Origin of the sequence: Rhodococcus sp. IEGM 1409 (genome assembly GCF_030056735.1) — a bacterium.
Taxonomy (GTDB): Bacteria; Actinomycetota; Actinomycetes; order Mycobacteriales; family Mycobacteriaceae; genus Rhodococcus_F.
Genome location: NZ_JASHKN010000013.1, coordinates 1 through 114,193 on the forward strand (window position 1 = coordinate 1; position 114,193 = coordinate 114,193).

The window sequence follows — 114,193 nt, forward strand, 5'->3', positions numbered from 1 at the left end:
TGCGCAGGAGGCATTCGGCACGCAGGTCCTCACTCTCGCCGACGGTTCCGAGTACTACATCAGTGGCGAGTGGCAGGTCCTCGAGATGTACCCGTCGTTGTCGGCGGCCATCGGCACCGAGGTCACCCCGGATACGACGGTCGACGAGCTTCTCGCTTTGGCGGAGAAGGTCGGCCTCGAGGTTCCCAAGGACAAGGGTTATGGCCACGGAAAGCTTGTCGAGGAGCTGTGGGAGCACCAGTGCGGCGATCAGCTGTACGTGCCGACGTTTGTTCGTGACTTCCCGGTCGAGACGTCGCCCCTGACCCGTGATCACCGCAGCAAGAAGGGTGTCACCGAGAAGTGGGACCTGTACATCCGCGGATTCGAGTTGGCGACCGGCTACTCCGAACTTGTCGACCCGGTCATCCAGCGTGAGCGCTTTGTCGATCAGGCCCGCCTCGCGTCGGCCGGCGATGACGAAGCGATGGTGCTGGACGAGGAGTTCCTCGCCGCGATGGAACAGGGCATGCCGCCTACAACGGGCACCGGCATGGGAATCGATCGACTGCTGATGGCTTTGACCGGCCTCGGTATTCGCGAGACGATCCTCTTCCCGATCGTCCGTCCTTCCGCTCGCTAGCTTTACTTCGATCAAGGTTCGGCCGCACATGTTGCGGCCGAACCTTTTTCAGTTGGGACGCTCCCAAGGGATTCGGTACGGTTCGTAGTCTTCGTCCACGTCAGATATCGGTGGTGCGGAGAACCAGATGAATCTGGGTGAGTTCTTCAGCTCGACCAGTTCAGCGGGGAGCGCTCGTAGTTGGGATTCGATTTGTTCCCAACGGCATTCGCCTGCCGACACCCGCGCTGCATAGTGGCGAAGTTCGGCTGAGGCTTCGGGTCTGTAGGCGAGAAAGTTCAGCAAGTGGTCGGTGACATCGATCCCGGAGTCCCAGTCTCCGTCCGTGACCCGGTCCAACTTGATCGCTGCATCGTCTACTGCGGCCGCTGCTTTCATGATCTTGTCGTAGCTGCTGCGCAGCTCGGGAGGTATCTCGCAGTTCATACGGCATCAGCCCACGGATCGCGACCGGTCCCCGGGTTGTAGCCGGTCTTCGGCGTATTCAACACGCCCTCCGCGTCCGCGACACCGGCGATCGACAGGCCCAGTTCAGTCTACTTCTTCGCGTCGTCGAGTGTGTCCACGACCGGTGCGAGTAACCGTTCGGACATCTCGCTCAGCTTGCCGGATGGTGAGGTGACGAGATCGAGGAACTCCTTCAAACACTCGACCAGGACTCGGATATCGTCGACAATTTCCTGAACTTTCTGTGCGGTCGAGAATGCTGCGCTGACCAGTTCTACCGTGATGATGGATGGTCCGGCATACGGAACTCGGCGAAGAACCCATTTCATCGCCGATGTCCCATCGGTTACTCGAACCTGGTCCTCGAGTTCTCGTTCCAAGAATCGAAGGGCTGCTTCGACGCCGCGTCGGATCTGATCTGAGAGAACGTACAGAACCTCTTTGACGACACGGCCGTGTGGGCCTTCCCATTTCAAGGCTTCCGACAGTTTGCGTGAGTATTCGTCGAACGACTGGGCGGCCAGGCCGTCCCAGCTCTCGCCGACTCGCTTCGTTCCGTCTTCGAGATTCAAGCCGCATTTTTCGATGCCGTCGCCACCAGTTTTGTACGCGTCGCCGATCCGTTTGAGCTCGTTCCAATTACCGCTCAGCGGTGCGATCAGTCGTTCCAGCGGGCTCCATCCGGTCACAATCTTGAATCCGTTGTCGACGTCTCCCACCCACCCCGCAGATTCTGCGATGACCTTTCGGATGTCGTCGGTCGCAGACTGGGGTGGTGGAAAGTCGACGGCGTTTGCCGGCTTGAACTCTGCTGGACTGTCGTACGGCACGGCGGGGCCAGATATTGGATTCTCGGAATTGTGGGGCGACATGTCCACAATTGACATTTCACTGTGCGCGTTCAGCGCATCGTAGTTTCGCTTCTCTTGATCGTGGTACATCCACGCAGCGCGATTGAGATGCATACCGGTAGTAGCGCAATCGGATGCCAAGTTGGCATAGCGGCGATAGGTGACATCGGTGTACGCCTGGAGTGGCGATGAGAGTAGTCGCATCAACTCGCCATCAAAATCTCCGAACGGAGCGGTGTGGTGCAATACCAAGCGGCAGCCGACGCCCGCGTCCTGGCCGATCTGAGTAGCAAGTTTCGAGAGTCCTGCAAGCATCATGGGGTCGGAACGAAATACTTCAACCATGAGTGGGATTCTCTGTCTGTCGAATTGTCGCGATTATCTGGTCTGCAATGCCGTGAGCGAGAGAGTTCTTGAACCCGTCGTCGATGCGGATCATGAAAATCATGACTTCGGCTGTGGCATAGCTGGATGTCGCGACGATGTCGAATGTTGCTGAAGATGGATCGCATTCGTTGTCCGCCGGGATACTGGTTGCGGTTGCGGTGTACCGGATTGCGGGGCGTCCAGAAATGGCGAATTCGGTGGGCTGGCTGTATGCGATGTTGGCGGTGTTGCCTTTTTTGTCGGCGAAGATCGCCGGTGCCTTGTAGACCCATTCTTGTGCTGCGGTGTCGATATCGACGCCGTTCCGTCCAGTCGCTCCAGTCATCGCAAGTTTTGCGCCGTCGGAAGCCTCGCAGAAATCGTAGGCATACTCGCCGATCGCACCGAAGGTGATCAATCCTTCTGATGTGTTCCACCCGGCCACCGCCGAGAATCCATTCCGCCAGTCGGCCGGGATGTCGTATGTGAGGCCGAATTTGGTGGCTATGGGTTGGGGTTGGCCGGGTTCGACCTCGATTTTGGGTGGTGGTCGATCCAGTGATGGGAATCCCGGTGGCAGTGGTGGGGGCGGCGTTGTGCTTGTGGTGTTGACGGGTGGGGCAAGTGCGGTTGCGAGTGATTCCGCTGGCGGGAGTTCGTCGGTGTGTGCGTTGCTGATCTGTCCCATGATGAAAAAGAATGCGTAGAGTCCGGCGATGGCTCCGCCGATTCGGAGTAGCGCTCGGTAGAGGTCTTTTCTCGAGCCGTTTTCTGTCATGATTCCCCCTCTGGATGCATCCCCCGATGCGTCGCAAAGAGTGTATCGGCACTGTCCTTGCCGCAAGACAAGTCGACTGGCATACCCGGCGGCGAGCAGTCCCAATCGTCCGGATCAGCCGAGACGGGACGTTTGTCCAGGTGCTATTGTCGCTGCTTATCGAAGGATCTGGGGAGGATTGGTCGTGGTGAAAAAGGTTGTTGTCACGATGGTTGACGATCTGGACAAGAAATCGCCCGCTGACGAAACTGTCGAGTTTTCCGTCGACGGAGTTGCGTATGAAATCGATCTGACCGCCGCCAACGCCGCGGAACTGCGCGATGCGTTGAAAAAGTGGATCCCCCATGCAAGAAAGTCGAATTCCGCCAAATCGGTCAACGGGTCGGTGACCAAATCCCGTCCCGTTGCCGACCGCGATCAGAGTGCGGCCATCCGTGAATGGGCCAAGGGAGCCGGTTTCGAGATCTCGGCCCGGGGACGCATTTCCACCGAGGTGCGCCGAGCCTACGAAAAGGCCGTCTGAAATGGATCGCGAATGGGTTCGGGCGCATTTTCCCGAAACGGATTGATAACGCGTTCTAGTTTGTTAGCGTCTGCACGGTTCGCATCTCTCGTAGAGGAGTCGGTCGTGCACAGAATCAGGTTGTTCGGGGGAGCGGTTCTTGCCGCGGTGATGCTCATCGGTTTCACCTCGGTGGCGTCCATCGGTTTCACCTCGGTGGCATCGGCCCAGGCTCCATTGCCCGTGCCGAATGCATTCCTCGCCGGCGTTCCTCAGGAGTTGGGAAATCCTGGTGGTTCGGCTCCCGGATCCAATGACTTTTCGTGTAAACCGACTGCTGAACATCCCAATCCGGTTGTGCTCGTTCACGGAACGGGTGGAAACAGGCAGACCAACTGGGCCACCTATGCGCCGTTGCTCGCCAATGAGGGCTACTGCGTCTTCGCCCTGACGTACGGCAACTTCCCCGAGCAGCCGTGGCCGTTGTCGGCTATCGGGGGAATGCAGGAAATTCCTTCCAGTGCAGCACAATTGTCGAATTTCGTCGATCAAGTTCTCGGTGCTACCGGCGCAACGTCGGTGGATCTCATCGGACATTCGCAAGGCACGATCATCAACGGGTACTACGCGAAGTTCCTCGGCGGTGCTGACAAAGTGGACAACATCGTCTCGGTGGCGTCGCTGTGGAAGGGAACGCTCGGAAACGAGCAGGCAAGTATCGGCCGCAGCCTTCGCGAACTCGGGGCATCCGAGGCAGCACAGGCCGGATTCCCGATCTGCAAGGCGTGTCTGAACATGGGGGCAGGTTCGGAGTTCATCGAAAATCTCCGTGCGGGAGGCGTTTACGCGCCGGGCGTTCACTACACGAACATCACGACGCGCTACGACGAACTGGTGCTGCCGTATACAAATGGTCTCGAGTCCGGGCCGAACGCCACCAACATCGTCGTCCAGGACGGTTGTGAGCAAGACATCTCCGATCACCTCGCCATCGCGGCATCGCTGCGCGCCGCGACTTTTGCTCTCAATGCACTCGACCCCGCGCATCAGCGGCCGGTACCGTGCAACTCGGTGTTGCCCGTCGTGGGTTGAGCAACGTGTGGAGGCCTTCGGTGGGAATCAGAACATGTGTGGGCGCTCTCGTTCTGGCGGCGGCCATGGGTGCGACCGCCGCGCCTCTTGCGTCGGCGAACGAACCTCTCCCCGTTCCGTCCGGTTTCTTCAGTGGTATCGCCCGCGAAGCGATCAACCCGGGCGGATCGGCTCCTGGCACCAACGATTTCTCGTGCAAGCCTTCCGCTGCTCATCCTGATCCCGTAGTCCTCGTGCACGGGACGGCGGCCAACCGTCAGACCAATTGGGGCGTACTCGCACCCGTACTGGTCAACGAGGGGTACTGCGTTTTTGCGCTCACATTCGGGAATCGAACGGACCAGCCGTGGCCGATTTCCGCAGCCGGCGGTCTCGCGCCACTCGGAGACAGCGCAGGGCAGTTGTCGGAATTCGTCGACGACGTCCTCTCGTCGACGGGTGCCTCGAAGGTCGACCTGATCGGACACTCTCAGGGGACGACGGTCAGTGCGTACTACGCCAAGTTCCTCGGCGGCGACGCGAAGGTTTCCAAGATCGTCTCCATCGCTCCGTTGTGGGACGGCTCGGAGGTCGGCCCGCCCGAAGGCGTCGGCGGACCGGATTTCGACAACGCCACCTTCGTGACCGAACTGCGCGACGCCGGCGTCTACTCAGATGACGTCGAGTACACCAACATCGTGACTCGGTTCGATCAAGTGGTCGTTCCATACAGCAGCGGAATACTCGCCGCGTCGAACGCGTCGAACATAGTTGTTCAAGACGGTTGCGAACAGGACCTGTCGGATCACATCGCGCTGGTGGCGTCGCAGCGAACAGCAACTCTGACGCTCAACGCGCTGGATCCGTCGAATCCGCGTGAGGTGCCGTGCACTCGGGTACTCCCGATATTCGGCTGATCAGGCGTCGAAAATCGCTGTTCGCTTCAGGCGTACAGGAACCGGGAAACGATTCCCTCAGCTGCGACGTTGTGCACGGTAAGCAGTCCGGCTTCCGCCGCCAATCGGGTGGAGGAGCAGCAGGTGGACTTCGCGCCCTCTAGAGTAATAAGTGGGGTCGTGCAACCTTTGTCGATTCGTGGACGTCAGTCCGCTGACCGGCGAGGCGATCAGTCTGTAGTGCCGGAGCGAAACGCGGCGACCAGGGACGAGACATCCGGTCTCGAACCTGCCCGCCGGAGAGTGTGAGGGAGAGCGATGTTCGAGAGGTTCACCGATCGCGCGCGGCGCGTTGTTGTCCTGGCTCAAGAAGAAGCCAGGATGCTCAACCACAACTACATCGGCACGGAGCACATCCTTCTCGGCCTCATTCACGAGGGCGAAGGTGTTGCAGCCAAGTCGTTGGAGTCGTTGGGTATCTCCCTCGAGGGAGTCCGCAGCCAGGTCGAGGAGATCATCGGCCAGGGCCAGCAGGCTCCGTCCGGTCACATCCCCTTCACACCGCGCGCCAAGAAAGTCCTCGAGCTGAGTCTGCGCGAAGCGCTGCAGCTCGGACACAACTACATCGGTACGGAGCACATCCTGCTCGGTCTCATCCGCGAGGGTGAGGGCGTAGCAGCCCAGGTTCTGGTCAAGCTCGGTGCCGATCTCAACCGTGTCCGCCAGCAGGTCATCCAGCTGCTGTCGGGCTACCAGGGCAAGGAGCCCACCGAAACCGGTGGCACCCGCGGAGAGGCCGGCACGCCGTCCACCTCGCTCGTGCTCGACCAGTTCGGTCGCAACCTGACGCAAGCTGCCCTCGAAGGCAAGCTGGACCCGGTCATCGGCCGCTCGAAGGAAATCGAGCGTGTCATGCAGGTTCTCTCGCGTCGTACCAAGAACAACCCGGTTCTCATCGGTGAACCCGGTGTCGGTAAGACCGCTGTGGTCGAGGGCCTGGCTCAGGCAATCGTCAACGGTGAGGTCCCCGAGACCCTCAAGGACAAGCAGCTGTACACGCTCGACCTCGGGTCGCTCGTGGCTGGCAGCCGTTACCGCGGTGACTTCGAAGAGCGCCTGAAGAAGGTTCTCAAGGAGATCAACACCCGCGGCGACATCATCCTGTTCATCGACGAGCTGCACACTCTCGTGGGTGCGGGCGCGGCCGAGGGCGCTATCGACGCGGCCTCCATCCTCAAGCCCAAGCTTGCCCGCGGTGAGCTGCAGACCATCGGTGCCACCACTCTCGACGAGTACCGCAAGTACATCGAGAAGGATGCCGCTCTCGAGCGTCGTTTCCAGCCCGTTCAGGTGGGCGAGCCGACCGTCGAGCACACCATCGAGATCCTCAAGGGTCTTCGTGACCGCTACGAGGCTCACCACCGTGTTTCCATCACGGACGGTGCTCTCGTGGCAGCTGCGACGCTGGCCGACCGCTACATCAACGACCGCTTCTTGCCGGACAAGGCGATCGACCTCATCGACGAGGCGGGCGCGCGAATGCGCATCCGTCGGATGACTGCACCGCCGGACCTGCGCGAATTCGACGATCGCATCGCCGACGCGCGTCGCGAGAAGGAGTCCGCGATCGACGCGCAGGACTTCGAGAAGGCCGCGAACCTGCGTGACAAGGAGAAGACCCTCGTTGCTCAGCGTGCTGAGCGTGAGAAGCAGTGGCGTGCGGGAGACCTGGACGTCATCGCCGAGGTCGACGACGAGCAGATCGCCGAGGTTCTGGGCAACTGGACCGGCATCCCCGTCTTCAAGCTCACCGAGGAGGAGACCACGCGTCTGCTCCGCATGGAAGAGGAACTGCACAAGCGGATCATCGGCCAGGAAGAGGCAGTCAAGTCCGTCTCGAAGGCGATCCGTCGTACGCGTGCAGGTCTGAAGGATCCCAAGCGTCCCTCGGGCTCGTTCATCTTCGCCGGCCCGTCCGGTGTCGGTAAGACCGAGCTCGCGAAGTCGCTCGCCAACTTCCTGTTCGGCGACGACGACGCTCTGATCCAGATCGACATGGGCGAGTTCCACGACCGCTTCACCGCTTCGCGTCTGTTCGGTGCCCCTCCCGGGTACGTCGGATACGAAGAGGGCGGCCAGCTCACCGAGAAGGTGCGCCGCAAGCCGTTCAGCGTTGTGCTGTTCGACGAGATCGAGAAGGCGCACCAGGAGATCTACAACACCCTCCTGCAGGTGCTTGAGGACGGCCGTCTCACCGACGGTCAGGGACGTACCGTCGACTTCAAGAACACGGTGCTGATCTTCACGTCCAACCTCGGTACGTCGGACATCTCCAAGGCAGTCGGCCTGGGCTTCAGCTCGGGCACGGGCACGGAGTCGAACTACGAGCGCATGAAGCTCAAGGTTCACGACGAACTGAAGAAGCACTTCCGTCCCGAGTTCTTGAACCGTATCGACGACATCGTCGTCTTCCATCAGCTCACGAACGAGCAGATCGTTCAGATGGTCGACCTGATGCTCGCTCGCGTCGAGGCCGCGCTCAAGAACAAGGACATGGCCATGGAGGTCACCGACAAGGCCAAGTCGCTTCTGGCCAAGCGCGGATTCGATCCGGTACTGGGTGCACGGCCGCTGCGTCGTACCATCCAGCGCGAGATCGAGGACCAGATGTCCGAGAAGATCCTCTTCGGAGAGATCGGACCGGGTCACATCGTGCTCGTCGACGTCGAGAACTGGGACGGCGAAGGCTCGGGCGAGGACGCGAAGTTCACCTTCACGCCCACCAAGAAGCCGATCGACGTGCCGGACGCACTGCCGATCGAGCTGACCAAGGCCGGCGAAAGCGAAAGCGCAGCAGAGTAGTACAGCAGAGTAAGTAACGAACGGGCGGCACCTCACCGGTGCCGCCCGTTTCGTGTATCACGGGAGAGGATGCGCACATGAACGACATCGAACTGGGTCACCTGCGTCGTTGCGTCGAATTGGCTTCGGAGGCATTGGATGCGGGTGACGAACCTTTCGGTTCCGTCCTGGCAGCGGCCGACGGAACCTTTCTGGCGGAGGATCGAAACAGGATTGCGGGCGGCGACAACACTCGCCACCCCGAGTTCGAGCTGGCGCGGTGGGCGGCCCAGTACCTGACGCCGGAAGAACGCTCCACAGCAACGGTGTTCACCTCGGGCGAGCACTGCGCGATGTGTTCGGCCGCGCACGCGTGGGTGGGCCTTGGACGTATCGTTTACATCTGCTCCTCGGCTCAACTCGGCGACTGGCTCGCGGAATGGGGTGTGGCTCCTGCGCCGGTGAAGTCTCTGTCCGTCAACGAGGTTGCGCCGAACATCCCGGTCGAAGGCCCGGTTCTCGAGTTGGTTCCGCAGGTGCGAGAACTGCATCGGAAGTTGCATTCACAGAGCGCTTGACGGGCACACACGAACGGGCGGCGCCTCGGTGGAGGTGCCGCCCGTTTCATGTCAATTCAGGAAACTGCGTCGACTGCTCGAACCTTCTCTCGCAGTTCACCCTTGACGACCTTGCCGCTTGCATTGCGCGGCAGCGCTTCCACGACGACGATGTCCTTCGGGTGCTTGTAGCGCGCGAGCCGATCATTGAGGAAGATGCTCAGCTCCTCGATGGTCAGGTCCACGGTTGAACCTGGCGCCATCGCTACGATCGCGACCGGCACCTCACCCCACGTGGCGTCGGGGCGACCGACTACGGCGGCTTCGATGATCAATTCGTGTTCGTAGAGGACGTTTTCGACCTCGGCGCAGTAGATGTTCTCTCCGCCGGAGATGATCATGTCCTTCTTGCGGTCGACGACGTACACAAAGCCTTCGTCGTCGACTCGAACGAGATCGCCGGAGTGGAACCACCCACCATGGAAGGCGTCAGCGGTGGCGGTGGGGTTGTTCCAGTACTCGCTCATCATCGTGGGCCCGCGGTAGACGATTTCGCCGATTTCACCGGGTGCAACGTCGTCCATGTTCTCGTCGACGACCCTGGCCGAAATGGTCGGGATGACCCGACCGACGGATCCGAGCTTACGAATCGCGTCCTCGCCGTCGAGAACACAAGTGATGGGCGACATCTCGGTCTGACCGAAGACTGCAACATTGAACGCGTCGGGGAAGGTTTCTGCCATTGCCCGCAAGATCGTATCGGACGACGGTGCGGCGCCCCACGAGATGTTCTTCAGCGACAGTGCTCGAGGTTGCGCCTTCTGAACTGCGCACACGGCCTGCCATTGCACGGGCACGAGGAACAAGCTGGTGACCTTCTCGGCTTCGAGAATGTCGAGTAGCTGACCCGGGTCGAACGCGCCGACCGGATGGATGACCGTGGTCGTGCCGAGTTGCAGGTTCGGTGCGATGGAACCGAGGGCCGCGATGTGGAACATGGGCGACGCGCAGAAGCCGATGGAATCGGCATTGAACAAGTGGAAGGCTCTGATACAGGTCAATGCTTGCGAAGACAGGTTCGAGTGGGAAAGTACCGAACCCTTGGGGCGACCGGTGGTTCCCGAGGTGTACATGATGAGAGCGGGAGTGTCGTCCGGGATATCGACGAACGCGTGCTTCTCACCCTCTTCACTGATCAGGTCCTCGTAGCTCAGGCTGTCGCCCTCGGCGGGGGCGCCCACGGTGATGGAGATGTCGATACCCTCGGACGCGGCGCGCGCGGCGCCGGCCAACGGAGCCAACGGTCCCTCGGCGACAATGACTTTGGAGCCGGAGTCGTTTACCAGGTAAGTGACCTCTGGCGGCGTCAGACGGAAGTTCACCGGAACAGCGATCGCGCCCAGCGCGTTGGTCGCGAGCACAACCTCCAGGTATTCGGGGCGGTTGAGCATCAGGATGAGCACGCGGTCGCCGAAGCTCACGCCGCGTCGGGCAAGGGCGTCCGCCAGCTTCTCGACGCGTGCGTCGAGGGTGCTCCAGGTGATGGAATCGCCCAAGAATCGCAGCGCGGTGCGATCGGGAATCATCTGCGCATGCCTGGCGATCTGATTGTTCCAGTTGGTGCGGCGTGAACGCTGCGCCTCGGAGACTGCATCGGTGGAGGCCATCGATGGGTTCCTCTCATGCGTGGGTGATTGTGTGACTCAGGCTACAGTGAGCCGTCGATGTGCACAGTGGTTTTGTTAACGAAAATTCGCAGCGGTCATTTGAAGTGTGGTGCACGCTTCTGGAGCATCGCCATCGCGCCTTCCTTGAAGTCGTCACCGGTGAGAAGTTCTGCCTGCCCGGTATTTTCGAGCTCCAAGGCGGCGTCGAGGCGGTCCAACGTAGCCGCATTGAGTGCTCGTTTGGTGAGTTCGAGGGCACGTCGGGGAGCCTTCGACGTGCGATCGGCGATCGACTGGATGTGTGCGTCGAACGCGTCGTCGGAGACGGTGCGGGACACGAGCCCGAAACGCTCTGCGTTCTCGGCGGAAACCCGCTCGCCCAGCAACGCCATCTCGGCCGCGCGGGCACGCCCGATCGCCGCCGGTACCAGCGCACTGGCACCGCCGTCGGGCATCAGGCCGATGTTGACGAACGAGAGGAGGAAGTAGGCACTCGACGCTGCGTACGTCAGATCCGCAGCCAGGGCGATGGATACACCGACGCCGGCGGCCGGCCCGTTGACCGCAGCGATCACCGGGACAGGGGCGCTGGTGATGGCGCGAATCAGAGAAGTTGCCGCATCCATGACGACCTTCGGGTCTGCAGGGTTGACTGCCGCTGCGGCGAGGTCGGCGCCGGTACAGAACGCTCGACCGGAGCCGGTGATGACGATGGTACGAACTGCCGGGTCTGCGCCGCCGTCTTGGACGGCGGCTGCGAAAGCGTTCATCGTGGGCAGATCGATCGCGTTCATCCGCTTCGGGCGGTCGAAGGTCAATCGCAGTACGCCGTTGGTGATTTCGGAGCGGAAGCCCGTCTCGGCGGTGGCGGTCATGCCGCGCTCACCGCTGTCACGAATCCGGAGAGACGTGAGGTGATGATGTGTTCGGCCTCCGAGACCATGCGGTCGATCATGTCGGCGACGGTCGGGATGTCGTCGATCAATCCTTGGCTTTGGCCGGCCGACCAGATGCCTGCATCGAGATCGCCGTCTTCGAAAACCTTGCGCCCGCGTGCTCCGGCAACCAGGTGCTGAATGTCACTGAACTGTGCGCCGCCGCGTGCCTCGATGTCGACGACTTCGGCGCTGATCGCGTTCGCGGCCACGCGGGCGGTGTTGTGAAGGGTCCGGAAGATCAACTTGGTGTCGCGTTCGGTGTTGGCGACTATCTGTTCTTTAACCGATTGCGCTACAGGGGATTCCGCGGTGCACATGAATCGAGTTCCCATGTTGACTCCGTCCGCGCCCAGCGCGAGCGCCGCGACGAGTCCGCGGGAATCTGCGATTCCGCCCGAAGCGATCGCGGGAATCGTGAGGTGCTGCGTGGCAGCCGGAATCAGAATCAGCCCTGGTATGTCGTCCTCGCCTGGGTGCCCGGCGCATTCGAAACCGTCGATGCTGACGGCGTCGACGCCCAGTCTCTCGGCCTTGACTGCGTGACGAACTGCAGTGCACTTGTGGATCACCTTCACGCCCGCGTCCTTGAAATGTGGAAGGTGATCGATCGGATTGGAACCGGCAGTCTCGACGATCTTGATTCCGGATTCGATGATCGCCTGGCGGTATTCGGCATACGGCGGCGGTGTGATCGACGGCAGAATAGTGAGATTGACGCCGAAAGGCTTGTCGGTGAGATCGCGAGTGCGAGCAATTTCCTTGACGAGGTCTTCCGGTGTGGGCTGGGTGAGGCCCGTCAGGAACCCGAGGGCGCCGGAATTTGCCGTGGCCGCAACAAGTTCTGCGCGTCCTACCCACATCATGCCGCCCTGCACGATTGGATGGTCTACGCCGAACATCTCGGTGAAGCGAGTGCGAATCATCTGCTCACAACTACTTTCTTACGGTCGGTCTATCGACGTCGAACCCTCTTGGTGGCAAGGAAAAACCCCACGCCACAGGGAACGAGCCCGCCAGCGGACTACGTGCAAGTTTGTGCGAATCGTCACTAACATAACACCGGAGTGAGAGCGGGTGTCAAGACTCTTTTTGCGGAATCCGTCCGTCGCAACACCTGCGTTGTAGGGTTTCGGGTGAAGCTGTACCGGGCGCGAATTGCGACTTTCGTGACGGTTACCATGATCCGTTCGGACTCGGGCCTGTGAAAGAGCGGTGCAGCGGACGAAGGCAGTGGAAGAGGAAAGCAACGGAAGTGGAGGGCTTGGTGCCCGGACAGACACGCGTCTCCGTGCGCGGCAGTGACCCTGCACCACGGACGCGTCCGAAGAATCGGAAGGCGCAAATCGCGGCCGCTGCCGCGGAGGCGTTCAGTGAACGTGGCTACCACGCGGTCGGTATCGACGAGATCGCAGCAAAGGTCGGAATTTCCGGGCCGGCCCTCTATCGTCATTTCCCCACGAAATACGCGCTGTTCGTCTACACGGTGAACAACCTGACGCAGGCGTTGTTGGATGCCAGCGATCCAGCAGTGCACGGAAATGAAGATCCACGCGAGCAGTTGAACTCCACGATGGTTGGTGTCATCCGCGCGACGATCGAGAATCGGCGCCGGGGAGGGCTCTACCGATGGGAGGGCCGGTACCTGGTCGACGAGGATCGTGAGCAATTGCGGGTGGGAATGCGCACGCTCAATTTTCGGATTGCCGAGCCGCTGGCAGCAGTGCGTCCGGAACTTGATCCGGCAGATGTAGAACTCATTGCGCCCGCAGTGCTCAGTGTGATCGCCAGTATCACCGGGCATCGATCGGCGTTGTCCGCCAAGCAGATCGAAGCACTGATTCTTGCAGCATGCTGGTCTGTCATCGGCGTCGAATTGCCCGTTGGTGAGGAGGACGGCGCGAAGGCAGAGGTGCCCGAACGCAAACCCGGCCTCGTGCGGACGTCGAAACGTGAAGTGCTGCTTCAGGAAGCAGTATTGCTGTTCTATCAGCGCGGCTACCACGACGTGAGCATCGAGGAGATCGGTGCTGCGGCGGGTATCAATGCGTCGAGTGTGTATCGGCACTTCGCGAGCAAGTCCGATCTTCTTGCCGCGGCATTCCACCGGGCTTCCGATCGTCTGACGATGACGTTGGGTTCGGCCTTGGCGGAGTCGGAGACTCCTCTCGCGGCCGTCGAGACGTTGGCGAAGATGTACGTCGAGGTTTCATTCGGGACCAGCGAACTGTTGGCCGTGTACTTTGCCGAGATCGGCAGCTTGCCGGATCGATCACGGACCGAGTTGCGCAACATTCAGCGGCTCAACGTCGAGGAGTGGGCGCACCTGTGCGTCGAGGCACGGCCGGGGTTGACGATCGTCCAAGCGCGGTTCCTCGTCCACGCGGCGCTCGGACTGGTCTTCGACATCGGCCGAATCGTGCACTTTTCCTCGGAGAACTCCGCGCAGGCCCGCGTCGAGAAACTGTTGTCCGCGACGCTCCTCGGGTAGCGCAGTCCGAAACAGTAGGTGTGACTTCACGTATCGCGGGTAGGTTCGTGATCGCAAGGCGTTCACCGAATCATGTGAAGACGGAAGTAGGGACAGCAATGCCAACTCGTACCGCACGCACCGCCTGGAACGGCACCCTCGAAGCCGGATCGGGACAGGTGGAACTCACCAGCTCGGGCGTCGCCACCTTCGACGTGTCGTTCCCCAAGCGCGCAGCTGAGGAGGCCGGCGGAACCACCAGCCCCGAGGAACTTATCGCCGCGGCACATTCGTCCTGCTACGCGATGCAGTTGTCGGCGCTGATCGCCGAGGCCGGCGGAACCCCGCAGAGCCTTGACATCACCGCGGACGTGTCGCTCGGCCCCGACACGGTCGGCTTCAAGCTCACCGGAATCAAGCTCACCGTTCGCGCCGAGGTCGACGGCCTCGAGGCTGACGGTTTTGCCAAGGTTGCCCAGGCGGCCAAGGAAACCTGCCCGATCAGCAAGGCACTGACCGGTGTCGACATCACGTTGGATGCGGCCCTGGACTGATCATCTCGTGCTCGGGCGCCCCCTCCGGCGCCCGAGTGCGGTGGTGTGTGATGACCAGGTAGCTCGCGAACAGAATCGGGAGTACCCACAGATCCGAGGGATCGCGAAGGACCACGATCGGCAAGAGATCTCCGCGGAATCCTCCTGCGGTCAGGCGGAGAAACCCGATCACCCACTCGTACGCGTCGCCGATCGGCGGTACCACCTTCACGGCGGCGAAGCCGATTCCCGTGACTGCGATGGACCAGGCGATCGCTGCTCGCCCCACCAGGGTCCGCCTGAGCACCTCGAGAACCGAGAGAAGTAGCAGGGGAAACAGGAACACGCCGGCGACGTCGGAGAGCTTGCCCGTCAGCGTGTTCCCGAATGCGCCTTTGAGTACGTGGTCGTTGACCAAGATGACGGCCACCGAGACCAGCGCCCACGGACTCAGCAGCAGATCGCCCGGGCGGTTCACGACAGGTTGATGGTTGCCGATCCGGACGAGAACAGATCGCACTTGAACTGAAGGCGCAGACCGGCGGCGGCTTCGGGAACCTCGTACGCCAATTCGCCTCGCTTGGCAGCACCCGGCGCAAGTTCTCCGTCGACACTCGACGTGCTGCTGTCGGTAAAAGTGATGTTGTACGACTTGTTTGCCGAGTCCTGCAGTTCGAAGCACATCATCGACGAGACCGTCGACGGCTTGTCACTGTTGTTGGTGACCTCGGTGTCGACGACGACGTAGCGGTTTCCGGGATCCGCGGTGATGAACTGATTGGTCGAGACGTAAGGATCGACAACGCCGTGTACCTGGACGCGCCAGTCGCCCAGTTCGACGACGTCACCGATGCCGAAGGCAGCTGCAGGTGCGGCGGACGAACCGTTGTCGTCGACCTTCTTCGCTTCGTCGGTCTCGCCCGAGGCGATGGTGGCGAACAGGGCTGCGCCGACGGCGAGGAGGGCTAGGGGAGTGCGGAGTGATCGCATGATGTGCGCCTTTCGAGAGTTGGTATGGCACAAGTCAACGATGTGGGGACCGCTCACCGCTTCAGTCGAAAGATCGGGGAGCCTCATCCTTTCGGTCGGAGCTTGACTGTTCGTCCACCCGTTCGGCTGATTCGAGGCGTCGGTGGCGGTCGATACGCTTGCTCGGTGATCACCACCAAAGGAACTGTTGTGCAACGACGCGTGTGGACTACCGCCGCCGTCGCGTTCAGCATCTTCTGCTCGATCATGACGGTGGGCATCGCCGGCGCGTCGGGCAATATGCCACCGGTGCTGGTCGGGATCGGGTTCGTCCTGGGTGTGGCCGGTGGGATATCGCTTGTCTGGCGCCATCAATATCCCTGGGTAGTTCTGGCGATCACGCTGGTCGGCCCGGCGTTCTTCCCCACTGATGCGACGGCGGCGCTCATTGCGTTGTTCGCCGTTGCTCGGATCGCGCGTGGGCCTCGGCTTGCAGCCGCTGCAGCAGCTGTTTTCGTCGTCTGCGGAATTTCGTTGACCTACGACGCTTTTCGAAATCGTGAGTACTCCGTTCTCACGATGGGCACCGCGAAACCCAAGGACGGTTCGGCGGTCGTTCAATACGACGTCGCCATCTGGATCCCGTGGCTCGTCGCGGCCGTCATGGTCGGCATCGTCGTGGCGCTCTCGCTCCTGATTCGGACCAGAACCGAACTCGTCGAGGCCGAGCACGTACGGGATCTGGCCACCGAAAAAACAGACGTGATGCGCGACGAGATGATTCGGACCGAAGAGCGAACGCGGATCGCTCGAGACATGCACGACACGATCGCGGCCAGTCTGAGCCGGATTTCGTTGTTCGCCGGTGGGTTACAGGTCAGCGCTGCAGACAATCCCGAGAAGGTCGTCAACACCGCTGCGATGATCAGAACCACCGCGCACGAGGCTTTGGACGAATTGAAGGGAATCGTCGGAGTGCTCAGGGGGAGCGGTGACCGTCGCGAACACGGCGGGCATCAGGGGATCGACGCGATCGGCGATCTGGTCAACGGTGCACGCGCCGCCGGCATTCACTGCCGTCTCGAATCGGAGTTGCTCCCGGGTGATGTCGGAATGTTGGCGGGGCACGTCTGTTATCGCGTCGTTCAGGAATCGCTGACAAACGTCCAGAAATACGCGAGCGATCAGATGCTCGTCATTTCCGTCACCGGGTCGCCGCACGACGGAATTCACATCCTGGCACGCAACAAGCTCAGTGAGCTTGCACCCATGACGTCGATCGGTTCGCGGTCAGGTCTACGCGGGCTGGCCGAACAGGCGCGAGAGATCGGCGGCAAGGTCGAGGCAGGCGCGCTGGGGGACGATTTCCTGGTCAGTTGCTGGGTGCCCTGGTCGTCGTAGCATGCCTACCGGCTCCGTCTTATGCCGAACTGTCGGGGGCACTGGGTAATCTGAGCGCACTATGGACGCTGACTCGCGCATCACAGTTTTGATCGTCGACAACGACGCCTGGGTTCGGCGCGGGATGAAGGACATCCTGGAAGCAGCACCGGACATCGTGGTGGTTGCGGAGGCCGAGGACGGCGATCAGGTCGCCGCCAAGGTCACGCGTTTTCGTCCCCACGTGGTGCTGATGGATCTGAAAATGGCACGGGTCGGCGGCTTGGAGGCCACCCGAGAATTGATGTCGATGAGCAATCCGCCGAAGGTCATCGCGATGACTGCCTTCGACGTCGACGACATGGTCGTGCAGGCAGTCGAGGCGGGCGCACACAGTTTCCTGAGCAAGGATGCAGCCCCGCAGGCGTTCCAGCAGGCAGTACGGGTGGTGGCGTCGGACCACTCGTTGTTCAGCTCCGATTCTCTACGCGCCATCGTGGCCTCGTCGCCGCGTAGGCAGGCACCCGACCTGACTCCGCTCGCTTCGCTCACCGAACGCGAGCGTGAAGTGCTGACGATCCTGGCGACGGGCGCGGCCAACAGCGTCATCGCGGAGCGGCTGTATCTCGGTGAGACCACCGTCAAGACGCATATTTCTTCGCTGTTCGCCAAGCTCGGTGTGCCCAACCGCGTGAGTGCGTCGTTGATCGCGTTCCGGTGTGGCCTAGTCACGTGACTCTGTGGCCCAGTCACGTGACTCGGGACTAATTCTGCCCCTGTTTGTTGTTGCACCTTCGGTGACTGATCAAATCGTGATTGACCAAGACGTGACCATCGAAGTGTGGTCGGACGTTGCTTGTCCGTGGTGCTACATCGGAAAGACCAGGTTCCTCTCGGCTCTGGATCGTTTCGAGAACAAGGACCGCGTCAACGTCATCTGGCGCTCGTACCAGCTCGCTCCGGAGACTCCGGTGGGAGAGGGACGCACTGAACTCGACGCCCTGGTCGAGATGAAGGGTATGGCGCCTGATCAGGTACGTCAGATGTTTGCCCACGTCAGCGCGACGGCAGTCGAGGTCGGGTTGACCTTGGACTTCGAAACCGTGATCGCCGCCAATACCTTTGATGCACACAGGTTGCTGCATCTCGCGGGCGAGCGGCAGAACGAACTGCTCGAAGCGCTGTTCAAGGCTCACTTCAGCGACGGCAAGGTAATCGACGACCGTGAAGTGCTGGTCGAGCTGGCCGTGAGCGTCGGCCTCGACGCCGATGTCGTGCGCGAGCAACTCGACTCCGATGCCGCCGCCGAGGCGGTACGCGAGGATCTGTCCATGGCTCGCCAACTCCAGGTCAGCGGTGTTCCGTTCTTCGTCGCCAACCGTGCGGTCGCAGTATCCGGCGCTCAGCCCGAAGAGGTGTTCTTGCAGTTGCTTACTCAGGCCTCCGAACCGGCCTGACGCAGGCGAGCGGCACGAACTGCCGGCGCGTTCGAGAACGGCAACAGATGTGCGCCGTCGTCGGGGCAGGAAAGCATGACCTGCGCTGCGTCGACGAACCGGTACGGCTGCGCTGCAACAACTCCGGCAAGGTTCTTGCGCAAGCGCGACATCTCGGCCCGCGCGGTCACCGTGCGGGCCGGGTCGCCGAACAGATCCTGTGCCAAGCGAGATGCAGTCAGTCCGCGCCTCTCGGATCCGAGGAGGAACAGAATCTCCGCATGCCGCTGGGTCGGGGAGTACACCCATCCGCCCAACCCCGACGTGACGGTCACCGACATGTTCTCGGAATCGCGCAGATCGATATGCACCGTGGGAGCGGTGATTTTCTCGCCGGTGGTGATCGGCCGAACCAGCCACCCGCCGGGAAGCGGATCCAGTTCGCACAGGCCCAGGGCGGGGAACCACGTTCTGCCGGGAGCCAAAGCTGCGGGGAGCAGCACGCGCGAGCGATGGGGTAGCGCGTCGACCGCCGCTACCCAGCCATGAGTATCGATCACCAATGCAGGTGATCCGCTACGTGCAAGCATCGGCCCTGCAACAGAACGTAATTGATCGAGATGGTCCCGATGCTTGTCGCGCAGGTGTGATTGGGCAAGACGTGCGACGGCGTCGACCAGAGCCAGTGTGGTGGGATGGACGGTCTTGGCGGGACCACTGATGTCGACTACGCCGATGACACGGTCGTCCCGCGGATCGCGGATGGGTGCGCCCGCGCATGTCCACGGATGATGGCTACGCGCATAGTGTTCCGCCGAGAAGATCTGAACCGCCTGACGTGACACCAGCGCGGTTCCGATGGCATTGGTGCCGACGCTGTCCTCGGCCCAGTTCGCACCTTCGACAAACCCAAGCCTCGCAGCCTGGTCCAGTACGCGATGGGACCCGCTGCGCCACAGCACAGTTCCGCGAAGATTCGCGACGACCATGATGTTCTCGCCGCTTGCGGTGACCGAGTCGAGTCCGCGCGTGACGTCGTCGAGCACGTCGTACAGTCCGGACTCACGGCGACGGAGATCGAGTTCGGCTACGTCCATGGACGGTTCGACCCGGTTGTGCTCGGGGTCGATACCGAGTTCGCGCAGGCGCTGCCACGATTGGCGCACCACGTCCCTGGGGCGGGCCGGTGCGCGGTCTCCGGCCATCGTCGCGTCGTAGACCGCGGCGAGGGTCCTCGCGTAGTCGCGAGGATCCTCGCCGGGCGGCATCGCGGGCTCGGGCAACCGCTTTTTCAGCGAAGACACCGCTTTCAGTGAAGACACCGCTTCAGCGGTAGACGAGGCCGCCGTCGATCAGGCCGGCCTGCCCGGTCATGTAGTCGGAATCGGGCCCGGCGAGGTACGAGACGAATCCGGCCACGTCGTCCGGGGTTTCAGCGCGACCCAGCGCAATTCCGCCGACGAACTTCTCGTAGGTGGCGCCCTCCGGCGCACCGGTCAACTCGGCGAACCTCTTGTCGATCGTCACCCACATGTCGGTTCCCACAACACCGGGGCAGTACGCGTTGACGGTGATTCCGTCGGATGCGTATTCCTTGGCCGCGGCTTGCGTGAGGGCCCTGACGGCGAATTTTGTTGCGCTGTAGACACCTAGCATGGCGAATCCGTCGTGGCCGGCGATGGACGACGCGTTGATGATCTTTCCGCGTTGACCCAGCGCCTGGAACTTTGCTGCTGCAGCCTGAATTCCCCACAAGACACCGTCGACGTTGACGCTCCAGATCTTGGAGACCTCTTCCGGCGTCGCGTCGGAGATCGGGCCGACGAGAGCGATTCCCGCGTTGTTGACGATGACGTCGAATCCGCCCAAATCCTTGTGTGCGTGTTCGACGGCTGCGTTGACCTGCGCTCGATCGCTGACATCGGCGACAAACGTGGTTGTGCGACGCCCGATCTGTCGAATCTCGTCGGCAACCGCATCCAGCTTGGTCTGGTCGAGGTCGACCAACGCGATGTCGGCGCCGTCGTGGGCGAGGCGGAGTGCGATTCCGCGTCCGATGCCTTGGCCGGCGCCGGTGACCAGTACTACCTTGCCCGTGATGCTCATGCAGTTTCTCCTCGTAAGCAGTGAACCGGTTGCCTGGGAACCGGTGAGTGATTTGTATGTGACGGCGACCACAATGCGGAAGGGTTGCACCGTGTTGCAATTCCGGAAAATCGGACAGCGATTGCAACCCTCGGCAACCCTCCCGGTGCCCCGCGCGGCAGCTTCATAGTTGCGCCACCACTTCGCGAATCATCTTGCGAGACAATCTGGGAGAGGGAACATGACCGCTACAGTCGACACACCCACAGAACCGGCGACGCCGAGCCGGCAGTCGTCACGCCGCTGGATCGGGTTCGGGATCGCCAACCTTGTGATCGTTCTCGTGCTGGCCGTGGCGAGTTGGTACCTTTTGGCCGATCCGACCACCAGTCCGTGGAATTTCTACCCTTTGCCGTTCAACGCGGCGCTTTTCTGGGCGATCCTCTTTGTGGTGTTCATCGGCTTCAACTGCGAGTTCGCCGGATTCGATCGACTTCCGCAGCCGGCGAAGGGCCTGGCGATCATGGTCGCGACCGCGGTCTTCGCCGTCGTGGTGACGTGGCTCCTGGCGAAAGGTTTGGGGAGCTTGTACCCGGATTTCGCGGCCGATCGTGAGGGCGGCCTCGGCTATTTCGCGGGTGCATTGTTCGTGCTCTTCGGCTTCGGGACCTGGGTGATGGTGGTCCTGAACTGGCAGCATTGGCCGTGGACTTCGCTAGGGATGAAGCAGCCGCTGGTGGGGTTGTGTGAGATCGCGTTTGTCGCCGTCCCGACGCTGGCGCTGTACTTCGTCTTCGGCCTGCCGTCCGTGTCGGTCTCTGCCACCGAACCGTTGATGACCGTCGACACCGTACTCGGTTGGTTCTACTGCGTTGTGGTGGTCGTGATCCTGACAGGCCAGACGCTCGACAATTGGCCGTGGCGACTGTTCGGCGGCCGCGGAAAGACGGCACTCGCAGCCACGGTCGGCAACTTCGCCGTGGGAACAGGCTTGTACTTCGTGGCACTGCCGGTCGTGAAGGCGCTGTTGGGAAGCGATGCCGTTGCCGAGCTGGGAGGGGTGGTCCATCAGTTCCCTGCCCAGCTCGGTGTGTGTTGGGCCTTCTGGATGATTTTCTGGGCCAACGCCTTCGGTAACAAGCCGACGGGTTTCGCGGACGGGGTCAACCTGGCGATCCGCGCGCTGCTCACGTTTGCGCTGGCGGTGGTGACCTTCTTGTTCTACTACCACTTTGCGGCTGAGCACATTCTTCACGAACCGGCAGTCGTTGACGGATTACACGGCAATGCACTGGGTTTCGTGGACTGGGCCGTGCTGTGGACGTTGTTCTACGTCGTGGGATTTCACTCGCTGGGACTCGGGAAATTGAAGCCTGCCGAGGGGTGACCCGGTTGCCTGCACGATGGTGCGGGCAACCGGTATCGGGCGGCAGCACCGTGCCCACGAATTGCAACAGACTGCAACGCTTGTGACCGGGGCCACTTATGAGTTGTGCTGTGTGTCACATTCACAAACAAGGAGAAGTGATGACGCAAACCATCGATTCCGCAGTCGCCCCCGAGGTGAAGCTGACGGCGGTGACACCTCAGGAGCGCGTCGACGCCTGGCTGGCGGATTTCGAGTCGGCACTCGCCGCTCGTGACATCGAGCGTGTTGCAGGCAAATTCGCGCTCGACAGCTTCTGGCGAGACTTGGTCTCGTTCACCTGGAACATCAAGACCGTCGAAGGTCGCGAGCAGATCGCCGACATGCTCTCCGAACGGCTCGACGACACCGATCCTTCGGGATTTCGGACCACCGAGACACCCGACGAAGCCGACGGCGTCACGTCGGCCTGGATCGAATTCGAGACCGCGACCGGTCGCGCGCACGGGCACCTTCGTCTCAAGGACGAACTCGGCCAGCCTGTCGCCTGGACCCTGCTGACGTCGTTGCAGGAGTTGAAAGGGCACGAAGAAGGTAAGGGCACTCGCCGGCCGCGTGGAGCGAAGCACGGTGCCGATCCGAACCGCGTCACGTGGGCCGAGCAGAAAGAGATCGAGGACCGCGAACTCGGTTACACCACACAGCCTTACGTTGTGATCGTCGGCGGCGGCCAGGGCGGTATCGCGCTCGGCGCCCGGATGCGTCAGCTCGGAGTGCCGGCCATCGTGATCGACAGCCACGAGCGACCCGGCGATCAGTGGCGCGGACGCTACAAGTCCCTGTGCCTGCACGATCCGGTCTGGTACGACCATCTCCCTTACATGCCTTTCCCCGACAACTGGCCGGTGTTCGCGCCCAAGGACAAGATCGGTGACTGGCTCGAGATGTACACCAAGGTCATGGAGGTTCCGTACTGGAGTTCCACGACCTGCACCTCCGCGTCGTTCGACGAGAAGACGCAGGAATGGACCGTCGAGGTCAACCGCAACGGCGAGAAGCTGACCTTGCGTCCCAAGCAGTTGGTGATGGCGACCGGTATGTCCGGCAAGGCCAACGTTCCGACGTTCCGCGGCCAGGACAAGTTCCTCGGGGATCAGCACCACTCGAGCAAGCACCCCGGCCCGGATCAGTACGTGGGCAAGAAGGTCGTGGTGATCGGGGCCAACAATTCTTCGCACGACATCTGCGGAGCACTGTGGGAGAACGGCATCGACGTCACGATGGTGCAGCGCAGCTCGACGCACATCGTGAAGTCGGATTCGCTGATGGATCTGGGCCTGGGCGATCTGTATTCGGAGCGCGCCCTGGCCGCCGGCATGACGACGCACAAGGCGGACCTCACGTTCGGTTCGCTGCCTTACCGGATCATGCACGAGTTCCAGATCCCGGTGTACGACGCAATCCGTGAGCGCGACAAGGATTTCTACGATCGCCTCGAGAAGGCGGGCTTCGAGCACGACTGGGGCGACGACGGTTCGGGTCTGTTCATGAAGTACCTACGACGCGGCTCGGGTTATTACATCGACGTCGGTGCGGCCGAACTGGTTGCCAACGGGGACATCAAGCTCGCGCACGGCAACATTCGTGAGCTGACCGAGAACAGCGTGATCCTCGAAGACGGTACGGAACTACCTGCCGACGTGGTGGTCTACGCGACCGGCTACGGCTCGATGAACGGCTGGGTGGCGGATCTGATCGGTCAGGACACCGCGGACAAGGTCGGCAAGGTGTGGGGCCTCGGTTCGAACACGACCAAGGATCCGGGACCGTGGGAAGGCGAGCAGCGCAACATGTGGAAGCCGACGCAGCAGGAAGCGCTCTGGTTCCACGGCGGTAATCTGCACCAGTCGCGGCACTACTCGCTGTACCTCGCCCTGCAGTTGAAGGCACGATACGAGGGCATTCCGACGCCGGTGTACGGGCTGCAGGAAGTGCATCATCTGAGCTGAAAAAACTGCTGTGCGCCTTTGTCAACCGCGGGAGGTCAATAAAGGCGCACAGCAGGTTCAGCGAAGGGCGTACTTCTTTGCCACGTCGGCGTTCTTGGTCGCGCGCTCGGTGAGAAAGGCAAATGCCAATCCGAGTACGAGCCAAAGCGTCGCCTGCGTAGCGAGCGAGGAAAGTCGGAACTCCCACAGCAGAGTTGCCGGGAAGTCCTCGCCCACCTCGTTGATGCCGGGAAGCGAGACGTAACCGATCGCGGCGATCACCAGGAACGCAGCTACCGGAGCAGCGATGCGCACACTGAGGAACTCGTGTCCGGAAACTGCCTTTGCCGCCGCTGCCGCTGCGGTAACGGACAGCAGCCCGAGAATCACGGCGGCCAGCCACAGCAGCGTCCGCTGGTTGATGGTGTCCGGGTCGCCGACGGCCGGCGGATTGGCCGGGTACTTGAAGAACGGCACAGCCTCGATGGCCAGCCAGCCGCCGACGGCGATGGTGATCGCCAACAACGGCCCGGACATTCCGGTGAGTCGTCGCGCGTAGTTGGCGACAACCGAGAATATCGCGCCGAGTGCGAGTCCGGCCAGCGCTGTGGCCAGGAACAGCCCGGCGCGCTGCCCGTCGCGGCTCACCAGTGGTTCTTCTTCGTCGCCGTGTGAATGCCCGGCGGCTTCGCCGGCATTTTCCCCAACGGCACCGTCGGCTTCTTCGATCGCAATGGCAGCGTTGACGTGCGGTTCACCCAGCACGAATGCAACACCGCCGGCAAGAATGCCCGCGATCAAACCAGCCAACAATCCACGAATGAGAAGCTTCGTGAAATTATCGACTAGTGGCACGGCAAGCCCATCAAGTGGCGTCCGTCGTGCATCAATTCATGCATGTACATTCCGGTGCGAGAGATCGCGCCCTGATCGAACCCGACCAGGTAGAGAGCCAGCATCGCGAACAGAACTACTGCAGCGGCGAGGAAAGCAAGACGAGTCGAATCGATCGACGTATCGGGAGAATAGGCGAGAGCCATCGAAGCCTCCTGGGATTTTCGCGTCCCCTAGGTCCATGCGATGGCCGAAGTGTCTGGCTGTCGAAATAGTAGTACCGAAAAGGCACTTCACCTCGAATTACAGTGGCGCGACCGCTCCGGGCTTGCACCGGATTCCTGTCGGACCATCGCGTTTACAAGCGAACTTTTGCACTACCGCCCGCTCCCTGTCAACGCGTGAAGCCGATATGACCGTCGATTGTGCCCGCACGAGCGAGCACAATCGTTCGCGATCAACTCTTGGCGGCTACGTCCAGGACAACTTCGAATTCGAGCAACGACGCACCCGAAGCGACGGGCTTCGCGCGTTCGCCGGAGTGTGCTTCGCGGGCCGGGCCGTCACGCCAATCGGCGAACGCCTGCTCGGACTCCCACTGCGTCACCACGAAGTACCGGCTCTCGCCGGCGGTGGGGCGGAGGAGCTGGAATCCGAGGAAACCCGGGGAGTTCTCGACTGCATGAGCGCGTGCTGCGAAGCGCTTCTCCAGTTCGGGGCCGGCGCCCTCGGGGACCTCGATTGCATTGATCTTCACGACTGCCATGCAAGCGACATTACCCGCGTACCTTCACCGCGTACCGTGACACTCGTGTTGCATGACGAAGGTGGAACGGGACAACCGATTCTGTTGTTGCACGGCCTCATGGGCAGCTCCCGAACGTGGAGTCGCCATGTGCCGTGGATCCGCGAGTTCGGCCACGTCTACACCTTCGACGCCGCCGGTCACGGCAGGCCGGCGCCGTCAGAGCTGACTACCGAGGCATTCGTCGAGGACCTGACATCAGCCGTTACTTCCATCGAAGGTCCGATGATCGTGATCGGTCATTCGATGGGGGCTCTGCACGCGTGGTGCTTCGCCGCTGCGCATCCCGAAAAGGTGTGTGCGCTGGTCCTCGAAGACATGGCCCCGGACTTTCGCGGACGCACCGCAGCGGATTGGGCGCAGATGATTTCGGCGTGGCCGCAACCGTTCGCTACCGAGGATGCGATGAAGGAATTCTTCGGCCCCGTCGCCGGCCAGTACTTTCTCGATTCCTTCGACCACCGCGATGACGGGTGGTACTTGCACGGTGACGTGTCGACCTTCCGCGATATCTCGGAGGAGTGGGGCACGCGACACTTCTGGGATCAGTGGAAGGCCATCGAGGCACCGACATTGCTGATCGAGGGGGAGTTCACGATCACCCCCGAAGGACAGATGCGAGAGATGGCCGAGCGGCCGAAGACCCGGTACGTACGTATTGCCGACGCAGGTCACCTGGTTCACGACGATCAACCGCAGCGTTACCGCGACGTCGTGACGGAATTCCTTCAGATGGTGAGCTGACTGCGGATCGACGAGCCCACCTGCTCCAGTTCGACGGCTCGTCTGGCCAGAAGTCCGGCAGCGAACTTCGCCTTGTCGCCGCGATGGCGGGGGACGACGTGCAGGTGCGAGTGGAACACGGTCTGGCCCGCGGCGCGACCGTCGTTGACCAGGAAGTTGACGCCGTCTGCGGCGATGTCGCAGCGGCGTAGAGCACGGGCGATGAGCGTTCCGACGCGGAACATCTCTGCGCCCTCATGGCTTTCGAGAGCATCGAGGTTTTCTGCATGACGCTTGGGGACCACCAGAGTGTGTCCGCGACTCACCGGTCGGGCGTCGAGAAATGCGAGAGTCGTCTCGCTCTCGTGAACGAGAATCGCCGGCTCGGTCAGTGCGACGATCTTGCAGAAGACGCAGGTATCGGTGCTCATGTCTACAGAATGTAGTCCGAATCAGATCCGACCCGGGACTACAGCAGGCGCAGTTGACGTGCCTTCGTGACCGCTTCGTTTCGATTGTGTACGTCGAGCTTCTTGTAGAGAGTGCGTAGTTGAGTCTTGACGGTGTTGACGGACACGTACAGTTTGTCCGCCATCGCGGCCGACCCCATTCCGAGTGCCAGGAGTGAGAGGACCTTCTGTTCGCGTTCGGTCAGCTCCACGATGTGCACGAACTCCGGAAATGATTCAGCTCGAGGAATTTTCGCGAACTCGGCGAGTACTCGCGAATTCGACTTCGCCATCGATTCGAGTTTCTCGACGTTCGCCGATGCGATGGTCGCGAACGAACGCAGAAGTCCGGTTTGGTCGGCGATACTGCACGCTCTGGACCATTCCTGAGCGGCGAGGCGTGGCTCACCCATTTCGGAGTGTGCAACCGCCTGCACCAGAAGCGATTCCATCTGTGCGCGTGGATACGATTCGCCAGACCAGTCGAACTGGTGACACAGCGCCACGGCGGCTTCGTTCTGGCCGATCCGCTGGCGTAAACGTGCCACCGACGCGAGCGTCCACGGGTTGGCTGCAGGATCGGTGATCTCGTTGGCCAGCGCTGCTGCCTTGTTTCCCTCGCCGAGTGCAAGCAGGAGGTCGATCTCGGCGGATTGCAACAGAGGAAGCGCGAAAGACGTGTCCGTGTACTGCATGGAATGCGCTTCAATCGCATTGTGGAGCAACGACAGAGCGGAAGATGCAGTGCCCTGAGCCAGGGCGAATTGGCTGTGCGCATAGACGACGAACGCCCACAGTTCCTCGGTGTCGGACGGAACGCCGAGTTCGGTCAATGCGATACGTGCGTCATCGAAGTCGAGCGTGTCGAGAGCGGTGAGAGCCCGTGCCGTCAAGCCGGCGATCTTGACCACGGGTTCGAGCCAACCTCCGGGGTCCGGATGCTTCTGCTCGAGTTCGAACCAGTGTGTGGCCTGTCGCGGCTCACCTGCCAGCGCCCAGTTCAGTGCGGCACTGCCCGCGGAGTTGCGAGCGATGAAGTCGACTCCTCGAGACAGCGCGCCGTGGTAGGCCATTCGAGCTTTGATCGTGGATTCGGTGAGCCTACCGCTCAATTGAAAATTGATCGCCCATTGAAGTCGCATGAGGGGGAGCTGTGCGCTGACGGATTCCGGGTTGTTCTCCAGCGCACTACGACTGACGTGAGACAGGCGCCTGGTGGTCTCTGCCGCGAGTCCGTACTCGCCAGCCATCCTGAGCATGATCGATTGGACGCAGCCGATGCTCAGGGCGTCTTTCGCTCCGGCCTCGGCGCCGAGTTTCCACAGTTCGGCGGGCGATTCGGGCAGCGAGTCGACTACACCCGCGCGCTTGCCCGGATGCATGGTGAACAGGGCGCGGCCGGCTTGGACAGCGGAGTGTTTGTCGGCAGCTTCCACCGGAATCCGTTGAAGTGCAGAGCGAACCGTGTCCAAGCTGCTCACGATCATCGTCACCCAATGTTGTTCGACGATGTCTACTGCCAGCGTCCAATTCTGTGCCTCGATCGCGTAGTCCAACGCCGACGCGTGATGACCGACGTCGAGTCGATTGAGGGCAAGGAATGAAAGATGTTGCGAAGGTTCGATTCCAGTGCGGGTGTGGCGCGTGAGTAATGATTGCCGAATGGCTGGTGACAATTCCCAGGTTTCGTCGGCCTCGCTTTCCACGCGCGACAGCAATCCGGCAGTCTCCAGGGTCACCAGTCGCGCCCGAATTTCACGAACGGTCTCTGCGGCATCATGGTGCCGGGACTCGAACAGGACTGCGGCGATGTCGACGGTGATCGATCGAGCAAAGGCGGTCGCGAGCAGGAACTCGTGTTGCTTCACGCGCTTGGCGATGGCGAGGACGGAACCCGTGACGTAGTCGTCTATCGCCATCGCGATGTTCTCTTCGATGACCTGCCGGCGGTTGTCGCCGCCTGGGACCTTTTCGACTGCGGCAACGGCGGCGCGGACCAGCGCGGGAAGCCCACCAGTCAAAGATGTGATTCTCTCTGCATCACCCGCAGCCCTATGGGCGTCTGTCTGTTCCAGGAGGTGGGCGGTATCGGCTGTCGTGAACAACAACTCGCCCGCGCCGACGACCTCATGATCTGTGTCGAGAAGGTACGGCTCGGAGAACATGCCGAAGCCTGAGAGCGTCACTACTAGGTCAAGATTGTGGCAGCGAGTGAGGAGTTCGATCAATTGATTGTCCAACTCCGGTTCCGGTACCAGATCCGGCCTTGTCAAAACGAGCAGCACGGGGTGGGGCAGATCGTTCAAGGATTTGGTGATCGCGGTGAAAGGATCGGCGAGATCACCGGCGTCGGGTAATGCTATCCCGGCGGCGTGAATTCTCTCCAGGACCAGTGCCCAGAAGGTTGCGAGTGTCGATGAAGGAGGTGGCGCCGAGACCCACACCAGAATTCGTTCGGACGCCAGATTGGCGCGTAGCCACGACGCGATCAACGACGATTTTCCGTAGCCGTTCGGTGCGCGGACGATGGTCAGAGCGGCGCGGCGGTCGAGTTTCGCGAACAGAGCCTGCCGGGGAATCGACACGGCGATCGTGCGTCTTTCGGGAATAGCTGCCCAGTCGTGGCCGTCCATCCCGAACATCAACGCGGACCCCTTCTGCTTGCGCGCCCGGCGGTAAATGGAGATTTTGGGCGAATTGTCTCGATCCATCTATCTACAGGGAGGAGCGTAGCTGGTGCGAATCCAGAGCGTGCCATCCCGGGTAATTCACCCGGGACTTCACCCTGGGTGAGAGAAGTTCACCCACACAATCATGCCTTCACCATTGGCTTTCGAGTCCCTCGACCGACTTCTATTGAACGTAGCTCGGGATTCGCCAAATGCGGCCGAGAGTGCCCGCTGGGGGCCCGAGAGTCAGACATCGAAGGAGCGTCGTGAGAACTCGTCTGTCAGAGGTGTGGTCGATGGCCGATACGGTCGGACTCCGACCGAGTGCGTGGCGCCTAGCAGTGCGAGGCATCGGCGTAGTTGTCGTAACCGGAGCTCTGGTGGTCGGGGCTACTGCGCTCGGCGTGCTCCCGATGCAGTCGGATGTTCGATTGGCAGCCGAAGGAGAGTTCGCTCCCTTTACTGTCGAGTTGACGGCGATCGACGGTGCACCGCCCTTCGATCCCACTGACGGCCCGGGGCTCGATTCCGGACCATCGAACGGCATTGTCCGAGAAGGTGATCCGGTGACGTACGTCGTCGACATCGGTGTTCGAGGCAAACCGCTCTCGGACGTGGTGGTGCAACTTCCGGTGCCTCGAGGTTTCACGCTGCCGTCCGTGCCGGACTACTGCGGAGACGGCTCGGGCGTCGACGAGGTCGGGTTACTGTGCCTGGTGGGGGATCTGGGCGCGGATCGATACTTCACGCGAACTGCGACGATGACTGCGGGAAAGGCGACGACTGCGGGAAACCGGGAAGCTGCCGACGGTCCACCGATAGCGGCAGTGGTCTCTGCTGATCGCGGTGCGGTGCGCGTGCGGTCAGGCGACGTTCTCGTACGAGTATCGACCACTCCGGGAGAATGTGATCCACAAGGGAATTCTGTCGACGGTCAGACGGTCCAGGGAAATCCGGTTTCGGCGAACGGGCAGATCTCGGGTCTGGTGACGTCGGAAATCTCGGAGGCAGTGGCGATCGACGGTATCGATCAATGCGGGCACGCGATAGCACGGACGGTAAACCCGTTCGAAGGTCGCTTCTCGTTTGTCGGACTCCTGCCGGGGGCGTATCGCGTTACGGTCGACGGCCGAGCGCCGGTGGACGTCGTGCTGGAACCAGGCGTAATGGCGGTCAGTGGCCTGACGTTCTGATACAGCTTCGCAATGATGGCAACACCCGTAACAGTCAATGGAGGATCCAGTGCGTGAAAGCCTGGGCGTTGCATTCGAAAACAGTTCCATTTCAACAGCTCTCGTAGATGCCGACACGCCCCTGCTCGGCTCGATCGACGAGTTCCGTCACCCGTGGGGCGCGGACGGGACTGTTCCCTCTGCGCAGGCGTCAGCACGCGCGCTCGCCTCCGCCGCTGAGGTCGCCACCGGCCGTGCCCTGCGTTCGAATCTGTACCCCACCGTCGTCGGAGTGATGTGCGAGCGTGCGGACGTGCGCGAACTTGTCCCGGATTTGTTGTCTTCCAGCATTTTCGAGAAAGTCGAGTTGGTCAACGGTCTGGACGCTCGCCTTGCCTACCTACGGACCGTGGACGCACTGAACGGTGTTTCGCCGATCCTCGCATTCTGGCCGGACGGCAGTGAGACAGTGATCGCTGCGATTGATCCGAGTGCCGGCGTCGTGGACTCGGCGCACCGTTACGACACCGCCGAGTTGCTTGCAGACAGCTCGACATTTGCTGCGACTTTGGATCTGCTCGTCGCCGAACAAGACCCAGCTCCGAAGATGCTCGTCGCGACGCTTGTGAATGGAGAGGCCAGGAGGCCCTCCGCCGAAGCCGCTGAACTGGCCGGGCTCGGCGTCCTGTTTCTCAGCGAGCGCACACAACTGGCGATAGGCGCTGCGCTGGTAGCGGCTGCGAGGGGAAATGAAGTTCGGTCCGGCGTGGCTGTTCAGCCCGTCAACAGGATCCGGTGGGCGGCGGCAATAGTACTGCCGCTTCTGCTCATGCTGACGGGATTGCTGATCGCTCTCTCTCCAGACGGGTTGCGCGAGGTGTCCACTGATAGCTCGAACGTCGGCGCCGAGCCGGCGACCTCGACCAACGGCCCACCGCCCGGCGCCGCCCTACCGATTCTGACTCTCTCGCCCTGCGACCCGGCTGTACCCGTCGTTCCTGCTGCACTTCGGCGTTCGGATCCTGAAGTCGCACCACCCCAGACCGCCGAACCCGCAGCAGCATGCGACCCGATGCGAGTCGGTTAAGCCGTACCCTCTCCCGCCAGCGCGAACAGGCCGTCATCGGTCTGCTCGACCAGTCCGTCGACCAGCAGGGAATGCAATGCTCGGTCACGCTGACCAGGATCGGTCGGCCAGACGATGTCCAGTTGCGCGCGTTCGACCGGACGGTGACTCTCGCGCAGAACGGCCATCAATTTTCCACGTACCTGGCGGTCGGTGCCGGCGAACTTCTGCACTTTCTTGGGTGGTCCGGTGTGTGCCGGTTTCCCTGACGCGACCCACGCGCAGTTCGGCAACGGGCAGTTTTCGCAGTTCGGTGTCCGCGCCGTGCAGATCAGTGCGCCGAGTTCCATGAGAGCTGCGCTGTAGGTGGCGGCGCGCGCTCGCGCCTTCGGCAGCAGCGCCGCGACGTCGGCGAGGTCGCGCGTGTTGGAGGGCTTGCCAGGTTCCGCATTGCCATGGACGGCCCGCGCAACCACGCGTCGTACGTTGGTGTCCACTACCGGTACTCGCTGTCCGTAGGCGAAGCACGCTACGGCGCGGGCGGTGTACGAACCGATTCCCGGCAGTGAGAGCAGGATGTCGACGTCTTCTGGCACTACGTCACCGTGCTCGGCAGCCAGGACGCCGGCGCATTCGTGGAGGCGTAACGCGCGTCGTGGGTAACCGAGTTTGCCCCACGCGCGAAGCACTTCTGCCTGACTGGACGCTGCCATCGCCGACGGAACCGGCCAGCGCGCTACCCACTCTTCCCAGATGGGCGCAACGCGCACCACCGGAGTCTGCTGGAGCATGATCTCGCTCATCAAGATCTGCCAGGCACTGACGCCCTCACGTCGCCACGGCAGGTCACGGGCCGTATCGGAGTACCACTTCAGCAGCACCGAAGATTCCACTGCCACCGCTACCGACACACTCCTCGAACTTGCGCTCCCGGCCGACGAAGGACACGTCGACTTGTGGAGGCCACTTTATCGGCAGGCGCCGACACGGTTGCGTGCCGATACGGCCGCTTGCTGATGGCAGGCCTCCCGATCACAACAACTGCACGTTGCTCAGTTTCCACTCGCCGTCTTCGCGGACCAGCGAGAGTTGCATGCGGTTGCGGTCGATCCTCGGATCGGGGGAGTTGGTGTTGGTGATCGTTTGATCGAGGAAAACGAGTACTTCGGCGTTGTCGCGGTCACTGCTCGCCAGCCCGGCTGAGATGATCTGGGCGGACGAGGTCGCTTGATACTGCACGATCATGTTCTGCAGGTTGGCTGCCACCTGGGCGTATTGGCCGGCGAACTCACCGACGGAGTTGTCGCGCACCACGGAGAGATTCTGATCGAGATTCTCGAAGTTGTATGTCGCGAGGTCGGTGGCGAATTGCCGTCCGCTCTCCAGTGCGCTCGTGCGGGCGTCGTCGTCGACGGATTTCTGCCAGGTCGCGAATGTGCCCCATCCGAGTGCAGCGACGACGACCAGGACGCCGGCAGCGATCAGCATGCTCTGCTTGCGAAGGCGTGTGGGCTTGTCGACGATTGTGGGTGTCTGGGGTTGGGGTGTCTGGGGTTGGGGTGTCTGGGGTTGGGGTGTCTGGGGTTCGGATGGCTCGGTCATTGCGTTCCTTGTACTAGTAGTGCGGCAAACGAGTTGTCGCCGAGAACGGTGTTCTGACCACCGTTGAGGCCCAGACGAATCGATGTTCCGTCACCCGTAGCGACCGTGCCGACGGCAGGATCGTATTCACCGACCCCGTCGATCGTTCCGGCGTCGATTGTGCCGGTTCCGGTGGGGATGTTCTGCGAACCGCGGTTCTGGATCCGGCCGGATTGGTCGGTGCAGTGTTGGTTCTTGTCGATTGTGGTCGGTGAGGTGTCCTGTACCGATCGCCGGGGCGTGTCGTAGATGCAGACCGGCCCGAGTGCAGTGATCAGATCAAGTTGTGCGCGTCCGTCTTTGACGATACTTCCGAACTTTTCGAAACCTTTCGGTACCACCACCAACAGGGCGTCGACGGCGGGCATCCGTGCCGTGACGATCTGCGTGGAGACGAGGGAATTGGCCAACAGCAGACTGAACGGTTCACGGCTCTGCTCGATGAGAGGCAGTATCTGATTGTCGAGGATGCTCGGGCTTCGATCGAGGAGTGTGCGCAGTTGCGGATCGGAGTTTCGTACCTGATCTGTCAATTGGCGAAGTGTGAGTGCAACTTCGGGAAGAGCATCGACGTTGTCTTCGTTCGCGGCGAAGAGTGAACGCGAATTCTGTACGAGTGTGTTGACTTGCGGTTGATCGGCTCGGACAGTGCGCGCGAGTACGTCGAAGTTGTCGACGAGAGCCTGCAGATCCGGACCAGATCCGTTCAGTCCCTCACCGAGTTCGTGCGAGAGGGTCCGCAGGTCTGCCGGATCGACGGTGTCGGCGGCAGCGTTGAAGTTAGCGATGACGGTTCCCAACGCGACCGGGATCGACGTGCGCTCAGCCGGAACCACCGAACCTTCGGCGAGGTACGGGCCGCCGTCGGTCTGGGAGGACAACTGAACTTTCAGTACCGGAACTGCGGTGTCCTGGCTGATGGCCGCATGGGAATCGTCGGGGATCTGTTGGTCGGCGGCGATGCTCAACGTCATCACGACGAGGTCCCGCGCGGAGTCCACCTGCACCGACTCGACGTCGCCGACGGTGACTCCGCGGTAGGCCACCTCCGAACCTGGTGCAATTCCGGCCGCGTTCTCCAATTCGACGGTGACCGGGAAGGTTCCGGTGAACGGATCTCCGGCACCTACTTGCCGGAGCACGTACGTCGTGCTGATCACCGCGATGAGGAGGAAGGCCACGATCTCGAAATAGACGGTTCGGTTCTTCATCGCGCGCCTCCTTGCAGGGGTGTCGTGATCGGCAGGTCCCGGTCGGAGGCCGGCAGAGGTGGCAGTGGCGGTGCGGCACCGGGAATGATCTCGTTGAGCACTCCGGTCACGGTTCCCTCGAGATCGACGTCGAGGTCGATGTTCACGTAGTCACCCGGGCTGGCGCGTTCGAGGAGCACTCTCGCGTTGTCCAGGTTGGCCATCGTCTCACCCAGTGTCGGGCCCATCGCCGAGAACTGGTCGAGGATGGGTGAGAGTCGATCGGTGATGTCGGAAATCTGGTCGGCCGACTGATCGAGTACGGAATTGGTTGCGGTACTGAGCCTGTCGGTCTCATCGAGAAGATCCAGCAGTGGTTGTCGTTGGTCGGAGACAACACCCAAGGCGGGGGTGAGTGCGCGCAACCCTTCGTCGATGGTGGCGCTCTCGTCACCGATCAGAGTGCTGAGCCGATTCAGTGAGTCCAGGGCCGAGTTGATCGATTCCTTTCGGTTTTCGAGGGTTCCGAGAAAACCATCGAGGCGCGCAAGCAGATCGCGGATCGTCTCGTCCCTGCCGTCGAGAATCTGATCAGCCTCGCTGACGATGTTCTTGACCTGAGCCAACCCACTGCCGTTCAACAGAGTTCCGACGGCGCCGAGTAGTTGTGCGACGTCGGGCCCGCGCACGGTCTCCGATCGCTTGATGGTGGAACCTGGTTCGAGGACGGGGCCGGTCGCATCGGCCGGAACTTCGAGGTTGACGAAGGCATCGCCGATCGGGGTGGACAGCTCGATTCGGGCGCGGGTGCCGATGGGTAGTTCGATGCCGGACTCGATGTCGGTATGTACGACGGCGGCAAAGGCTTCCGCGCTCATCGAGGTGACTTTGCCGACCACAGCCTGCCCGATCCGTACCTCGCCGCCGACGGGAAGTAGTGACGCGTCGACGAATTCCATGTTCAACGGGTACGACTGTCCTGGCAGTCCGCGACCGAGGGGGAGGTGCTGGAAGTTGAGACTGCACCCGGTCAAGGGTGCTGCGATGACAAGTGCCACAACAATGCTCGCCACGGACCTGTTCGACGCCATCAGTTGCCTCCACCGAGGATGCGTGCCAACTCGGAACTGCCTGCGGAAGGAAATTCGATGGGATTGACGATTCCCGGCCCGGTGCACAGTGGAATCGGCATCTTCTCGCACAGTGCTCGTGTCGTGTCGAACTGTGAGAGATCGGTGGCGATGTCCAAGCGGCCGCGTGCTCTGCCGTCTTCGGTGACGAGGTTGGCGACGTTCTCGAATCCCGTTGGTGCCGTTTCGATGATCTCGCGCAGTTGGTCCTGCTTGGTCGCGACTGCTCCGGTCAACTGTGCGAGCGCACCCAGGTCGGCGGTGACTGTCTCGCCGTGTTCGGCGAGTAGCGCCGCGACCTGTCCGAGCAACGTGGTCAGGGAATCGAGCGCCCCGCTGATGTCTTCGCGTTGTTCACTGAACGCGCGGGCGGTCACTGTCACCGAGTTCGACAGCGAATCGACCTGGGTCTGGTTGTCCGCGATCAACTGCACAAGGGTGTTCAGGTTCTTCACCAGCTCGGAGATGTCAGGACTTGCACCCGCGAGCACCGAACTTGCCTGTGAGATGGACTGCACGGCATCGTGAAATGCTTGTCCGTTGCCGTCCACCGCGTGGGCGCCTTCGCCGATGAGGTCACCGATCCCACCGCCGTCGGCGCCAGGGCCGAGCGCGACCGTCAGTTCGTTCACCGAAGCAGTGAGCTGGTCCCACGTCAGAGGGGAGTGAGTGCGTTCGAGAGGGATCACCGCGCCGTTGGTGAGGAACTCACCGTCTTCGTAGCCGGGGCCGAGTTCGATTGTGCGGTCACTGATGACCGAGGGAGAGAGGACCCAGGCCTGCGCGTCGGCTGGCACGCGTGTTCCGGGTGGCAGGCTCAGTGTCACCCGTACCCGGGACCCGTCCGGCGTGACGCTCTCGACTCTCCCGCTGGGAACTCCCAGAATTGTCACCGTGTTGCCGGTGAAGATGGCATCGGTGGAGGTGAATTCGGCAGTGAGAGTGAGTCGGTGCTCGTCACGCGTGAGGAACAGGACCGCACCGATCGCGCAGATCACTATTGCGGCCAGCGCAGCGAGTTTCTTGACGGTCATGGTCATCGGCACCCCTGAACAAGCCTTACGACGCACAACCAGTTGTCCGGGATGAGCGTGGAGGGTGAGTTGAGATCGAGCCAGTTGCCGTTTCCGGTCGCGTTGGTGACGTAGCGGACGCTGGGCGCGAAGTTGTCGAGCAGCGTGGTCAGTGATTGTTCGTTCTCGGACAGAACTCCCGTCACATCGTGGATGTCTCCCATGACCGCGTCGACCAAAGCCTGGTTGTCACCGAGGAACTGGGCAATGGTGGTGCTCAACTGATTCAGGTCTTGCACGAGGGCATTCAATACGTCCCGCCGGTCAGCGATCGTGGCCATCACCAGATCTGCATTTCCCAGAAGGGTGTGCAGAGTGTCCTTCTGCTCGATCAGGGTTGTGGTGGTCTGCTGTGCCCCGGTGAGAAGGGAGCGGAGTGCATTGTCGTTGTCGTTGACGACCCCGGAGAGTGCGTCGATTCCCTCGAGTGAGCGGCGGATCAGTTCGGGATCGTTCGGTGAGTTGTCGGAGACCACGGTCAGCATGTTTCGCAGTTGTTGCAGATCAAGGTTTTCCGACGTGGATTGTGCGCTGCGTCCGAGATCGTCGAGAGTGAACGGAACACTGGTGTTCGTGATGGGGATGGTCGAACCTGCGGGCAACGAGCGCGATCCGTTCGGAGTGATGTCGAGCGAGCGTCGGCCGAGCAGAGTCGAGATCTTGATGTCCGCGCGCGAGTCTTCGCCGAGGCTGACGCCGTCGTCGAGACGGAAAGTGACGTCAACGGAGTTGCCGCTGACCGCCAACGACGTGACTACCCCGCTCGGAACTCCTGCGACGTTGACCGGATCGTCCTGCGTCAACCCGGTGGCGTTGGCAAATACGGCGTGATACTCGTTGGTTTTGACCTTCAAGATCAGTTGAGGGACAACAAGTGCGGCCAGAACGACACCGACTCCGACGAGAATGCAGATGATTCCGTTGCGGACCGGGTTCTTGACGGTGAGCCAGTTCATCGACACACCGCCGAGCGCTCGGGACCACCCAGTGCCACTGATTGGCCCAATGCGCTGAGTTGGAAGTTGCAGATGTAGATGTTCGCCCAACTGCCGTAGCTCATTGCGATTCCCAACTGAGTGAACAGTTGATCGAAGGCGGTGATACCTGTCGCGAGCGAGTCGCGATTGTCGACGACGGCGCGGGCTGACTGATCGATGGAGGTCAGTGTGCCTGCCAAGTCAGGTTCGACCCGCGTGACCAAGTCCTGAAGGGAAGAGGTCAGGGCACCTGCGGAATCCACTGCCGCCGAGATCTGTCGGCGGTCCTGCGCCAAGCCGCCGACCAGTGTGTCGAGGGTGTTGATCATCTCGACGAAGTTGGGTCGATTCGTCGTGGTGACGGTGAGTACCCGGTCGAGGTTGGTCAGTAACTGGTCCAGGATCGTGTCGCGGGACGTCAAGTTCTCGGTGACGGCAACGGTGCGCTCGAGCAGGCTTTCGATGGTGGAACCTTGTCCTTGGAATACCTGGACGACGTGTCCGGCAAGCTCGTTGACTTCTGCGGGGTCGAGTGCGTCGAACAGTGGACGGAAGCCGCCGAGGATGTCGGTGAGGTCGATCGCCGGCTGAGTCTGTTCCACCGGAATGGTGGCCCCGGGGGAGAGGTAGTTGCCGGTTGCGCGTTCGCCTTGTCTGCGCTCGCCCTGTCCTGATTCGATCGAAATCGTCCGTGCCCCCAACAGATCCGCATACCTCACCACTGCTCGACCGTCGGCCGGAATGCGTTGTGTGGATTCGAGTTCGAAACCGACGACGGCTTGGTTGTTCACCAACTCGACGCTCTCGACGCGCCCGACTCGGACCCCGGCGATCTGTACGTCGCTGCCCGTGACCAGACCGGAGGCATTGACGAAGACGGCCTGGTACTGCGAACTCGGCCCGGAGACGGGGTTGATCAGGGTGCTCACCACGATCACGGTGGCGAGAATCGACAGTGCGGCAAACACTCCGAATCTGATCAGAGACTTCTTCACGCTCATTCGCCCACCACCGTCGTCCCACGAAGTACCGGCCCGGCCACCAGAGTGTCCAACGCTGTACCGCCCTGAGTGAGAGCTGCGATCAGCGACTGTTCGACGGGACTGCCGACCGGTCCGACGGTTCCACCGAACGGGGCAGCGGCGGCAGGGCAGTTGGGGCCGCGGGCCGCGTCGTATTGTGGGCAGTCGGTTTTGCCGTACGGATACAGATCTGTGACAGACAGCCGCAGGTCGGTGCTGAGCCATGGGCCGTGCGCCAACGCCGGCGGAAGTTTGATCGTGAGATTGCGCAGGCCGGTGTAGAAGGTGGTGATGTGGTCGGGTCGTGAAGTGATTGCGCCGGTGAGGGAATCGGCGTCGTCGATCACGGTGATCATGCGGTCACGATTGTCGCCGATCACGGTCGCAGCAGCAGAACCCGTGCTGGTACCGGCTCGCAGAAGCGCCGCTAGTCCGTCGGATTTGTCGACGACGGTTTTGGATGTGGTGATGGAGTTCTCGAATGCGGCGAGCATGTCCGGCGCGCTCGTCGAGAGACTGTCGGCGAGGGTCGCTATGTCGTCGAGGTCGTCACCGAGCCCGTCGATGACCGGCTGCGCACCGACCAACGCGTGGTGAACTGAATCGAGAGATTCACCGATCTGGTTTCCCTTGCCGCTCATCGCGTCCGAGACTGCCGTGAGCGCGACGTTGATGTCGGCGGGGTCGAGGGAAGAAACGAGCGAGTAGATCCGCGAGATCGATTGGTAGAGCTGGACCGCGACCTCGGACTGATCCGATACCAACTCCGTGCCCGGCGCGAGGGCAGGGCCACGGGAGAGTCCGTCGGGTTGAATCAGGTCTACGAAGAAGTCGCCGAAGATGTTGCGGGGCATCAGCCGCACCTGACTTGTCGACGGTATGTCCTCGAACGCACCCTCGTCGATTGCGAGTGAGACGGTGGAAGCGGTGGTGCCAGGCTCGATGTCGGCTACCGTGCCGACGACGACGCCGCGGTACTGAACCGAGGATCCGACTCGCAGCGCACCGGCGGCGGCGGGGACGACAGCGCTGACCTGAGGTGTGGAACCTAACGTGTCCGTGCCCCTGCTGAAGAGGAAGACGTAGGCGACGATCAGCACGGCAACGGCCAGTACACCCCTCAGTGCCAGCGCAATTCGACTGGTGCCCGTGACGATCATCCGGTCAACCCGGGTACCTGAGGTTTGAGTCCCCACAGCGCAATGGTCATCGCGACGTCGGTGAAGGCAAGGAAGACGATGCTGGTGCGCAACGCTCGCCCGGCGGCTCGTCCGACGCCTTCGGGGCCGCCTGTGGCGGTGTAACCGTAGTAGCAGTGCACGAGTGTGACCACGACCGCGAACACCATGACTTTTATCAGGGAAAGCCAGATGTCGTTGGGGGAGAGGAAAAGACTGAAGTAATACCCGTACGTTCCCTCGGACTGGCCTTTGACCCGGATCACCGCAAGCGCCGTTGCCATGTACGAGGCAAACAGGCCGACGAGGTACAGCGGGACCACCGCGATGAGCGCAGCGATCATTCGTGTGGTGACCAGATACCGCAGTGAGGGAATCGCCATGACCTCGAGTGCGTCGATTTCCTCGGAGATTCGCATGGCGCCGAGTTGCGCGGTGAATCCGGTTCCGACTTTGGCTGCCAAGGTGATTGCGGCAACGAGCGGTGCGACCTCGCGAGTGTTCGCGATGGCGGACATCACCCCCGACAGTGGAGCGAGGCCGACGAGGTTGAGCCCGCGGTAGCCCTCGAGGCCGATCTGGGAACCGGCGAAGAACGAGATCGCGAAGATGACGACGACGCTGCCGCCGCCGGCGAGCAGGGTGCCCGAACCGAATGCCACCTGTGCGACCAGACGGGCCACTTCACGCCAGTAGCGCTGCAGGGTTGCCGGAATCGAGGTGATCACGCGCGCGTGGAACGTGAACTGATCGCCGAGTCGACTCAATCCGTCGACGGTCCGCGAACTGACCCGCTTGGCACGAAGTGCGATGGGAAGGTGCATCAATAGGCACCTTTCACCGAGACGAACAGCGGGTAGAACTGGGTGATCGCGAGGTTGGCGACAAACACGAGGACAAACGAGAGCACCACGGTCTCGTTGACGGCATCCCCGACGCCTTGGGCTCCACGCTTGACGGTCAAGCCCTTGTAGCAGGCCACGATTCCCGAGATGAGAGCAAAGGCAACGGCTTTGATACCGGAGACGACGAAGTCGCTGGGTTGACTGAATTGGACGAGATTGCGTAGGAAGCTCTGTGCGTTGCCGTCGAGTATCAGGACGTGAACGAAGAGGCTTGCACCCAAACCGATTACGAGGACTATCGAATTCAGGAGGAGGCAGACGACGGCGATCGCGATCATGCGGGGCACGACCAGGCGTTCGAGCACGGGTAGACCCAGCACTTCGAGTGCGTCGATTTCTTCGCGGATCGTTCGTGCTCCCAAGTCGGCGCAGATCGCGGAACCGCCGACGCCCGCAATGATCAGGGCGCACACCAGAGGTCCGGCCTGTCCGATGATGAGGAACGCGACGACGGCACCGCTGTACGCACCCGCGCCGATTTGATCTGCCAGCGCACCGATCTGCAGTGCTACTCCCACACCGAGGGGAATCATCACCAGAGCAGACGCGACCGAGGTGACGTGGGCGAGAAACCACATCTGGTCGAGCGCTTCACGCCAGGCGAGGCGCCTGCGTCGCAGGGTCGTGACCGCAGCAACGCACACGCGAACGGTAAAGGTGAACAGCAGGCCGATCTCGGACAGCAGGTTCGAGAACATATTCGTCTTGGCAGGGGAGGCGGGTGTTGTGTCTGCGGTTGTTCCAACCTCGGGGTCGTCTCCGGTTGTTTCAACTTCGGTGCTCACGCCATCCCCCTTTCCGGCCGAATCGTTCTGGTCGGGTTTCTTCGGTCACACTCGCAAGCTCGAAGTGCTCCAGGTCACGTTCGGAGACGGTATCAGGAAACTGACTCTGAAGTAAGTTCCAATTCGGCTGCTTCATCACAAGGTGTGAATGTCGACGCGGAACTTTCGTTTGCGTCTACGCAACCTTCCCGGCGAGAGTCCGAAATGCTTCGGGTGCACAATGAGTGAATGCCACGATCAAGCCCCATTTCCGCTTGGAAGTCCCTTCGCGAAGGCAACGAGCGATTTGTCAACGACGCATCCATCCATCCCAGCCAGGGAATCGCGGACCGCGCGAAACTCGTCGACGGGCAGCACCCCACAGCGGTTCTGTTCGGTTGTGGTGATTCGCGCGTAGCCGCAGAGATCATTTTCGACCAGGGCCTCGGCGACATGTTCGTTGTGCGCACGGCGGGTCACGTACTCGACGATTCGGTTCTCGGTTCGATCGAGTACGCCGTTCACGTGCTCAACGTGCCGCTCATCGTCGTCCTCGGGCACGACGGTTGCGGTGCCGTCAAGGCAACGCTCGACGCCCTGGACAAGGGCGCAGTTCCCGATGGATTCATCCGCAGTGTGGTCGAGCGTGTTGCTCCGTCCATCCTGATGGGCCGCAACGAAGGTTTGTCCACCGTCGACGAACTCGAAGGCCGTCACGTCGTGGAGACCGGCTCGTTGATCATGCAGAGGTCCCGGATCATCGCCGACAAGGTGGACAAGGGTGCGTGCGCGATCGTCGGCGTCACGTACACGTTGTCCGACGGTCACATGCGAGTTCAGGGCGCTGTCGGCGACATCGGCGAGACCGCCGAGGGATAGATCTTCCGGGGCAGTGATAGCTGGCACCGGACAATGGGTACCGACACGCCGCCTCAGCTGACGGTTAGTGGACCCCGCGCCAACTACCGTTGAGTCCGTGTTGGAACCGAATGGACCACTGCCCCCTGAGATCTACTGGCGTCGCCGGGCGCTGGCCATCGGTGCTGCCGTTATTGCGCTGGCATTGATCATCTGGGCGGCGTCCGCCCTCTTTGGCGGTGGAAGTGATACCCCGGAGGCCGATTCGGCCGCTGCGAGTTCCTCGCTGACAACAGATGTCTCCTTCACCCCCAACCCTTCCGGATCCAACGCACCGGACGGTGGCGGTGGTTCGGGTGGCGGCGCTGCCGGTGGGTCGGGTGGCTCGGGGTCGCAGGCTTCGGGGTCGTCGTCGTCGTCTTCGTCGTCTTCGTCGACCACCGGGGCCCCGGTCCCGGCTGGTCAGTGCGCCGACTCGTCGCTGGCAGTCAAGGCAACCGCAGACAAGGCGACCTTTGCTCCCGGCGAAGAGCCGTCGTTCACGATCGTCATCACCAACATCGGTTCGGCACCCTGCGATCGAGATCTGGCGGGCGGCCTTCAACAGGTGCTCGTCTACAGCATCGACGGCAAGACCCGTCTGTGGTCCAACGTCGACTGCTACCCGCAGCCCGCTGCCGACGTGCGCAATCTCGCTCCGGGTGAGCAAGCCGCGTTCAAGGTCGCCTGGTCGGCCACGACGTCGAACCCCGAGTGCGCGACCGCGCAGAACCCCGAGCGCAATCCGGTGGGCGCAGGCGCGTACACGGTTGTCGGTCAGCTCGGCGCATTGCGAAGCTCCCCGGAGCCGTTCAACATCGCGTGAGAGCGAGCAAGCGGCGAACGGGTTGGCTAGTTGAACGATCCGGTGATCGACGTCTCCGCGAGCCGGGACAGTCCCTCACGGATGTGACGGGCCCACAGCCCGCCGATGCCCTCGACCGACTGCAGATCGGCGGCTGTAGCGGCCAGCAGCGACTGGAGAGTGCCGAAGGATCCGACCAACCGGTGGATCTGATGGAACTGCAATCGAGGTACACGCATCAGTACGCGATATCCGCGAGGAGTCATCGGGGTGTCGAGGGCTTCGATCGTGCCCGGATATCCGAGAACACGCGCAAGCGTCGTGAGGTCGAGTAGGTCGGCGTCGGTGACGCGATCGAGTGCGACGAGGACGTTGTCCATCGCCGCGGTGCCGATGGGTTCGGGGCCGGCAAGGTAATCCCGAACGATCAGTTGACGTGCAATGTCGTTGTCCCCGACCAGTTCTTCGAGCTGCAGTGCCAACTGGCGACCGTCGGTGCCGAGCTCGAGGACATCCTGCTCGATCTCGATCGACACACGGCGAACCATTTCGAGTCGCTGTACGACGGTCAACGCGTCGCGCAGGGTCACAAAATCCTCGATCTCGACGACCGACAGTTGCCGTGTCACTTCGTCGAGGCGCGCTTTGTATCGTTCGAGCGTCGCGACGGCCTGGTTGGCGCGCGAAAGTATGGTGGCCGAGCCGTCGATGACGTGCCGGATCCCGCCGACGTACACACTGACGATCGACATCGACTGACTGACCGACACCACGGGATAGCCGGTTTGAATCGCCGTGCGCTCGGCGGCACGGTGCCGGGTGCCGGATTCGACGGTGGGAATCTTGTGATCGGGAACGAGTTGGACGTTGGCGCGCACGATGCGTGTGCCGTCCGTCGAGAGGACAACCGCGCCGTCCATCTTCGACAACTCGCGCAATCGGGTCGGGGCGAACTCCACGTCGAGATTGAATCCGCCGTCACACAGCGCTTCCATCTCTTCGTCGTATCCGAGGACGATCAGCGCGCCGGTACGACCGCGAAGAATGCGCTCGAGCCCGTCTCGCAAAGCGGTACCCGGCGCCAACCTGGCGATGGTCTCTCGCAATGCCGACGACGACTGTGTGTCCGCCATCGCACTGATCATTGAGAAACTCCCTGCTGAGGTCGATGTCACTTCGGTCGGGTCCGATGCCTGTGCCGGACTGATTCCCGTTTAGATTACCTATCCATGAGTAGTACCTGGACCCTGCCTGACGACCTGACCCTCCCGGAGCCGGCCGAATTCTTTCCGGCCGCCGGCGAGAAGCTGCCTCAGCACTGGTCGAAATGCTTCGGCTGCGGCGACGACCAGCCTGCGGGAATGGCGATGAGTTTCAGGGCCGGTGACGGGCTGGAAGTGACCGGCCGTCTGGAGGTCGCCAAGAAGTATCAGGGCGGTCCGGGAGTCATTCACGGCGGCATTTTGTCGACGGCCTTCGACGAGGCTCAGGGCATGGCATGCATGGCTCTCGGCTCGCCTGTGGTGACTGGGCACCTCGAGATCGACTTCGCCCGACCGATTCCGTTGGGATCGGTGCTCGAGTTTCGGGCTCGCATCGACGGTGTAGTGCGTCGCAAGGTCTACACCAGCGCGGAAGCGGTCATCGTCGAAGGCCCGACAGCAGATCCGGACGCGGTAGTGGGAACGTCCCGAGGACTGTTCCTGACCATCACCCCGGAACACTTCGCCAAGACCAAGGAGTTCGTGGACGGCGAACCTACTTCCCCGTTCGGCACCTCGTCGGTCTGAAGCGGTAGTCGTCCGCAGGCCGGTCACTTCACCGGCGTGAGCTTGGGGCGAGCCGGAGCTTGCTTGCCGCCCATCAATCCGGCATAAGCCAACGCCTCGGCTAAATTCGCGACTTCGTTGACGCGCATGCCGGGAATGTTGGGGCCTGAATCGACCGGAACGATCGCGCTGGTGAATCCCAACCGGGCAGCTTCGATCAGGCGTCGGTTCACGCCTGCAACTCGCCGAACTTCCCCGGCGAGTCCGACCTCGCCGAGGATGACGAGCCCCTTGGGAACGGGTTTGGCCTTCACCGCCGAGGCGACAGCGATGGCTAGAGCCAGATCTGCGCCCGGCTCGGTCATCCGCATTCCGCCCACGGTCGCGGCGTAGACGTCGGCCTTCGAGATCGACACGCCGACGCGGCGCTCCAACACGGCCAGAACCATGGCCACGCGGGCGGTGTCCAGCCCGCTGACGGCACGGCGAGGTGTCGGCAGGGGTGTGGTGGCGACGAGGGCTTGAACTTCACCGAGCAGAGGACGCTTACCGTCCATCATCACGGTGACGGCAGTACCTTCCACGGCTTCTTCACGGTGATGCAGGAAAAGACCGGACGGATCGCTGATTTCGTTGATGCCCTGCTCGCTCAGTTCGAAGCAGCCCACTTCGTCGGCCGCGCCGAACCTGTTCTTGACGCCGCGGACCATGCGCAGGGTGGAGTGCTTGTCACCTTCGAAGTGCAGGACCACGTCCACGAGATGCTCGAGCGAGCGTGGGCCGGCGACGGCGCCGTCCTTGGTGACGTGGCCGATCAGAAGCACCGGGATTCCACTTGCCTTGGCCAAGGAGGTCAGGGCGCTGGTCACGGCTTTGACCTGAGTCACGCCGCCGACGACTCCGTCGACGTCGGCAGCAAGCATGGTTTGCACCGAGTCGACGATGACCAGGGTGGGCTTGACCTGCTCGACGTGGCCGAGGATGGTCGCGAGATCGGATTCCGCTGCCAGGTACATCCGCTCGTGGACCGAGTTGGTGCGATCTGCCCGCAGTCGAACCTGACCGGCCGACTCCTCGCCCGTGACGTACAACGCTCGATCATCCGCGCTGCGCATCGCCCAGCGGTAGACGACCTCGAGAAGTAGCGTCGATTTTCCGACACCGGGCTCTCCCGCGAGCAGAACTACGGAACCCGGAACGACACCACCACCGAGGACGCGGTCCAGTTCGCCGATTCCGGTGGGCTTGGCCTGCGTCGAGGTGCTGTCGATCTGTGTCAACGGGGTGGCCGGCGTCGTGGGTAGTACGGCGCTTGACCCCGCTTTCGCGAGTGAAGCGCCGGCGCGACTGGCGACGGGTGCCACGACGGCGACCTCGGTCATCGAGCCCCACGAGTCGCAGTCCGGACATCTACCGACCCATTTGGGCACTACCGACTGGCATTCGGAGCATCGGTAGTTCGATTTCACTTTGGCCACCGGGACAGACTAGAGGCGGGGTCCGACATGGACCCCGCCTCTAGTGCGATGCTGAAATTGTTCTGCGAGGCGCAGTGTGCGCCTTGGTGTTTCGGGGCTCAGTGCCCAGCTTCTGCAACGTCGGGCGACTTGTCCGACTCGTTGCGCTCGAGCTGCGGGCCGGCATCGACAGGCACGTCGATGGTGACCGAACCGGCCTTCTCGAACTTGAAGGTGATCGGGACGGTCAAGCCCGGGCGAACGCCTGCCTTGATGTCCTGCAGAACGACGAGAGTGAGCGCAGCGGGTGCGTCGTCGTTCTCTTCGTTGTTCTTGATCTGGGTCTCGGCCTCGGTCGCGGTGCCCTCGCCGGCGGGCAACTGACCTGCCTGCAGTGACGTCTGCGGCTTGATCGTCAAGCCGCCGACCTCTTCACCTGCGATGACGCGTGCTGCGTAATCGGTGGTGATACTGACGAGCTTGTCCGTGGTCTCGGCGCTGTCGTTCACGATGGTGAACGCGAGCACGGCGTTGCCGCCCGGCTCGATGCTGTATTCCTCGGACGAGGGGTAAGCGATGTGCACGTTGCGCAGTGCGATCTCACCGAGGTTGGCGGTGTTGCCGTTCACGGCGGCCTGCTGGACGGCGGTCTGGCTCACCTGTCCGGAACCGCAAGCGGACAGCGCGATGGCTGCGCCTGCAGCCAGTGCAATGGCGGTAGCGACTCGACGAGTCGGCTTACGGATAGCAGTCACGATTTGTCCTCCACGGCGTCAGGTTCGCACTCCACTAGGCAGAGTAGTAGATAAGGTCCCGCAGGCTGGCCGTCGGGTCGCCACAACGGTTGTCTGCGTGGGCTTTCAGTCGGTTACACAGGGGTGCTCCAGACCAGTTGAATGCACGTACAACAAGCCCTGTCAACCCCTACGCTCGAGCAAGGACGCCCCTGACCTGCACAGTTGATGAGTGGTCGGTTCTTTCACGTGTTAAACTAGTGGAATCGAAAGGGGCACGGGACACATGATTTTCAAGGTCGGAGACACCGTCGTATACCCCCATCACGGTGCGGCGCTGATCGAAGCTATCGAAACCCGCACCATCAAGGGTGAGCAGAGAGAGTACCTGGTTCTGAAGGTCGCTCAAGGCGATCTCACAGTACGGGTTCCTGCAGACAACGCAGAGTACGTCGGAGTTCGTGACGTGGTCGGCCAAGAAGGCCTCGACAAGGTTTTCCAGGTTCTGCGAGCACCGCACACCGAAGAGCCCACCAACTGGTCTCGTCGATACAAGGCAAATCTCGAGAAGCTTGCCTCAGGTGACGTGAACAAGGTTGCAGAAGTTGTTCGTGACCTGTGGCGTCGTGAGCAGGACCGTGGACTTTCCGCTGGTGAGAAGCGCATGCTCGCCAAGGCTCGTCAGATTCTCGTCGGAGAGCTCGCGCTCGCCGAGGGTACTGACACCGAGAAGGCAGATACCATTCTCGACGAGGTCCTCGCGGCCGCGTCCTGACGGTAATACAACAAAGCTGACAGTGGCAGTAGTAGCCCTGGTACCTGCTGCAGGTCGGGGAGTGCGTTTGGGTGAGAAATTGCCCAAGGCATTCGTCGAACTCGGTGGGTGCACCATGCTTGCACGCGCGGTCGATGGACTCCGGAAATCCGGAGCGATCGACCGCGTTGTTGTCATTGTGCCGCCTGAACTGGTCGAATCCGTCGTGGCCGACCTCGGTCGTGCGGCGGACGTCGAAGTCGTCGGTGGTGGCGCCGAAAGGACCGATTCGGTTCGAGCCGGTCTCAGTGCTGCCGGTAATGCGGATTTTGTACTCGTGCACGACGCCGCGCGGGCATTGACGCCCCCGGCGCTGATCGCGCGCGTCGTCGAAACTCTCCAGGCCGGCAGCTCCGCGGTCATTCCGGTACTTCCGGTTACCGACACGATCAAGTCGGTCGACGTACTCGGCGCAGTCACCGGTACGCCTCTGCGTTCGGAGTTGCGTGCGGTTCAAACTCCTCAGGGCTTTTCCACCGACGTCCTGCGGAGTGCGTACGCCGCCGGTGATGTCGCCGCGACCGACGATGCCGCTCTGGTCGAGCGTCTCGGTGTTTCGGTGCAGACGATTCCCGGCGACGCTCTCGCCTTCAAGATCACCACTCCGCTCGACCTCGTCCTTGCGCGGGCGCTCCTGATCTCGGAGACAGAGTTGAGTGCGGACTCACGGAACGGAAATTAGATGCGCGTCGGTCTCGGCACGGATGTCCATCCCATCGAGGTCGGCCGACCTTGCTGGATGGCGGGGTTGCTGTTCGAGGAAGCAGACGGGTGCTCAGGGCATTCGGACGGCGACGTCGCCGTCCACGCGCTCTGTGACGCGTTGCTCTCCGCGGCGGGCCTCGGTGACCTCGGTTCGGTTTTCGGCACCGGCAGGCCCGAATGGGACGGCGTGAGCGGCGCTCGAATGCTGGCCGAGGTTCGCCGAATGCTCGAAGAGAACCAGTTCACCGTCGGCAACGCAGCAGTGCAGGTCATCGGTAACCGTCCGAAGATCGGGCCGCGACGCGACGAGGCGCAGAGGGTGCTCTCGGACATCCTCGGCGCCCCTGTTTCGGTGTCCGCGACCACCACGGACGGCCTCGGCTTGACCGGTCGCGGCGAGGGGATCGCCGCCATGGCCACCGCGTTGGTCATGACAACCGAACACGACAGGTAAGATCGCTGGTCGTGACCCTGCGCCTATACGACACCGGTACGCGGGCCCTTCGGGATTTTGTTCCGTTGGCCCCCGGACATGCATCGGTGTACCTGTGTGGGGCGACAGTTCAGGGCGATCCTCACATCGGACACGTTCGCAGCGGCGTCGCTTTCGACGTGCTGCGGCGCTGGCTGTTGGCGCACGGCAACGACGTTGCCTTCGTGCGCAACGTGACGGACATCGACGACAAGATCCTCAACAAGGCTGCCGACGCCGGTCGACCTTGGTGGGAGTGGGCGACGACGTTCGAGCGTTCGTTCACGTGGGCTTACGACCAACTGGGTGTGCTGCCGCCGTCCATCGAGCCACGGGCCACCGGTCACGTGACGCAGATGGTCGAGATGATGGAACGCCTGATCGAGAACGGCCACGCGTACGCGGCGGGCGGTGACGTCTACTTCGACGTGCAGAGCTACCCGGAGTACGGCGCGCTGTCCGGTCACAAACTCGACGACGTCCATCAGGGCGAGAGTGCTGCCGAAGGAAAGCGCGATCCCCGCGACTTCACTCTCTGGAAGGCCGTCAAGCCCGGTGAGCCCTCGTGGCCGACGCCGTGGGGACCCGGCCGTCCGGGCTGGCACCTCGAGTGCTCGGCCATGGCGGAGTTCTACCTCGGCGCGGCATTCGACATCCATTGTGGTGGACGCGATCTCGTCTTCCCTCACCACGAGAACGAAATCGCTCAAGCCAAGTGTGCCGGCGACGATTTCGCTCAGTACTGGCTGCACAACGGCTGGGTCACGATGAGTGGCGAGAAGATGTCCAAGTCGTTGGGCAATGTTCTCTCGGTGCCGAACGTGCTGAAGAAGGTTCGCCCGCAAGAACTTCGGTACTACCTCGGTAGTGCGCACTACCGTTCCAACCTCGAGTACTCGGACGAGGCATTGGACGAAAGTGCGAAGTCCTACCAAGGGCTCGAGTCGTTTGTCCTGCGCACACACAAGCGCGCAGGTGGCGTCGAACTCGGTACGTGGACCGAAGGTTTCGCGGCGGCTCTCGACAACGACTTGTCGGTGCCGATCGCGTTGGCCGAGATCCACGGCAAGGCGAGCGAGGGCAATTCCGCGCTCGCTGCCGGTGATCTCGACGCGGCTCGGGTGGCTGCCGGCCAGGTGCGGGCCATGCTCGCGATCCTGGGCGTCGACCCACTCGACGAGCATTGGACGCAGTCCGGTGGCGACACCGAGACGGCAATGGAAGCTTTGGACGTGTTGGTGCGGGCCGATCTCGATCGTCGGCAGCAGGCACGTACGGAAAAGAACTGGGCGGTGGCGGACGAGGTTCGCGATCGCCTCATCAAGGCGGGTATCGAAGTAACCGATACTCCCGACGGACCCGAATGGTCCCTTAAGGCAGGGCAGTAACAATGGCTGGAAACTCGAGCAGGCGCGGCGCAGTCCGTAAGGGCGGCACCAAGAAGGGCCAGGTTGCCGGTTCCGGTGGCCAGCACAAGCGTGGTCTCGCCGGCCGCGGTGCTACGCCTCCCGCCGAGGCACGCACCAAGCACCCCGCGGCGAAGCGTGCAGCGCGCGCCGCCCGGGCCGACGAGAAGCAGAACCAGGGTCGCGGTGGCCGTCCAGGTCCGGGCCGCAAGGTTCTCGACGGTCCCGAGACCGTGCTCGGTCGCAACCCGGTGGTGGAGTGCCTGCGCGCGGGTGTTCCGGCGACGGCGCTGTGGGTGGCTGTCGGTACCGAGAGCGACGACCGGTTGAAGGAATCTGTTCAGCGGGCTGCCGACGCCGGTATCTCCATCCTCGAGGTGCCGCGCTCGGATCTGGATCGCCTCAGCGCCAACGGTCTTCACCAGGGCATCGCTCTGCAGGTTCCGCCGTACCGCTACGCGCACCCGGACGATCTTCTGTCCGAGGCACGTAAGCACGCCGAGCCGCCGCTGCTCGTCGCGCTGGACAACATCACCGATCCCCGCAACCTGGGTGCCGTTGTGCGCTCGGTCGCAGCTTTCGGTGGACACGGCGTCGTGATTCCGGAGCGTCGTAGCGCGAGCGTGAGTGCTGTCGCTTGGCGTACCAGCGCCGGCGCTGCCGCTCGTCTGCCGATTGCGCGGGCCACCAACCTCACTCGCACGCTCAAGGACTGGGCGTCGAAGGGTGTTCAGGTTGTCGGTCTCGACGCAGGCGGCGACACCACTCTCGACGATTTCGACGGCAGCGGTCCCGTGGTGATCGTGGTCGGTTCCGAGGGCAAGGGTCTTTCACGTCTCGTCCGCGAGAACTGCGACGCGATCCTCTCGATTCCGATGGCCGGTCCGGTCGAGTCGCTCAACGCGTCGGTTGCCGCCGGAGTTGTCCTCGCGGACATCGCCCGCAGGCGTCGTAGCAGCTGAGTTGTAACAGCGTGCAGGTGAGCCTGGCGGGATCTAGCTCCGTACCGACCAGGCTTCCCACAATGCAGCGTAGGAACCGTCCGCGCCGATCAGCTCGTCATGTGTCCCGCTCTCGACTACGCGGCCACCGCTCATGACGAGTATCCGATCGGCGCGGACTGCTTGGCTCAGGCGGTGCGCTATCACCACGGCAGTCCTGCCACTGACCGCGAGCTCGGCCGCCTGATCGAGTAGACCTGCTGCGGTGGTTCCGGCTTCGGCAGTGGCCTCGTCGAGGATGACGACGGGTGGATCGAGCAGAGCCAGTCGGACGAGGGCTATGTGCTGTGCCTGCGCCGCAGTCAACTGGAACCCGCCGGCCCCGACTCGGGTCTCGAGTCCCTCCGGAAGCTCGTGAATCCATTGAGCTTTCATCGTTTCGACGGCTTCGGAGATCGTCGTGTCGTCCGAATCGGGTGCGCACAATCGGAGATCATCGGAGATCGTCCCGACGAACACGTGAACTTCCTGGCTGACCAGGACGACTTTGTGCCGAAGTTCGGCATCGCTCAGGTCGTCAATCGGTGTGCCGTCGACGGTGATGTGCCCGTCCCCGACGGGAATGATGCCGGCAATCAGTTTGGCGAGCGTGGTCTTTCCGGCACCACTGCTGCCGACGACGGCAATTCGTTCCCCCGGTGCGATCGAGATCGAGATCGAATCGATCACCGGGGTGGAGTTGTCGTACGAGTAAGAAACCCGGTCCACCTCGACGCCGATGGGTTCGGACCGAGCCGGGGCGGGAATCGTCGAAGGACGCCCGGGTATCGCGGTGACACCGATCAGGCGAGCCAGGCTGGCACCCGCATCCTGAAGTTCGTCGATGTTGGAGAGAAATACCGCGATGGGGCTGAACAGACTGTGGAAGTAGAGCGCGGCGGCGGTAGCGGCGCCGATGGACACCGATCCCGTGGTCACGAGCCAGTAGCCGACGCTCAGGACGGCGGCCAATCCGAGTAGTTCGGCGCCGTTCAGTTGAGCGAAGAAGTTGGTACGCAGTCGAACTGCCTGCATGTCGAAGCTGATGGCATGCTCGGAGGTCGCGGCGATTCGGTCGATGTGCTCGTCAGTTCTCCGCAGGGCAGTGACAGTGCCTGCGCCACCCAGAGTTTCGATGAGCTGCTGTCCCCGCCTGGCCTGCGCAGCTCGAGAGCGTCGGTAGACGGGCCCGGAGCGTCGGAGGAAATGACGAAGAGCAAAATAGTGGATCGGCGCGACCGCAACGATGGCCAGGGTGAAGCGCCAATCGATCACTCCCACACCGACAAGCGTCAGTGAAATCATGAACAGGGCCGACACCGTTGCGGGAAGCACTCGAGCGATGACGGTGTTGACCGCTTCGACGTCACCCGAGACCCGGGAAATCAGATCGCCGGTTCCGGCATCCTCGACCAGCGACGACGGCTGCGCGAGCGTAGCGGCGAACACGTCTTCACGAAGATCGGCCAGCACGTTCTGCGCGACATTCGCGAGAAGCTGTGTGCTCCACCAGGTCAGCGCAACTCCTGCGGCCGCTGCGCCGAGCATGAACGCGGTGATACGCAGAAGTGAGACAAACGGTTTGCCCTCCGTGACCGCATCGACCATGAGTCCGAGCAGCGCGGGGGTGGACAGGCCGCAGGCCGTAGCGGAGAGAAGTACGACGGTCGTGAGTGCGAGCGCTCGCTTGCGTGGCCGAAGCAGTGCGATCAATGCGCGGACGGTCTGCTTGGTCGACGCGATCGGCAGGGCAGATGTAGCCGGAACAGCAGATGCATCCGGAAGGGTTTCAGTCACAACGAGTCTCCATCCCGAGCGTCGTCGTCGATCGTCACGACACGGTCGCACGAATGGAGCAAGGTCGGACTCGAGGTGATCACCACAATGGCCTTGTCGGGAAAGTTTCTCAATGAGTGTGCAATTCGATGCTCGGTAACAGAGTCCACGGAAGTGGTGGGTTCGTGGAGGACCAGGATCGGCTGGGGTTGATGGAGAGCACGGGCGAGGAGAAGGCGTTGGCGTTGACCCCCGGAGAGCTTCTTTCCTTGCTCACCTACTTCGGAGAGGTGGCCGTCGGGCAGATGCGTCAACACGTCGTCGAGTGCGGATGACGTCATTGCCGACGAGTCGACGCTCGGTGCGGCCAGATTGTCGAAGACGGTGCCGGTGAACACGGTTCCTTCATGAGCGGAGACGAACACCTGATCGCGAACTCCGTCCGGACCGAGTTCGGTTGCATCGGTGCCGAATACGAAGTAGCAGTCGGGGACCAGCGGGGTCTGATAGGCGAGTTGTCGTGCCAGCCGGTCAGCGGAATCGTCGGCGCGCACGCCCACCACTTCTCCGCGGCGAGCTGAGACGACGGTTCCGTTGCCGGTCGAAATCAGCAGGGCGTCTTGACTTCTGTCGGGGCTGATCGGGGCCGTGGAGGGCAGCGAATCGATCAGGTGCGGTTCGGTCAGGAGTTCGGACAGTCTGCGCGCGGAGCCTCGCTTGGCGGCGAGTTCGGCACCGAAGAACCCCAGCGTTTCCATCGGACCGGCAATCACCCTGCTCAGGCCGACCACGGTGACGAAGTTGCCCACGGTGATCGTGCCTTGATGCGCCATCCACGCGGCTCCCAATGCGACTGACGCCAGTACCAACGCGGAGACCCCTGAGTTGAGCGCGGTCAGACTGGACATTGCCCGGACAGTCCGGATCGCTGCTTTCATCGACTCCCGGCTCGCGTGGACGTATCGGGAGAGAGCAGTGGGCTCGGCTCCGAATCCTTTGAGTACTCGTAGCCCGAGCGTGAAATCAGTTGCAAGCATGCCTGCCTCGGCTGCCTTCTTCTGCTCTGCATACACACGCTCGTCCAGTGGACCGCTGATCTTGTGGATGAATACGAGCTGCGCAGCCGTGATGAGCACGACGATCAGTGCGAGCGGCCACGATACAAAGGCAAGCGAAATCACTGCCGCGGCGAGCCCTGCGAAAGCTGAGCCCTGCTCGGCGACAACCCAGGAAAAGCCCGAGACGTGTGAGGCGTCCGAGGTGGAGATGGTGAGAACTTCACCCGTCGAACGCTGAGCTTGCATGCCCCTGGCATCGAGTACCCGTCTGGCAGCGTTCAGTCGTAGGTCGTGTTCGCCGTAGACGAAGACCTGTGTGTTCAGGCGAACTGCGATGCGCCACGACAGGGCAAGTCCGACGAACAGAGCACACAGCACCACCAGCCACACGAGAAGTGCTGTGCTGTCGGACTTTCCGATTGCCCGGTCGACGACGGTGCCGATCAGCACCGGAATGAGGGCTTGAGCAACCTGGTACGATGCCTGCCCGGTGACGGCTGCAACCAGTCGCGGGCCGCGTCCGGAGGAGAACGATCCGACTTTGATCATGTCCATCGGACCGGTACGAGTTTCGGGCAGCGCTGACACTCGTGAAACTCCTCGCCCAGATCCGAACACTCGTTGTGCAGTTCTACGGTAGAGCCGGTGGGGGTACGGAAAGTGCTCGTAGATGCCAAGGGCTACGCGGCAGCGGACAGATGGAGCATCGAGACCTCATTACCGGGATCAGGTCTCGATATACCTGCCTGGTCGAAACAAGTACGTTTGCGAAGAGAGCTGACAGAAGATGAAAAGCACTACCCGAATAGTGGCGGCGTTGGCCGCGATTGCCCTGCTCGCAGGCTGCCAGAGCAGCACCGAGTCAACAGCGTCGGAGGGTACGGCGCAGTTGGCCGAGACCGGCGCGCTGCCGGCCACCGTCGACCACGCGTACGGCTCGACCACCATCGAGACCGAACCTCAGCGGATCGTGACCATCGGTTGGAACAGCCAGGATTCGGTCCTCGCACTGGGTAAGACGCCCGTCGCCATGGAGTCGTTCAGTGGGGCAGGCTTGGAGAGCGGAATCCTGCCGTGGGACGAAGAATTGTTAGGCGATGCCGAACCCACGTTGCTCGACAGCACTTCCGGTGTGCCGTTCGAGCAGATCCTGGCATTGGAGCCGGACGTGATCATCGCGGTGGTCTCCGGAATCACCGAAGACGACTATGCACGTCTGACGCAGATCGCACCCACGATTCCGTTCAAGGAGACCGCATGGGCGACTACGTGGCAGGAGCAGTTGTCAACCATCGGTTCAGTGCTCGGTCAACCGAAGCGGGCGGCTGAGCTGATCAAGGAAACCGACGAATCCATAGCCGACCTGGCTGCAGGGTCCCCGAATCTGAACGGGAAGACCTTGACCTTCCTCTCGGGAAACATCGACGGCCTCACCAATTACTGCGCCGACGACGGCAGAGTCATCCTGATGACCCAGCTCGGACTGAAGCATTCGGCCGGAAGCGCAGAGCTGTGCGGCGGCACGCAGGGTTCTGTCACCGCATCGCGCGAACAGTACAACGAACTGGACGCGGACGTTATCGTGCTCAACGACGCGAGTGGTCAGGGGCTCCCCGGATTGATGGGAGACAAGTTGTTTGCCGACCTGCCGGCAGTCAAGGACGGCAGGCTGATTCAGCAGCTCGGTCTGGCCCGAGTCATGGCACTGGCCTCACCCACGTCGCTGAGCGTCAAATATGCCTTCGCCGAACTGGTCTCGAAGATGAACGGGTTCTGACCAGCTGATGATTCTGACCAGCTAGGCCGACAATTCGCACGCGTCCGAGTAATAGTTCTTCGGTGTGCGCCCGGTGACCTTGCGGAACACGCTGGTGAAGGCGCTGGGGGTTTCGTATCCGACACGGCGGCTGACCGTCGAAACAGGAACGCCCGCAGCGAGATAGGACATCGCAGCGCGTACGCGAACTTGAATTCGCCACTCGGTGAAGGACATCCCCGTCCCCTGAGAGAACACGCGACTCAGGGTGCGGGGGCTTCCGCCGACCACGTAGGCCCAATCGGCAAGCCCGCGTTGATCGGCGGGGTCGGCAATCAGGCGGCGTGCAACGGCGAGGGCCCGGGGATCGGCGGGCATCGGCACTGCGACATCGGCCGCTTCGATGGGCGCGAGCGTGTCGAAGACTACTGATTCGGCGCGCAAGCGAGCCTCGGTCGGCATGTTTCGCTGGTGCAGGTGGATGAGCATCGTCTTGACCACGTCGTCGATGCCGATGATCGCGGGTTTGGTCCACGGGTGGGGAAACGACTCGGGCCGGAAGTACGTGAAGCGAGCCTCGGTGGATGCGCCGAGCGTGATGCGCCGTGGAGTTCCGGCCGGAATCCACATGCCGACCGTCGGTGGGATCTGCCAACGAACGTCGTCGATGTAGGCGCTCATCTCTCCGGAAGCGCCCCACAGGAGTTCGTGCTCGGGATGGCGGATCTCGCGCCACGCCCGCTTCTGATCGCGCCCGATGGTGGACGTGGTCATGGAGAAGGGGAGCGGAACGTACCGGCCTGCCGGCACAGCCCAGTACGGAAAGCCTGTGGAACTCATCGGTGGATCATACCGCGAATGACTTAGGTAACGCTTTCCTATTTGATGCGCCGATGCAGTGCGTGACGGTGCGCAATCGCAATAGAAGATCGAGGGTGGCACCGAGTCCGGAGACTTGATGCCACCCTCGATCACATTCCCCGACGGAGTGTTTACCGGTGGAGCGGGCGAATCAGCCGGCGTTGGCCAGGACACCGCGTGGTGACCTCGGTTCCCTCAGCGGCCTGTTCGGCTAGTCGAGAGTTGTGAAACGGCGGGCCGAGACTGTCGAAGTCTCGACCCGCCGCTGTTGTTCGGTGATCGGGTATTCAAACCATCAGGTGCTCAGCCGAATTCGATGGAAGTGTTGATTTCCTCCACCTGGTTGGAGGTCTGCATGTTTGTCGTATCGGTGAACTGGTTTGCGAAGCTGACCAAGTAGACCGGCGAGTTGTCGTCGGCTTGGTAGGCAACGACTGTCATGACGGCGTACAGCGGAACGTCCACGTTCGGTGCGGTCCAGGTTCCAGAGAGGCGGAATCCCTGCTGTCCGTCGACGTCGATCTCGGTGTACTTCACCTCGGTCCATCCGTCGAGAGTGGCGATCGTTTCACGCGCGGCGGCAAGGACCTCGTCTTTTGTTGCGGTGCCTTGGTTTTCGACCGTCACGGTGGTGTTCGGCATGAAACCGCTGGGTTCCCGGCTGTTGCTGGACAGCGCATCCGTAACCCCGGCGGGGATGTTCTCGCCGTGGGTCCAACTCGGCGGGAGGCTGACGCTGATGCTCGGCGCTTCGGGGTCGTTGCCGGTCTCGATCGTCGTCCGCTCGCCGATGAACGGTGTCCCGTCCCGCAATGTAGGCGTCGCGGTAGCGGCGGACGGCGAGGAAGCCGAACTTTCGGAAGTGGTTGTTTCGCTGGAGACGGCCTCTCCGCTTTCCGAACTGCTGCATCCGGACAGGACGAGTGCAGCAGTGATCAGTGACGCTATTCCGAGAGCAAGTGTGCTGCTCTTAGGGCTCATAGTGTGACAGTCCTTCAGGTTCTGGCGACGGCCGAGCGCCGCCGGCAGCGTTGCTGGCGCGGCTGAGACTATCAGCGCTACGACGGCCGAGTAGTGGCCTTGAAGGTAATGGTGCTGCCGGGCCGCAGCTGTGCCAGCGACGCAATCCCTGCGTCGGAGACGACGGCGATGACCGGGTATCCGCCGGTCACGGGATGGTCAGCGAGAAACACGACGGGCCGTCCGCCTGGTGGCACCTGGATAGACCCCATGACGACGCCTTCGCTCGGCAGTTCCTCTGTACGTGAGCGATGCAGAGGCCCTTGGCCATGTAGCCGGACACCGACTCGGTTGGTGTGTTCGGTGACTTTCCATGTGGTGTGAAGGAGCGCGTGAACGGATGCGGCAGTGAACCAGGAATTTCGTGGGCCGAGCGTGATCTCGAGTGGAACTGCGCCGAGTGGAGGGGCCGGCGGTGGAATCAACTCTTCGGTGGGCCACGTCCCTTCCTCGGCCCCGAGGAGGAGGTGATCGCCGACAGTGAGCGGCGGCGGCCCGAGTCCGGAGAGCGTGTCGGTGGATCTGCTGCCGAGTACCTGCGGGACGTCGACGCCACCGCGTGCGGAGATGTACATTCTCAAACCAGTTGTACTGTAACCTAATTCGAGAAGACTGCCACCGTCGAGGTGTATCCTCGCGTAGACAGGCACCGGCTGTCCGTCGACGGTCAGTGGTACCCGCGCGCCTGTCACTGCCACCGTCATCGATCCGACGGCTCGCGTAGCGAAACCCCCAGTGGTGACTTCGATGGTTGCTGCTCGAAAAGTGTTGCCTACGAGTCTGTTCGCGCTGTCGTGCGAGATCATGTCGACGGCGCCGGATCTGCCGACCCCGAGGGCGCCGTAGCCTGTCCGCCCGCGGTCTTGAACTGTGGCGAGCGGGCCGGTACGCACTACCTCGAGCCAGGCCATGAATCCATTCTCCCGCAACAGCGCGGTGAAGACACCAAAATCATGCGGGCATCAAATTCACGCACGGACAAAGGTGACCGTGGTCCCGGGTAGAAGCAAGGCCGGCGGGCGGCGCTCGGCATCCCACACCGACAGTTCCGTGGTTCCGATCAACTGCCAGCCGCCCGGAGAACTGCGCGGGTAGACGCCCGAGAACGGGCCGGCCAATCCGACTGCACCGGTCGGGACCTGCCTGCGCGGGTCCGATCGACGTGGAACCTCGAGCCTTGTCTCGCTGCTGGTCAGGTACGCGAAACCCGGGGCGAAACCGATGAACGCGACGGCCCAGGTCGCAGACGTGTGAGCGTCGATCACACCGTCGACCCCGAGTCCGGTCAGCTTGCCCACTTCTGCGAGATCGGCGCCGTCATAGCGGACCGGAATCTCGACTGCAGGTCCGCTCTCGTCTGCTGTGAGTTCGATCGGTACGGCCCCACGTACCCATTTTTCGACGAGTTGGTGCCCGGTGATCGTGTTGTCGTACTCGATCAAGATGGTTCGCGCCGCGGGAATCAGGTCGATCACCCCGGGGATCCGACTGGCGTCGAGGGCCCTGAAGTTGCCCAACACGCTCGGCAGTTCGTCGTACTCGACCAGGACTGCGGATTCACCGGCGGGCAGGATCGTGATCATGTGAACGGCGTGATCTCGACGTCGGAGGATTCGAGGAGTGCACGGATCGCCGCGGCCATGTCGACGGCTGCCGGACTGTCACCGTGCACGCACACCGAGGCTGCCTCGATTTTGAGGGTGCTCCCGTCGACTGCGTCGAACTCGCCGTCGACGATCATGCGGCGAACCCGTTCTGCAACCAGCGTCGGGTCGTGCAGAACGGCGCCCGACTCGGTGCGGGGGACCAGGGTGCCTTCTGCCGTGTACGCGCGATCGGCAAAAGCCTCGGCGACGATGTCGAGTCCGGCCTCGCGAGCTTCTTCCAGAAACACCGAACCCGGCAGTCCGAGAACAGGTAGCGAACTGTCGTAGGCGACGACAGCGGCGACCACGGCCCGTGCTTGCCGACGGTGATGAACGATCGCGTTGTAGAGCGCGCCGTGGGGTTTGACGTACGTGACCCGCGATCCGGCGACACGAGCCAAACCGTCGAGCGCCCCTATTTGATAAATGACGTCGGCGGTCAGGTCCTTCGGAGAGACGTCGATGAAGCGTCTGCCGAAACCGGCGAGGTCGCGGTACCCCACCTGCGCGCCGATCCGTACGCCGCCGATGGCTGCGGATTCGCATGTCGCCAACAGTGTCGTCGGGTCGCCGGCGTGGAATCCACAGGCGATGTTCGCACTGGTGACAAGTTCGAGCATCGCGTCGTCGTCGCCCAGGGTCCACGCTCCGAAGCCCTCGCCGAGGTCGCTGTTCAGATCAACGCTGTAGCCCATACTTCGATTCTAGGTACATGAGCTTCGAGATATGCGGGCTCTCGGTGTTCAGGCGTGCGCCGGAATCCGTCCGGCATTCTTGCGACGTGCGGATCCGAAGAGTCGGCATATCAGGTAGATCACGAACGAGACCGAGGTGACGAAACTCGAGACGGGAACGCCCGGGGCCAGCGAGAGAAGGATGCCGCCGACGGCTGCCAGTTCGGCGAACACGACGGAGAGAATCGTGGCCTTGAGCGGGCTTGCCGTGACGTAGGCGGCGGCCGCTGCAGGAGTGATCAGCAGCGACATCACCAGCAGAGCGCCGACGATCTGCACGCCGAGTGCGGCGGTGATGCCGACCAACACTGCGAACACGATCGACAGTGCCCGAACCGGAACACCGCGAGCTGCAGCAACTTCGGGATCGGTGCTCGCGAACAGCAAAGGGCGGTAGATGAATCCGAGTGTGCCGATCACGATGACCGCGCACAGCAGCAGAAGTTCGAGACCGCTGTTTCCCGGTGCCACGATCTGTCCGACCAGCAACGAGAAGCTGGTTCCCGTGCGACCGTCGTACGCCCAGAGGAACAACACCGACAGGCCGAGGCCGAAAGCCATAATCACGCCGATCACCGAATCCCGGTCCCGCGCTTTGGCTCCGAGCAGGCCGAACAGAACCGCGGCGACCACGGATCCGACGATGGCGCCGAAGCCGACGCCCACACCGACGAGAAGTGCGGCGGATGCACCGGTCAATGACAGCTCACTCGTACCGTGTACCGAGAACGACATTTGACGGCTCACGATCAGCGGCCCGATGATGCCTGCCAGCAATCCGAGGATGGCGCCGGCGATCAACGCCTGTTGGACGAAGTCGTACTGCAATAGATCGACGGTGGCGGACACGTCGAACATCCGCGACATCGCGTCGGTGAACTTGTTACTCACTGGTGGTGGTCCTCATCAGAATGGTGAACGCCTTCGCCTGGACGCAGTCCGCCGGCGCTGCCGAGCGCGTCGATGGCATCTCCGGTGCCGATCACGACAAGGCGACCACGAACCTGCAGCACCTCGACGTCGGTGTTGTACAGATCCGAGAGAACCTCGGACGTCATCACTTCGGCCGGCGTCCCGATCCGGAATTTGCCGTCCACCAGATAGAGCACTCGATCCACCAACGGCAGGACCGGATTGATCTCGTGCGTCACGAACAGCACCGCCGTGTCATGGCTGCGCCGACGCTTGTCGATCAGCGTCGAGACCAGGTGCTGGTTGGCGAGGTCGAGGCTGAGCAGCGGCTCGTCGCACAGCAGGATCTGCGGGTCGCCGACCAATGCCTGAGCGATCCGCAGTCGCTGCTGCTCGCCGCCGGACATGGAGCCGATGGGAGCGTCGGCAAACGACTGGGCGCTGACCTGCGCGATGGCGTCGTCGACGATCTTGCGTCGACGACCCCGGCGCAGTAGCCCCGTGCCCCACTGGTGACCGTCGACGCCGAGGCCGACCAGGTCGCGGCCGCGGAGCGGGAGGCCGTCGTCGATCGACTTCTGCTGCGGGATGTACCCGACATGTGAGTTACCAGCCCGTGCCGGCGTGCCGACGATCTGAGCGCTACCGCCGCTGAGCTGCAGTTGACCCAACAGAATCTTCAGGAGCGAGGTCTTGCCAGACCCGTTCGGTCCGAGTACGGCGATGAACTCACCTGGCTGTACCTCGAGGTCGAGTCCGTCCCAGAGTGTCCGGGTGCCGAAGGACAGTCGAGCATCCTTCAGCGTCACAGCGGGCACGGTGGCTTTTGACGGCACGGTGTTACCAGAGGGCACAGGAATATTCGCGGAAGTTTCTGTCACAAGCCGATCGGTTCTTCTCGGAAATGGTGGGGCAAAAATTACTGGGCAGAGAGGGCGTTTGCGAGCGACTCCGCGGTCTGCGTCTGCCACTGAATGTAGTCCAGGCCCTCGGGGAGAGTTTCCGTAACCTCGACGACGGGCACTCCGGCGGTTTCGGCTGTGGTGCGCATGTCCTGGGTCACTTTGTCCTGCGTCTGGATGTTGTAGACCAGTGCGCGGGCCTGCTTGTCCGAGAGGAGCTGGCGGGTTGCGGCGATTGCGGCCGGTGACGGATCGTTGCCGTCTTCGATGGCGCTGGTGAACTCTTCGGGAGTTGCGTCCTTCAGCTCAGCCGCGACCAGGAGATAGTGCGCGATCGGTTCGGTCTGAGCCACGGGTGTGCCCGCGTGGGCAGCGGCGATGGTGTCGGTGATGGCCGTGATGCCGGCGAGCTTCTGGCTGTATGCCTTCGCGTTGTCCTCGTAGGTTGCCGCGTTGTCCGGATCGAGTGCGCTCAGTTGATCGGCAACCGAATGTGCGACGGCGTCGACTGTCGGAATATCGAACCAGACGTGTTCGTTGACGGCTCCGTGGGTGTGACCGTCATGCGATTCGCCCGCGGTTTCGCCGGCATGGATGCCGCCGTCGAGCAGGTTGTAGGCGTTGACCGTCTTCTGCTCACCCTTGCCTGCGTCGAGGACGTCGGTGATGAACTGGTCGTAACCGCCGCCGTTGTAGACGACAAGCGATGCGTCGGTGATCTTGGCGGCATCGGCGGGAGTTGCCTCGAAAGAGTGCGGGTCCGCGGACGGCTCGTTGATGATCGACGTCACGGTCAGCTTGTCGCCTGCCACGGCCTGGGCGACGTCGCCCCACACGTTCGTCGATGCGACGACGGTGATGCCTTCGTCTTTCGAAGAGGTGGAGCTGCACGCGGTGAGCGTGAATGCTGCAGCGACCGAGACGGCCGCGAGGGCGGTGGCGGTGCGGAATTTCGACGACGAACGCACGTGCTTTTCTCCTGAACAAAGGCTGGGCTAAATGCTATTGGAAACCGTTACCGTTACACATTAGCGCATAGTCGCTGGTAGTTCACCTTTGGCTCAGCCCCAACGCGCCGACTTTGAGGACTACGGCTAACGTCCGTTTATGCCCCGGTCCCGTCAGCCACGCCGTCAAGCCACTTTGGCGTCGCTCGCCGCCGAGCTCAATGTGTCGAGAACTACAGTCTCGAACGCGTACAACCGACCCGATCAGCTCTCCGTCGAGCTACGGGATCGAGTGCTCCAGGCGGCCAAGCGACGCGGATATCCCGGACCCGATCCGGTTGCCCGCTCCTTGCGAACTCGCAAAGCCGGCGCCGTCGGTCTCCTGCTCACCGAAGCGCTCAGCTACTCGTTCCGCGATCCGGCCGCCATGAGCTTCCTGGCCGGGCTCTCGGAATCATGTGAGGACGCCGGTCAGGGCCTGCTGCTCATCCCTGCCGGTCCTGGACGCGACGAGGTCGATGCTGCAGCCGTGGTCCAACAAGCGGGTGTCGACGGTTTTGTCGTCTACTCGGTGGCCGACGACGACCCGTATCTTGCCGCCGTGCTCGAGCGCCACATTCCGATCGTCGTGTGCGACCAGCCTCGCGAGATTCCCGGTGCGTCTCTGGTGGGCATCGACGACCGGGCTGCCATGCGCAAGGTCGCCGACTACCTCATCGGTCTCGGCCACCGTGACATCGGCGTGCTCTGCATGAGGCTGGGGCGCGACCGGATGGACGGCGTTGTCAGTCAGGAACGACTCAAGTCCCCGCACTTCCACGTCCAGCGTGAGCGCATCGAGGGAGTGCGCGACGCAATGGTGGCGGCCGACATGGATCCACTCTCACTCACGGTGATCGAGCGGTACGTCCACACATCGCAGTCCGGGCACTCGGCGGCGGCGGAAGCTCTCGCGACCAACCCTGAGATCACCGCACTCGTCTGCACCACCGACGTGCTGGCCCTCGGCGCTTTGGACTGGGCGCGCTGGCAGGGCATCGACGTACCTGGCCAACTGTCGATCACCGGATTCGACGGCGTCGACGAGGCGCTGCGCGAATCACTGACAACGGTGCGCCAGCCCCAGGAAGAGAAGGGCCGGCGCGCCGGTGCGCTCCTGATGTCGCCGTCCGGATCCGGCGTTCCGATAGTCGAGATGCTCGACACCGAACTACTGGCCGGGCGAACATCAGGTCGGGTCAAGGGCTAGTCAGGGGTTTGGGCTTACGCCAGGAGTTGCGCGCACCGCAACAACCCCAGGTGGCTGTATGCCTGGGGATGGTTGCCGAGCGAGCGTTCCGCGATGGGGTCGTACTCCTCCGCTAGTAGCCCGGTGGGACCCGCCGCCGCGACCAACTGGTCGAACAGCGCCTCGGCTTGCAGACGTTGGCCGATCAAGAGGTAGGCCTCGACGAGCCAGGCGGCACAGAGATGGAATCCACCTTCGATGCCGGGTAGACCGTCGTCGTGATGGTACCGGTATACCGTTGAGCCGCTGCGTAGTTCAGCTTCGGTGGCTACGACGGTCGCGGCGAAGCGTGGATCCGTCGGATCGATCAGTCCCGACAGTCCGATGTGCAGAGTAGCGGCGTCGAGATCGGTACCGTCGTAGGCTGCGGTGTACGACTGGACGTCGTCCTTCCATCCCTTGTGGCGTACTTCGTCGGCGATCTGGTCACGCAGTTCCGCCCACTCGGGCAGAGCCTCACGACCGAATCGGGCAGCAAGATCGACAGCCCGGTCGACGGTGACCCAACCCATCACCTTGGAATAGACGTGATGGCGCGGGTTGTCGCGAATCTCCCAGATTCCGTGATCGGGTTCGAACCAGCGTCGCTGCACTGCTTCGACCATGGCGCACACCAGTTCCCAGTCGCGGTCACTCAAAGGATCTGGCGCACCGGCCTTTTCGCGTGCATTTGCTAGTTCGACGATCAGCTCGACGATGGGGCCGAACACGTCCAGTTGAACCTGCTGATTCGCGGCGTTTCCGACGCGGACCGGCCGGGAGCCGGCGTACCCGGGCAGTGAATCGATGACGGCCTCGGGCGGTAGCGAAGTCCCGTAGAGCGTGTAGAGGGGATGCAGGCGCTCGGGTCCCGGCAGCGTTTCGAGCACGCGGTGGACCCAGTCGAGGTAGTTCTCGGCTTCGTTGGTGGATCCGACGCTCACGAGAGCTGTTGCGGTGAGGGCGGCGTCGCGCAACCAGCAATAACGGTAGTCCCAGTTGCGAACTCCGCCGATCTCTTCCGGCAGGGATGTCGTCGCGGCGGCCATGATGGAACCGGAATCGGCGTGAACCAGCCCGCGCAAGGTCAGCGCAGAGCGTTTCATCAAGTCCGGCTTCAGCTTCGGCAGTTCGAGCGTCTTGGCCCAATCGGACCAGTATGCCTCCGAAGTCGCTCGACGTTCGAGCTCCGGAACTTCGGAGGGTCCGATTTCTTCTGTTCCGCAGCGCAATTCGAGGACGACGTCACCCTTGGACGGCTCGACGATGGCGTGGGCGGTCTGCTGGTTTCCGTCGGTGGCGATGTTCCACTGCACGCCGGGGGAGCGGAGCACGTAAGGCTCGTTGGTGCCGAGGACACGAATGCCCTCGTCGACGACCTCGAGGGTGACCTGGCCTTGACCGAACTCGGGACGGGGTGCAAACGAGACGATCGCGTCGGCCTGGCCGGAAATGATGCGGGTCAGGTCGGTCCGTCCCTGTGGGACGTCGTGGGGGAGGTAGTCGGTGACGGACAGGCTCGCCCAGCGGGTCTGAACGGTCATGGTGCTGTCGAGGTATTTCTGGCTCAGCGGCAAGGCTGTTCGGCGAGGCCCGACCGAGAAGTGGCCGGCCCCGGTCCCACCGAGAAGGTGAGCGAAGACCGCTGCTGAATCCGGTTCCGGGTGACACAACCAGGTCAGCGTCGCATCCGGGGTCACCAAAGCGACGGTGCGCGGACTGGCGAGCATCGAGAGCCGCTCGATGGGAGGAGCGTCGGCACCGGAAAGCCACGTACGACGCTCGTCGAGCAGGAATGCCAGAGCGGCAGCGACGTCCTCGGTGCTGTCGACGCGATAGTCGGCGACGGTGTCCCCGCTGCCGACTTTGATTCCGATGTCCGGCCCCTGAAGCCTGCTGAACGCCTTTTCGTCGGTCACGTCGTCCCCGATGAAGACGGCAGCGGTAGCGCCGTCCTGATGGCGGATCAAGTCGAGTGCGTGGCCCTTGTCGGTGGCGATGACGGCCAACTCGACCACCGATTTGCCCTCGGTGACCTGAACACCCGGCCAGAGGGCTGATTCGGTGCGAACGGCGATGAGTGCCTTCTCGGCGTCGTCGGCACTGGTGTTGCGTACGTGCAGTGCGACGCTGGCGGGCTTCTTCTCCACAGTTGCGCCGGGAGTATCGGCGGCGATTCGGCCCAACTCGGTGACGATCTCGTCGAGCAGTTTCCTGGCGTCGGCGTCGATCGCGTGAACGAATCCGATGTCGAACTCGGAGCCGTGGCTGCCGACCAACTGCACTTCGGCGGGAAGTCGGGACAGTGCAGCCAGATCCTTGAGGGCGCGACCCGAGATCACGGCAGCCGTCGTCGAAGCCAGGCTGGCGAGGGAGCGGAGCGCACGCACCGTTTCCGCGCGGGGATAGGCCTTGTCCGGGTTGGCGACGATGGGTGCCATCGTCCCGTCGTAGTCGGAGGCTACGAGCAGACGCGGGGTGCGTGCCACACCCGACAGCGCTCGGCGGAGTTCTATGGACAGATCTTGTGCGCTCACCTCTTCAAATCTAGGTGATGCAGCGACTCCTGGCTCGATACGTATTCGTCGGATCAGCGCAAAAACGACAGATACGACAAAGGTTGCCTATTCGGGTTTGCGTGTTCCGTCACCGAGCAGCAGTTCAACCGTCAATTCCAGTCGATTGGCGACATCGGTCGCCGAAGAACGTCGCGTGAGCCATGCCACCAAATTCGACAGCCACACATCGGAGATCACGCGTGCGATCGCCAACTGCTCTTCGGTTGGCTCCTCTTCGGTCATAGCTCGTGCGAAAAGGCGATCCATCAGCTGGCCGACCTGATCGACCTCGGCCGCTGCGGAGGCGTCGGCGAACATGAACGCGCGAGTCATCGCTTCGGTGAGGAGTGGATCGCGCTGCATCGCGCGGGTGATGAGGCTGAGGATCAGCTGCATCCGCTCGAGGGGGCTGGTTCCGGGTGGGATCTTGCCCTTGGAATCGATCTTCTCGAATTCGCGTGCCAGAGCGGACACCAACAGGTGAACCTTGGACGGGAAATAGCGATAGAGCGTTCCGACTGCGACGTCGGCGCGCTCGGCCACGGCGCGCATCTGGACAGCCTCGTAGCCACCCTTGGACGCCAAGGCGAGGGTTGCGTCGAGAATCCGCTTGCGGCGTTCACGTTGCGCGTTGGAGCTGAGATCGTCGTCCCCAAGCGTTGCAGCAGCAACCGCGTTGGAGCGGGATCGGGATGTTGTGGTCATCGACAAATTCCTTCGCGCCTTGACTCTTGGCCAGGTGTCATATTAGAACACGTTCTAAACAATTGTGTCACTTATCGAGAGGCGGGAACCAGTTGTGACAATCGCCACGACCGATGAACAGCGAGCGGTCCAGGAATCGATCGAGGCCTGGGCGCGCTCGGCCACGCCGATGGACATGGTACGCCGCGGACCTGCAGTTTCGTGGCGGGAGAAATGGTCCGAGTTCGCATCTCTCGGGATATTTTCGGTCGCCGTTCCCGAAGCGGTCGGCGGAGCCGGAGCCGAAATCGTCGATCTCGCAGCAATGCTCGAGCAGGCGGCAATCGAACTCGTGCCGGGTCCTGTTCTCACGACCGCACTGGCAGCTTTGGTGGTGGGGCGAAGTTCGTCGCCCGCGTCCAAGCGTTGGTCCGAATCGCTCGCCGACGGTGCGCTGCCGTGTGCCGTCGTATTGGACGAAAGTCCAGTTTCGGCAACGGCGAATGCGTCCGGCGGAATCGAGCTTCATGGCGAAGCAGGTTACGCCTGGGGTGGAGATTCGGGTGTATCGGTACTGGTGTCGGCGCGCGTAGTAGGCGAGGGTGACGGTTCGCGTGTCGTCTGGGCGCTCGTCGACGGCGACAGCGATGGAGTGGCCTACGAGGCGGTCGACACGATCGACAAGTCGCGTCCGCTGGCGCGAGTCTCGTTCGACCGAGTGGTGGTCGACGCCGACCGAATCCTCGATGACATTGCGCCCGGATCGGTTTCCGATCTCGCGGCGGTACTGGGGGCCGCCGAAGCAGCCGGAATTGCGGCTTGGAGTCTGCGTACTGCGGTGGAGTACGCGAAGATTCGCGAACAATTCGGAAAGCCCATCGGTTCGTTCCAGGCGATCAAACACATCTGTGCCGAAATGCTCTGCCGCGTAGAGAATGCCGGAGCGGTCGCCTGGGACGCCGCGGTCGCTGCCGAGTCGGGCGACGAACTTCCGATCGCCGCAGCAGTGGCGGCCGCGGTGGCGCTGGACGCCGCTGTCGACACGGCAAAAGACTGCATTCAAGTGCTCGGCGGCATCGGATTCACCTGGGAGCACGAGGCGCACTTCTACCTTCGTCGAGCACTCTCGCTCCGGCAGATTCTGGGCGGATCGTCTTGCTGGCGCGCACGCGTCGCGGAATTGACGATCGGCGGCGCACGGCGTCACCTTCAGATCGACTTGAGTGAGCTGGACTCCGACCGGTCCGACATTCGCGAAGAGGTAGCGCAATTGGTGGCGCTGCCCGAATCCGAACAGCGCAACGCGTTGGCCGAATCGGGCTACCTTGCACCGCACTGGCCCAAGCCGTACGGCCGGGGCGCCAAGGCCGCGCAACAGATTTTGATCGAAGAAGAGTTGGCGGCCGTCGGAATCGGCCGACCCGATCTGGTGATCGGTTGGTGGGCAGTTCCCACTATCCTCGAGCACGGCAGTGCGGAGCAGATCGAAAGATTCGCGACTCCGACGCTCAAGGGTGAGATCACCTGGTGTCAGCTCTTCAGTGAACCTGGTGCAGGTTCGGATCTTGCCGCGCTGCGCACGACTGCGGAGAAGGTCGACGGCGGTTGGAAGCTGAACGGGCAGAAAGTCTGGACTTCGCTTGCGCGTGAAGCTGACTGGGCCATCTGCCTCGCCAGGACTGATCGCGAGGTTCCCAAGCACAAGGGCATCACGTACTTCCTTCTCGACATGAAGACGGCTGGGATTCGGATCTCGCCGCTGCGTGAGATCACCGGCGACGCTCTGTTCAACGAAGTCTTCCTCGACGACGTCTTCGTGCCGGACGAGTGCGTCGTCGGCCAGCTCGGCGGAGGCTGGAAACTGGCCCGAACGACCCTCGCCAACGAGCGAGTTGCGATGAGCGGGGGCTCTTCGCTCGGCGGTGCGATGGAGGAATTGCTCGAGCTGGCAGGCGATCCCGATCCTGTGGTCGCAGACAAGCTCGGTGGGCTGATCGGAACCGCCATGGTGGGCTCGTTGCTGGAATTGCGTACGACACTGCGGCAATTGGATGGTCAGGATCCGGGCCCGGCGTCGAGCGTCCGAAAGCTGGTGGGCGTGCGCCAGCGTCAGAATGTGGCGGAGTTCGCCATGGAATTGGGCGGTACTGCCGGGTGGGTGGAGGGCCCGCTCTCGCGTGAGTTCCTCAACACGCGATGCCTGTCGATTGCCGGCGGAACCACACAGATTCTGTTGACCGTCGCCGCGGAGAGAATTCTGGGCCTGCCCCGTGACTAGTCGGTGTGAGTAGAGGCCTTTAGAAATGTCCACGTTGGTGATACAACTAGAACACGTTCTACATCAGAGACAGGATTGCCAGCGTGGACTTCACCCCCGATGAAACCCAGGAAGCGGTAGCCGAGGTGGCTACCGCGCTCCTTGCCCGCGAACTGGAGCCGGACGCGCTCTGGGCGGCATTCGCCGAAGCCGACCTGCTCACGTTGGCACTGCCCGAGCGTCTGGGCGGTGAGGGCCTCACCGTCTCCGACGTCGGTTCCCTTCTCGTCGAGGTTGGCCGGGCCGCCGCTCCTATTCCGGCTCTCGCGACCCTGGGCTTCGGCGTACTTCCCATCGTTGCTCTGGGGACCGACTCTCAACAGGACGAATTGCTCACCGGAGTCGGCACCGGACGGGTGTTCACCGCGGCACTCGGTGAGCCGGGGCAGCAGTTCCCGGCGCAGCCGTCGACAACCGCGCAGCAGTCAGGCGACTGGTATCGCGTCAGCGGGACGGTGCTTGCCGTGCCCTTCGCGGCGAGTGCACACAGAATTCTTGTGCCCACCGACGCCGGAGTCGTTCTTGTCGACCCGACCGCCGCCGGCGTCGCACTGACACCGACTCCCAGTTCGTCCGGCAGTCCTGAGTTCGCAGTCACGATGGACGAAGCAGTCGGTGAACTTCTCGGTGCCGGCGAGGAAGCCGTACAAACGCTGTACCGCATCGCCACGGCAAGTATCGGAGCCGTTGCCGACGGTTTGGTTTCCGGTGCCGTCGATCTCACTGCGACACACGTCGGCTCGCGCGAGCAATTCGGCAAGCCGCTCGCCACGTTCCAGGCAGTCTCACAACAGATCGCCGACGCCTACGTCACCTCTCGGACTCTTCACGTCGCGGCGTTGTCGGCGTCCTGGCGCGTGTCGGAGGGCCTGGATGCCCAGTCTGACCTCGACGTCATGGCTTACTGGATCGCCCAAGAAGTGCCCGCCACGATGCAGGTGCTTCACCACTTGCACGGCGGTCTGGGCGTCGACGTCACCTATCCGCTTCATCGTTACTACTCGACTGCAAAAGACTTGGCGCGCCTGCTCGGCGGCGCTTCGCAGCGACTCGACCTCGTGGGGGCCCGGTGTTCATCGATCTGACCGACAGTCAGCGCGCATTGCAAGCAGAACTTCGACGCTACTTCTCGACGCTGATCTCGCCCGAGGAAGCGAAGATCATGCGTGTGGAGCGGCACGGCCCTACCTATCGCGAGGTCATCCGTCGTATGGGCAAGGACGGCTGGCTCGGCGTCGGCTGGCCGGTGGAGTACGGCGGACGTGGGTTCGGTGAGGTCGAGCAGCAGATTTTTGTCAACGAGGCTGTGCGGGCGGATGTCCCACTACCTTCGGTCACTCTGCAGACCGTCGGCCCGACTCTGCAGAAATACGGCAGCGAGGAGCAGAAGCAGAAGTTCCTGCCCGCGATCCTGGCCGGTGAAGTGCACTTCGCGATCGGCTACACCGAACCGGAGGCCGGCACCGACCTTGCAGCACTCCGCACCTCGGCAGCGCGCAATGGTGACGAGTACGTCGTCAACGGCCAGAAGATCTTCACCACCGGCGGGCACGACGCCGATTACGTGTGGCTCGCCGTGCGGACAGGTTCTGCCGATTCACGGCACCGCGGCATCTCCATCCTGATCATGGACACCAAAGATCCCGGCTACACCTGGACCCCGATCATCACCTGCGACGGTGCGCATCACGTCAACGCCACCTACTACGAAGACGTTCGCGTTCCGGCGAGCATGCTTGTGGGTGAAGAAAATCAGGGTTGGCGCCTGATCACGACGCAGCTCAATCACGAACGCGTCATGCTCGGCCCGGCAGGTCGGGTCGCAGGGATCTACGACCACGTGTTCGATTGGGCCAAGCGTGAAGACCTGCTTGATCACGTCGATGTACGGCGCGCACTCGGCGAAATTCATGCGACGTATCGGCTCAACGAACTGCTCAACTGGCAAGTGGCGTCGAGTGATTCGGATTCGGTGGACATTGCCGACGCTTCGGCAACCAAAGTATTTGCGACCGAGCGCATCCAGCGGGTCGGTCGACTGGCGGAAGAGATCGTCGGACGGTACGGAGATCCGATCGATCCCGAAACCGCTGATCTCATGGAGTGGCTGGACATGCAGATCAAGCGCAACCTGGTGATCACCTTCGGCGGTGGAGTCAACGAGGTGATGCGCGAATTGATCGCGACCGCCGGCCTGAAGCTTCCCCGCGTTCCGAGATAGGAAACGAACCGTGTCAGATCCCATTCTCACTGCTGCCGAACGGGTTCGAGAGGACGGGCCAAGCGCTCCTCGCGCCGGCCGAGACCCCGTGAACCTGCCGATGATCCGCAACTGGGTCGAGGCGATCGGAGACGAGAACCCGATCTACGTCGACGAATCGGCTGCCCGCGCCGCCGGACACGACGGCATAGTCGCGCCGCCGGCGATGGCGCAGGTATGGACGATGCGTGGCCTGGGTGCTATTCGGGAAGCCGACGATCCGTTGGGCCGGATGACGGACATTCTCGACGAGGCCGGATTCACGTCCGTCGTCGCGACCAACTGCGATCAGATCTACCACCGCTACCTGAAGCCGGGTGAAGAGGTCACCATCTCGTCGGTGTTGGAAGATGTTGTGGGGCCCAAGAAGACAGGTCTCGGTGAAGGGTGGTTCTTCACTACTCGCAGCTACTGGCGAGTCGGCGGAGAACTGGTCTCGGAGATGATGTTCCGGATCTTGAAGTTCGCGCCGCCAGTCAGTGAGACGCCCCCAACTGACGTGCCTGCGGACCTGGACGCATCTCGGATGCTGCGCCCGACGGCGTCTCTCGACACACAGTTCTTCTGGGATGGTGTCGCCGCACACGAGTTGCGTATCCAACTGCGTGCGGATGGTTCGGTGCAGCACCCGCCGGTGCCCGCGATCTGGAAGGACAAGTCGCAGCAGACCGACTACGTGGTCGCGTCCGGGCGGGGAACGGTCTTCAGTTTTGTCGTTCACCACGCACCCAAGGTTCCTGGTCGGTCGTTGCCGTTTGTCGTGGCCCTGGTCGAACTGCCGGAGGGTGTGCGGATGCTCGGCGAATTGCGAGGTGTCGATCCCTCGAACGTGTCGATCGGAATGGAGGTGGAGGCGATCTACCTCGACTTTCCCGGTGACGACGAGACAGGCGGCACCCCCTGGACTCTCTACGCCTGGCAGCCGGTTGCGGTGTCTGCGGTGTCTGCGGTTTCTGCGGTGAAGGAGTGATGGTGACTTCGATGACGGATATCACTGTGGGAGAGGTTCTTCCGCAGCTCTCGATTTACGGCGACCCGACATTTGTCGTCTCGGCAGCGCTCGCTACCCGCGACTTTCAAGATGTTCACCACGACCGCGATCTCGCACAGAAACGCGGCTCGAAGGACATTTTCGTCAACATCCTCACCGACACCGGCCTGGTGCAGCGATTCGTGACCGACTGGGCAGGACCGCGGGCCGTACTCACGTCGATCAAACTCCGCCTCGGAGTGCCCTGGTACGCCTACGACACGTTGACGCTCTCCGGCACGGTGACCGCCTACGACGAGGATCTAGTTTCGCTCGCGGTGGTCGGCAAGAACAGTCTGGGAGATCACATCACTGCGCAGGTAACACTGGCATTTCCGGCGTCGGGCTCGAACGGAGACATTGAATGAGCGCATTGTCCGGTAAGGCGGCGATCGTCGGAATCGGCGCCACGGATTTCTCGAAGGACTCCGGTCGCAGTGAACTGCGACTGGCCACCGAGGCTGTTCAAGCCGCGTTGGACGATGCCGGTCTGACACCCGCCGACGTCGACGGTCTTACCTCGTTCACCATGGACACCAATACTGAAGTGGCAGTGGCTCGTTCGGTGGGCATCCCGAACCTCAAGTTCTTCAGCCGTATCCACTACGGCGGCGGTGCCGCTGCGGCGACGATTCAGCAGGCAGCAATGGCTGTCGCCACTGGCGTCGCGGACGTCGTCGTTGCCTACCGCGCGTTCAACGAGCGATCGGGTGCGCGTTTCGGTCAGGTGAACTCCGGCCTTGTAGCGCAGGTCAATTCGTCGGGCACAGACAATGCTTTTTCCTATCCTCACGGATTGGGCACGCCCGCATCGTTTGTCGCGATGGTCGCGCAGCGGTACATGCACGTATACGGAGCGTCCAGCGAGGACTTCGGCCGAATCGCCGTCGCGGACCGTAAGCATGCAGCCACCAATCCGAAGGCATTCTTCTACGGAAAACCGATCACCCTCGAGGACCATCAGAATTCGCGATTCATCGCCGAACCTTTGCATCTCCTCGATTGTTGCCAGGAGTCCGACGGCGGCATCGCCATCGTTGTCACCTCGGCAGAACGAGCCAAGGATCTGAAGAACACCCCTGCCGTTATCGCAGCCGCCGCACAGGGCAGCGGGGCAGATCAATACATCATGACCAGTTACTACCGCGACGGTTTGACCGGCCTACCTGAGATGGGCCTTGTCGGCGATCAACTCTGGTCACAAAGTGGGCTGCGCCCGTCGGACATGCAGACGGCGGTCTTCTACGACCACTTCACGCCCTACGTATTGATGCAGCTCGAGGAACTCGGTTTCTGTGGCAGGGGAGAGGCCAAGGACTTCATCGCCGGTGGCGCAATCGAACTCGGTGGAAAGCTTCCGATCAACACCCATGGTGGACAGCTCGGTGAGGCATACATTCACGGGATGAACGGTATCGCTGAGGGAGTTCGGCAGATCCGCGGTACTTCGGTCAACCAGGTCGACTCCGTCGAAAATGTACTGGTGACTGCGGGAACGGGCGTTCCGACATCGGGGCTTGTGCTGACTCGCTGATTGATCGTGGGCGCGGCTTCATCGAGCGTCACCGCCTGTGGGCTCCGTATCGGGTGCTGATGTCCGATGCGGAGCCTGGCCGTGTTCTGTTGTCCCCGAGAAGCGGTTCTCAGGTTTTGAATGTGGTGTTCGCCGGCCTGGGGTGCTGCTGCGGGTCGATCGAGGGCGGCGGGATGAACCACGGTTTGTTGTCGACGCCGATGCGGATCGCCCATTTTCCGGCGAACCCGGATGTGCGGTGCATCAGCCGGTGATGTGAACGGCACAGCAGGACCAGGTTGTTCATCACCGTCGGGCCACCGTTGGCCCAGTGCCGGATATGGTGCGCATCCGTCCACGCCGGTACGCATGTGCACCCCGGGAAGGCGCAGCCCTTGTCGCGGGCGATCAGGGCGACGCGTTGTTCGGCGGTGACCAATCGTTTTCCGGGTTTCGCATCCAATGGTGCGCCGTGATCGTCGAGTAGGACGGTCGAGAGGAAACAATCACACCCCAACAACCTCGTCTGCGAGACCGACAGCGGCCCCAACCACGGCATATGCCCGACATCGAGATCCGACAGAGGCGCTCCACCATCAGACGGTGTTGCGGCGCAGTCGCGATGCTCGGCGAGGCCCCGGGCGTTGATGTGCACGTTCACGTGCGGACGTTGGCCTCCGTCGGTACCGGTCTTCGCGCAGTCGAGGTAGCGGCGGATCAGTTCGGTGAACCCGTCCGCCGTCCGCTTCGCCGCCGACCGTGCGTCGGGGGTTCCATCGGGCGCCGGGGTCGGCATCGTCAGATTCGACAACGCGGAGAGCAGCATTTCGCCGGTGAGGGCATCGAAATCGCCTCGCACCACCACCCGGCCATTGAGCGTCGAGGCGATCCGGAGCTCGTTGCGATCCACGTCTTCGGCGGGCGGAATCTCATCGGATTCGAACACGCGCTCCAAGGTCGCGATCACGTGCCGCACCTTCGTCGTCGTCGCCTCCACCCCCGACGCAGCCGCAAGCGACAGGTCGATACAGCGAGGTAACGCCTCCTTCGGCATCCCCTTCGGCGGGGACTCACAGAACGCGACGATCAGCACGGCGTGATCGAACGAGCAATCCCCGACATCGAATCTCGCTGCCACCGCCGGAAACGGCCGCAACGCCTCGCCGAGGGCGGCGATCTTCTTCCCGTCCCGAACCTGCAGCATCGTGTTCGCCGCCAACCAGGAACCCACTCCGCGGCTGGCGATCACCTGATCATCCGGGCGCATCGACAGTTCGTCCACCACCGCCACCCGAACCGCTTCGAGACGCAGAATCTCCGCACTCGCCGACACCGCAGCCTCGCGTAACTCCGCAGCAGACAACTGCCACAGGCGTCCACGTAACCCCACCGCAGAACCCGACACCACGTCCGACAACAAGACAGTCATTGAATCCCCCGATCCCCTACACACAGAATACTCGAACACACGTTCGAGTCAAGCAATATTTCGAACCCAATCTAGGATCGCTGGATGTTCACGTTGACTACGGAACGCCTTGTTCTGCGAGATTTCACGCCCGAGGACGAAGAGGCCGTCCATGAATACGCGTCCGACCCTGCTGTCTGTAGATATGTTGATTGGGGCCCGAACGCTCCCGCGGTGACCAGGGCGTTCCTTGCTGATGCGGCACTCGAAGCTGGGTTCGTCGAACGTCGCTCGTTCACCCTGGCGATCACGTCGAGGGCTGACGGAGCAGTGATCGGCTCGGTAGCTGCTTGGGAAGTATCCGCTGCGCACCGTCGGGCCGAACTCGGTTTTGTCGTCAACCCGAAGTTTCAGGGGCAGGGTTATGCGTCCGAGGCAGGGCGCGCGGTTCTGGAACTCGCCTGTTCCCGCCTTGGAGCGCAGCGAGTACAGGCAACGTGTCGTCCGGAGAACTCGGCGTCGGCGTCGGTGCTCGCCAAAATCGGCATGGTGGAGGAGGGGCTGATGCGGGCGCACATGGTGATCCGGGGGACCGCGGTCGATTCGCTGCTTTTTGCCGCCGTACGAGCAGAGATCACGTCACCTGACTTTGCGTGACCTTCCCCGGCCCTGGTGCGATACTCGAACCATGTTCGAGGACGCCTTGCTCATCGACGCGGCCGGTCGGCCCACCATGCAGCATCATCAGGCCTTCTCTCAGGACTGGGACCGCATCAAGGAGTGGTCCGACAACATCTACATGCCGTATACGGTGACGCCGATCGGAAGTCGATTGAAGCCGGCTTCGGACATGTACTCGGCGGCGGTCGGCAAGATCGACGTCACCAGATTCTGTTACGGGATTCCAGTCTCCGTCGGTGAATGTTCGCCTGAAGCCGGAAACATTCTGGTTCTGACGACGATCAGAGGTAACGGTCGGCATGCTCTTGGCCGGGGCGTTGCGGCGAATACCGGAGTGGGGGAGACCTTTGTCGCAGACTGCAGCCGGACCGACTACTTCGTCGAATTCGACGAGGATCATCTGCAGCTGAATCTCACTGTGCCGCATCAGCTTGTCGCCGATCATGCCCAGCAGTGGTACGGGTCGGTTCCCGACGACCGCCTGTGGCGGCACAAGTGCACTATCGGTGGGCGGGGTTCGAGTTGGCTGGCATTGATGGACTACGTCGTTCGCGCAATTGCAGAGTCGCCCGACGCGATGTCGGGTGAAAGGCTGGGCGCCAGGGTTCAAGAACTCGTCACGGCTCAGCTTCTGGAGGAGTGGGCGACGCAGGCCGGGTTGCAACTCGGCGTCGTCGTCGTCGCCTCCGCCGAACCGGCCTACGTGCGATCGGCAGAGGAGTACATCGATACCTTCGCGCGCTCGGTGCCGACGGCGTCGGAGATCGCGGCTGCGGTGGGCGTCAGCGTCCGAGCGCTCGCTGCGGGATTTCGACGGTACCGAGACACCACGCCGGGTCAACGACTGCGCGCGCGTCGGCTGGAGGGAGTACGCAGCGAACTGTTGCGTTCCGACGGGAGAACCGTCTCCGAAATCGCCAACGCCTGGGGCTACGTCAATCTGGGTATGTTTGCGGCGGCCTACCGGAAACGGTTCGAGGAGCTACCTTCCGAGACTCGGAACCGACTCTGAGGAAAGCTGTTTGAACGGTCATGACGATCGGTTTACACAGTGGATGAACTGCTCTGATCCGTTGTTTCGTGTCGGAGCGTTCTGCAAGGATTGAATTCGAACGTGACAGCAATCCCACGAGCTAGGAGTACGTCATGGCAACTCGACTCAATCCGTACATCAGCTTCAACGGCAATGCCCGTGAGGCGTTGGAGTTCTACAAAGAAATCTTCGGTGGCACACTGGCGCTGAGCACGTTCGGTGAATTCGGCAATCCCGGTGAAGGCGGCGACAAGATCATGCACGGAATGCTCGAAACCGATCAGGGATACACCCTGATGGGTGCCGACACTCCGCCCGGCATGCCGTACAACCCCGGCGACAACATCACGGTCAGCCTCAGCGGCGACGACGGCGATGTGCTGCGCGGGTACTGGGAGCAGTTGTCGGGAACGGGAACGGTGAGCGTTCCACTCGAGAAGCAGATGTGGGGCGACGAATTCGGCGCCTGTACAGACAAATTCGGCATTTCCTGGCTGGTGAATATCGGGGCGCCCCAGAGCTGACTCCAAGCTCTGCCCGGTTCTGCCGAAACGAGACAGATTTCCTGCCGTTTCGAGGCAGAACCGGGTATGTGATCGCCGTTACATTCTGTTCGGCAAGACAAGTGGCGAGTCGGATGGAGAAATGCAGTGACGATCGAAGATATTGCGCGGAAACCCCTTTCGAAGCAGCACCTCGACGACGTGCTGGCGCGAGCAACTCAGGGGGCTGACCGTGTCCCGGGTGTCGTCGCGATGATCACGGATCGAGAAGGCAACATCTATGAGGGCGCAGCCGGTGAGCGGACTCTCGGCCACGGCGAACCGATGACCCTTGATACAACTTTTGCGCTCTTCTCCACGACCAAGGCGATCACCGGTACCGCTGTCCTGCAATGTGCGGAGGAGGGGTTGCTCGATCTCGATGCGCCTGCTGCGACCTATATTCCCGAAATCGGTGAGCTGAAGGTCCTGGATGGTTTCGATGCCGGTGGAAACCCCGTTCTTCGGGAACCCAAGCGAGACATCACCACTCGAATGCTTCTCCTTCATACCGCAGGGTTCGGGTACGACTTCTTCAACGAGTCCTACAATCGGCTTTCGCAGGAGCACGGGCAGCCCAGTGTCATCACGTGTAGCAAAGCCGCGCTCACGACACCGCTGCTCTTCGATCCGGGTGAGAAGTGGGAGTACGGCACCAACATCGACTGGGCCGGACAGGTAGTCGAGTCGATTCGAGGTCAGCGACTCGGCGATGTCATGCGCGAGCGCATCTTAGAACCTCTCGAGATGACGGATACGGCATTCACGATGAGCACGTCGATGAAGGATCGACTTGCACCGATCCATCAGCGCGAGAGCGACGGAAGCCTGACTCCGCTCATCGGATTCGAGCTTCCGGCCGAACCTGAGGTACACATGGGTGGTCACGGTTTGCACGGCACTGTCGGCGACTACATGAAGTTCATCCGTATGTGGCTGAACGACGGCGCGGGTACTGCGGGCCGCGTGTTGTCGCCGGAGACGGTCGCTGCGGCCGTAAAGAACGGACTCGAAGGCCAGCACGTCGGGTTGTTGCCCGGAGTTCTTCCGACACTGTCCAACGATGCGGAATTCTTCCCCGGCGTACCAAAGGGATGGGCATACTCCTTCATGACAAATGAAGAGGTGGCACCCACCGGCCGGCCGGCCGGGTCGCTGGCTTGGGCGGGTCTTGCCAACCTCTATTACTGGATCGACCGGCAGACCGGTGTCGGTGGCTTCTGGGCAACGCAGATTCTGCCGTTCGCGGACGCAGGATCCATCAACGGGTACCTGAAATTCGAGACCGCCGTCTACCGGTGATCGGCTAGGTTCCCGCTGTCCGGGATCGACCATTTCTTTCGGGCGGGTTCGGAGTACGCATGCAGTACAGCGCACGCTGGCATACGACGAACTAGGAGACGGCATGAACAGCCTCGAAGGCAGCTTCGAAGGAAAAGTTGCACTGATCACCGGCGCCGCACGCGGTCAGGGACGCGCCCACGCTATCGCATTCGCGGAGCGTGGCGCGGACATCGTGATCTGCGATCGGTGCGAGAACAGTGATGTCGTCGCCTACCCCCTCGCAACCGAGGAGGACCTGAAGGAAACCGTTCGTTTGGTGGAAGCCACGGGCCGCCGGTGTATTGCAGTCAAGGCGGACACTGCTGATCGCGAAGCAATGGACGCGCTCGTTGCTCGCGCGGAATCCGAGTTCGGTAGCGTCGACATCGCAGTCGCGAACGCCGGTGTGTCCGTGCCCGCTCCGATTACGTCGATGACGTCGGCTCAGTGGAACGAGGTCATCTCGTCGAACCTGACCGGTGTGTTCAACACCGTTGTGGCCGTGTCAGGGGGAATGGCAGAACGTGGTTACGGTCGCATCATCACGATTTCCTCGATGATGGGTCGATCCGGCGGCACCCAAATGGCGGCGTACGGCGCCTCCAAGTGGGGTGTCATCGGCTTGACGAAGAGTGTCTCACTCGAACTGGCCAACTCGGGTGTGACCGTGAATGCTATTGCACCGGGCAATATCTCGACGCCGATGATTCACAACGACATGATGTACGCAATGATGCGGCCTGATCTCGAATCGCCTACGGCAGACGACGTCGAACCTGTGTACGCGACCTTGCACGCGCAGCCGATCGGATGGCTGGATCCCTTCGAGGTCACGCGAGTCGTCCTGTTCCTCGCCGCCGATGCGAGTGCCCACATGAGTGGCATCGTGGTTCCTGTCGACGCCGGAGTAGCCGCTCGCTCGAACGCTTGACAGGCGAGGCTGCTCGCGCGAAAGCGCGGACCGGGTGGGTCGCCGGCGTCTTGAGTCTGAGCGGCGTGGTGGTCGCGCTGCAACAGACCTTGGTGGTGCCGGTGCTGCCCGAGTTCGCGACGGCATCGGGAGTATCGTCGGCCACCGCTTCGTGGCTGGTGACCTCGACACTGCTGACCGGTGCCGTCGCGACCCCTCTCATCGGCCGACTTGCCGACATGTTCGGCAAGCGCGCGATGATGCTCGTCTGCCTTGTCGTGATGATCGTCGGATGCATGGTTGCTGCGCTCAGTCAGAGTTTCTGGCTATTGATCCTCGGTCGCTCGTTGCAGGGCTTCGCGACGGCGCTTCTGCCCGTCGGAATCAGCATCATGCGCGATGTCCTTCCCCCGGAAAAGCTCAGTGGTGCAGTTGCTCTCATGAGCGCAACGCTGGGTATCGGCGGCATGTTCGGTATGCCGATGGCGGGGGTGATCTCGGCGCACTGGGGATTACCCGCACTTTTCTGGGTCACCGGCGGGTTCGGGGTTGTACTGGTAGTCGTCTTGCCGCTGGTGGTGCCGGAATCGGCTGTGAAAAGTCGAGGACGCTTCGACTTTCTGGGAGCCGCAGTCCTCACACTCGCCATGACTGCACTGCTGCTGGCCGTTTCGAAGGGAACTGAATGGGGCTGGGGAAGCCCCCAGGTTCTCGTTCTGGTCGCGTCCGGGGTGGTCTTGCTCTGTGGATGGATTCCGTGGGAACTGCACACGCCAGCACCGTTGGTGGACCTGCGGACTTCCCTTCGCGCCCCGATTCTCGTCTCGAACGTCTGCGCGGTGTTACTCGGATTTGCCATGTTCATCAGCGCGTTGGCGGCGACGCAGGAACTTCAGTTGCCCCTCGCGTCGGCGGACGGTCTCGGACTCTCAGCCGCCGAAGCCGGATTGGCGATGATGCCGGGCGGAGTTCTGATGATCGGATTGGCGCCGGTGTCGTCGAAGGTGACGAGGCGATGGGGAGCGAAGGTTACGTTGGCGTCAGGTGCGATCGTCATTGCAATCGGATACGTCTTGCGTGTGCTGTTGACGCCGACGTTGGTCAATATCGTGATCGGCGCTGCCGTGGTTTCAGCTGGTGTTGCATTTTCCCTGGCAGCCATGCCGACGCTGATCACCGAATCTGCACCGATCCATCAGACTGCCTCGGCCAACGGATTCAACAGCTTGCTCCGCTCGGTCGGTACCTCCACCGGAAGCGCTGTTGCGGCTGCGGTATTGGCCGGTTCGACGGTGGTGATCGGTGCGAGCACTGTGCCGACCCTGCATTCGTTCGCGGTTTTGTACTGGATCGGAGCAGGCGTATCGGCATTAGCCGCTGCTGTGACGTTGGCAGTGAGGGTGGATCGGACGGGTGCGGTATCACTGCTCGAGTCAGCAACTGCAGCTGAAATCGACGGCGCAACGAAGATCGGGTGAGTCGACGGACTCACTCGATCTTCGTTACCGTCATCGCTTGGAATGTGTCGGCCTCCTGGGTCACACTGGGGAACGGACTACCGACGGATTACCGATGCGGGAGGGCTCATGACCGAAGCGATTGTGGCCGAGGGGCTGGTCAAGAAGTACGGCGGCGTCACGGCATTGGACGGCATCGACCTGGAAGTGCGCGAGGGTTCGGTGATGGCTCTATTGGGTCCCAACGGTGCCGGAAAAACCACTGCGGTAAGGATATTCACGACGCTGCTCATTCCGGACGGTGGTCGCGCCGAGGTTGCCGGGCTGGACGTGGTCAAGGATGCGCGGGCGTTGCGGTCCAAGATCGGCGCTTCGGGTCAGTATGCCGCGGTCGACGAGTACCTGACGGGCTACGAGAATCTGGACATGGTCGGGAGGCTTTATCACCTCGGCGCCCGAAGCAGTAAGGCCAGAGCACGAGAATTGCTCGAGCAGTTCGATCTGGTGGAGGCCGGGGATCGCCCGGTCAAGGGCTACTCCGGTGGCATGCGCCGCCGTCTCGATCTCGCAGGCGCATTGGTTGCTCGCCCGCAGGTGCTGTTTCTCGACGAGCCGACCACCGGCCTCGATCCTCGTGCGCGACTCGGCCTCTGGGATGTCATCGAAGGATTGGTGGCGCAGGGTACGACACTGTTGCTTACGACGCAGTACATGGAAGAAGCCGAGAGGTTGGCCGACCAGATCGCGGTCATCGACCGCGGTTCGGTTATCGCGCGCGGTACCGCAGACCAGTTGAAGGCGCGGGTCGGGGGTGAGCGCATCGAATTGAGTGTGCACGAAGTCGAACACCTCGATATCGTCCGCGAGGAATTGCGCTCGCTTGCCGTGGGGGACATTCAGGTTCAAGAGAATGTCCGTCGTGTCACCGTTCCTGTCGACGACGGCACCGACGCGTTGGTCGCAGCGCTGAATCTTCTGTCGGCACGAGGCATCCGCGTTTTCGACGTCGGCCTTCGCAGACCTACTCTCGACGATGTCTTCCTCACACTGACCGGGCACGAGGCTGAACTGGAGGATCAGAAATGACCGTGCAGATGGCGCTCGAAGACGGTTTGACCATTGCCAGGCGAAACTTGATAAAGATCAAGCGCGTTCCGGATCTTCTGGTGTTCACCACTCTGTCGCCGATCATGTTCGTGCTCTTGTTCGCATACGTCTTCGGCAGCGCGATCTCCGTCCCGGGCACGTCGTATCGAGAATTCCTGATTGCCGGAATTTTCACTCAGACTGTCATATTCGGTGCTACCTGGACTGGCTTGGGGATGGTCGAAGACATCCAGAAAGGAATCATCGACAGATTTCGATCGCTCCCTATGGCTCCGTCCGCCGTGCTGACCGGCCGAACATCGAGTGACGTGTTGATCAACGTCATCAGTTTGGTGGTCATGTCGTTGACCGGATTACTGGTCGGGTGGCGGATTCACTCCAGCTTCCTCGAAGCGGTGGCGGGCTATGCGCTGCTGCTGTTCTTCGCGTACGCGTTGTCATGGGTCATGGCTGTTGTCGGGCTTTGGATCCGGACGCCGGAGGTATTCAACAACGCGAGCTTCATCGTCATCTTTCCGCTGTCGTTCATCGCGAATACTTTTGTCGAGACCACCAATCTTCCCGGGCCACTCAAAGTGATCGCCGAATGGAACCCAGTGTCGGCGGTGACTCAGGCGGTGCGTGAATTGTTCGGCAACACCAATCCCGCGATGACGGTTCCGGATGCGTGGCCACTGCAGAATCCGGTCATCGCGTCGTTGTTGTGGACTTTCGGTTTGCTGATCGTCTTCGTACCGTTCGCTATTCGTCGGTATCAGAAGGCAGTCAGCCGCTGACCTGGTGGTTCCGGCCGGTAGGTGGGTATGTGCCGGAGCCCGAACGCATCGACAAAATCAGCCTGAGATACGCCGGGCGACGTGTGGATTGCCGCCCACACTCGGAAATGGTCCGTGCCTTCATGATTCGATCGTTCAGCACTGACCGATCACCACTGTTGATGCGGTCTCACTGTAGGTCGCCACACGAGTGAGAAACCCTCCCCGAGTGAATGTTTCGACGGTCGTCTCGACCTGCTCCGTGCTCGTCTCGACGAGTAGATGGCCGCCCGGTCGTAGCCACGGTGCAGCATCGGCGATAATGCGACGCTGTAGGTCCAGGCCGTCGGCACCGCCGTCCAACGAGACCCGCGGTTCGTGAAGCCGCGCTTCGGGCGGCATGAGTCGGATTGAATCGGTGGGGACGTAGGGCGCATTGGCGACAACGACGTCAACACAACCTCGTAACTTCGTCGGCAGTGGGCCGTACAGATCGCCTTCGAGTACACGCTCGGGCGGTGCGATGTTCTGGCGAGCGCACCGAACCGCTGTAGGTTCGATGTCCACCGCGTAGAGATCGACAGTATCGATCATCGCCTGCACCACTGCCCCGACAGCTCCTGAGCCACAACACATGTCGATGACGACGCTTCCCGAGTCGGCGAGTGCGCAGGCCTGTCGAGCGAGGAGTTCGGTGCGTCGGCGGGGGACGAATACTCCAGGGTCGATGCGGATGCGCAATCCACAAAATTCTGCCCACCCGATGACAGGCTCGAGTGGCTCGCCGGCAACTCGTCGACCGATCATCGCGTCGAGTTCGTCGCGCGAGCGTGCGGCATGAAGGAGTAAGCGAGCCTCGTCTTCGGCGAATACACAACCGGCTGCTCGGAGAATCACGGCCACCGAATTCTGCTGCGAAGGGGGAGAGGTCGGGAGATCAGGCGCTGACATGAGAGAGCCCTTCGGCCTCCTGATCTCGCGGGGGACCTGCATGTACAGAACACCGCCACCTTACCGGAGCAGGCGCGCGACAACGGGGAATGTGGAGTGGGAATCTAGGTTGACCAATCGGTAAGGCTGTTCTAGGGTCTGAAATCGATTGGCTGGCTGATGTGGGTCTCGGACATCGATGTTCCGGCACCACTGACTTTGAAGTTTGCTGCTGACCTCGCCGGCAACGGCGTGGACTTTGCATTCCGTACCTATCCCACAAATCACCTGGGACCCGTTCAGGCTTCGGTTCCAGGCAGCACCCCGTTTGTTGCGGCACCGTTCGCTGGACAACGACCCTGCACCGGAAGCCTCTGCTGACCAGAGTCTTTCAGGTGGCGCCAACTCCGCGCAGGTAGATGTCGATCGGGATTCGAAGTTGCCGAACGGTTTCGGAGGAGCGAAGATCTCGGCTACGCGCTCCGAGGCAATGATCGAAGATCAAGCCCTCCAGAAGGCTCAGGAAATTTGTCGCAGCGACGTCAGGATCGTCAACGCCAATGGTTTCGAAGATAGGTCTTGCCTTCTCCAGTGAAAACAGGCTGCCTTCGAGGAGTTGGTGCAATGCCGAATCGCGGGGAGTTTCCATGAGTAGTGCATATCGCGCGATCAATTCGTTTCTGCGCCGAGAGAGAAGATCATCGAGATACTCGGCCGTCACAGCGGCAGGATTTCCTGGCCTTTCGCGGAGTTCGCCGAAAGTCGAACGTGATCGGTGCACGATGTGTAATGCAGTTGCCTCGAGAAGTGCCTCGCGAGTGCGGAAATAGTACGACGTCGAACCGGAAGGTAGATCCAGCGACTGATCGACGGCCCGATGGGTGAGTGCACGTGGACCCTGCTCGGCGATGACCGTGACGGCCGATGCCGCGATGAGGGCTCTGCGGTCGGACTTCATGTCGTTCCTTGCTGTCGATGCTGCGTGCTGCTGATAGTGCGTCGTGAGGGTCACATTGACTCGATTTACGTTCGGTCGCTAGCCTCGACTCTACAGATGTAGAGGAGTCTTATGCTACTGGACGAAGAGCAGTTGGCGGCACGTGAAGCCCTCGTCGCACTGCGGGCCCGGATCTCCCGCGGTGAGGTCGGGGGTGGGATCTATCTCTGGGGAAGCGTCGGTCGCGGGAAGACGATGCTCATGGACGAGTTCTACGACAGGCTCCTGGTCGGCAAGCGGCGCATTCACTTTCATCGGTTCTTTGCAAACCTGCACGCCCGGGCGCACGAACTCGGGTCGATGGGTTCAGCGCTGGACCACGTGGTGGACGGAATCCGCGTGCTCTGTTTCGACGAGTTCCACATCGACGACGTCGCTGACGCGATGTTCATGGCAAGGGTTCTCGATACAATCGTCGCGAAGGGTGTGACTGTTGTTGTCACGTCCAATGTCCCGCCGACCGACCTTCTTCCGAATCCGCTCTTTCACGAACAGTTCGTGCCGTCGATCGAGTTGATCGAGCAGACTCTCGAGGTGATCGAATTGGGCGGCTCCGTCGACTACCGGACAGCAGGACAGCCAAGCGCCGGGGACTACCGGTTTGCGACAGGGGAATTCCTCGTCGACTCGGAAATCGTGAGGCCTTCGGGTGAGGGTGTCGAATTGACGATCGGCACACGCGCATTGGCGTGCTCGGCGATTCGAGACGGTGTCGTCTGGTTCGACTTCGAGGTGCTGTGTGCTGGTTCGACCTCGGCGGCCGACTATCTCGAGCTCGCCTCCCGCTTCGACGGCTGGGTGATCTTCGGGGTGCCGGCGCTCGCTGAAGCTTCGGAATTTGCCGTCCGCCGCTTCGGCAATGTCGTCGATGTTCTGTACGACGCCGATGCACGGCTGACCGTGTATGCCGCTGCCGGTGTGGAGGAAGTGGCGGGCAGTCTTCGGGACGTTCCCGGATTGGCTCGCCTCTACAGCCGACTGTCGCTACTGGCGAGGTCACAAATGGATAGGGTTAATTCCAGGTGAGATCGCCGGTCGCAGCGCTGGGCGTGAGCCCGAACATACTGTGGCAGACCCGGTTGAGATGGGCGCTGTCGGTGAAGCCGGCCTCGTGTGCACTGGTAGTCAGGCTTGCGCCGCTGCTCATCACTTCCATGGCGCGTAGTAGCCGTAGCCAACGAATGTAGGTCGAAAAGCTCATCTGCAGTTGATCGTTGAAGATTCTTCCCAACCGCCCGGGCGAGATGGAGACCAGCGCGGCGGTGTCCGTCAGCGTTATCGGGCCCGAAATTCGCTCGGGCAGTAGCGTCAGAGCATGCTCGAGAGCAGGGTGAAGTGTGTCAACATTCGACGGCTGCCTGCTCTCGGAGAGTGAATCGATCAGTTTCGCTGCGTAATTCAGGTCCGAATAAACGCCGCGGTCCGTCTTCGCTACGGCAGTCCCTCCACGAGTTGACCATTCGGCCACGCCGCCGTGGTCGGATTCAGGCGGCCTGATGCGCCGGCCCATTCCGGTGGTGGAATCTACATAGATCGCCCGTCCCCGCGCGCCCTCTGAGGCGGACAACGAGTGCACCGCTCCGGAGGGAACGATCACGGCTCCCACGATTTCACTGTCACCGTTTCCGTCGGTGACCGTGACGGACCCGGCGTCGACGATCATGATCTGAACAGCTGCGTGCGCATGCGTGTGCGCCGATCCGACGGCGCCGGTGAACATGAGTATTCCGGGCTGCATGTGGACGTCGCCGGACCAGGTCATGTCAGCGATGATAGTGACGACCCTGACAGACCTCGGGGTCCGGTCATCCTCCGGTAGGACCGAGGTGAGTTCGAAGATCGTGCGCTGGGCCGATGTGTAGGTGAGGGGTTCGCGAGAGGCTGTACTCATGAACAACGCACAATCACCCGCAGTCCTGTCGGTCCACTCGCTGGGCAAGTCGTACGGCGACGTGCCAGTGCTCCGCGGTGTATCGCTGGAAGTCCGTGCGGGCACTGCCACGGCGATCATGGGCCCGTCAGGATCGGGGAAGTCGACTCTACTGCACTGCATGTCGGGAATCGTGAAGCCTGATTCGGGCGCGATCCTGTTGAGCGGTAGGCATATCGAGAACCTCGGTGAGAACGATCGGAGTCGACTTCGGCGTGAATCCTACGGTTTCGTCTTTCAATCGGGTCAGCTGTTGCCGGAGCTTCCGGCGATCGAGAATGTCGCTTTGCCCTTGGTGCTCAACGGGTTGTCCATCGCGGAAGCCAAGCGGACGGCGCACGGATTCTTCGCACCCTTGGGACTGGACGGGCTGCAGGACCGTCGCCCGGGTCAGATGTCGGGCGGGCAATCCCAACGTGTCGCGATAGCCCGAGCGTTGGTGACCAAACCCGCAGTCTTGTTTGCAGACGAGCCGACCGGTGCGCTCGATGCACAGACAAGCTGGGAAGTGATGAGGGTGCTGCGTGATTCCGCGCAACAGATCGGTTCGGCGTTGGTCGTCGTCACTCACGACGCCGAAGTTGCTCGATGGTGTGATCGCACGATGATGATGCAGGCCGGTTCGCTCGTCGGGACACAGGTGGCGGCATGAAAGCCACAGCGCGCGTCGCTCTGATGACGGTGCGAGGCGAAGGCCGAAAGGCGTTGATTACCTTCGCACTACCCGTATCGGCCTTCGCCGCGTCAACCACCCTGTTGCTCACGGTTCTCGGTGGCTATGGTGCATTTGCGGGCAGATCGAGCGAATCCGGGGCAGCGGCATATCTCGCGCTCGCCGGGGTTGCCTCCGTGTTGATGATCGTCCCGGCAGTCACTCTCGGTCTGGCGGCGGCCCGCCTGGGTGCCCGTCGTCGAGACGAACGTCTGGCCGCGCTGCGACTCATCGGATCCACCCCCCGTCAGATTGTTGCGCTGTGCGCTGCGGAATCGGGTATCCAGGGTTTGGGCGGTGCGTTGATCGGCGTGTTGGGGTATTTCCTCGCGTTGCCACTCGTAGCCCTCTTGCGATTTCAAGGCCGGACCTTCGAGTGGGGTGAGCTCTGGGTAGGCGCACTTCCTTTGGTGGGCATCGTATTCGGTATGACCGTCCTGGCTTCTTTGACGTCGATGCTCGGGATGCGCCAGGTGTTCGTGAGCCCGTTGGGCGTCACGGCGGGCAATCCCAGTGCCGCACCGAAGATGATCTTTGCTGTTGCGGGTGTCGGGGTTCTGTTGGGATGGAGTGCATTCGGAGGTTCCGCGGCAAGTATCGCGGCCATTCTAGTGGGACTGGGTGTCTGCTTCGGCGTGGTTGCGCTGGTCGGTCCGTTTGTCATCTTGGTGCTCGGAAAAATCATGCTCAAATGCGCCAAAGACGGTGCGTCGTTGATTGCGGCTCGTCGGGTCCTGGATAATCCGAAGGCAGTGTGGCGCACGGTCAGCGGTGTGACGATGGCAAGTTTTGTTGCCGCCGGAACCTCTTTGCTCGCCGCGATCGGCAACGGGGAAGGGCGAGATCTGGAACCAGGACAGGAGTTCCTGTTCGCGGACATGCGAACCGGTGTGTTGTTCACTCTGGGAGCAACATTCACGTTGGCTGCCATCTCGTCCGCGCTCACCCAGGTATCCGGGATCCTCGACAACCGCGAGTTGTATCGAAGCCTGACACTGGCCGGTACACCCATCGAGGTGATGGACAGCGCACGCATGCGGCACGTTCGCACTCCCGTCGTCGTGATGGCACTGGCCGGTGCCGGCGCGGCACTGCTGTTCCTCTTCCCGCTGGCAGGGGCCGCCGTGCTGACTACTCCGATGGCGCTCGTTCAGTTGGGCGTCACCCTGGCAGCGGGGATCGCGTTGGTGTTGGCCAGTGCATTCGCGGCCAGGCCCGTCATGCGACGGGTACTCGCGGGCTGAATCTCAACCCGTCGTCCGTCAGTTCTGTCTCCGGAACGGTTCCGCCAACTGGCTGAGATAGTCGTCCGGGTAGTCGGGCTTGGCCGCCATACCGAGATCGTCACTGCTGAATCGCTTTTCCGGATCGAAAGAATAGGTACGGAACAGGTGGTCCCAGATCAGAGTGAACAATCCGAAGTTGACGTCACCGATTCCAGCCCACTTCAGATGATGGAATCGGTGACCGGCGTTGAGCGCGAGTATCGGACGCAGAGGACCGATTCGGTAGTCGGCATTCGAATGCTGAAGCAAGAGTTGGACAGCGACACAAACCGCGAGTGCCGAGGCAACCGGGACGGGCATCCCGAGAAGGATCAGCGGCAGGACGCCGCCTGCGGTTTCGAAAGTCTGATGCACGGGATGTTTCATGAGTCCGTTCATGCCGTAGAACCGCTCGAGGCTGTGATGGACTGCGTGAAAGCGCCACAACCATCCAATCTTGTGACTGATCAGATGCACGACGGTGATACCGAAATCCGCAACCAGTACTGCGAACACAACCTGAACGACAAACGGAAGGCTGCTCGGCCACAACCCGTCGAATGGAATCACCGCTGCCATCAACGGAATGACGGCGACACTCACCAGGATGAGTGATTCGTTGACAAACGCGTGGATTGCGTCGCGAAACCTGTCAGCTCCCGGGGCATTCCACGAAGATTCGTAGGGAAGTGCCCGTTCGGCCGCGAAAGAGCAGACCACTGCGAAGAGAATCAATGCCACCAGCGACCATTTCGGCGCACCGGATGCCGCGAGCGCAATTGCCGCTCCGTTGATTCCCAAGAGCATGAACGGGACGTACCCGTATCTGACGATGAACGTGAGCATGTATTCGATGGTGTACGGCGCGGGTGGTCCTCGACTTGTACGAATCGGTCGACTTTCAGTCAGTCGAAAACTGCCATACGTACTTCTGGGTGGTCCGAGAGGTCCTCTGTCAAGGCCGTCGCAACCGGTGAGTCGGTCTCGACCGCGCGGAAGGTTGTTGTCGCGATGTCGATGACAAACATGCGTTGATCGTTTTCGTCGAGTCGGAGAGTCGCTGCTGTGCAAGGCGAGTGGGGATTCTTCGAGGGGTGCTCCTGGTGCACCGCTGCCCGCACGCCGGGAGCTGGGTCAGCGAGTCACTCGACGCTGATCGGTCCGACCTGTTCACTGGAGCAGGCAGTGGCCGTCGAGACAAGCAGGGCGGCTACCGTCCACAGCAGTACACGAATCACACGAGAAGCGGCCACCCGTCGATCATGCCCGAGTCGCCCGTGCAGACCTACTTCGTCAGTACGGTGGCGAGTGCAGCGCTCAGATACGGAGTGATGTTCTCGACGACACGTGTCACGATCGCGGTGGCAACGTCAGCGGGTTGCAGTGGCACCGAGGGTGTCTGCGGCAACGCCGGGGGAGCAGGCGGCGCGGGCTGCGACATCATCGGTTGATAAGTGTTGTGCTTCGTGAAGTATCCGAATACCGAGTCGACGAACACCTCGGGAGCATCACGGGGCTTGGGCATGTTGCAGATGCCGTCACCCTCGATGCAGACTTCCTGCACTGCGATGTCACCGAATCCGCTGCGTGCTCCGGACATCGTTGCTCCTGGAACGACATTGGGCACTACAGTTTCGATACCTCCGGCCGAATTCCGGGGGTCGGCGTAGAGCACACCTTCGACTTGCGACTGCGGAATGGATCCGTCGCGCGCGATGTCGCCGAGCACGTCGCCGGCGATCCGCGCACCCTGTGAGTACCCGGTCACGACGATCTCGCTGCCTGGGCACTGAGCGTGAAAAGCGTTGACTTCGCTGCGCAGCGTCTGGGCGCCGACGGCAACACTCTGGTCGTACGTCTGATCGCCGAGCGGCCAGAAGCTAGCCGGGTAGGTTACCGGTTTGGAGGCGTAACCCTGGGCTACGTAGCGGTCGGTGACGGGTTGCGTCGTTTGTCCCGTCGGATCCCAAGTTCCGCCAACTGCGAATACCGCACCGGACGGGCACGACCCACCGTCATTCGGGGCCGCTCCGGCAGGAACCGACGTCACTAGAGTCACCCCCGCTGTGACTGCAACCGTGCAGGCCACTGACATCGCGTATTTCCTCATCGGGTCTGTCCCCATCTATCTACGTTCTCGTTCATTGGCGAGACAACCCGCGGTCCGACGCGTTTCGTTCGGTACTGAAGAGAATGGTGATGGGGCGATAAGTCCTGGAGGTAATCCGTGCGTAAACAGGAAGTTGCAGGCCGACGCTGTTTCCTACCGGCGTGTGTGGCGGGTCACGGCGTCGGTACCTGCGGTGGGTGATCCGGCTCGAGGAGTGTGCCGATCGCCTTGCCCATCGTCACGGCGTTGTTGAGATCCGCGTTGGTTGTCGGCCCGAGTGTCGCGTAGACAACGATCGTCGTCTTCGAGTCGGGGTAGTAGAGCGCAAGGCCGTTGTAACCGCCGTACGACGGGTTCATCACCAGCCAACCGTCGAGGTGTCCGGTCCCGAAGGAAAAGAACTTGTCGGCCGTCATACTTCCCAAGCCCGCAGTCGTCGGCGCCATCTGTTGCTCGAAAGCCTTGTCGGAGAGTAACTCTCCGGTGCCCAGTGCGCGCACCCACTTCCCGACGTCGGCGACCGTCGCGTTCATGTTTCCGCTGTGTAGGAATGCCGTCGGATTCCAGAAAGTGGAGTCTTCGAACACTCCGCGTTCATTGGTGTAGCCGTGCAGGATCGGCTCGTCCATCTGCGACGTGAGCACAACGCTGCTGTGATCCATCCCGAGCGGATCGAAGACGCGCTGCTGAAGTAGTTCGCCCAGCGGCTTTCCGGTCGCCTTCTCCATGACGTCGCCGAGCAGCGTCAGGTCGCTGTGCGCATACGCCCAACTGGTGCCGGGTTCGAACAGCGGTGGGCGGGAGTTGGCTAGATCGAGGATCTCCTGAGCAGTCCAGCCCTTCATCGGGTTGTCCGTGAAGAGTTTCAGGAACTGCGGATCGGTCACGTAGTCGGAGATGCCCGACGTGCTGTTGGCCAGCATTCGCGGAGTGATCGTATCTGCGCGTGGAAAGTTCGGTTCCCACTTCGCGATCGGTTGATCGAGTGGCAGCGTGCCATCTTCGTCGAGTTGCAGCAGGACGGTCGAGAGCATCGGCTCCATCGGCTGGCCGACGCGCAACTGCATGTCGGTAGTCGCCGGAACTCCGATAGGGGACTCTCCGACGGCGCCGAGAGCAACTTCGTCGTCGCCCCGCCACACCCCGAACACAGCGGCACTGAGGCCCAAGTCGGCCACCTGACGGCGGACGATATCCGTGATCTCGGTGGATTCCTGACTGCTCGAGGTGTTGGGAGATGCGCTGCTCGTGTTTGTTGCGGAGTCCTCGTCGGAACTGCACGCAGCGGTGGCGACGGCAGCGGTCAAGGCGATCGACAGAGCGGCTAGCCGCACCCGAGTGCGGTGGTGGGAGGAATTCATGCCTGCGATCCCTTCGATGTGGAAATCGAGCAACCGACGCCTAGCAATGTCCCAATTGGCCGAATTTACCGCAGTTGAAAGGAGGAGGGATCAGATCGACCGTAAGGGGCAACTGCTGTTTTCAGTGCAGCCCTCATTCGGGTGCCGCGTCCGGTTCCTCTCGCAGGTCCCGCGCTTGCCGATGCTCGGCGTTGATGCGACGGGCTTCGGTGAGTTGGTCTTCGAGGATGATGATGCGGCAAGCCGCGTCGAGCGCCGTGCCGTTGGCTACAAGTTCGTGCGCGCGGGCTGCGATGCGAAGCTGGTAGCGGGAGTATCGGCGGTGCCCGCCCTCGGAGCGTTGCGGGGTGAGCAGTTTCGCGGCGTCGAGGCTGCGAAGGAAAGCTTGTCTGACGCCGAGGATCTCGGCGGCATGTCCCATGCTGTATGCCGGGTAGTTCTCGTCGTCGAATCTGCCGGACGGGTCACCCGGGGGTATATCTGCCGAAATGGCTCGCTTCTTTCACTGAACGGACGGGGCCCCCGGCGCGAGGTGCGCCGGGGGCCGGATGGGGTTGAACTTACTTACATAACTGCATTCTTTCGAACTTCCGGACTCGCACAAGACATCCGATAGCCGCTTTGAAGGGGGGTGCCGGGTCCGACTACACACTCACACACGAATTCGGCCCCGGCACGTCCCTGCCCTGCGGTACTGCTTGCGGGTAGTTCATTTCTCCCGCATCTCTTGACTCGTTCCTTGCTACGAGAGAAAAGATACAACACCCTTGCGAGAATGTCTACCCCAACTGCTGTAGATATTTTGATGCGAACTTTCTAGGTACTGCTGATCGGGAACGACCTGGTCACCGGGGGTGCGAGCGCGCGGTGCGAGACGTACGAGGTGGATCTGGGACAATGTTCCGATGCGAAATACCCCGAAGTCCGAGTCGTTGTTGCGTGCCCGCGCGGAGAGGGAAGAGCAAACCAGCCCCTCCGAGCATCCCGCAGGTGGTACCTCGAACCACGAAGAGGACTCGGCGTCGTCCGAGCCGGGGGCACGCAGCAGTAGTGCCTCGATTCGGTCTGCTCGGTCAGAGCTCTCGACCCACGCCCGGGCGGTGGAAAGCATGCACGAGGCGATGCATCCTGATCGCGATTGAATCCGTTGCCCAGTCGGGCGTGTGCGTGTCCACTCCGACAGTTCACGATCACCTTCACCGGTTCTCGGATGCGAGAAGACCGGGTCGAGATGCCAGGTAACTTTTTCATGTTGCTCGCCGCAACGCACGACGGTCGCCGCACTCCCGAAACAGAGGAGTGGCGACGACCGTCGAGTTGTCAGGGCGTGTGCCTGGTACTTGAAACTCAGGGCAGCAACTGGTCCAGGAAGGTGTTGCTGAAGACCTTGTGCGGATCCAACGCGTTGTAGGCGGCGTTGGCGGTGTCCCAGTTGTCGCTCGAAGGAACACCCTCGCGGTAGGTCTGGGGGAGGCCCTGGGTGATGATCGGGGTGTCGGTGTACGGCTTGTCGGGGCCGAACGCCCAGCCCTTGGACCACTCGGGGCGGAAGGTGGCGTCGTTGTTGTTGTAGTGATTGCGCATCCACTGTTCCATTTCGCGGTAGAACGCGAACATGCCGGGAGTTCCCGGGACACCGAGGACGTTGAGCCAGATGGCGGTGTCCCATTCCGGATGGTCGGGGCGGGGGCGCATGGCCGAGATGGTGGGGGCGCCTGCCGAGTCGACCTCGACCTCGGACGGTTGATCGAGGCCGCAGCAGCGGATTTCGACGGGGCCGTTGAGGGGGAACTGTCCGATGGAGCGGTAGTACTCCATGCGGCCGTTGAACCACTGGGTGAAATCGTGGATGACCTGGCCGATGTTGGCACGAGAGGTGATGACGGCTCCGCCGCCTTCGGTCAGGCGCAGGGTGGTGGCCCGGATGTAGAACTGGACGTCCTTGGACCATCCCCACAGGTCGTTGGCGAAGGTCGCGGCGAGCCCGGCAACGGTGGTGGCGTACATGATCTGCCCGAATGCCGGTGCGATGCCCGGGTTTCCGGCGTTGATCTGGCCGATCATGTCGGTGACAGGTTCGGGAAGGTTGTCGGAGAAGATGTAGTTGTACGGCCCGGTCACCTCACGCGAGAACGGCGGTTTGGTGGGGGCAAGTGACCACACCTTCATCCAAGGACGTTCGGTGAAGGGGTACCAAATTGCTTCTGCGCGACCGTTTTCGCGGACGAACTTCTCGAAGGTGCGTCCGGAAGCGCCGCGGGCACCGAAGAGTTCCTGCCAACCGATGTCGGTGTGGCTGACGCAGCGCATGCGGTAGTTGGGAGCGGCTTGCAAGGTGACGGAGGTGAGGAAGGTTCGTCCGAGGTGAGTCAGCAGCGGCTTGATCGCCGCGTCGCTACGCGCGTACGTCTCGAGCGCGTATTCACTGCCGTTCCAGACCACTGCGGTCAGGGACGTGACCAGGTTGGAGAGTGAGCCGAAAGTCTGTCCGGGAACATGCGCTTCGCCTTCGGCGGGAAGAGCCGCGCCGTGGGCATCGACGGCGAGGCAACCGGCGATGGTCAACACACCAGGCGCCGGTAGGTTCGCGAACCCGAGGCCCTGTGCCTGCAGTGCGGTGGTGATGGCGTCGAGGGTCGCGCCGGGTCCCGCAGTGACGGTAGCCGGGCTACCACCCGCGTTGACGGAGACGCCGGTGAGATGGACTGTGGTGTCGGCGAGGATGACCTTGTCGACCGGCGCACCGTTGACGATGGTCAGCGGCGTCCAACCGTGCATGGCACCGCGAGGGCGGATGGTGTAGCCGTTGGCATGGCCCCAGTTGGCGAGGCGGACTACGTCTTCGGGCGTCTTGGGCGAACAGGTCCAGATCGCGTCGAGCATGATCTCTTTGGACCAGTTCTGATATGCCTGCTGGTAGAGGGCGATGCCTTCGGGGAAGGCAGGCGGAGGGGTGAGGGTGGAGACGGGACCACCCGCGGAGCCGGAAGAGCCGGCGGGGACGGCGTAGGCCGGCGTCCAGCCGGCGAATGCGGTCGCTGCCACGGCGCCGGCTCCAGCGGCCATGAAACCTCGTCGGGACAGTCGGAACTTTTCGTCTTGTGCCGTCATCTTCGGGCTACTCCATCGGGTTCGAGAACTACGGTGAGTTCTAACAGGTGGGTATCAGACAAGAGTGAGTACTACGTCAGCTAGAGCAGGAGCTTCACGCTCCAGTACAGAAGCTGAGATCAGGAGTCGCCCATTGTCTTTCCAGATCTGGATACTCAAGTTCTCGCCGGGAAACACGACCCCGGCAAAGCGGGCCCGAAATCCGGCTGCCCGACTGCTGTCGCCGTCGAGCATGGTATCCACTGCGGTCTTGCAGACCATTCCGTAAGTACACAGTCCATGCAGGATAGGCGCTGGAAAGCCTGCAGCGGAGGCGAATTGCGGATCCGAGTGCAACGGATTCCGATCACCGCACATCCGGTACAGCAAAGCCTGCTGTGGAAGCACAGGTGTCACCATTGTCGCATCTGGTTCCCGATCCGGAAGCGAAATCGACTCCGACGGACCACGTTCACCCCCGAAACCACCCTCTCCGCGGGCGAAAATCGACGAGCGGGCAGTCCAGAGGGGGTTGCCGTCGGTATCGACCGTGACCGATTCCTGCACGATCACCGCGGCCTTGCCCTTGTCCCAGATCTCGGCGATCCGCGTAGTGGTGCGTCCACTACCGCTCGCCGGGATGGGCTGATGGACAGTAACTTCCTGGCTTCCGTGCACCACCTTCGCCAGATCGATTTCGACACCGGGGAACGACACCTTCGGTGCTTCGGTGGCGTGGAAGTTGGCGGCGACGGTTGCGAAGGTGGGTAGAACCTGAGGCTTTTCGTCGTCGAGGTATCGCAGCTCGTTCGGATCGAGCGGACGCGATCCTGCACCTAGCGCCAAGTGGTAGTGCTGCACGTCCGACGGTGTCCACGAGAACTCTTGTGGGGCAAGCTCGGCGCCGAGTGCGATTTGCGGATCAATTGGCATGGTCGACCGCCGTCTTTTCAGCCGTAGTTGCCTTGGTGGTCTCGGCCTTCTTCGCACGCTCGACGATGTCGAGCACGGCCAGGTAGCCGAAAGTCATTGCGGGACCGATGGTCGCGCCTGGACCAGCGTAGGTGTGGCCCATGACCGGAGCGCTCGCGTTGCCCGCGGCGTAGAGACCGTCGATGACGCTTCCGTCTTCGCGTAGTGCTCGGCCGTTGACGTCGGTGCAGATACCGCCCTTGGTGCCGAGGTCGCCCGGAACCATCTTGATGGCGTAGAACGGAGCCTTGCTGATTTCGGCGAGGCTGGGGTTCTTCAGTCGGGGATCGCCGTAATACGCGTCGTATCCACTGTCGCCGCGGCCGAAGTCCTCGTCCTTGCCGTTGCGCGCGAAGCCGTTGAACCGCTCCACGGTTTCGGTCAGCGATGCGACGGGAAGCCCTGTCTTCTCGGCCAATTCGGCAACGGTTCCCGCCTTGACCACGATGCCGGCCTTGAGCCAGCGACCGGGGAAGGGGGAGCGCGGAGTGATACCGGCGAACGTGTAGCGGTTGCGGTAACGCTGATCGAGGATCATCCAGGTCGGGATGTTCTCGCCGGGGCCTTCGCCCTGGCCGTACTCGCCGCCGTACATCGCATGGGTTGCCTCGACGTACGGAGCCGCCTCGTTGCCGAAACGCTTGCCCGACATGTTGACCATCATGCAGCCGGGGAGCGTGCGCTCGGAGAGAGCGAACCACGGTCCGCCGGTCAGCGGAATGGACGGGCCCCACCAGGCGTCGTCCATGAAATCGACTGCAGCGCCGACCTCTTGGCCCGCGCGGATGCCGTCGCCGGTGTTCGCCTTGGCGCCGACGGTCCATTCGGTGCCGATGGGCCCGCGCTGGTACTTCTCACGCATTTCCTTGTTGTGCTCGAATCCGCCCGATCCCAACACAACTCCGTGGCGAGCGCGGATGACCTGCTCCTCGCCGTCGATGAGGACGTTGACGCCGCGAACCGCGCCGTCTTCGGTGTACAGGGAGGTCAGCGGGGTGTTCAGCAGGATGGGCACTCCGGCGGACTGAAGTCCGAGTCGAATGCCGGCGACCAGTGCCTGGCCGCGAACCAACAGATCCTTCTTGGTGGCCTTCGCGGCGAGGAATCGCATGCCGACTTTCATGGCGCGCAGCGGTCCGCGCGGATTGCGCATCAGCAGGTTGAGCCACTTGTAATCGGCCTGGGTGATGACGAAGTTCTTGGGGGCCTTGACGTAGTCAGGCTCGAGGTTCTTGCGATCGGCGCCCAACTTGTTGCCGTCGAACGGGGTGGGCTCGACACTGCGGCCACCGAGGCGTCCGCCGGGAGCCTCCGGGTAGTAATCGGAGTAGCCGGGGACCCACTGCAGTTCGAGCGGGCTGTTCTTCAGCACGAACGAGAGCATCTCGGGACCGCGCTCGAGGTAGGTGTCGATGCGTTCGGGAGCGACGACGTCGCCGATGATGCTGTGTAGGTAGGAACGTGCAGCCTCTGGTGTATCGGTGACACCGTCCGCCTGAAGTGCCTCGTTGTTGGGGATCCACACCCCACCACCGGAACGGGCGGTCGATCCGCCGTAGTGGGCGGCTTTCTCCACGATGACCACACTCAAGCCCTGGTGGGCTGCGGTCAAGGCCGCTGTCATACCTGCGGCACCACTGCCGACGACGACGATGTCGTATTCCTGCTTGCTCATGTAGAACACGTTATAGAATGATGGGGGTGTCAGTCCATGCTTTCTGCCAGGAAGTATTTCCGGACGTTGTCGTTGATAACGAAACACGTTGCAGTGAGATTGAGGATGGTGCGGTGTGACCTGGGATACTTCGGTTGACGTCGTTGTGGTCGGGTTCGGTGTGGCGGGCGCCAGTGCGGCGCTCGAAGCGGTAGCGGCCGGTTCGTCGGTTTTGGCAATCGACCGAGCGCTCGGTGGTGGTGCCAGCACAATTTCCGGAGGAATCTACTACGCCGGCGGCGGCACCGTGATTCAAAAGGAAGCCGGTGTCGAGGACAGCCCCGAAGCCATGCTCGCCTACCTGAACCGCGAGGTCGGTGACGCGGTGACACCGCAGACCCTGCGCCGGTTCGTCGACGAGAGTCCGGCGTCGATCGACTGGCTGCGCAGTCACGGAGTGCCGTTCGAGGCTTCACTGTGTCCGTACAAGACGTCGTACCCGAGCAACAAGCACTACCTCTACTTCTCGGGTAGCGAATCGGCCGGTGGTTTCCGTGACATCGCGAAGCCTGCTCCTCGCGGTCATCGCGCCAAGGGGCGCGGCACGTCGGGGAAGATGCTCTACGGCCCGCTCGCCAAGTCTGCGGAGGCAAAGGGTGTCAAGTTGCTGGGCCAGACGCGAGCGGACCGGCTGATCATCGAGGACGGCCGGGTGATCGGCGTCGAAGTACTGACGCTTCGTGACGCACCTGCCGGAGTTCGTCGTCGTCACGCGACGCTCGGATCGTTGTCCTCCAAGCCCGGCGTCTACGCGCCGCAGTTGCGCACGATTCTCGACGCACTCATCGCGAAGATCGAGAAGCAACATGCCAAACGGATTCGCATCCAAGCACGGGGCGGCGTGATCCTCAGCGCCGGCGGCTTCGTGTCCAATCGCGAGATGATGCGCACCCACGCTCCCGCATACAAGGGCGGTATCCCGCTCGGCACCTCCGGTGACGACGGCAAAGGCATCAACCTCGGTATCGAGGCCGGGGGAGCCACCGACAAACTCGGCAATGTTTCCGCCTGGCGGTTCATCGTTCCGCCCAGCGCTTTTCTCGGTTCGGTTCTGGTGGGTGAATCCGGAGAGCGGATGGTCGACGAGTCCCGTTACGGTGCGGCGCTCGGTCAGGCGATGGCAGAGAAGAGCCGCGGAATCGGTTGGCTGCTGGCAGATTCCGAGCTTGTTCGCGAGGCGAAGTCCCAGATCAGCGACCAGTCGATGTGGTTCCAGCGGGTACAGACTACCGGCATGATGCGTACCGCAGTGCGTGGCAACACGATTGCCGAGGTCGCCCGCAAAGCGGGGATAGACGTGGCCGGCCTTCAAGCCACCGTCGACGCGCACAACTCGGCTGCCGCTGCCGGGCAACCTGATCCGATGGGCAAGCCGTCGGACTTCGTCAGGCCGATACTGAGCGCGCCGTTCACGATGTACGACGTCTCGATCAAACCCAACATGATGAATCCGTGCCCCATGCTCACGCTCGGTGGATTGGTGGTCGACGAATCGACCGGCTTGGTGAACAACGAGGCGGGGGAGGGTATCCCTGGCCTGTATGCCGCAGGCCGTACCGCTGTCGGTATCTGTTCCAACTCGTATGTGAGCGGCTTGTCGCTCGCAGACTGCGTGTTCTCCGGCCGCCGCGCCGGCCAGCATGCAGCCGCATTCTCCACAGTCGGAAAGGCCTGAACGATGCTCTCGACGCAGATCCGCGGCGAACTTGCCGACCATCTCGACTCGGCGGAACGGGACCGCGCTCCGATCAGCCCGCTGATCGGAGCGTATCCGGAAATAGACGTCGTCGATGCCTACGAGATCCAGCTCATCAACATCCGGCGTCGTGTTGCCGGTGGCGCAAAGGTGGTCGGACACAAGGTCGGACTCTCGTCACTGGCGATGCAGCAGATGATGGGCGTCGACGAGCCCGATTACGGTCACCTGCTCGCCGAGATGGAAGAGTTCGAGAACCGTCCGGTCGACACGTCGCGCTTCTGCTTCCCACGCGTCGAGGTGGAGGTCGCCTTCATTCTGGGAGCAGATCTGCCGGGCGCCGGGTGCACCGAACAGGACGTCATCGATGCCACTGTCGCCTACGCGCCGTCCATCGAGTTGATCGACAGCCGGATCAAGGATTGGAAGATCGGGCTCTCGGACACCATCGCGGACAACGCGTCCTCCGCCGGATTCATCCTCGGCAAGGAACGAGTTCGCCCGTCGGACATCGACATCAAGGCGATCGACGCGGTCCTGACCTGCAACGGCGAGCGGATTGCGGAGGGGCGCAGCGATGCGGTTCTCGGGAACCCGGTCACCGCGGTTGCGTGGTTGGCGCAGAAGGTCGACACCTTCGGAGTTCGGCTCAAGGCCGGCGACATCGTGCTGCCGGGTTCGTGCACGCGAGCGATCGACGCTCATCCAGGCGACAACTTCCGAGCCGAGTTCAGCGGCCTCGGCTCCGTCTCTCTTCAGTTCACGTAGGAGTAGTCATGACCAAGGCAAGTGTGGCGATCGTCGGATCGGGCAACATCAGTACCGATCTGTTGTACAAATTGCAGCGTTCCGAGTGGCTGGAGCCGCGATGGATGATCGGAATCGATCCCGAGAGTGAAGGATTGGCTCGCGCTCGCAAGATGGGACTCGAGACCTCCGCCGAGGGCGTCGACTGGTTGCTGAACCAGGCGGAGAAACCGGATCTGGTCTTCGAGGCGACGTCGGCATACGTGCATCGCGAGGCAGCACCACGCTACGAGGCCGCTGGTATCCGTGCCGTCGACCTGACTCCGGCCGCGGTCGGCCCGGCTGTGGTTCCGCCCGCGAACCTGCGTGAGCACCTCGACGCACCCAACGTCAACATGATCACTTGCGGTGGGCAGGCAACCATTCCGATCGTCTACGCGGTGTCGCGTGTCGTCGACGTGGCGTACGCCGAGATCGTCGCCTCCGTTGCATCGTTGTCCGCCGGTCCGGGAACCCGCGCGAACATCGACGAGTTCACCAAGACCACCAGTCGCGGTATCGAGACGATCGGCGGCGCCCAGCGCGGCAAGGCGATCATCATCCTCAACCCCGCAGACCCGCCGATGATCATGCGCGACACAATCTTCTGTGCCATACCTGAAGACGCCGATCAGGCCGCGATCACCGACTCCATCCACCGCGTCGTCAAGGACATCCAGCAGTACGTGCCGGGCTACCGGTTGCTCAACGAACCGCAGTTCGACGAGCCGAGCGTCGTGTCCGGTGGATATGCCACGGTCACGACGTTCGTCGAGGTCGAAGGCGCAGGCGATTTTCTGCCGCCGTACGCGGGCAACCTCGACATCATGACGGCAGCAGCCACCAAGGTGGGCGAGGAAATCGCCCAGAAGCTTCTGAGTGTGAAGGCATGAGCGACATGATTCATTTCGATTCGAGCTGGGACATCCGCGTCACCGACACATCGCTGCGCGACGGCTCCCACCACAAGCGTCATCAGTTCACCGTCGAAGAAGTACGAGCCATCGTCGGTGCTCTCGACGGAGCCGGAGTGCCGGTCATCGAGGTCACTCACGGCGACGGGCTCGGCGGATCCTCCTTCAACTACGGTTTCTCGAAGACTCCCGAGCAGGAACTGATCAAAGCTGCTGTCGAGACCGCGACAAACGCGAAGATCGCCTTCCTGATGCTGCCCGGACTGGGCGTCAAGGATGACATCGTCATCGCGCAGGACAACGGTGCGTCCATCTGCCGCATCGCAACTCACTGCACCGAGGCCGACGTATCCATTCAGCACTTCGGCCTCGCCCGTGAGCGCGGGCTCGAAACAGTGGGATTCCTCATGATGGCTCACTCCATCCCGCCGGAGAAGCTGGCCAAGCAGGCTCGCATCATGGCCGACGCGGGTTGCCAGTGTGTGTACGTGGTCGACTCGGCCGGCGCACTTGTGCTCGAGCAGGTATCCGATCGCGTCGAGGCACTGGTTCAGGAACTCGGCAGCGACGCTCAGGTCGGCTTCCACGGACACGAGAACCTGGGCCTCGGCGTCGCCAATTCCATTGCGGCAGTGCGTGCGGGCGCCAAGCAGATCGACGGCAGCACCCGCCGTTTCGGTGCCGGTGCCGGCAACGCACCGGTCGAGGCGTTTGTCGGCGTCTGCGACAAGATCGGCGTCAAGACCGGAATCGACTTCTTCGCGATCGCCGATGCTGCCGAAGATGTTGTGCGCCCAGCGATGCCGCAGGAGTGCCTGCTCGATCGTCAGGCCCTGATGATGGGCTACGCCGGCGTGTACTCGAGCTTCCTCAAGCATGCGGAGCGTCAGGCCGAGCGGTACGGAGTGTCGTCTGCGGAACTGTTGGTGCGCGCAGGTAAGCGCAAGTTGGTCGGCGGACAGGAAGATCAGTTGATCGACATCGCGCTGGAACTGCAGCGCGAAGCAGCGGCGTCCTAGGCCATGGCAGACGTTCTGGCCGGAAAAGTGGCCTTGGTGACCGGCGCGTCCTCAGGTTTGGGGCGCGCCGTGACCGAGATCCTCCATCGCAGGGGCGCACAAGTTTTCGGTATCGCCCGTGACGAGGAAAAGCTGCAGCAGTCGATGGTCGAGGTGGTCGGCACGGACGGTGAGCGTCGCTTCGCTGCGACGGACGTCTCGGATTCTGCTCAGTGTGATGCGGCCGTCCAGGCGTGCGTCGACGCACTCGGCGGTATCGACATCCTCGTCAACGTGGCGGGATCGCACTCGCTGCGCCATACGGCAGACATTGCGGATTCCGAATGGGCACATGATCTGGCGGTCAATCTGAACGGACCGTTCTTCCTTTCCCGAGCAGCGCTGCCGCACTTGCTGGAACGAGGAGGCAACATCGTCAACGTCTCCTCGATTGCGGGACTGGAAGGGCAGGCGTACTCGGCTGGATACTGCGCTGCCAAGCACGGACTCATCGGACTGACCCGGGCGATGGCAATGGAGTTCACCGGAAAGTCTCTGCGTGTCAACGCAATCTGCCCCGGCGGCATGATGACTCCTCAAGTCACCGGATTCACGTTCCCCGACGGAGTCGACTTCGATCTCGTCATGAAGGTTGCGTCGCCCCGTGGCTTGATGGAAGCCGAGGACGTTGCAAAGATGGTGGCTTTCGTAGCCTCCGACGACGCCTCCGCGATACACGGAGCCGTCTACTCGGTCGACAACGGAAAAATGGCATGACCCCGTTGGTCTCGGGACCGATCTTCCAGATCTGCTGGGTGGTCGAGGACATCGAGGCTGCCGAACAGGAGTTCACTCGGCAGTGGGGAGTAAGCCGGTGGCTGCGTATGCCAGACATCGCCTTTGGTCCCGAGACCACAACGTATCGAGGTGAGCCCGCCGACTACGTCGTTCACGTCTCGATCGGATATGCCGGCGGCCAACAACTCGAGCTGATCCAACCCGTGTCCGGACGTAACCTGTACACGGAATTCCTGGAGACCCACGGCGTCGGAGTTCATCACCTGGCCTGGGTTCCGGACAATTACGAGGCGACGCTGGTCGAGGCCGAGCGTCGCGGAATGCCGGTGGTGCAACAGGGTCGGGTAGTGGGTGCCGGCATGGAATTTTCTTATCTCGACGCCGGGCCGTTGGGTGGATATGTCGAGTTGATGAAGCTTTCACCCGAGATCCGCTTGATGTTCAACTCGCTCATTCCCGATTGACGGCAAACACTTTCGAGAAGTAGTCGGAAACGTTCTCCGGGTGCCCGCGGAATCCGAGGTAGCCGTCGGGGCGGATGGCCAGCGCCGCCGTACCTTCGACTCCATACGCAGCGCACAGTTGCGAGTCGTTGTCCTCGATGATCGGCACCAGCGAATCGACGGGCACAGTCCCCGGTGGCACTATCGCGTAGACGTCCAACAAGCCGTGCGCTGATCGAATTGCCGCGTCGGCGACCTTCTCCAGGCTGTTGATGCTCTCCGCGGATCCGTCTGAAGTCAGCACCAACGTGTGGTCGACTCCGGACAGTAAGTCGAACAACCGAATTGGATACTGAACGCCGTCTCGGCGCAGGCCACGCGCATCAGGTGCACGCTCGCCCGGTTGGACGTGCGGACTCGAAGAATCACGCCCGCTGTTCAGCGGACTCTCCGAGTAGTCGATCAACAATTGAGCCTGGCGCCGCATTGCCGTGTCGATCGAGGACTCTCCCGAACCGATTCCTTCTCGAGCATTTCGGACGGTCATCCCGACGACCTCTTCACCAACCGGCCGTCTTTCGGCGTCGTAGCTCTCGAGAAGATCTGCGCTCGCAACACCTTTGACTGCGAGCGCTATCTTCCACGCGAGGTTGTGGGCGTCCTGGATCCCGGTGTTCATACCCTGAGCACCAGTCGGGGGATGGATATGCGCGGCGTCGCCGGCGACAAAAACCCGTCCGCGGCTGTAAGCGTCGACGATGCGGTGGCTGATGCGAAATACCGAGGACCATCGCAGCATCGAGGCGGTTGTCGGTTCTGGGGAGAGTCTGTCGAGTACAGCTTGGACGTGATGGAGTTCAGGTGTCTTTCCGGTTGAAAAGCCATGTTGTACAGCGGCTTTATTCGAAGATTCGTCCGGCATCAGCTCATCCGGAACGAGCATCGACATGCGGTACCGCTTGTGTCCGGGAAGCGGGATGCACACGAGTAGGTCGTCGGTGGTTCCGTCGTCGCTGGTGTGGTTGACGCGCACGGCGTAGCCGCTGGGGATCGACCAGTCGACTTCGACGTCACCGAGCATGTAGCTTTCGGCAAATGCGCCGCCCTCGAAGCTCAGGCCGAGCCCTTTGCGGACCACGCTGTGAGCGCCGTCGGAGCCCACCAGGTATCGGGCAGAGGCGGTGCTGCCGTCGCTGAGTGTGCAGGTGACGGCGTTGTCGGATTGTTCGAATGCGGTGAGGCCGACTCCGCGTTCGACGGTTGTTCCCAACTCGGCGAGGCGCTCGGTGAGGATGCGCTCGGTCGAGTACTGGGGCAGGCAGAGGAACCAGTAAGGAACGTCCTCGGGGAGGGTGAGGTCGACGCGGCCGACCTCGACGCCGTTCGTGTACATGATCTGACCGCGCATCAATGTCGAAGCGTCGAGTGCCTGGCGGAGCACCCCCATGTTCTCGAAGAGTTCGAGAGTGCGTGGCTGAATCCCGACGGCCTTCGCGTATTGCCGCGGTTCGTCGAGGGGGTCGATTATTCGACATGAGATACCGCGTCTGCGCAGCTCGATCGCGGTGGTCAATCCGATCGGGCCGGCGCCCGCTACCAATACGTCGGTATCCATGAGGACCCACTCACGTCGGGGACAGTCGGTCATTTCAGTATGGGTAAGCGAACTTTCGTTTTGGGGAAATTCGAGCAAATCGAACATCGAGAGATTGCGCCATGCGCTGGACCGTCCGTACGCGCACCGGCTGTTTTGCGCTATTGCTCGGCTTCGAAGCCGAGCGCGATTCTCCTGCACAGAAGCGTGAGCTCGGCCTCGTCGACGCGTGGCGTCTCGTCCCACGAATCGACGTCGTTCCAACTCAGTGAGCTCGGAGCGCCGAAGGGCCTGACGAAAACGTGCTGATGAAAGTGGGGAACGCTTCGCCCGGCTATCGCGGAGAACACGAATTCTGGAGTCAATTCAGAGTCGAGGGCACGTGAGACGCACCAGACCGCGTGCGCGATGGCGAGTGCTTCAGGTTCGGGTAGGGAGGGCAACCCGGACACGTGTCGACGGGTCTCGACGAACACATATCCAGGAACCGAACGGCCGTGTGGTGGAGGAGGTCGATGGGAGACAACAACGAAGTCGTCCTCGAATATTCGGGGGCTGACGAGCGGGCCTGTTCCTCGGTGCTTGGCGCATATCGCGCACGTTGACGTCCCCACTCCACTTGTGTACTGAGTGTGGCGCCGTGGTGGAAGATTTGCGATCAGCCCCGACTGGATAGTTCCTTCAAATGTACAAATTAGCGTGTTTGTAAAACTTTTACCCTCAAAATCGTTGACAAAACACCATAATTTGTCCACTCTCTATACATGAATGTTGTTCGTGTCGCGGATTACCGCGCAGGACGCACTCACTGATCCGAACGAGAACTGGAGAATTCGATGGCGGCGTTGGTGTACACCGAGCCAGATGGTCGGCTCGCAACTTGGAGAGATCGGAAGCGTTACTTGTGGCTCTTGGCGCTGATTCCGTCGTCGGCAACTTTCATCGCGGTGGGGCTTGTTGCCGTCACCGGATGGAATATTTTCTGGTGGACCGGCCCACTGATTGCTTTTGCCCTCATTCCCGTCATCGACATTCTGGCGGGTGAGGACGGGAAGAATCCGCCCGACGAGGTGATCGACGAACTCGAGAACGACCGCTTCTACCGGTGGTGCACCTACGCCTACTTGCCGTTGCAATACACGGCCTTCTTCCTGGCCTGCTACATCTGGGCACGTTGGGATTTGAGCGTCCTCTCCAATATCGGGCTGGCCGTGACGATCGGCGTGACGGCCGGAATCGGCATCAACACCGCCCACGAACTCGGGCACAAGAAGGAGAGCGTCGAGCGCTGGTTGTCCAAAATCGTTCTCGCGCAGAGCGCTTACGGCCACTTCTACCTCGAGCACAACCGTGGCCACCACGTGCGAGTCTCTACTCCGGAAGATCCGGCGACCTCGCGCTTCGGTGAGACCCTCTACGGTTTCTGGCCGCGCAGCGTCGGCGGGGGATTGAAGTCGGCGTGGCATCTCGAGAAGGCCCGCTTCGAGCGTTTGGGCACCACGCACTGGAGCATCAAGAACGACGTTCTCAACGCCTGGCTCATGTCGGTTGTTCTGTTCGGTGTCGCGCTTGCAGTGTTCGGGATCGGCATCGCGCCGTACCTCGTGATCCAGGCGTTCATCGGGTTCTCGCTGCTCGAAGCGATCAACTATCTCGAGCACTACGGACTCCTGCGGCAGAAGACTGCAAGCGGCCGGTACGAGCGGTGCACACCGGCGCACAGCTGGAACAGTGATCGCATCTGCACCAACGTCTTCCTCTATCACTTGCAGCGGCACAGCGATCATCATGCGAATCCGACACGTCGCTACCAGGCGCTTCGCAGTATGGAAGAGGCCCCTCAGCTCCCGAGCGGCTACGCCAGCATGATCATGCTCGCCACAGTTCCGCCCCTGTGGCGCAAGGTGATGGACCACCGCGTTCTCGAGCACTACCGAGGTGACATCACCCAGGTCAACATCGCGCCGAAGAAACGGGCCAAGATCCTCGCGGCTTACGGGGTGAACCCATGAATGCCTACATCTGCCCGATCTGCGATTACACGTACACCGAATCGGCAGGTGCTGCGCGAGAGGGCTTTCCACCCGGCACGCCCTGGTCGAGTATCCCGGACGACTGGTGCTGCCCCGACTGTGGTGTTCGCGAGAAGGTCGACTTCGCCCTCGTTACGCAATCCTGATCGAAATACCCACCGGCGAAAGGAAATCCGATGTCCGAGACTGCCACTACTTACAAATTGTTCCGTTGCCTCCAGTGCGGGTTCGAATACGACGAAGCGATCGGCTGGCCCGACGACGGTATCGAGCCCGGCACTCGCTGGGACGAAATCCCCGCGGACTGGTCCTGCCCTGATTGTGGCGCTGCCAAAGTCGATTTCGAGATGGTCGAGGTGAACCGCTGATGCCGGCGGTCAGCGAGCCCGACACTCGGACCGTGGTGATCGTGGGCACGGGCATCGCCGGTTCCGGTGCGGCGCAGGCCCTACGCAAGGAAGGGTTCGGCGGCAGGATCATCCTGATCGGCAGCGAACCGGAGGAGCCGTACCGCCGCCCGGCACTGTCGAAGGAACTGCTGTCCGGGAAAGCGTCGATTGATCGGGTTCGGTTGCGGCCGTCGACGTTCTGGGCCGAGCAGGGTATCGAACTGCGGATCGGCGCGACTGTTGCCGCGATCGACACAGGTTCCCGCACAGTACATTCAGCCGACGGTGACAACGTCGACTTCGACGTTCTGATTCTTGCCACGGGTGGACGGTCACGACGGTTGGCCGCCGAAGACTCCGAGCGCGTTCACTATCTGCGCGATCTTGCGGATATGCGACGCTTGCAATCCCAACTGGTCGAAGGAGCCTCGCTACTGGTGGTCGGTGGTGGCTTGATCGGATCCGAGGTGGCATCGACCGCACGCGACTTGGGTTGCAGTGTGCAGGTTCTCGAAGCGCAACCGCTGCCGCTGTCCCGGCTACTTCCACCGTCGATAGCGGAGAGGATCGCCGCGCTGCACAACTCGGCAGGCGTCGACTTGCAGACGGGAGTTGACCTCGAGACGCTCACGACGAGAGTCGACGGTGTCACCGCACGTGCGCGCGACGGACGCGAGTGGACAGCGGACTTGGCCGTCGTCGCAATCGGATCCTTGCCCGATGCCGATGTGGCTGCGGCGGCGGGTATTGCGGTGGACAACGGAATCTCGGTCGACCGATACCTCAAGACATCCGTCGACGACGTGTACGCGATCGGTGATGTGGCCAACGTGCCCAACGGGTTTCTCGGCGGCATGCACCGCGGCGAGCACTGGAACACCGCGCAGGACCACGCCGTCGCAGTTGCCAAGACCATTGTGGGGAAGGCGGAACCTTTCGAATCCGTCCCGTGGAGTTGGTCGAACCAATTCGGCCGCAACATCCAGGTAGCAGGTTGGCCAGGTGCCGACGACACCGTGATTGTCCGCGGAGACTTGGACTCCTACGACTTTACTGCGGTCTGCACGCGCGAGGGGAGGATCGTCGGCGCGGTGAGTGTGGGACGGCCGAAAGATGTTCGGGCCGTCCGAACCCTGATCGAGCGCTCCGCGGATCTCAGCACCGACGTACTCGCCGATACAAGCAGTGATCTGACCGAACTTGCGGCGGGCCTTCTCGCCGCACCTGTGCGCTGAGTGGGCTCGTGACTTCTGTAGCTTGCGTGTCCTCCGTTTTGACACCGGGGATGGGCGATGGAAATCTTCCCGATATGTCCACCGTCCGTGCTCGTGTCCCTTACCACGAGGCAGCTCGTCAACTCCTCCGCGCATCAGCGCTCGATGCCACACGCGAACTTTTGACGGAGAAGTCGTGGAGCGACATCACTATGGCTCATATTGCGGAAGCGGCGGGTATGAGCCGGCAGACGTTGTACAAGGAGTTCACGTCCCGCCAGGGGTTGGCTTCCGGATACCTCATCCGGTTCGTCGACGAGTTCCTCGAGGAAGTGGAACGCGAAGTAACGCTGCATCATTCGGATCCCCGAGGCGCGGTCTCAGCGGCCTTCCGTGCATTCTTCGACGCCGGTGCCCGGGATCCGATGGTGGTCAGTATTGTCGGTCCTCGTCCGCAACATGACCTGCTGAGCCTGGTCACCACCGACGGAACTCCGCTGCTCGAACATGCGAGCGCAAGGTTGGCCGAGATCTTCATGACCAGTTGGGCGAACGTCGACCGCATCCATGCCGAGATGTTCGGCAGCACGATAGTGCGTCTGGCGATCAGCCACGTGACGTTGTCCTTCGGTACTCCCGATCAGATCGCCGAGAACCTGGGGGAGATGTTCGGGCCGTTCCTCGATCAGGTCATCGGCTCGGGTGCACCCTGAAACGGATCCCGGAGGGAAAACGAGGGCCGACCCGTGGTGGGGCGGCCCTCGCTTTCAGTCAGCTGACTTCGGGATCACGCACCGTGATGGTGCCGTCCCTGACTGCGTCGGCGATGCTGTCGTGCAGCTTCGGGCATCCGTCCTTCAATGCCGTCGACTGACCGGAAGCAATTGCCTCTTTGAAGGTGTGGCAACGCAGCGCCGGGTCGGAAGTCCACTGCACGCTGGTGTGTTTGTACGTGTTCTTGCGAACCAGTACGCACGCACCGCACGCCTTGCAGTCGACTTCCTGCAGACCCGAGTCGAGGTATTCGTGCTTGTCCTCGATCGTCTGGGCCGCGATCGCCTCGAGCCGTTCCGTCTGCCCGGCAAAGTCCGGTGCCTTGGCCCAACGAGCCCACCGTGCGTCGGTTCCGATCGAGGCGCTCACGACTAGACCTCTGCTTCCTTCTTTGCCGCTTCTGCTGCAGCGTCCTTCTCGGCCTTCTGGCGTGCGAGGTTTTCTTCGACCTCGGCGTGCCAGGCTTCGTTTGCCTTGGTGGTGTCCACCTCGAACTCGAAGCGCTGCGTCATCTTCTCGGTGACGTCGGCCTTGTCCACGTAGAACTGCTCGTACCAGCGTCGCAGCTGGTAAACGGGGCCGTCTTCTTCGCAGAGGAGGGGATTCTCGATCTTTGTCTTGTTCTTCCAGATCGCGACGTCCTGCAGGAAGCCCTCGCTGATGCCCTCGGTGAACTTGCCGGCCAGCTTGTCGGCCATCTCGTCGGAGACACCCGTCGGTTTCTTCACCGTCACGCCCCACTGCAGCACGAACGAATCCGGGCTGATCGGGTAGTGGCAATTGATGAGAACACTCTCGACCTCGTATCCGCTGTAGCTGTTCCACAGAGGATTGACCATGTACGACGGTCCGTAATACGCAGCTTCGGAGCGAAGCAGCGTGTCGCCGCCGTACTGGGAGGCCATTCCGATGTCGGGACGGCCCGTGGTGTTGAGGTACTGAGTGGCGACCTCACCTTCGAAGACGTTCTTGAAGTACGTCGGGAAGGCGTAGTGGATGTAGTAGAAGTGCGCCATGTCGACCACGTTGTCGATGATCTCGCGGCAGTTGGAACCCTCGATGACCATGGAGTTCCAAGTCCAGTCGGTCCATTCGTCGCTGTACGCGCCCTCGATACGAGGAATCACGATCTCCTCGGGCGGTGGGTTGCCCTCGGGGTCGTTCCAGACGAAGAGCTGACCGTTCTGCTCGAGGGTCGTCCACGCACGGGTGCGTGCGAGCGGGGGCACACGGCGGGCATAAGGAATGCCGGTGCACTTGCCGTTGCCGCCCCAGCGCCAGTCGTGGAAGGGGCAGGCGATGGAATCGCCCTTGACCTCGCCTTGTGTGAGGTCACCGCCCATGTGACGGCAGTATCCGTCGAGAACTTTGATGTCGCCCTTGCTGTCGGCGAACACCACGAGCTTCGTACCGAAAGCCTCGATCGCGTGCGGTTTGCCGTCCTTGAAGGTCTTCAGTAGACCCAGGCAGTGCCAACCGCGGGCGAAACGAGTTTGCACCGTTCCGACGTCGATCTCGCGAATCTGCGCCATTGTGACCTCACATCCCTTCTAGCTGTTAGTAGAACACGTTATAGAACTTGATCGGGTTCCGCCAGATTTTGGGGGCACTTGTTACAGCATTGCGGCCACAAACGGGACCTTTGTCAGTGTCTCGACAGAAAAGAGAACGTGTTCTAGTCTCAAGTGTAAGTGAACCAACCGATCGAGGAAGACGGGAGCGTCGAAGTGGGTAACCATGACAGCCACGAGGTGATGCAGAGGCTCGACGCACTACTGCCGGCACTGCGCGAGCGCGCACAGGAGACCGAGGATCTGCGTCGTATCCCCGACGAGTCCATCAAGGCTCTTCAGGAAACAGGCTTCTTCCGCTTGCTGCAGCCGAAGCAGTGGGGCGGATACGAAGCCGATCCGGTGCTGTTCTACTCCGCGGTGAAGAAGATCGCCAGCGCGTGCGGTTCGACAGGGTGGGTCTCGTCGATCATCGGGGTACACAACTGGCACCTCGCCCTCTTTTCTCAGCAGGCGCAGGAAGACGTGTGGGGCAACGACACTGACGTTCGTATCTCGTCCTCCTACGCTCCGATGGGTATGGGTGAAGTAGTCGAGGGTGGATACAAGGTCAACGGTGCGTGGGCTTGGTCCTCGGGTTGTGACCATGCCAGCTGGGCCGTTCTCGGTGGTCCGGTATTCAAGGACGGCCGCGCAGTCGACTTCGTGAGCTACCTGATTCCTCGCGAGGACTACCAGATCGACGACGTGTGGAATGTGGTCGGTCTGCGTGGAACCGGCTCCAATACCGTTGTGGTCAAGGATGTTTTTGTTCCTACGCATCGCGTGCTGAGCTTCCGGGCGATGAGCGAACTGACCGCCCCGGGTCTCGAGAAGAACACGGCACCGGTCTACAAGATGCCGTGGGGGACCATTCACCCCACCACGATCTCCGCCCCGATCGTCGGAATGGCTTACGGCGCTTACGAAGCGCACGTCGAGCACCAGGGCAAGCGTGTTCGCGCTGCGTTCGCCGGCGAGAAGTCGAAGGACGACCCGTTTGCCAAGGTGCGCATCGCCGAAGCGTCCAGCGATATCGACGCCGCGTGGCGTCAGCTCTCCGGCAACGTTGCCGACGAATACGCGTTGATCCTTGCGGGCGAAGAGGTTCCGATGGAACTGCGTCTGCGCGCTCGACGTGACCAGGTTCGCGCCACGGGCCGCGCGATCGCCTCGATCGACAAGCTCTTCGAGAACTCCGGTGCCACGGCGCTGCAGAACGGCACGCCGATTCAGCGTTTCTGGCGCGATGCTCACGCTGGTCGCGTCCACGCCGCGAACGATCCCGAACGCGCATATGTCATGTTCGGAACCGGCGAATTCGGTCTGCCGATCACCGACACGATGGTCTAGAGGAGGCTCAGTGACAACCACCGAAGAAGCCCTCACCTACGAGTCCACTTCGCGGTTCGCGCAAGTGCGCCCCGATCTGAAAGTGCATTTCCACGAGGCAGGCGTCGGCAACGACAAAACCATCGTGCTGCTGCACGGCGGTGGCCCAGGTGCGTCGTCGTGGTCGAACTTTGCCCGCAACATTCCGGTGTTGGCGAAGAACTTTCACGTCATCGCGGTCGATCAGCCCGGCTACGGGCAGTCCGACAAGCCGACAGACCATCCGCAGTATTTCGTGCACAGTGCGTCGGCGCTCAATGATCTCCTGGACACGCTCGAGATCATCGGTCGCGTTGATCTGCTGGGTAATTCGCTCGGTGGAGGTGCCGCTGTTCGCTTTGCTCTCGACTACCCGGATCGCGCCGGTCGCCTCGTTCTGATGGGCCCCGGCGGTCTGAGTGTCAACCTGTTTGCGCCGGACCCCACCGAGGGCGTCAAGAATCTCGGGAAGTTCAGCTACCAGCCAACACGTGAAAACCTCGAAGCGTTCCTGCGGATCATGGTCTTCGATCAGAAGCTGATCACGCCGGAACTCGTCGACGAACGTTTTGCTGCGGCCAGTACTCCCGAGTCGCTGGCCGCGGCCAAGGCGATGGGTAAGTCCTTCTCCAGCGGTGACTTCGAGCTCGGCATGCTCTGGCGCGAGGCGTACAAGCTTCGTCAGCGTGTGTTGCTGA

At 62.1% G+C, this 114,193-nt stretch carries 112 protein-coding genes and 1 riboswitch (1 of these 113 cut by a window edge); of the genes, 56 read left to right on the forward strand and 56 right to left on the reverse strand.

Annotated elements, in window-relative coordinates; translation table 11 throughout:
- Window positions 1–622, forward strand: a 622-nt coding sequence (locus QM716_RS26105) for an amino acid--tRNA ligase-related protein (protein ID WP_283307098.1), incomplete at its 5' end; no start/stop codon positions are given.
- A 48-nt stretch (window positions 623–670) separates the two neighbouring features.
- On the opposite strand, the gene QM716_RS26110 is transcribed toward QM716_RS26105, so the two are convergent.
- The 3 genes from QM716_RS26110 to QM716_RS26120 form a co-directional block, all read right to left on the reverse strand.
- A complete protein-coding gene (locus QM716_RS26110) occupies window positions 671–1,048 on the reverse strand; it encodes a hypothetical protein (RefSeq protein WP_283307099.1) in 378 nt (125 codons plus the stop codon).
- 110 nt (window positions 1,049–1,158) lie between these two features.
- Window positions 1,159–2,265 (reverse strand): hypothetical protein, encoded by a 1,107-nt coding sequence (locus tag QM716_RS26115; protein ID WP_283307100.1) that lies wholly within the window; start codon window positions 2,263–2,265, stop codon window positions 1,159–1,161.
- Entirely contained in the window at window positions 2,258–3,064 is an 807-nt protein-coding gene (locus tag QM716_RS26120; RefSeq protein WP_283307102.1) for a DUF8017 domain-containing protein, read from the reverse strand. Before QM716_RS26120 ends, QM716_RS26115 begins: the two co-directional genes overlap by 8 nt.
- Window positions 3,065–3,248: 184 nt before the next feature.
- On the opposite strand from QM716_RS26120, the gene QM716_RS26125 reads away from it, so the two are divergent.
- The 5 genes from QM716_RS26125 to QM716_RS26145 all read left to right on the forward strand — a co-directional run bounded on the left by QM716_RS26125 (window position 3,249) and on the right by QM716_RS26145 (window position 8,952).
- The gene (locus QM716_RS26125) at window positions 3,249–3,587 is read left to right on the forward strand and encodes a histone-like nucleoid-structuring protein Lsr2 (protein ID WP_283307103.1); all 339 of its coding nucleotides are present in this window, start codon (window positions 3,249–3,251) and stop codon (window positions 3,585–3,587) included.
- 150 nt (window positions 3,588–3,737) lie between these two features.
- Window positions 3,738–4,658: an esterase/lipase family protein gene (locus QM716_RS26130; RefSeq protein ID WP_283307268.1), complete on the forward strand. Its 921-nt coding sequence runs from the start codon at window positions 3,738–3,740 to the stop codon at window positions 4,656–4,658.
- Window positions 4,659–4,723: 65 nt separating this feature from the next.
- Window positions 4,724–5,554, forward strand: a complete 831-nt coding sequence (locus QM716_RS26135; RefSeq protein WP_502942153.1) for an esterase/lipase family protein — start codon at window positions 4,724–4,726, stop codon at window positions 5,552–5,554.
- Window positions 5,555–5,851: 297 nt separating this feature from the next.
- Window positions 5,852–8,395, forward strand: a complete 2,544-nt coding sequence (locus QM716_RS26140) for an ATP-dependent Clp protease ATP-binding subunit (protein WP_283307104.1) — start codon at window positions 5,852–5,854, stop codon at window positions 8,393–8,395.
- Between the two features lie 77 nt (window positions 8,396–8,472).
- Window positions 8,473–8,952: a nucleoside deaminase gene (locus QM716_RS26145; RefSeq protein WP_283307105.1), complete on the forward strand. Its 480-nt coding sequence runs from the start codon at window positions 8,473–8,475 to the stop codon at window positions 8,950–8,952.
- Window positions 8,953–9,008: 56 nt separating this feature from the next.
- Here QM716_RS26145 and fadD5 read toward each other — a convergent pair whose 3' ends face one another.
- The 3 genes from fadD5 to QM716_RS26160 all read right to left on the reverse strand — a co-directional run bounded on the left by fadD5 (window position 9,009) and on the right by QM716_RS26160 (window position 12,459).
- Window positions 9,009–10,598, reverse strand: a complete 1,590-nt coding sequence (gene fadD5, locus QM716_RS26150) for a fatty-acid--CoA ligase FadD5 (RefSeq protein WP_283307106.1) — start codon at window positions 10,596–10,598, stop codon at window positions 9,009–9,011.
- 95 nt (window positions 10,599–10,693) lie between these two features.
- Window positions 10,694–11,473 carry an enoyl-CoA hydratase gene (locus QM716_RS26155; RefSeq protein ID WP_283307107.1) on the reverse strand — a complete coding sequence of 260 codons (780 nt, stop codon included), beginning with the start codon at window positions 11,471–11,473 and terminating at the stop codon, window positions 10,694–10,696.
- A complete protein-coding gene (locus tag QM716_RS26160; RefSeq protein ID WP_283307108.1) occupies window positions 11,470–12,459 on the reverse strand; it encodes an NAD(P)H-dependent flavin oxidoreductase in 990 nt (329 codons plus the stop codon). Before QM716_RS26160 ends, QM716_RS26155 begins: the two co-directional genes overlap by 4 nt.
- Window positions 12,460–12,800: 341 nt before the next feature.
- Here QM716_RS26160 and QM716_RS26165 point away from each other — a divergent pair, with 341 nt between their 5' ends.
- Both QM716_RS26165 and QM716_RS26170 read left to right on the forward strand, forming a co-directional pair.
- Window positions 12,801–14,024 carry a TetR/AcrR family transcriptional regulator gene (locus QM716_RS26165; RefSeq protein ID WP_283307109.1) on the forward strand — a complete coding sequence of 408 codons (1,224 nt, stop codon included), beginning with the start codon at window positions 12,801–12,803 and terminating at the stop codon, window positions 14,022–14,024.
- Between the two features lie 98 nt (window positions 14,025–14,122).
- Window positions 14,123–14,557, forward strand: a complete 435-nt coding sequence (locus QM716_RS26170; RefSeq protein ID WP_283307110.1) for an OsmC family peroxiredoxin — start codon at window positions 14,123–14,125, stop codon at window positions 14,555–14,557.
- Here QM716_RS26170 and QM716_RS26175 read toward each other — a convergent pair.
- Both QM716_RS26175 and QM716_RS26180 read right to left on the reverse strand, forming a co-directional pair.
- On the reverse strand, window positions 14,532–15,014 hold the full coding sequence (locus QM716_RS26175) for a hypothetical protein (RefSeq protein ID WP_283307111.1): 483 nt from the start codon (window positions 15,012–15,014) through the stop codon (window positions 14,532–14,534). The two genes, QM716_RS26170 and QM716_RS26175, sit on opposite strands and share 26 nt — an antisense overlap.
- On the reverse strand, window positions 15,011–15,526 hold the full coding sequence (locus QM716_RS26180) for a DUF4352 domain-containing protein (RefSeq protein ID WP_283307112.1): 516 nt from the start codon (window positions 15,524–15,526) through the stop codon (window positions 15,011–15,013). Before QM716_RS26180 ends, QM716_RS26175 begins: the two co-directional genes overlap by 4 nt.
- Before the next feature lie 24 nt (window positions 15,527–15,550).
- Between QM716_RS26180 and QM716_RS26185 the strand changes: the two genes are divergently transcribed.
- The 3 genes from QM716_RS26185 (at window position 15,551) to QM716_RS26195 (ending at window position 18,342) form a co-directional block, all read left to right on the forward strand.
- Window positions 15,551–16,906 (forward strand): sensor histidine kinase, encoded by a 1,356-nt coding sequence (locus tag QM716_RS26185; protein ID WP_283307113.1) that lies wholly within the window; start codon window positions 15,551–15,553, stop codon window positions 16,904–16,906.
- Between the two features lie 61 nt (window positions 16,907–16,967).
- Window positions 16,968–17,621 (forward strand): response regulator, encoded by a 654-nt coding sequence (locus tag QM716_RS26190; protein WP_283307114.1) that lies wholly within the window; start codon window positions 16,968–16,970, stop codon window positions 17,619–17,621.
- Window positions 17,622–17,697: 76 nt separating this feature from the next.
- Window positions 17,698–18,342: a DsbA family oxidoreductase gene (locus QM716_RS26195; protein ID WP_283307115.1), complete on the forward strand. Its 645-nt coding sequence runs from the start codon at window positions 17,698–17,700 to the stop codon at window positions 18,340–18,342.
- On the opposite strand, the gene QM716_RS26200 is transcribed toward QM716_RS26195, so the two are convergent.
- Together QM716_RS26200 and QM716_RS26205 are read right to left on the reverse strand one after the other, a co-directional pair.
- Complete coding sequence (locus tag QM716_RS26200) at window positions 18,321–19,589, reverse strand: GAF domain-containing protein (RefSeq protein ID WP_283307272.1); 1,269 nt, start codon at window positions 19,587–19,589, stop codon at window positions 18,321–18,323. The two genes, QM716_RS26195 and QM716_RS26200, sit on opposite strands and share 22 nt — an antisense overlap.
- Window positions 19,590–19,647: 58 nt before the next feature.
- Window positions 19,648–20,427, reverse strand: coding sequence for an acetoin reductase (locus tag QM716_RS26205; RefSeq protein ID WP_283307116.1), 780 nt, complete (start codon window positions 20,425–20,427; stop codon window positions 19,648–19,650).
- 220 nt (window positions 20,428–20,647) lie between these two features.
- Here QM716_RS26205 and QM716_RS26210 point away from each other — a divergent pair, with 220 nt between their 5' ends.
- On the forward strand, window positions 20,648–21,793 hold the full coding sequence (locus QM716_RS26210; RefSeq protein WP_283307117.1) for a hypothetical protein: 1,146 nt from the start codon (window positions 20,648–20,650) through the stop codon (window positions 21,791–21,793).
- Between the two features lie 140 nt (window positions 21,794–21,933).
- Window positions 21,934–23,781 carry a flavin-containing monooxygenase gene (locus QM716_RS26215; RefSeq protein ID WP_283307118.1) on the forward strand — a complete coding sequence of 616 codons (1,848 nt, stop codon included), beginning with the start codon at window positions 21,934–21,936 and terminating at the stop codon, window positions 23,779–23,781.
- A 57-nt stretch (window positions 23,782–23,838) separates the two neighbouring features.
- Here the strand turns inward: QM716_RS26215 and QM716_RS26220 are convergent, their stop codons facing one another.
- The 3 genes from QM716_RS26220 to mhuD all read right to left on the reverse strand — a co-directional run bounded on the left by QM716_RS26220 (window position 23,839) and on the right by mhuD (window position 25,360).
- The gene (locus QM716_RS26220) at window positions 23,839–24,615 is read right to left on the reverse strand and encodes a CbtA family protein (protein WP_283307119.1); all 777 of its coding nucleotides are present in this window, start codon (window positions 24,613–24,615) and stop codon (window positions 23,839–23,841) included.
- Complete coding sequence (locus QM716_RS26225) at window positions 24,606–24,800, reverse strand: CbtB domain-containing protein (protein ID WP_003945915.1); 195 nt, start codon at window positions 24,798–24,800, stop codon at window positions 24,606–24,608. Before QM716_RS26225 ends, QM716_RS26220 begins: the two co-directional genes overlap by 10 nt.
- Window positions 24,801–24,825: 25 nt before the next feature.
- Window positions 24,826–24,963, reverse strand: a riboswitch (cobalamin riboswitch).
- 88 nt (window positions 24,964–25,051) lie between these two features.
- Window positions 25,052–25,360: a mycobilin-forming heme oxygenase MhuD gene (gene mhuD, locus QM716_RS26230; RefSeq protein WP_007726927.1), complete on the reverse strand. Its 309-nt coding sequence runs from the start codon at window positions 25,358–25,360 to the stop codon at window positions 25,052–25,054.
- A 45-nt stretch (window positions 25,361–25,405) separates the two neighbouring features.
- On the opposite strand from mhuD, the gene QM716_RS26235 reads away from it, so the two are divergent.
- Entirely contained in the window at window positions 25,406–26,143 is a 738-nt protein-coding gene (locus tag QM716_RS26235) for an alpha/beta fold hydrolase (RefSeq protein WP_283307120.1), read from the forward strand.
- Here QM716_RS26235 and QM716_RS26240 read toward each other — a convergent pair.
- Both QM716_RS26240 and QM716_RS26245 read right to left on the reverse strand, forming a co-directional pair.
- Window positions 26,128–26,553, reverse strand: a complete 426-nt coding sequence (locus QM716_RS26240) for an HIT family protein (RefSeq protein WP_283307121.1) — start codon at window positions 26,551–26,553, stop codon at window positions 26,128–26,130. The two genes, QM716_RS26235 and QM716_RS26240, sit on opposite strands and share 16 nt — an antisense overlap.
- A gap of 38 nt (window positions 26,554–26,591) precedes the next feature.
- On the reverse strand, window positions 26,592–29,282 hold the full coding sequence (locus tag QM716_RS26245; RefSeq protein ID WP_283307123.1) for a LuxR C-terminal-related transcriptional regulator: 2,691 nt from the start codon (window positions 29,280–29,282) through the stop codon (window positions 26,592–26,594).
- Window positions 29,283–29,506: 224 nt separating this feature from the next.
- Between QM716_RS26245 and QM716_RS26250 the strand changes: the two genes are divergently transcribed.
- On the forward strand, window positions 29,507–30,433 hold the full coding sequence (locus QM716_RS26250) for a hypothetical protein (RefSeq protein ID WP_283307124.1): 927 nt from the start codon (window positions 29,507–29,509) through the stop codon (window positions 30,431–30,433).
- 49 nt (window positions 30,434–30,482) lie between these two features.
- Window positions 30,483–31,499: a hypothetical protein gene (locus QM716_RS26255; protein ID WP_283307126.1), complete on the forward strand. Its 1,017-nt coding sequence runs from the start codon at window positions 30,483–30,485 to the stop codon at window positions 31,497–31,499.
- On the opposite strand, the gene QM716_RS26260 is transcribed toward QM716_RS26255, so the two are convergent.
- From QM716_RS26260 to QM716_RS26305, 10 genes are all read right to left on the reverse strand, one after another.
- Window positions 31,496–32,377, reverse strand: a complete 882-nt coding sequence (locus QM716_RS26260) for an HhH-GPD family protein (protein ID WP_283307127.1) — start codon at window positions 32,375–32,377, stop codon at window positions 31,496–31,498. The two genes, QM716_RS26255 and QM716_RS26260, sit on opposite strands and share 4 nt — an antisense overlap.
- A 133-nt stretch (window positions 32,378–32,510) precedes the next feature.
- The gene (locus tag QM716_RS26265; protein ID WP_283307128.1) at window positions 32,511–33,080 is read right to left on the reverse strand and encodes an Rv1363c family protein; all 570 of its coding nucleotides are present in this window, start codon (window positions 33,078–33,080) and stop codon (window positions 32,511–32,513) included.
- On the reverse strand, window positions 33,077–34,330 hold the full coding sequence (locus tag QM716_RS26270) for an MlaD family protein (RefSeq protein WP_283307129.1): 1,254 nt from the start codon (window positions 34,328–34,330) through the stop codon (window positions 33,077–33,079). Before QM716_RS26270 ends, QM716_RS26265 begins: the two co-directional genes overlap by 4 nt.
- A complete protein-coding gene (locus QM716_RS26275) occupies window positions 34,327–35,400 on the reverse strand; it encodes an MCE family protein (RefSeq protein WP_283307130.1) in 1,074 nt (357 codons plus the stop codon). Before QM716_RS26275 ends, QM716_RS26270 begins: the two co-directional genes overlap by 4 nt.
- Entirely contained in the window at window positions 35,400–36,473 is a 1,074-nt protein-coding gene (locus QM716_RS26280) for an MCE family protein (protein ID WP_283307131.1), read from the reverse strand. Before QM716_RS26280 ends, QM716_RS26275 begins: the two co-directional genes overlap by 1 nt.
- 2 nt (window positions 36,474–36,475) lie before the next feature.
- Window positions 36,476–37,468, reverse strand: a complete 993-nt coding sequence (locus tag QM716_RS26285; protein ID WP_283307132.1) for an MCE family protein — start codon at window positions 37,466–37,468, stop codon at window positions 36,476–36,478.
- Window positions 37,465–38,490, reverse strand: a complete 1,026-nt coding sequence (locus QM716_RS26290; RefSeq protein ID WP_283307133.1) for an MCE family protein — start codon at window positions 38,488–38,490, stop codon at window positions 37,465–37,467. The genes QM716_RS26285 and QM716_RS26290 overlap by 4 nt, the downstream gene beginning before the upstream one ends.
- Window positions 38,487–39,671 (reverse strand): MCE family protein, encoded by a 1,185-nt coding sequence (locus tag QM716_RS26295; protein ID WP_283307134.1) that lies wholly within the window; start codon window positions 39,669–39,671, stop codon window positions 38,487–38,489. Before QM716_RS26295 ends, QM716_RS26290 begins: the two co-directional genes overlap by 4 nt.
- Window positions 39,668–40,513, reverse strand: coding sequence for an MlaE family ABC transporter permease (locus QM716_RS26300; RefSeq protein ID WP_283307136.1), 846 nt, complete (start codon window positions 40,511–40,513; stop codon window positions 39,668–39,670). The genes QM716_RS26295 and QM716_RS26300 overlap by 4 nt, the downstream gene beginning before the upstream one ends.
- A complete protein-coding gene (locus QM716_RS26305) occupies window positions 40,513–41,379 on the reverse strand; it encodes an MlaE family ABC transporter permease (RefSeq protein WP_283307137.1) in 867 nt (288 codons plus the stop codon). The genes QM716_RS26300 and QM716_RS26305 overlap by 1 nt, the downstream gene beginning before the upstream one ends.
- Before the next feature lie 228 nt (window positions 41,380–41,607).
- On the opposite strand from QM716_RS26305, the gene QM716_RS26310 reads away from it, so the two are divergent.
- Together QM716_RS26310 and QM716_RS26315 are read left to right on the forward strand one after the other, a co-directional pair.
- Window positions 41,608–42,237, forward strand: coding sequence for a carbonic anhydrase (locus tag QM716_RS26310; RefSeq protein ID WP_283307139.1), 630 nt, complete (start codon window positions 41,608–41,610; stop codon window positions 42,235–42,237).
- 97 nt (window positions 42,238–42,334) lie between these two features.
- Window positions 42,335–43,081 carry a DUF4232 domain-containing protein gene (locus tag QM716_RS26315; RefSeq protein WP_283307140.1) on the forward strand — a complete coding sequence of 249 codons (747 nt, stop codon included), beginning with the start codon at window positions 42,335–42,337 and terminating at the stop codon, window positions 43,079–43,081.
- A gap of 26 nt (window positions 43,082–43,107) precedes the next feature.
- Here QM716_RS26315 and disA read toward each other — a convergent pair whose 3' ends face one another.
- Entirely contained in the window at window positions 43,108–44,193 is a 1,086-nt protein-coding gene (gene disA, locus QM716_RS26320) for a DNA integrity scanning diadenylate cyclase DisA (protein ID WP_024487741.1), read from the reverse strand.
- 96 nt (window positions 44,194–44,289) lie between these two features.
- On the opposite strand from disA, the gene QM716_RS26325 reads away from it, so the two are divergent.
- The gene (locus QM716_RS26325; protein WP_283307141.1) at window positions 44,290–44,850 is read left to right on the forward strand and encodes a PaaI family thioesterase; all 561 of its coding nucleotides are present in this window, start codon (window positions 44,290–44,292) and stop codon (window positions 44,848–44,850) included.
- 23 nt (window positions 44,851–44,873) lie between these two features.
- Here the strand turns inward: QM716_RS26325 and radA are convergent, their stop codons facing one another.
- Both radA and QM716_RS26335 read right to left on the reverse strand, forming a co-directional pair.
- Window positions 44,874–46,307, reverse strand: coding sequence for a DNA repair protein RadA (gene radA / locus QM716_RS26330; protein ID WP_283307142.1), 1,434 nt, complete (start codon window positions 46,305–46,307; stop codon window positions 44,874–44,876).
- Between the two features lie 98 nt (window positions 46,308–46,405).
- Window positions 46,406–47,041 (reverse strand): copper chaperone PCu(A)C domain-containing protein, encoded by a 636-nt coding sequence (locus tag QM716_RS26335; RefSeq protein ID WP_283307143.1) that lies wholly within the window; start codon window positions 47,039–47,041, stop codon window positions 46,406–46,408.
- 265 nt (window positions 47,042–47,306) lie between these two features.
- On the opposite strand from QM716_RS26335, the gene carD reads away from it, so the two are divergent.
- From carD to rlmB, 5 genes are read left to right on the forward strand one after another with little or no spacing between them, the layout of a single operon-like run.
- Window positions 47,307–47,795 (forward strand): CarD family transcriptional regulator, encoded by a 489-nt coding sequence (carD, locus tag QM716_RS26340; RefSeq protein WP_230816687.1) that lies wholly within the window; start codon window positions 47,307–47,309, stop codon window positions 47,793–47,795.
- 22 nt (window positions 47,796–47,817) lie between these two features.
- On the forward strand, window positions 47,818–48,516 hold the full coding sequence (ispD, locus tag QM716_RS26345; RefSeq protein ID WP_283307144.1) for a 2-C-methyl-D-erythritol 4-phosphate cytidylyltransferase: 699 nt from the start codon (window positions 47,818–47,820) through the stop codon (window positions 48,514–48,516).
- On the forward strand, window positions 48,517–48,993 hold the full coding sequence (gene ispF / locus QM716_RS26350; protein ID WP_283307146.1) for a 2-C-methyl-D-erythritol 2,4-cyclodiphosphate synthase: 477 nt from the start codon (window positions 48,517–48,519) through the stop codon (window positions 48,991–48,993).
- A gap of 11 nt (window positions 48,994–49,004) precedes the next feature.
- Window positions 49,005–50,399 (forward strand): cysteine--tRNA ligase, encoded by a 1,395-nt coding sequence (gene cysS, locus QM716_RS26355; RefSeq protein WP_095970890.1) that lies wholly within the window; start codon window positions 49,005–49,007, stop codon window positions 50,397–50,399.
- A 2-nt stretch (window positions 50,400–50,401) separates the two neighbouring features.
- Window positions 50,402–51,379 (forward strand): 23S rRNA (guanosine(2251)-2'-O)-methyltransferase RlmB, encoded by a 978-nt coding sequence (gene rlmB, locus QM716_RS26360; protein ID WP_230816683.1) that lies wholly within the window; start codon window positions 50,402–50,404, stop codon window positions 51,377–51,379.
- 33 nt (window positions 51,380–51,412) lie between these two features.
- On the opposite strand, the gene QM716_RS26365 is transcribed toward rlmB, so the two are convergent.
- Both QM716_RS26365 and QM716_RS26370 read right to left on the reverse strand, forming a co-directional pair.
- A complete protein-coding gene (locus QM716_RS26365) occupies window positions 51,413–53,194 on the reverse strand; it encodes an ABC transporter ATP-binding protein (RefSeq protein WP_283307147.1) in 1,782 nt (593 codons plus the stop codon).
- The gene (locus QM716_RS26370) at window positions 53,191–54,819 is read right to left on the reverse strand and encodes an ABC transporter transmembrane domain-containing protein (protein WP_283307148.1); all 1,629 of its coding nucleotides are present in this window, start codon (window positions 54,817–54,819) and stop codon (window positions 53,191–53,193) included. Before QM716_RS26370 ends, QM716_RS26365 begins: the two co-directional genes overlap by 4 nt.
- Before the next feature lie 199 nt (window positions 54,820–55,018).
- On the opposite strand from QM716_RS26370, the gene QM716_RS26375 reads away from it, so the two are divergent.
- Window positions 55,019–56,008, forward strand: coding sequence for an iron-siderophore ABC transporter substrate-binding protein (locus tag QM716_RS26375; RefSeq protein WP_283307149.1), 990 nt, complete (start codon window positions 55,019–55,021; stop codon window positions 56,006–56,008).
- Window positions 56,009–56,029: 21 nt separating this feature from the next.
- Here the strand turns inward: QM716_RS26375 and QM716_RS26380 are convergent, their stop codons facing one another.
- The 8 genes from QM716_RS26380 to QM716_RS26415 form a co-directional block, all read right to left on the reverse strand.
- Window positions 56,030–56,827, reverse strand: coding sequence for a helix-turn-helix domain-containing protein (locus QM716_RS26380; RefSeq protein ID WP_031332820.1), 798 nt, complete (start codon window positions 56,825–56,827; stop codon window positions 56,030–56,032).
- Window positions 56,828–57,151: 324 nt separating this feature from the next.
- Window positions 57,152–57,829, reverse strand: a complete 678-nt coding sequence (locus tag QM716_RS26385) for an LpqN/LpqT family lipoprotein (RefSeq protein WP_283307151.1) — start codon at window positions 57,827–57,829, stop codon at window positions 57,152–57,154.
- Between the two features lie 77 nt (window positions 57,830–57,906).
- Complete coding sequence (locus QM716_RS26390) at window positions 57,907–58,779, reverse strand: 5-oxoprolinase subunit C family protein (RefSeq protein WP_283307153.1); 873 nt, start codon at window positions 58,777–58,779, stop codon at window positions 57,907–57,909.
- Window positions 58,780–58,836: 57 nt separating this feature from the next.
- Window positions 58,837–59,451 (reverse strand): 5-oxoprolinase subunit PxpB, encoded by a 615-nt coding sequence (pxpB, locus tag QM716_RS26395; protein WP_283307154.1) that lies wholly within the window; start codon window positions 59,449–59,451, stop codon window positions 58,837–58,839.
- Window positions 59,448–60,209, reverse strand: coding sequence for a LamB/YcsF family protein (locus tag QM716_RS26400; protein WP_283307155.1), 762 nt, complete (start codon window positions 60,207–60,209; stop codon window positions 59,448–59,450). Before QM716_RS26400 ends, pxpB begins: the two co-directional genes overlap by 4 nt.
- A 48-nt stretch (window positions 60,210–60,257) precedes the next feature.
- On the reverse strand, window positions 60,258–61,139 hold the full coding sequence (locus QM716_RS26405; RefSeq protein ID WP_003945811.1) for a metal ABC transporter permease: 882 nt from the start codon (window positions 61,137–61,139) through the stop codon (window positions 60,258–60,260).
- Window positions 61,136–61,978, reverse strand: a complete 843-nt coding sequence (locus QM716_RS26410) for a metal ABC transporter ATP-binding protein (RefSeq protein ID WP_502942154.1) — start codon at window positions 61,976–61,978, stop codon at window positions 61,136–61,138. Before QM716_RS26410 ends, QM716_RS26405 begins: the two co-directional genes overlap by 4 nt.
- 101 nt (window positions 61,979–62,079) lie before the next feature.
- Window positions 62,080–63,030 carry a metal ABC transporter solute-binding protein, Zn/Mn family gene (locus QM716_RS26415; RefSeq protein ID WP_283307158.1) on the reverse strand — a complete coding sequence of 317 codons (951 nt, stop codon included), beginning with the start codon at window positions 63,028–63,030 and terminating at the stop codon, window positions 62,080–62,082.
- A 139-nt stretch (window positions 63,031–63,169) separates the two neighbouring features.
- Here QM716_RS26415 and QM716_RS26420 point away from each other — a divergent pair, with 139 nt between their 5' ends.
- Complete coding sequence (locus QM716_RS26420) at window positions 63,170–64,258, forward strand: LacI family DNA-binding transcriptional regulator (RefSeq protein ID WP_283307159.1); 1,089 nt, start codon at window positions 63,170–63,172, stop codon at window positions 64,256–64,258.
- A gap of 14 nt (window positions 64,259–64,272) precedes the next feature.
- Here QM716_RS26420 and otsB read toward each other — a convergent pair whose 3' ends face one another.
- Both otsB and kstR read right to left on the reverse strand, forming a co-directional pair.
- Window positions 64,273–66,813 carry a trehalose-phosphatase gene (otsB, locus tag QM716_RS26425; RefSeq protein WP_283307161.1) on the reverse strand — a complete coding sequence of 847 codons (2,541 nt, stop codon included), beginning with the start codon at window positions 66,811–66,813 and terminating at the stop codon, window positions 64,273–64,275.
- An 87-nt stretch (window positions 66,814–66,900) separates the two neighbouring features.
- Window positions 66,901–67,539, reverse strand: coding sequence for a cholesterol catabolism transcriptional regulator KstR (gene kstR, locus QM716_RS26430; protein ID WP_230816673.1), 639 nt, complete (start codon window positions 67,537–67,539; stop codon window positions 66,901–66,903).
- Window positions 67,540–67,633: 94 nt separating this feature from the next.
- On the opposite strand from kstR, the gene QM716_RS26435 reads away from it, so the two are divergent.
- The 6 genes from QM716_RS26435 (at window position 67,634) to QM716_RS26460 (ending at window position 74,659) form a co-directional block, all read left to right on the forward strand.
- Complete coding sequence (locus tag QM716_RS26435) at window positions 67,634–69,796, forward strand: acyl-CoA dehydrogenase family protein (RefSeq protein ID WP_283307163.1); 2,163 nt, start codon at window positions 67,634–67,636, stop codon at window positions 69,794–69,796.
- A gap of 83 nt (window positions 69,797–69,879) precedes the next feature.
- Entirely contained in the window at window positions 69,880–70,920 is a 1,041-nt protein-coding gene (locus QM716_RS26440; RefSeq protein ID WP_283307164.1) for an acyl-CoA dehydrogenase family protein, read from the forward strand.
- Window positions 70,905–72,056, forward strand: a complete 1,152-nt coding sequence (locus QM716_RS26445; protein WP_283307165.1) for an acyl-CoA dehydrogenase family protein — start codon at window positions 70,905–70,907, stop codon at window positions 72,054–72,056. Before QM716_RS26440 ends, QM716_RS26445 begins: the two co-directional genes overlap by 16 nt.
- Before the next feature lie 10 nt (window positions 72,057–72,066).
- A complete protein-coding gene (locus QM716_RS26450; RefSeq protein ID WP_283307166.1) occupies window positions 72,067–73,065 on the forward strand; it encodes a bifunctional MaoC family dehydratase N-terminal/OB-fold nucleic acid binding domain-containing protein in 999 nt (332 codons plus the stop codon).
- A 2-nt stretch (window positions 73,066–73,067) separates the two neighbouring features.
- Window positions 73,068–73,493, forward strand: coding sequence for a MaoC family dehydratase (locus QM716_RS26455; RefSeq protein WP_283307167.1), 426 nt, complete (start codon window positions 73,068–73,070; stop codon window positions 73,491–73,493).
- Complete coding sequence (locus QM716_RS26460) at window positions 73,490–74,659, forward strand: lipid-transfer protein (RefSeq protein WP_283307169.1); 1,170 nt, start codon at window positions 73,490–73,492, stop codon at window positions 74,657–74,659. Before QM716_RS26455 ends, QM716_RS26460 begins: the two co-directional genes overlap by 4 nt.
- Window positions 74,660–74,768: 109 nt before the next feature.
- Here the strand turns inward: QM716_RS26460 and QM716_RS26465 are convergent, their stop codons facing one another.
- Entirely contained in the window at window positions 74,769–76,067 is a 1,299-nt protein-coding gene (locus QM716_RS26465; RefSeq protein WP_283307170.1) for an HNH endonuclease signature motif containing protein, read from the reverse strand.
- 84 nt (window positions 76,068–76,151) lie between these two features.
- Between QM716_RS26465 and QM716_RS26470 the strand changes: the two genes are divergently transcribed.
- The 8 genes from QM716_RS26470 to QM716_RS26505 all read left to right on the forward strand — a co-directional run bounded on the left by QM716_RS26470 (window position 76,152) and on the right by QM716_RS26505 (window position 83,875).
- On the forward strand, window positions 76,152–76,703 hold the full coding sequence (locus tag QM716_RS26470) for a GNAT family N-acetyltransferase (RefSeq protein WP_283307171.1): 552 nt from the start codon (window positions 76,152–76,154) through the stop codon (window positions 76,701–76,703).
- Window positions 76,704–76,734: 31 nt separating this feature from the next.
- Window positions 76,735–77,739 carry an AraC family transcriptional regulator gene (locus QM716_RS26475; protein WP_283307173.1) on the forward strand — a complete coding sequence of 335 codons (1,005 nt, stop codon included), beginning with the start codon at window positions 76,735–76,737 and terminating at the stop codon, window positions 77,737–77,739.
- A 134-nt stretch (window positions 77,740–77,873) separates the two neighbouring features.
- The gene (locus tag QM716_RS26480; protein ID WP_047269632.1) at window positions 77,874–78,284 is read left to right on the forward strand and encodes a VOC family protein; all 411 of its coding nucleotides are present in this window, start codon (window positions 77,874–77,876) and stop codon (window positions 78,282–78,284) included.
- 126 nt (window positions 78,285–78,410) lie between these two features.
- Window positions 78,411–79,604: a methyl acetate hydrolase AcmB gene (gene acmB, locus QM716_RS26485; protein WP_502942151.1), complete on the forward strand. Its 1,194-nt coding sequence runs from the start codon at window positions 78,411–78,413 to the stop codon at window positions 79,602–79,604.
- A gap of 103 nt (window positions 79,605–79,707) precedes the next feature.
- Complete coding sequence (locus QM716_RS26490) at window positions 79,708–80,556, forward strand: mycofactocin-coupled SDR family oxidoreductase (RefSeq protein WP_283307175.1); 849 nt, start codon at window positions 79,708–79,710, stop codon at window positions 80,554–80,556.
- On the forward strand, window positions 80,553–82,013 hold the full coding sequence (locus QM716_RS26495) for an MFS transporter (RefSeq protein WP_283307176.1): 1,461 nt from the start codon (window positions 80,553–80,555) through the stop codon (window positions 82,011–82,013). Before QM716_RS26490 ends, QM716_RS26495 begins: the two co-directional genes overlap by 4 nt.
- Window positions 82,014–82,121: 108 nt before the next feature.
- On the forward strand, window positions 82,122–83,078 hold the full coding sequence (locus QM716_RS26500; protein ID WP_283307177.1) for an ATP-binding cassette domain-containing protein: 957 nt from the start codon (window positions 82,122–82,124) through the stop codon (window positions 83,076–83,078).
- Window positions 83,075–83,875 carry an ABC transporter permease gene (locus QM716_RS26505; protein ID WP_003945537.1) on the forward strand — a complete coding sequence of 267 codons (801 nt, stop codon included), beginning with the start codon at window positions 83,075–83,077 and terminating at the stop codon, window positions 83,873–83,875. Before QM716_RS26500 ends, QM716_RS26505 begins: the two co-directional genes overlap by 4 nt.
- A 135-nt stretch (window positions 83,876–84,010) precedes the next feature.
- On the opposite strand, the gene QM716_RS26510 is transcribed toward QM716_RS26505, so the two are convergent.
- On the reverse strand, window positions 84,011–84,805 hold the full coding sequence (locus tag QM716_RS26510; protein ID WP_283307178.1) for a putative protein N(5)-glutamine methyltransferase: 795 nt from the start codon (window positions 84,803–84,805) through the stop codon (window positions 84,011–84,013).
- Window positions 84,806–85,175: 370 nt separating this feature from the next.
- Entirely contained in the window at window positions 85,176–85,742 is a 567-nt protein-coding gene (locus tag QM716_RS26515; protein WP_283307179.1) for a TetR/AcrR family transcriptional regulator, read from the reverse strand.
- 111 nt (window positions 85,743–85,853) lie between these two features.
- Here QM716_RS26515 and zapE point away from each other — a divergent pair, with 111 nt between their 5' ends.
- Window positions 85,854–86,807 carry a cell division protein ZapE gene (gene zapE, locus QM716_RS26520; RefSeq protein ID WP_283307180.1) on the forward strand — a complete coding sequence of 318 codons (954 nt, stop codon included), beginning with the start codon at window positions 85,854–85,856 and terminating at the stop codon, window positions 86,805–86,807.
- On the opposite strand, the gene QM716_RS26525 is transcribed toward zapE, so the two are convergent.
- Entirely contained in the window at window positions 86,794–87,543 is a 750-nt protein-coding gene (locus tag QM716_RS26525) for an AraC family transcriptional regulator (protein WP_283307181.1), read from the reverse strand. The two genes, zapE and QM716_RS26525, sit on opposite strands and share 14 nt — an antisense overlap.
- Window positions 87,544–87,670: 127 nt before the next feature.
- Between QM716_RS26525 and QM716_RS26530 the strand changes: the two genes are divergently transcribed.
- The gene (locus QM716_RS26530; RefSeq protein WP_283307183.1) at window positions 87,671–88,363 is read left to right on the forward strand and encodes an ABC transporter ATP-binding protein; all 693 of its coding nucleotides are present in this window, start codon (window positions 87,671–87,673) and stop codon (window positions 88,361–88,363) included.
- Window positions 88,360–89,667 (forward strand): FtsX-like permease family protein, encoded by a 1,308-nt coding sequence (locus QM716_RS26535; RefSeq protein ID WP_283307184.1) that lies wholly within the window; start codon window positions 88,360–88,362, stop codon window positions 89,665–89,667. The genes QM716_RS26530 and QM716_RS26535 overlap by 4 nt, the downstream gene beginning before the upstream one ends.
- A gap of 18 nt (window positions 89,668–89,685) precedes the next feature.
- Here the strand turns inward: QM716_RS26535 and QM716_RS26540 are convergent, their stop codons facing one another.
- From QM716_RS26540 to kstD, 8 genes are all read right to left on the reverse strand, one after another.
- Window positions 89,686–90,534 carry a sterol desaturase family protein gene (locus QM716_RS26540; protein ID WP_283307185.1) on the reverse strand — a complete coding sequence of 283 codons (849 nt, stop codon included), beginning with the start codon at window positions 90,532–90,534 and terminating at the stop codon, window positions 89,686–89,688.
- A gap of 59 nt (window positions 90,535–90,593) precedes the next feature.
- Window positions 90,594–90,716 carry a hypothetical protein gene (locus tag QM716_RS26545; protein WP_283307186.1) on the reverse strand — a complete coding sequence of 41 codons (123 nt, stop codon included), beginning with the start codon at window positions 90,714–90,716 and terminating at the stop codon, window positions 90,594–90,596.
- A 257-nt stretch (window positions 90,717–90,973) separates the two neighbouring features.
- Window positions 90,974–91,738 carry a PE-PPE domain-containing protein gene (locus tag QM716_RS26550; protein WP_283307187.1) on the reverse strand — a complete coding sequence of 255 codons (765 nt, stop codon included), beginning with the start codon at window positions 91,736–91,738 and terminating at the stop codon, window positions 90,974–90,976.
- Between the two features lie 233 nt (window positions 91,739–91,971).
- Entirely contained in the window at window positions 91,972–93,159 is a 1,188-nt protein-coding gene (locus QM716_RS26555; protein WP_283307188.1) for a serine hydrolase domain-containing protein, read from the reverse strand.
- 133 nt (window positions 93,160–93,292) lie between these two features.
- Window positions 93,293–93,580, reverse strand: a complete 288-nt coding sequence (locus QM716_RS26560) for a MerR family transcriptional regulator (RefSeq protein WP_283307189.1) — start codon at window positions 93,578–93,580, stop codon at window positions 93,293–93,295.
- A 926-nt stretch (window positions 93,581–94,506) separates the two neighbouring features.
- The gene (locus QM716_RS26565) at window positions 94,507–96,270 is read right to left on the reverse strand and encodes a cholesterol oxidase substrate-binding domain-containing protein (protein WP_283307190.1); all 1,764 of its coding nucleotides are present in this window, start codon (window positions 96,268–96,270) and stop codon (window positions 94,507–94,509) included.
- A 54-nt stretch (window positions 96,271–96,324) separates the two neighbouring features.
- The gene (chsH3, locus tag QM716_RS26570; RefSeq protein WP_283307192.1) at window positions 96,325–97,182 is read right to left on the reverse strand and encodes an enoyl-CoA hydratase ChsH3; all 858 of its coding nucleotides are present in this window, start codon (window positions 97,180–97,182) and stop codon (window positions 96,325–96,327) included.
- Complete coding sequence (gene kstD / locus QM716_RS26575; protein ID WP_283307193.1) at window positions 97,172–98,896, reverse strand: 3-oxosteroid 1-dehydrogenase; 1,725 nt, start codon at window positions 98,894–98,896, stop codon at window positions 97,172–97,174. Before kstD ends, chsH3 begins: the two co-directional genes overlap by 11 nt.
- A gap of 115 nt (window positions 98,897–99,011) precedes the next feature.
- Between kstD and QM716_RS26580 the strand changes: the two genes are divergently transcribed.
- The 6 genes from QM716_RS26580 to QM716_RS26605 are packed head-to-tail and all read left to right on the forward strand — an operon-like array spanning window position 99,012 to window position 104,591.
- Entirely contained in the window at window positions 99,012–100,610 is a 1,599-nt protein-coding gene (locus QM716_RS26580; RefSeq protein WP_283307194.1) for an FAD-binding protein, read from the forward strand.
- A gap of 3 nt (window positions 100,611–100,613) precedes the next feature.
- Complete coding sequence (locus tag QM716_RS26585) at window positions 100,614–101,399, forward strand: 2-keto-4-pentenoate hydratase (RefSeq protein WP_283307195.1); 786 nt, start codon at window positions 100,614–100,616, stop codon at window positions 101,397–101,399.
- Window positions 101,400–101,407: 8 nt separating this feature from the next.
- Entirely contained in the window at window positions 101,408–102,310 is a 903-nt protein-coding gene (locus QM716_RS26590) for an acetaldehyde dehydrogenase (acetylating) (RefSeq protein WP_007734082.1), read from the forward strand.
- The gene (gene dmpG, locus QM716_RS26595) at window positions 102,307–103,350 is read left to right on the forward strand and encodes a 4-hydroxy-2-oxovalerate aldolase (protein ID WP_283307196.1); all 1,044 of its coding nucleotides are present in this window, start codon (window positions 102,307–102,309) and stop codon (window positions 103,348–103,350) included. The genes QM716_RS26590 and dmpG overlap by 4 nt, the downstream gene beginning before the upstream one ends.
- Window positions 103,351–103,353: 3 nt before the next feature.
- The gene (locus tag QM716_RS26600) at window positions 103,354–104,106 is read left to right on the forward strand and encodes an SDR family NAD(P)-dependent oxidoreductase (protein ID WP_283307197.1); all 753 of its coding nucleotides are present in this window, start codon (window positions 103,354–103,356) and stop codon (window positions 104,104–104,106) included.
- The gene (locus QM716_RS26605; protein WP_283307198.1) at window positions 104,103–104,591 is read left to right on the forward strand and encodes a VOC family protein; all 489 of its coding nucleotides are present in this window, start codon (window positions 104,103–104,105) and stop codon (window positions 104,589–104,591) included. Before QM716_RS26600 ends, QM716_RS26605 begins: the two co-directional genes overlap by 4 nt.
- On the opposite strand, the gene QM716_RS26610 is transcribed toward QM716_RS26605, so the two are convergent.
- Window positions 104,578–106,185 carry an FAD-dependent monooxygenase gene (locus QM716_RS26610; RefSeq protein WP_283307276.1) on the reverse strand — a complete coding sequence of 536 codons (1,608 nt, stop codon included), beginning with the start codon at window positions 106,183–106,185 and terminating at the stop codon, window positions 104,578–104,580. The genes QM716_RS26605 and QM716_RS26610 overlap by 14 nt on opposite strands.
- Before the next feature lie 140 nt (window positions 106,186–106,325).
- A complete protein-coding gene (locus QM716_RS26615; RefSeq protein WP_283307199.1) occupies window positions 106,326–106,616 on the reverse strand; it encodes an HIT family protein in 291 nt (96 codons plus the stop codon).
- A gap of 384 nt (window positions 106,617–107,000) precedes the next feature.
- Between QM716_RS26615 and QM716_RS26620 the strand changes: the two genes are divergently transcribed.
- The 5 genes from QM716_RS26620 (at window position 107,001) to QM716_RS26640 (ending at window position 110,513) form a co-directional block, all read left to right on the forward strand.
- Window positions 107,001–108,176, forward strand: a complete 1,176-nt coding sequence (locus QM716_RS26620; RefSeq protein ID WP_283307200.1) for an alkane 1-monooxygenase — start codon at window positions 107,001–107,003, stop codon at window positions 108,174–108,176.
- The gene (locus QM716_RS26625; RefSeq protein WP_283307201.1) at window positions 108,173–108,343 is read left to right on the forward strand and encodes a rubredoxin; all 171 of its coding nucleotides are present in this window, start codon (window positions 108,173–108,175) and stop codon (window positions 108,341–108,343) included. Before QM716_RS26620 ends, QM716_RS26625 begins: the two co-directional genes overlap by 4 nt.
- Window positions 108,344–108,373: 30 nt before the next feature.
- Window positions 108,374–108,565, forward strand: coding sequence for a rubredoxin (locus tag QM716_RS26630; protein WP_283307202.1), 192 nt, complete (start codon window positions 108,374–108,376; stop codon window positions 108,563–108,565).
- Window positions 108,565–109,821 carry an NAD(P)/FAD-dependent oxidoreductase gene (locus QM716_RS26635; protein ID WP_283307203.1) on the forward strand — a complete coding sequence of 419 codons (1,257 nt, stop codon included), beginning with the start codon at window positions 108,565–108,567 and terminating at the stop codon, window positions 109,819–109,821. The genes QM716_RS26630 and QM716_RS26635 overlap by 1 nt, the downstream gene beginning before the upstream one ends.
- A gap of 74 nt (window positions 109,822–109,895) precedes the next feature.
- Window positions 109,896–110,513, forward strand: a complete 618-nt coding sequence (locus QM716_RS26640; protein ID WP_283307204.1) for a TetR/AcrR family transcriptional regulator — start codon at window positions 109,896–109,898, stop codon at window positions 110,511–110,513.
- 58 nt (window positions 110,514–110,571) lie between these two features.
- On the opposite strand, the gene QM716_RS26645 is transcribed toward QM716_RS26640, so the two are convergent.
- Together QM716_RS26645 and QM716_RS26650 are read right to left on the reverse strand one after the other, a co-directional pair.
- The gene (locus tag QM716_RS26645) at window positions 110,572–110,943 is read right to left on the reverse strand and encodes a hypothetical protein (RefSeq protein ID WP_007734099.1); all 372 of its coding nucleotides are present in this window, start codon (window positions 110,941–110,943) and stop codon (window positions 110,572–110,574) included.
- A 2-nt stretch (window positions 110,944–110,945) separates the two neighbouring features.
- Window positions 110,946–112,106 carry a 3-ketosteroid-9-alpha-monooxygenase, oxygenase component gene (locus QM716_RS26650; protein WP_283307206.1) on the reverse strand — a complete coding sequence of 387 codons (1,161 nt, stop codon included), beginning with the start codon at window positions 112,104–112,106 and terminating at the stop codon, window positions 110,946–110,948.
- Between the two features lie 195 nt (window positions 112,107–112,301).
- Between QM716_RS26650 and hsaA the strand changes: the two genes are divergently transcribed.
- Both hsaA and hsaD read left to right on the forward strand, forming a co-directional pair.
- Complete coding sequence (gene hsaA, locus QM716_RS26655) at window positions 112,302–113,477, forward strand: 3-hydroxy-9,10-secoandrosta-1,3,5(10)-triene-9,17-dione monooxygenase oxygenase subunit (RefSeq protein WP_269590724.1); 1,176 nt, start codon at window positions 112,302–112,304, stop codon at window positions 113,475–113,477.
- A 10-nt stretch (window positions 113,478–113,487) separates the two neighbouring features.
- On the forward strand, window positions 113,488–114,193 hold the 5' portion of the coding sequence (hsaD, locus tag QM716_RS26660) for a 4,5:9,10-diseco-3-hydroxy-5,9,17-trioxoandrosta-1(10),2-diene-4-oate hydrolase (protein WP_283307208.1). The gene runs 173 nt beyond the window's last position; only the first 706 of its 879 coding nucleotides appear in the window; it begins with the start codon at window positions 113,488–113,490; its stop codon lies off the right edge, out of view.

Bases quoted from the DNA above. Each gene is read 5' to 3' on its own strand.
- QM716_RS26460 (WP_283307169.1), top strand. From the start codon at position 73,490: ATGAGCGCATTGTCCGGTAAGGCGGCGATCGTCGGAATCGGCGCCACG.
- QM716_RS26225 (WP_003945915.1), bottom strand. From the start codon at position 24,800: ATGGCTCTCGCCTATTCTCCCGATACGTCGATCGATTCGACTCGTCTT.
- QM716_RS26300 (WP_283307136.1), bottom strand. From the start codon at position 40,513: ATGCACCTTCCCATCGCACTTCGTGCCAAGCGGGTCAGTTCGCGGACC.
- QM716_RS26280 (WP_283307131.1), bottom strand. From the start codon at position 36,473: ATGACCGTCAAGAAACTCGCTGCGCTGGCCGCAATAGTGATCTGCGCG.
- QM716_RS26215 (WP_283307118.1), top strand. From the start codon at position 21,934: ATGACGCAAACCATCGATTCCGCAGTCGCCCCCGAGGTGAAGCTGACG.
- QM716_RS26130 (WP_283307268.1), top strand. From the start codon at position 3,738: ATGCTCATCGGTTTCACCTCGGTGGCGTCCATCGGTTTCACCTCGGTG.
- QM716_RS26240 (WP_283307121.1), bottom strand. From the start codon at position 26,553: ATGAGCACCGATACCTGCGTCTTCTGCAAGATCGTCGCACTGACCGAG.
- QM716_RS26650 (WP_283307206.1), bottom strand. From the start codon at position 112,106: ATGGCGCAGATTCGCGAGATCGACGTCGGAACGGTGCAAACTCGTTTC.
- QM716_RS26585 (WP_283307195.1), top strand. From the start codon at position 100,614: ATGCTCTCGACGCAGATCCGCGGCGAACTTGCCGACCATCTCGACTCG.
- QM716_RS26635 (WP_283307203.1), top strand. From the start codon at position 108,565: ATGCCGGCGGTCAGCGAGCCCGACACTCGGACCGTGGTGATCGTGGGC.
- QM716_RS26610 (WP_283307276.1), bottom strand. From the start codon at position 106,185: ATGGATACCGACGTATTGGTAGCGGGCGCCGGCCCGATCGGATTGACC.
- QM716_RS26525 (WP_283307181.1), bottom strand. From the start codon at position 87,543: ATGACCTGGTCCGGCGACGTCCACATGCAGCCCGGAATACTCATGTTC.
- QM716_RS26535 (WP_283307184.1), top strand. From the start codon at position 88,360: ATGAAAGCCACAGCGCGCGTCGCTCTGATGACGGTGCGAGGCGAAGGC.
- QM716_RS26470 (WP_283307171.1), top strand. From the start codon at position 76,152: ATGTTCACGTTGACTACGGAACGCCTTGTTCTGCGAGATTTCACGCCC.
- QM716_RS26590 (WP_007734082.1), top strand. From the start codon at position 101,408: ATGACCAAGGCAAGTGTGGCGATCGTCGGATCGGGCAACATCAGTACC.
- ispF (WP_283307146.1), top strand. From the start codon at position 48,517: ATGCGCGTCGGTCTCGGCACGGATGTCCATCCCATCGAGGTCGGCCGA.
- QM716_RS26210 (WP_283307117.1), top strand. From the start codon at position 20,648: ATGACCGCTACAGTCGACACACCCACAGAACCGGCGACGCCGAGCCGG.
- QM716_RS26510 (WP_283307178.1), bottom strand. From the start codon at position 84,805: ATGTCAGCGCCTGATCTCCCGACCTCTCCCCCTTCGCAGCAGAATTCG.
- QM716_RS26270 (WP_283307129.1), bottom strand. From the start codon at position 34,330: ATGAAGAACCGAACCGTCTATTTCGAGATCGTGGCCTTCCTCCTCATC.
- QM716_RS26115 (WP_283307100.1), bottom strand. From the start codon at position 2,265: ATGGTTGAAGTATTTCGTTCCGACCCCATGATGCTTGCAGGACTCTCG.
- QM716_RS26600 (WP_283307197.1), top strand. From the start codon at position 103,354: ATGGCAGACGTTCTGGCCGGAAAAGTGGCCTTGGTGACCGGCGCGTCC.
- pxpB (WP_283307154.1), bottom strand. From the start codon at position 59,451: ATGATCACGATCCTGCCCGCCGGTGAATCCGCAGTCCTGGTCGAGTAC.
- zapE (WP_283307180.1), top strand. From the start codon at position 85,854: ATGCTACTGGACGAAGAGCAGTTGGCGGCACGTGAAGCCCTCGTCGCA.
- QM716_RS26380 (WP_031332820.1), bottom strand. From the start codon at position 56,827: ATGAGTTCCACAGGCTTTCCGTACTGGGCTGTGCCGGCAGGCCGGTAC.
- QM716_RS26420 (WP_283307159.1), top strand. From the start codon at position 63,170: ATGCCCCGGTCCCGTCAGCCACGCCGTCAAGCCACTTTGGCGTCGCTC.
- QM716_RS26515 (WP_283307179.1), bottom strand. From the start codon at position 85,742: ATGAAGTCCGACCGCAGAGCCCTCATCGCGGCATCGGCCGTCACGGTC.
- QM716_RS26465 (WP_283307170.1), bottom strand. From the start codon at position 76,067: ATGACTGTCTTGTTGTCGGACGTGGTGTCGGGTTCTGCGGTGGGGTTA.
- QM716_RS26540 (WP_283307185.1), bottom strand. From the start codon at position 90,534: ATGCTCACGTTCATCGTCAGATACGGGTACGTCCCGTTCATGCTCTTG.
- QM716_RS26160 (WP_283307108.1), bottom strand. From the start codon at position 12,459: ATGATTCGCACTCGCTTCACCGAGATGTTCGGCGTAGACCATCCAATC.
- disA (WP_024487741.1), bottom strand. From the start codon at position 44,193: ATGGCGGACACACAGTCGTCGTCGGCATTGCGAGAGACCATCGCCAGG.
- QM716_RS26505 (WP_003945537.1), top strand. From the start codon at position 83,075: ATGACCGTGCAGATGGCGCTCGAAGACGGTTTGACCATTGCCAGGCGA.
- QM716_RS26385 (WP_283307151.1), bottom strand. From the start codon at position 57,829: ATGAGCCCTAAGAGCAGCACACTTGCTCTCGGAATAGCGTCACTGATC.
- QM716_RS26140 (WP_283307104.1), top strand. From the start codon at position 5,852: ATGTTCGAGAGGTTCACCGATCGCGCGCGGCGCGTTGTTGTCCTGGCT.
- chsH3 (WP_283307192.1), bottom strand. From the start codon at position 97,182: ATGCCAATTGATCCGCAAATCGCACTCGGCGCCGAGCTTGCCCCACAA.
- QM716_RS26310 (WP_283307139.1), top strand. From the start codon at position 41,608: ATGCCACGATCAAGCCCCATTTCCGCTTGGAAGTCCCTTCGCGAAGGC.
- QM716_RS26205 (WP_283307116.1), bottom strand. From the start codon at position 20,427: ATGAGCATCACGGGCAAGGTAGTACTGGTCACCGGCGCCGGCCAAGGC.
- QM716_RS26145 (WP_283307105.1), top strand. From the start codon at position 8,473: ATGAACGACATCGAACTGGGTCACCTGCGTCGTTGCGTCGAATTGGCT.
- QM716_RS26555 (WP_283307188.1), bottom strand. From the start codon at position 93,159: ATGAATTCCTCCCACCACCGCACTCGGGTGCGGCTAGCCGCTCTGTCG.
- QM716_RS26120 (WP_283307102.1), bottom strand. From the start codon at position 3,064: ATGACAGAAAACGGCTCGAGAAAAGACCTCTACCGAGCGCTACTCCGA.
- QM716_RS26135 (WP_502942153.1), top strand. From the start codon at position 4,724: ATGGGTGCGACCGCCGCGCCTCTTGCGTCGGCGAACGAACCTCTCCCC.
- QM716_RS26565 (WP_283307190.1), bottom strand. From the start codon at position 96,270: ATGACGGCACAAGACGAAAAGTTCCGACTGTCCCGACGAGGTTTCATG.
- QM716_RS26400 (WP_283307155.1), bottom strand. From the start codon at position 60,209: ATGGGCTACAGCGTTGATCTGAACAGCGACCTCGGCGAGGGCTTCGGA.
- QM716_RS26110 (WP_283307099.1), bottom strand. From the start codon at position 1,048: ATGAACTGCGAGATACCTCCCGAGCTGCGCAGCAGCTACGACAAGATC.
- QM716_RS26325 (WP_283307141.1), top strand. From the start codon at position 44,290: ATGAGTAGTACCTGGACCCTGCCTGACGACCTGACCCTCCCGGAGCCG.
- carD (WP_230816687.1), top strand. From the start codon at position 47,307: ATGATTTTCAAGGTCGGAGACACCGTCGTATACCCCCATCACGGTGCG.
- QM716_RS26500 (WP_283307177.1), top strand. From the start codon at position 82,122: ATGACCGAAGCGATTGTGGCCGAGGGGCTGGTCAAGAAGTACGGCGGC.
- QM716_RS26185 (WP_283307113.1), top strand. From the start codon at position 15,551: ATGGCACAAGTCAACGATGTGGGGACCGCTCACCGCTTCAGTCGAAAG.
- rlmB (WP_230816683.1), top strand. From the start codon at position 50,402: ATGGCTGGAAACTCGAGCAGGCGCGGCGCAGTCCGTAAGGGCGGCACC.
- QM716_RS26530 (WP_283307183.1), top strand. From the start codon at position 87,671: ATGAACAACGCACAATCACCCGCAGTCCTGTCGGTCCACTCGCTGGGC.
- QM716_RS26375 (WP_283307149.1), top strand. From the start codon at position 55,019: ATGAAAAGCACTACCCGAATAGTGGCGGCGTTGGCCGCGATTGCCCTG.
- QM716_RS26560 (WP_283307189.1), bottom strand. From the start codon at position 93,580: ATGGGACATGCCGCCGAGATCCTCGGCGTCAGACAAGCTTTCCTTCGC.
- QM716_RS26390 (WP_283307153.1), bottom strand. From the start codon at position 58,779: ATGGCCTGGCTCGAGGTAGTGCGTACCGGCCCGCTCGCCACAGTTCAA.
- QM716_RS26155 (WP_283307107.1), bottom strand. From the start codon at position 11,473: ATGACCGCCACCGCCGAGACGGGCTTCCGCTCCGAAATCACCAACGGC.
- QM716_RS26200 (WP_283307272.1), bottom strand. From the start codon at position 19,589: ATGCCGCCCGGCGAGGATCCTCGCGACTACGCGAGGACCCTCGCCGCG.
- dmpG (WP_283307196.1), top strand. From the start codon at position 102,307: ATGAGCGACATGATTCATTTCGATTCGAGCTGGGACATCCGCGTCACC.
- QM716_RS26285 (WP_283307132.1), bottom strand. From the start codon at position 37,468: ATGAACTGGCTCACCGTCAAGAACCCGGTCCGCAACGGAATCATCTGC.
- QM716_RS26190 (WP_283307114.1), top strand. From the start codon at position 16,968: ATGGACGCTGACTCGCGCATCACAGTTTTGATCGTCGACAACGACGCC.
- QM716_RS26290 (WP_283307133.1), bottom strand. From the start codon at position 38,490: ATGAGCGTGAAGAAGTCTCTGATCAGATTCGGAGTGTTTGCCGCACTG.
- QM716_RS26630 (WP_283307202.1), top strand. From the start codon at position 108,374: ATGTCCGAGACTGCCACTACTTACAAATTGTTCCGTTGCCTCCAGTGC.
- QM716_RS26475 (WP_283307173.1), top strand. From the start codon at position 76,735: ATGTTCGAGGACGCCTTGCTCATCGACGCGGCCGGTCGGCCCACCATG.
- QM716_RS26625 (WP_283307201.1), top strand. From the start codon at position 108,173: ATGAATGCCTACATCTGCCCGATCTGCGATTACACGTACACCGAATCG.
- mhuD (WP_007726927.1), bottom strand. From the start codon at position 25,360: ATGGCAGTCGTGAAGATCAATGCAATCGAGGTCCCCGAGGGCGCCGGC.
- QM716_RS26180 (WP_283307112.1), bottom strand. From the start codon at position 15,526: ATGCGATCACTCCGCACTCCCCTAGCCCTCCTCGCCGTCGGCGCAGCC.
- QM716_RS26480 (WP_047269632.1), top strand. From the start codon at position 77,874: ATGGCAACTCGACTCAATCCGTACATCAGCTTCAACGGCAATGCCCGT.
- QM716_RS26295 (WP_283307134.1), bottom strand. From the start codon at position 39,671: ATGATCGTCACGGGCACCAGTCGAATTGCGCTGGCACTGAGGGGTGTA.
- fadD5 (WP_283307106.1), bottom strand. From the start codon at position 10,598: ATGGCCTCCACCGATGCAGTCTCCGAGGCGCAGCGTTCACGCCGCACC.
- kstD (WP_283307193.1), bottom strand. From the start codon at position 98,896: ATGAGCAAGCAGGAATACGACATCGTCGTCGTCGGCAGTGGTGCCGCA.
- QM716_RS26490 (WP_283307175.1), top strand. From the start codon at position 79,708: ATGAACAGCCTCGAAGGCAGCTTCGAAGGAAAAGTTGCACTGATCACC.
- QM716_RS26275 (WP_283307130.1), bottom strand. From the start codon at position 35,400: ATGGCGTCGAACAGGTCCGTGGCGAGCATTGTTGTGGCACTTGTCATC.
- QM716_RS26245 (WP_283307123.1), bottom strand. From the start codon at position 29,282: ATGGATCGAGACAATTCGCCCAAAATCTCCATTTACCGCCGGGCGCGC.
- QM716_RS26170 (WP_283307110.1), top strand. From the start codon at position 14,123: ATGCCAACTCGTACCGCACGCACCGCCTGGAACGGCACCCTCGAAGCC.
- QM716_RS26640 (WP_283307204.1), top strand. From the start codon at position 109,896: ATGTCCACCGTCCGTGCTCGTGTCCCTTACCACGAGGCAGCTCGTCAA.
- QM716_RS26545 (WP_283307186.1), bottom strand. From the start codon at position 90,716: ATGTTTGTCATCGACATCGCGACAACAACCTTCCGCGCGGTCGAGACC.
- QM716_RS26265 (WP_283307128.1), bottom strand. From the start codon at position 33,080: ATGACCGAGCCATCCGAACCCCAGACACCCCAACCCCAGACACCCCAA.
- kstR (WP_230816673.1), bottom strand. From the start codon at position 67,539: ATGACCACAACATCCCGATCCCGCTCCAACGCGGTTGCTGCTGCAACG.
- QM716_RS26620 (WP_283307200.1), top strand. From the start codon at position 107,001: ATGGCGGCGTTGGTGTACACCGAGCCAGATGGTCGGCTCGCAACTTGG.
- QM716_RS26605 (WP_283307198.1), top strand. From the start codon at position 104,103: ATGACCCCGTTGGTCTCGGGACCGATCTTCCAGATCTGCTGGGTGGTC.